The sequence below is a fragment of the Amycolatopsis sp. NPDC098790 genome (assembly GCF_044759945.1).
Taxonomy (GTDB): Bacteria; Actinomycetota; Actinomycetes; order Mycobacteriales; family Pseudonocardiaceae; genus Amycolatopsis.
The window spans coordinates 1,017,560-1,129,139 of sequence record NZ_JBIWAI010000001.1; the positions used below are offsets into that span (position 1 = coordinate 1,017,560).

The window sequence follows — 111,580 nt, forward strand, 5'->3', positions numbered from 1 at the left end:
GGGGGTCCTAATGATCCGCGCGGGGGGGGGGGGGGGGGCCCCCCGCCCCTTCTCCGGGGTGCCGGGTGGGTTTGTTTCACATTTTTTAACACCATTTTTCCACCCCCACGACCACCTACCTGCCGGCTGCGTAGCCCTGCATGCCCCGGGCGTTCGCCGCCGCTCGCAGCAGACCGTCCGAGCGCGATACCGCCGACAGGCGGCCGAGGGCCCAGTCGCCTGCGTCGACCAGTGAGTGGCCTCGCTCGCGCAAGGCGTCCAATGTGGACGAACCCAGCCTCGACTCCACCACCAGCTCACGCGGGTTCCACGAGCGCGGGTAGAACGAACTCGGGAACGCCGTCGTGTGCCAGGCCGGGGAGTCGATCGACTCCTGGAGGTTCAGGCCGCCGTACACGTGGGCCAGCCAGAAGCACAGCTGCCACTGGTCCTGCTGGTCGCCGCCCGGGGTGCCGAATGCCAGCGTCGGCACCCCGTCGCGCAGCGCCAACGACGGCGACAGCGTGATCCGGGGGCGCTTGCGCGGGGCCAGCGAGTTCGGCAGACCCTCCTCCAGCCAGAACATCTGGCCACGCGAGTCCAGGCAGAAGCCCAGCGACGGGATCGTCGGGCTCGATTGCAGCCAGCCGCCGGACGGCGTCAGGGACACCAGGTTGCCCGCCGCGTCGACGACGTCCAGGTGGACCGTGTCGCCTCGCGTCTGGCCCTGGGGCCCCACCGTCGGCTCGCCCGTCGCTCCACCCTCCGCCTGAACTCCCTGCAGCGAATCCAAGATCGCCGGTAGACGCGCGGGGCCGCGGGCGTCGCCAGGCCGAAGCGCAGGAGACGCCGTGTCGTCGATGAGAGCGCGGCGAGAGTCGGTGTAGGAAGCCGAAAGCAGCACGTCCAGCGGCACGTCCGTGTCGCCGTACCACGCCTCGCGGTCCGCGAACGCCAGCTTCGCCGCTTCGGTCGCCAAGTGCACCGTGCGCTCCGACGGGATTCCGTCCACATAGGACAGCTCGTCGCGGAAGCCGTGCAACAACAACGCCTGCTGCAGCAGCGCCGGCCCCTGGGTCCAGCCGCCCATCTTGACCAGGCGCCAGTCGTCGACGTCCACGAACGCCGGGTCCTCGTACGTCGCCGACCACGACGCCAGGTCCTCGCCCGTCAGCAATCCCGCGTGGTCGCGGCCGGAGTCGTCGCGGAACGCCTGACGGCTGAACGCGTCGATCGCTTCGGCGACGAAACCCTGCGACCAGGCACGACGTCCCGCGTCGATCTGCGCCTCGCGCCCCGAAACCGACTCCGCCTCCCGCAGCAGACGCTCCCACGTGTCCGCCAGCGCCGGGTTCCGGTGCAAGCCGGAAGCCGGCTTGCCGGACGGCATCCACAGCGCCGCCGACGTCGGCCAGTGCTCGGTGAACAGCTGAGACACCGCGCTGATCGTGTCGCCGACCCGCGACACCAACGGGACGCCGTTGCGCGCGTAGCCGATCGCGTACGACAGCACCGTGCGAAGCGGCTTCGTCCCGTAGTCGCGCAGCAGCAGGAGCCACGCGTCCCACGCGCCCGGGACCGTTGCCGGGAGCAGGCCGCTGCCCGGGATCAAGTCGAGCCCGAGCGACGCGAAGTGCGAGACGGTGGCCCCCGCGGGCGACGGGCCTTGGCCGGCCAGCGCCCGCGGGGTCGGGTCGTCCGCCGTCACGAAGAGGCCGGGTACCTGGCCCGCCGGCCCGCACAGGTGCGGCTCGGCGACCTGCAGGACGAACCCGGCGGCGACCGCCGCGTCGAACGCGTTGCCGCCGTCCTCCAGCACCGCCATCCCGGTGGCCGAGGCCAGCCAGTGCGTCGATGCCACCATCCCGAAGGTGCCGGCCAGCTCCGGCCTCGTCGTGAACATGCCCCGATAGTACGCATTGCTAAGGAACTTTTACCAGGACGCCGGCCGCCGCCGTTCCGGCTCGTACGGCTGCGTGATGACCTCCATCCCGTTCCCACCGGGATCGAGGAAGTAGACGCCACGGCCGCCGTGGTTGTGGTTGATTTCGCCGATCTGCTTTCCCATCGGGTCGGCGTGGTAGGTCACGCCCGTTTCGACGAGCCGCGCGAACACGGCGTCGAAGTCGTCCTCCGGGATCAAGAAGCAGTAGTGCTGCAGGCGCAGGTCCTCTTCGGGGATGGTCGCGAAGTCCAGCCGGACGCCGTTGCGCGTCTCGACGGGGATGAACGGACCCCATTCCTCCCCGACTTCGAGGCCGAGCAGGTTCGCCAGGAATTCGGCGGATTCCCGGTTGTTCCGGGACGGGACGATCAAATGGTTCAACGGAAACGGAAACGGAAACGGAAACTGACACGGTGAAATGCCTCCACGGGCACTCCCGCCACCTCCATGCCTCACCCAGCCGGTGACCGACACGCGATGCCGTGCCGATCACCATAACCAAGAGCGCGCCGTCAGGAAACCTTGATTCGCGCCGCCGCCCGCGGGCGCCCGACGCCCTGCCAGGACAGGCCCGCGTCGACGATCGCCCGCGGGTCCAGCAGGTTCCGCGTGTCGACGACGTCGATGCCCTCCATCAGCTCGGCCATCGCGGCCCAGTCGAGGTGCTTGAACTCGGCCCACTCGGTCAGCACGACGACGGCGTCCGCGTCCTTCGCGACCTGGTAGGCGTCGTCGACCACGGTCATCCCGGCGATTTCGCCGTCGACGGCCGGGTCGTAGGCGACCAGTTCGGCGCCCAGCGCGCCCAGCACCGAGGCGACGGCGAGCGCGGGCGAATCGCGCAGGTCGTTCGTGCCCGCCTTGAACGCCAGGCCCAGGACGCCGATCCGCGCGCCGGCCAGCGTGCCGCCGACCGCGCCCGCGATCTTCGCGACGATCCGGTCGCGCTGGGCGATGTTCTCGTCGATCGCCGAGGTCAGCATCTTGAAGTCGTAGTTGACCGACTCGGCGACCTTGACCAGCGCGCTCGTGTCCTTCGGCAGGCACGAGCCGCCCCAGCCGGGGCCGGGCTTGAGGAACGTCCGCCCGATCCGGCGGTCGTAGCCCATGCCTTCGGTGACGAGGTTGATGTCCGCGCCGAGCCGTTCGCACAGCTCGGCGATCGAGTTGACGTAGGACAGCTTCAGCGCGAGGTAGCAGTTCGCGGCGTACTTCACGAGTTCCGCGCTGGCCGCGTCGGCGACGACGACCGGCGCGTCCAGCTCGGCGTACAGCTCGCCAACCCAGCGCGCGGCCGCGAAGTCGTCCGAGCCGACGACGATCCGGTCCGGGCCCAGGAAGTCCGCCACCGCGGTGCCTTCGCGGAGGAACTCGGGGTTCGACACCACCGGCACGTCGGTGCGGCCGAGCATCGCCTGGATCCGCTTCGACGTGCCGACCGGCACCGTCGACTTGGTGACGAGCGCGCAGCCGGCGGGCAGGACGTCCCCGATCTCGGCGGCCACGGCCTCGACCGCGCGCAGGTCCGCGGAACCGCCCGCGCCCATCGGCGTCGGTACGCAGAGGAACACCGCCTGGGCGTCGCGGACCGCGTCCCGCGCGCCGACGACGAACTGGAGGCGGCCCGCCGCGATCCCGCGGGTGACCAGGTCGGCCAGCCCCGGTTCGAGGATGTCGACGCGGCCGGCGGCGAGGCGCGACACCTTCGCGCGGTCGACGTCCACGCAGGTGACGGAATGCCCCAGACTGGCCAGGCAGGCCCCCGTGGTCAGTCCGACGTAACCGGTCCCTACCACCACGATCCGAGCTGGCGTCATGGTGCTGAAGGTGACAGCCGGAGTTGACCTCCGCGCTAACGGAAACAGTCGTCCCCGGAAGCGGTGAGCGAAGACACGAACCCCGCCTGCGAACGAGCGTTAACCTGAGTCCGCGAATCGGAGTACGAAGGGAACGGCAAAGATGCAGATCACCGACACCGCGGCGCTGGTCACCGGGGGCGCGTCCGGCCTCGGCGGGGCGACGGCGAAGGCCCTCGCGGCCAAGGGCGCGCGGGTGTTCGCGCTCGACCTGGCGCCGTCCATCGAGAAGGCCGAGCAGATCGACGGCATCACCTACGTCGAGGCGGACGTCACCGACGTCGAGCAGGTCGAGGCCGCCGTCGCGACGGCTTCGGGCGCCGGCGTTCCGCTGCGGACCGTGGTGAACTGCGCCGGCATCGGGCCGTCCGCGCGGATCCTGTCCAAGAAGGGCCGCCACGACCTCGCGCTGTACGCGAAGGTCATCCAGATCAACCTGGTCGGGACGTTCAACGTGCTGACCGTCGCGTCCGAAGCGATCGCCAAGACCGAGCCGCTCGAGGACGACGCCCGCGGCGTCATCATCAACACCGCGTCGATCGCCGCGTTCGACGGCCAGATCGGGCAGGTCGCCTACTCGTCGTCCAAGGGCGGCGTCGTCGGCATGACGCTTCCCGCGGCCCGCGACCTGGCGTCGCACGGCATCCGCGTGCTGACCATCGCGCCGGGCATCGTCGACACGCCGATGCTCGCCACGGTCAGCGAGGAGTTCCGCGCGACGCTCGCCGCCGGCATCCCGTTCCCGAAGCGCCTCGCGCGGCCGGACGAGTACGCGCAGCTCGCGCTGTCGCTCATCGACCACGACTACCTGAACGGCGAGGTCGTCCGCATGGACGGCTCGCTCCGGATGGCCCCTCGCTGACCCCGACGACGGCACTTTCGTAGGGAAAGTTCGGCTCGAGGACCCTCGAAGCCGAACTTTCCCTACGAAAGCTCCGCTTGCCTCAGCGGGTGAGGCGGACCTCCAGGCCGATGCCGTCGGTCGTCACCGAGCAACCGCCGAAAGCGCTTTCGGCGGCCAGTGATTCGAACTGCTCCCGCGTGAACGCCCGGCGCCGCAGCCAGCCCAGCGTCCGCCGGACGGTGAAGCCGCTGACCACGCCGACGTTCATCGACGCGACTTCGCGGCCGATGTCCGCGGCGGTGGCCTCGTGGTTGAGGTCGTGGATCACCGCGAACCCGCCCGGGCGCAGGACCCGGTGCATCTCGTTCAGCGCCGCCACCGGCTGCCGGAAGTTCTTGAACGCGGCCTGGCAGACGAGGAAGTCGAACGACTCCGCGTCGAACGGCGCGTGCGTGATGTCGCCTTGGCGGAAGTCGACGTCCGGGCCGTTTTCGCGGGCGATCTCGACCATCGTGTGGCTGATGTCGAGCCCGGTGACGCGGAAGCCGCGCTTTGCGAGTTCGACGGCGAAGAAGCCCGGGCCGGGCGCGACTTCCAGGATCTCGGCACCCTCGGGCAGCCCGGACGTGACCTCGGCCGCCTGCTTCCGGTACTGCGCGAGCTGGGCTTCGGTGCCGCGGTTCTTGGCGTACCAGCGGGCCTGGAAGCCCTCCATCTCGGGCACCTTGTGCTTGCGAGTGGTCTCCATCGGTTCCTACCTCTCCACGAACTCCCCCAGGTCGTCCGGGAATTCGCCGGTTTCGTGGTATCGGCGCCACGCCTCGATGCCGGGCAAGGCGCCGGTGGTCAGTTCTTCGAGGAAGCCGCGCACCCAGCGCCCCTCGGCTTCCGTCATCGCGAGGTCGTACTCGGCCTCCACCAGGAACAGCCGCGGCATCAGCGGCCGCAGCTGCTCCAACGCCGACCGCTGCGTCTCGGCGTGCTCGTCAAGCAGGGCGAGCCGCTCCCGCAGCCGGCTGATCGCCTGGTCCGGACCCAGGACACCGATCATCGACAGCCCGGCCTTGAACCGCGGCGGCTCCCGGTCGAGCGTGCTGACGAGCTCGCGGACCCAGTCCTCGAACTCCGCCCGGCCGGCCGGGGTGATCCGGTAGACGGTCCGCTCGGGACGTCCGCCATCGCGAACGCTCTCGACGGCCTCCAGGAAGCCGTGCTTCTCCAGGTTCGCGACGACCGTGTAGAGCGAGCCCCACTTGATCGGCATGTCGGCGTCCTTGCCGCGTTCCTTCAGCACGGCCGCCATCTCGTACGGGTGCATCGCGCGTTCCAGCGCGACGGACAGCACGGCGAGGCCGAGCATGCTGCCGACCTTCCGCTTCTTCATGCCGACTCCTCGTTAGCGAGTACTCGTCGACGAGTATACGCAAGACGTGCCAGCAGGCAAGTGTCTTAGTCGACGAACTACTCAGAGATCGAACATGTACGGCACTTCGGCCTGCGCCCGCTCGTCGATCCACTCGCGCAGCGCGTGCGTCGCCAGGACGTCGTCCTCGTTGTAGCGCAGCAGGCGCTCGCGCTGCTCGTTGTCGGGCTTCTCGCCGTCCATGCCGACCGCGTCGCGGTACCAGCGCATCGACGCCTCGCCGCCCGCTTCCGGGTCGCGCCACGAGAAGCCCGCCACCGGGGCGATCACCTTCAGGCCCTTGCCGTGGGAGCACAGGAACTGGTCGGTGACGCTCCGGAAGAGGTCGACCCACTCGTCGGAGTCCACAAAGGACTGGATTTCCTTCTTCGTGGGGATGCCCGGGTGGTCGCCGAAGCGCTCGACCGAGCCGAAGAGCCAGCGGTTCTCGGCGAGCGCGTTGTAGCAGTAGGCGCGGAAGGTCAGGCCGGCCGCTTCGGTGCGCTCGCGGACGTCGGTCAGCCACGCCCAGAACTCGGCGAACGAGCGGGCCTCGTCGCCGGTCGGCAGCGGATCCCACGTCGCGAACGCGCGGTAGCCCGGCGCGACACCGATGTCGGCACCCGTGAGCAAGCAGCCCCAGAGGTACGCGCCGGCGTCGCCGAAGCTCTCCATGTCGACGTCGACCTCGACGTCGGCGCGCGGCACCTCGACGCGGTCGACGCGACGCACCAGCGTCAGGTCGGCCAGCCACGCGCGGGCGAGGACGACCGCGTCCGGGAACGTCACGCCCGTCCAGTTCACGTCCGGCGCGTCGCCGGTCGGGTCGAGCGCGGCCAGCTTGTCCACAGTGGACACGCCGGCGCGGCGCAGCTCCACCGCGTCCTCGCCGCGGACCACGAGGCTGACGTCGCGGGTTTCGGTGAGCACGACCTCGCACGTCGGCCACCACGGGCAGCGGCGGCACTCCAGCACGCGCGACGGCTCGGCCAGCGGCTCCTCGCCGTTCGCGGCCGCCGTCGCGATGGCGAGCCGGTCGGCGAACCGGACCTGGTACTCGGTCAACGCGTTGCGCCCGCCCGGCCAGGTGCCCGCGGTGAGGTCGTGCCAGACGACGACGTCGGCGTCGAGACCGATGACGCCGCCGATGGCGAGGCTCTCGTCGGCGTGTCCGAGCGTCTGCAGCATGCGGCGGGTGTGCACAAGCCGGAGCTGGTCGCGCGGCTGCGACCGGACCTTGCGGCCTTCGTCGGCCGTGCGGTGCGCCGGGTCGAGGTCGGTCAGCTCGGTGACAATCGCGCCCGCGCCGCGGTCGGAGATCCGGTGGCGCACGACGAGCACCGGGACGTACCCGCGGCCGGTGCGCACGAGCAGGTCGACGCCGCCGCGCCGGTGCCCGGCCGCGTCGACCGGGAACAGCGCGCCCCAGACGTATTGCGCTTCGGCGGCGAAGGCCTGCTCAGTCAGCTCGACGCGTTCGTGGGCAGGCAGGTCGCGGTCGATCTTCACCCAGTGCCCGGGGTTGGCCGCCATCAGCCTGCTGACGATGTCCTCGCGGTGGGCGGTCGCGTCGGCGATCCGCTGCTGCGCCGTGGGGTCCGGCGGCGAAAGCGGTACCTCGCGCATCGCCGGGTCGTGCTCGAGGTGCACGCGACGGCGGCAGCGGCTGACCGCGCCCGCGTCGAGTACCACCTCACCCTGCATGGAGATCACTCTAGATCCCACCGCCGAGCCGACATGCCCGCCACCCTGGCTACCAGTAAGTTCGACGTCGACACGTCGCAGGAGGTGCCATGGCGCGCAAGGCCAAGGTCGAGGGTGATGCCAGGTTCACCCCTAAGAGGGCGAAGAACGCGGTCGCGGTGGCGAAGGTGCTCGGCCCGGCGGTGATCCCGGTGGTGGCGCCGTTCGCGGTGCGCGCGGCGGGCGCCGCGCGGGACGCGTACGACCGCTACCAGGCGCGCAAGCTGGGGGTCTCGGTCGACCGGCTGGGCGAGTACACCGGCCGCGGCGCGGCCCTGCACGCCCGGATCGCGGGCCTCGCCGACGGCTGCCGCGACCTGCAGAAGTCGGAGAAGGCGTCGAAGGCGGACCAGGAGTTCGCGAACGACTCGCTGAGCACGCTGGAGCAGCTGTCGGCATCGGTGCGCGCGGCGGAGCGGATGCCAGCGGCACGGCGCAAGGCCGTGCACCGCGCGGTGGCCGGCGAGCTGGAGCGGCTGGAAGGCCAGCTGCTGCACCGGCTCGGGATCTGACCGCAGCCCCCGCCCTGTCCCGGCAGGGGCCCGGCAAAGTCGCGCCCGCACACGCCGCGACGGATCCGCCAACGTCTTCAATGACCGAAGTCGAGCCTGTTGTTTGCGGCTTTGCGATCCTCGCCGTCGGCCAACCTGGCCAGGTTGGCAGGCCGGGCCGGACGGCATGAACGACTCTTTCAGCGCGTCGGACGGCATGAAAGAGTCGTTCATAACGTTCGGCCGAGGCGTCGCCGTGCTCTCCGGCTGTTCACCCGGTTCTATCGGCGGTGGGGCCGAAACGGGTGCCGCGGAAATCTGTGGACAACTCCGTGCCTGTGGATAGCTGATTTGACAAACGGCCGGGCAACGTGATCGCTGCCCGGCCGTTCGGCTACTTCACGAAGCCCTTCTTGACCATCCAGTCGTGGGCGACCTTGCCCGCGTCCTGGCCGTCGACGTCGACCTGCTTGCACAGCTCGACCATCTGCTCGTTGTCGATCGCCGCGCTTACCTTCTCCAGTGGGCCGCGGACCTCCGGGTGCTGCTTCAGCCACTCGGTTCGCAGCGTCGCCACCGCGTTGTACTGGGGGAACGCCTTCTTGTCGTCCTCCAGCACCCGGAGGTTGAGGCCCGAGATCCGGCCGTCGGTCGTGAAGACCTCGCCGACCGGGCACGTTCCGCTCGCCACCGCCGAGTAGATCGTGCCGATGCCGAAGTTCTTCACCGTCGGGCCCTGGAAGCCGTACGCCTTCACCGCCGCCGGGAAGCCGTCCTGACGGCTGGTGAACTCCGTCTCCAGGCAGAACACCGCCTGGTCCGGCTTCTGCTTGATGAACGCCGCCAGGTCGGACGTCGTCTTCAGGTTGTTCTGCGCGCCGTACGCCTCGGTGACGGCGAAGGCGTACTGGTCGTTCAGCGGCGAGTAGTTCAGCCACGTGACGCCGAACTTCTCCTCGTCCGCCTTGGCCGTCGCCTCGTACTGGGCCTTCTCGCCGCCCGGGACCGGGAGCTCGTTGCCCTGGTAGTTGATCCAGCCCGTGCCCGTGTACTCCCACGTGACGTCGGTCTGGCCGGACAGCAGCGCCTGGCGCGAGGAGTTGGAGCCCTTGATGTCGGACAGGTCGACGACGTCGGCGCCGGCCGCCGTCAGGGCCATCTCCGCCATGTACGCCAGGATGATGTTCTCGGTGAAGTCCTTCGACCCCACCGTCACCTTCAGGCCCTGCAGCGACGGGATCGGCTGGATCGAGCCCGGCTGGATGTCGTAGGGCACCGCCTGGTTGACCGTCAGGCCGCACGACGAAAGCGTCACTCCCAGCAGAGCCACGCAGAGCAGTCGCCGGATCTTCATCGCAGCCCCTTCGGTCCGAAGAACTGTTCGGCGACCGCGCCCAGCCAGTCCACCAGCAGCGCCAGCGCGACCGCCAGCACCGAGCCGGTCACCAGCACCGAGGTCAGGTTCAGCTTGTAGCCGGTGTCGATCAGCAGGCCGAACCCGCCGGCGTTGACGAACATGCCGAACGTCGCCGTGCCGACCGCCAGCACGAGCGACGTGCGCAGGCCGGCCAGGATCAGCGGGACGGCGAGCGGCAGCTCGACCCGCCACAGCACCGCGGCCGACGACATCCCGATGCCGCGGCCGGCGTCGATCAGCGCCGGGTCGACCTGCTGGATGCCCACCATCGTGTTCCGCAGCACCGGCAGCAGCGAGTAGAAGGCCAGCGGCAGCGCCGCCACCCAGATCCCGCCGGTCGCGCCGGTGACGATGAACCACAGCACCAGCACGCCCAGCGCGGGCGCGGCCTGGCCGATGTTCGCGATCGCCAGGAAGATCGGCGCGAGGAAGCGCGCCCACGGCCGCGTCACGATGACCCCGAGCGGCACCGCGACCAGGACGACGATCGCGGTCACCACGAGCGTCATCAGCACGTGGTCCCACAACGCGGTCAGCAGCGACGACGCGTTGAGCGTCTCCTTCTCCGTCGCGGTCAGCCCGCTGGAGAACACCGAGACCAGCGTCACCGCGACGATGACCAGCACGGCGACGGGCTGGGCGAAGAGGCGGACGCGTTCCGCGCGCCTGGAGCCGGACTCGGTGCTGAAACCGGTATCGACGGCAGCCGTCATGCGGACACCTCTTCACCGTTCGTGTGTTCGTCGCGCAGCTGCTGGATGGTCGCGATCACGGTGTCCAGCTGGATGGTGCCCGCGTACTCGCCGCGCGCGCCGGTCACCGGCACCGACCCGCCCTCGGCGAGCATCGCCTCGAGCGCGTCCTGCAGCGTCGACTGCAGGCTGACGATGTCCCGCAGCGGCTTGCCCGCGTGGGCCAGCGACGCCCCCGCCCGCAGGTCGCGCGCGTGGACCCAGCGCGTCGGGCGGCGGCGCGCGTCCAGCACCAGCGCGAAGTGCTTGCGCTGGTCTTCGAGCTTCTTGCGGACCTCGGCCGGGTCGTCGTCGACCGACGCGGTCAGCGCGTCCTGCGCCAGCTCGACGTCCCGGACCCGCAGCAGCGTCAGCTGCTTCAGCGACGCGCCCGCGCCGACGAAGCCGGCGACCGTGTCGTCGGCCGGGTTGGCCAGGATCGCCTCGGGCGTGTCGTACTGCAGGATCGACGACTGGTTGCCGAGCACCGCGATCTTGTCGCCGAGCTTCACGGCCTCGTCGAAGTCGTGCGTGACGAACACGATCGTCTTCTTCAGCTCGCTCTGCAGGCGCAGCAGCTCGTCCTGCAGGTTGCCGCGGGTGATCGGGTCGACCGCGCCGAACGGCTCGTCCATCAGCAGCACCGGCGGGTCCGCGGCGAGCGCCCGCGCGACGCCGACGCGCTGCTGCTGCCCGCCGGACAGCTGGCGCGGGAAGCGGTCGCGGAAGTCGGCCGGGTCGAGCCCGACCAGGTCCATCATCTCCTCGACCCGGTCGTTGACCTTCTTCTTGTCCCAGCCGAGCAGGCCCGGCACGACCGCGATGTTCTGCGCCACGGTGAAGTGCGGGAACAGGCCGGCCTGCTGGATGGCGTAGCCGATCCGGCGGCGCAGGGTGTCGACGTCGAGCTTGCCCGCGTCCTCGCCACCGATGGTGATCTTGCCGGACGTCGGCTGGACCAGGCGGTTGATCATCCGCATGGTCGTCGTCTTGCCGCAGCCGGACGGGCCGACGAAGACCACGATCTTGCCTGCGGGCACGACCATCGAGAAGTCGTCGACGGCGGCTTCGCGGGTGCCGGGGTACCGCTTGGTCACGTGCTCCAGCTCGATCTCGACGCCGGAGACTTCCTCGTTCTCAGCCACGGACACCCCTCGAAATGGTGAAGCGCTTGATCAGGACGTAGATGCCGTCGAGGATCAGCGCGAGGATGACGACCCCGACCGTTCCGGTGACGGCTTGGTTCAGGGAGTTCGTGCTCCCCGCGTTCGTGAGCCCGGAGAAGACCTCGGCGCCGAAGCCGGGTCCCTTCGCGTAGGCGGCGATCACCGCGATGCCCATCAGCATCTGCGTCGCGACGCGCATGCCGGTGAGGATCGCCGGCCACGCCAGCCGCAGCTCGACCCGGGTCAGCACGCCGAAGCGGCTCATCCCGATGCCGCGCGCGGCGTCGACGACGGCCGGGTCGACCCCGTCGAGCCCGACGATGGTGTTCCGGACGATCGGCAGCAGGCCGTAGAGCACCAGCGCGATCACGGCCGTCGTCGGACCGAGCCCCGAAAGCGGGATCAGCAGGCCCAGGAGGGCGAACGACGGAACCGTCAGGATCGTGCTCGCCAGCGCCGTGGCCACCGCCGAACCGATCGGGCTGCGGTAGACCGCGATCCCGATCAGCACGCCGAGCACCGCCGCGAGGATCGTGCACTGCACCACCATGCTGGTGTGCAGGTAAGCCTCCAGCCAGAGCTTGCTCGCCCGGTCGGAGATGTAGTCGAAGAGGTTCATCCGTGTCCGCTCTCCCGCCCTTTGCGCAGGCTCTCACCCGAACGGGCTAGTTCCTGACCGACGGCTCAGTACCCAGCTCATGGCCGGACCAAACCCCCGTTTCGGCCCACCGGTGCCGCCCACCTTGGCCCTGACGGGCGTGATCGGCAACAAATGGCCTGAACCACGGCGTGGCGTGGTCCGTGAACTCGGTGTGTGCTCACTTCACGGGATCACACGCTCACCCGGGGAAAGGTCCCTTAGGCTGCTCCTCATGAGCGTTCCGGCACGGCGTCCCGCCGTGCTCGGTGCTACCCGGGGCGTGTCGCTCGCCGTGTCCGCGGCGGCGCTCTCCGTGACCGCGCACCGGCTCGCCGACGGCGGCCTGCCGGACCCGGCGATGACCGTGCTGCTCACCGGCCTCTTCGGCTGGACCGCGACCGCGCTGGCTCGCAAGGCGCGCGGGCCGGTCGCCACGATCGCCCTGCTCGGTGCCGCCCAGCTCGTGATGCACCTGCTGCTCACCACGCTCGCCGGCCACCACGACGTGTACGCGACGCCCGGCAGCACCGGGCTCGGCATGGTGGCCGCGCACTCGGTCGCCACCCTGGCCACCGCGCTCCTGCTCGCCCGCGCGGACGCGACGCTGCTCACGGTCCTGGCCGTGCTGCGCGCGATCCTGCCGCGGCTGCTCACGCCGCTGCCGGTGCCGGCCGCGGCCCCCGCGCTCGTCCCCGCCCGCACCTCGGCGCCGGGGCACCTCGTCGGCGTCGACCTGCGCCGGATCCGCGGGCGACGCGGCCCACCGGTCCACTCCTGACCCCCAGCTCGTCCCCGAACCAGCGGACCCCCGAGTCCGCTGCCCCTTCTTGAGTTCATCAGGAGTGAACCCATGTCCCAGCACGTCTTCAAGCGCGCCGGTTTCCTCGCCGCCACCGTCGGTGTCGCCGGTCTCCTCGGTGCCGGCGTCGCCTCCGCGCACGTCACCGCCAACGTCTACGGCCCGCAGCCGACGAAGGGCGGGTACGCGGCGATCGTCTTCCGCGTGCCGAGCGAGGAGAAGGACCCGGTCACCACGACGAAGGTCGCCGTCGACTTCAAGGCGGACTACGGCATCGGCTCGGTGCGGACCAAGCCGGTCCCCGGCTGGACCGCCGAGGTCACGAAGTCGAAGCTGCCGACCCCGATCACCAAGGACAACGGCACGCAGATCACCGAAGCCGTCACCGCGGTGACCTGGACCGCGCAGGCGGGCAGCGAGCTCAAGGCCACCGACTACCAGGAGTTCTCGGTCTCCTTCGGCCCGCTGCCGACCAACGTGGACCAGGTCGAGTTCCCGGCGCACCAGACCTACAGCGACGGCAAGGTCGTCGACTGGACCCAGGCGACCCCTGCGGGCGGCGAGGAGCCGGAGCACCCGGCGCCGGTCGTGAAGCTGGCCGCGAAGGCCGCGGAAGGCGACGACCACGCCGCGATGGGCGCCAACACGGCGGCCACCACCGGGGAGCAGACTGAAGCCGCGGCGGCGACGTCGGACAGCACGGCCCGCTGGCTCGGCGGCGCCGGCCTGCTCGTCGGCGCCATCGGCCTCGGCGTCGGGGCCGGCGCGACCATCCGGGCCCGCAAGGCCACGGCCAAGTCGGGAGGCAACAGCTAGATGAGGAAGGCGCTCGTCGCGCTGGCGCTGACGGTGGTGGCCGTGCTCGGCACGGCCACCCCGGCGCTGGCGCACAACGTGCTGATCTCCTCGGACCCGGCGAACGGCGCTTCGATCGCCGCCGGCCCGCAGAAGATCAGCTTGACGTTCGACCAGTACGTGCAGGGCGCGGACGTCAACCAGATCGCGGTGACCGGACCCGGCGGCGGCCAGTGGGCCGAGGGCCCGATCAGCGTGGTGAACAACGTCATCAGCGCGCCCCTGCGGCCGCTCGGGCCGGCCGGCAAGTACACCGTCGGCTACCGGGTGCTCTCCGCGGACGGCCACCCGGTGACCGGTGAGCTCTCCTTCACCCTGACCGCGGCGGGCACCGGCACGCCGGCGACCGTCGACGCGGCGAAGTCGCCGGGCAGCTCGTCGCAGGCGGCGCCGCAGTCCGGCTCGACCGGGGTGCCGATCTGGGTCTGGATCGCCGGCGCCGTCGTGCTGCTGGCCATCGGGCTCACCGTGGCGCTGCGCTCGGGCCGGTCGGTGGAAGAGAAGAACTGATGACCCAGGCCGAGACCACCGCGAAACCCCGCTACGCGACGCTGCTCTGCGTCGTGACGGCGGGCTTGCTCGGCGCCCTGATCGGCGTCGCGCTCCTGTCCACCACCCCGGTCCCCGGGGTGGTGGAGCCGAGCGCGGTGGTCTCGGCCGGAATCCCGGTCGTGCGGGTGCTGCTCGACCTCGCCGCGGTCACGACCATCGGCCTCGCGCTGCTGTCGGTGCTCGTCGGTTACGACCGCCCGAAGCTGACCGAGCCGATCATGCGGCTGGCCCGCCCGGCAGGCGTCGCGGCCGCGCTGGTCTGGGCGACGGCCGCCGTCGTCGCGCTGGTCCTGCAGACCGCGGAGTACAAGCCCGGCTCGTCGACGCTCACCGCCGGGGACATCGGCGACTACATCGTCGCCGTCGGCGCGGGCAAGGCGCTCGTCATCGTCGCCGTGCTCGCGCTCGTGCACGCCGGGATCGGCGCGCTGGCGCTGCGTTTCGGCGAGAAGGTGCCCGCCGAGGTCCGCGTCGGGCTCGGCTTGTTCGCGCTGCTGCCGCTGCCGGTCACCGGGCACGCGTCGAACTGGAACTACCACGACTACACGATGATCTCGATGGAGCTGCACGTCATGAGCGCGGTCGCCTGGACGGGCGGCCTCGGCGCGATGACCGTGCTCCTCGTCGCGAACCGGACGCTGCTGGCGCACGCGCTGCCCCGGTTCTCGAAGCTCGCGACGCTCTGCCTGGTCCTCTCGGCGGCGACCGGGCTGTTCAACGGCCTCGTCGAGATCTCGCTCAACCCGACCATCGGCTTCTGGGCGGCGATCTTCACGACGCCGTACGGGCAGCTGTTCGTCCTCAAGTTCCTGTGCACCGGCGTCATCGCGCTGCTCGGCGCGTACACCCGCTTCCGGCTGATGCCGCAGATCGTCCGGCACAACCGCACGGCGCTCGCCGCGTGGGCGACGCTCGAGCTGACGGTGATGGGGTTGGCGTTCGGCTTCGCCGTGGTGCTGACGCGGGCGCCGGTCGTCGCGTCCTGAAAACCCTTCCCCGCAGGTAGAACCCGGTTCCAGGTCACGCCCAGTAGCTGCAACTTGCGCATTGGGCTGATGGGTAGACCATTGGGGGCGACCCGTCGGACCGAACTTTCTACCCTGAGAAGAGCCCATTTCGGAAGCGACGAACGGTCATCTGCAGTCGGCGAATGCACGTGCAGTTTGTGGCGCCGATCACATGATGTGACAGACCCGGCTCAGCGGTAACGCGTCCACCGCGCGTCCGTCCGGCCGCTGCGGAGGTCGTCCAGACGGCGGAACAGCTCGGGCCGCACCTGGGGCCGGCTGCGCAGGATGGGCAGCACGCTCGTCGTCAGCTTCAGCTCGCGGATCGCCCGGAGCACACCGAACCCGGACCACGACGTCACGTCGAAGCCGTACGCCGCGGCGAACGTCCGGTAGCGCACCGGCGGGTCGCCGAACCGTTCACGGCCGACCGCCAGCGGCGTCAGGTCCCACTCGGGCGGGCCGACGCACGAGGAGTCGAAGTCGCAGAGCACCGGCCCGTCCGGGCCGGGGATGACGTTGCCGGGGTACGCGTCGCCGTGGACCAGGCCCCTGGGCAGCGGGAATTCGAGCCCGGCCAGCGCGGCTTCGAGCTCGGCGCAGCGGTCGAGCAGGAACGCACGGTCGGCGTCACCGAGCTCCTCGGCGTCGGACACCCGGGCCCGCACCGCGGCGAACGGCGCCCACTCGGCGAGCCCGTCGGGCGCCGGGAGCGCGTGCACCTGGCGCAGCAGCCGGGCCAGGTCGGTGGACGTCGCCGGCCGGCCGATGCTCGGCACCTGGTGCCACACGGTCACGAGGTGCCCGTCGACCGCCATCGGCTGCTCGACGGTGTCGAGCAGCCGGATCGCCGGGACGCCGTGGCGTTCGAAGTGCCGGGCTGTGCGCACGACCGTGCCGACGCGGTGCCGCAGCTGGGTCGAGCCGACGATCCGGATCACGAACGGCGCCGTGACCAGGGCGTACACGGCGTTGTTCGTGAACCGCAGGAGCCGCGCGCCCGCCGGGTCGAAACCCAGCCGCGCGCAGGCCGACGCCAGTACGCCACGCAGCTTGCCGGAGGTGAACCGGCCGTCCAAGACGGTCCCGGCCCCTTCGGCGTCAGGCGGCGTAGAAAGCGTTGAGGCGGTCGGCGAGGTCACGGGCGTCGGCGTTGTTGCGGCGGCGCTCGGCCTCGTCCTGCAGAGGCCGCATGCGGTCCTTGACCCGCTCGGACTTGATGCCCTCGGCGCAGTCGATGGCCTTGCCGCCGACCTTGGCGCCGTGGTCGAGGTCGCCCTCGAGCAGGTGGTTGGTGGCCAGGGCACTCAGCATGAACGTCTTGGAGCGGGCCATCTCGTCGTCGTAGGACTCGACGGCCCTGGTCAGCGCCGGGATGGCGTACTTGGTGTGCTCGGTGTTCTTCTGCGCGAGGACGGTGTGGACGGTGCCGACCATGGCGTAGACGTCGGTCTCGGTGAAGAACTTCACCCAGGACTCGGCCTCGGCCAGGTTGGCGCGCTCGAACTCGTCCTTGCTCCGGCCGAGCAGCTTCACGGCCTGCTCTTCGTTGCCCATCATCGCGTAGGCCCACGCCTCGTTCGCGCAGAGCACGGAGACGGCCAGCTCGGAACCGCTTTCCTGGGCGGCGATCTGGCCCAGCTGGAACAGCTTCAGCGCGTCGTTCGGGGCGTCCTGGTGCAGGTAGACGCGGCCCATCCGGTAGAGGACGTTGGCGACGAGCGGGTGGTTCTCGCCCTGCTTGGCCAGGTCCAGCGCGTTCGCGAAGTGGCCGCGGGCGGAGTCCATCAGGCCGGTGTCGAACGACGTCCAGCCGGCCAGCGAGTGCAGGTCGGCCAGCGCCACGTACAGGCGGTTCTTGACGATGTCGGTGCCGTGCGCCTCGAGCATCTGCTGTCCCCAGGACAGCTGCGCCACGACGGCGTCGCGGCAGAACCCGCCACCGTACTGGTAGTCCAGGGCGCGCAGGGCGCGCGTCGCGGCCTCCACCTGACGCACGTCGGTCATGCCGATGCGCCCGGGCGCCGGCGTCCGGGCCGGCCCGGCCGACCAGGTGCCCGACTCCGGACCGAACACCGCCGCACCCATCGTGACCTGGGCGGCGTGCGCGAGGAACCTCCGTCGCTTCACGGACTCGTCCTCCTCAGCCTGCTGGCCGTCGGCGGAGCCGACGACGCGTATCGCCGTGGCCTCGTCGTAGGCGAGGCCCATGTACCCACGTGGGACACCCAGGCCGTCGGCGATCCGCGTGAGCACGTCGTAGGCCATGACCTGGCGACCCTTGAGGATCTCCGACACCTCGGACTGGGACTGGCCGGTCATCGCGGCGATCTGGCGCTGCGAGACACCGTGCTTGCGCAAGAGGCGGTAGACGGCGCTGATCTCGCGGGACGCGAGAGCCGCTCTCATCTCCGGCTGCTCCCACGCGTCAGCGGGAACCGCGTGGCTCTGCCGGGCTTCGGCACTGCCACCGTTACTGGCGTCCATCGCGCCCCCTCCAACTGTCCGGTCGGGCGTCTGTGAAACAGCGTAGGCAAACCTGCGGAACCGTGTGAACAGCCGAACTGGTGCCCTGATCGGTCCGGGCGAAGTCCGTTGACCGCTTACCGTGGAACCCGGTCCGGTCACCGCTATGACGCCATTTCGACCTTCTATCGCACCCGGTTTCACCTCACTGTAGTTGTCAGATCTCCGTCACCGCCCGGACACCGGCAGCGATCACGGAGAGCTACGAAAACCGCAGGGATGTTGCAGAAGGCATCTTCGAAAGACTTTCGACAGAGCGGAGAAGGGCGTGGAGTTCGTGGACTCGTTCGCAGGGGGACATGCCGGGACGGTCACCCGCGCCGTGCGGCCGGCGATGTCGCCGGTCTCCCCCGTCTCCGCCGTCCGTCCCGTCACCCCGGCCGCCGCGGTGGACCCCCGCACCGCGAGCGTCCGCCACTACGAAGGCGGTCAGCTGGTGTGGCGCGTGCAGTGCGGCGACCTCATCAGCCGCGAGCGCGCGGTGACGGTGTTCGTCGAGGACAACCAGGTGGTACTGGTCTCGCCCCCCGGCGAGACCGCGCGGCTGACGTCCGGCCAGCTCGGCCAGCTGCGCGCCGCGCTCAACGAAGCCGCCAAGATGGCGGAAAGGTAACGGTGAGCTGATCATGGATCAGGTACTCGGGCAGGTCCTCCGCAACGCGGTCTGGGAGCGCCTCGACATGCTGACCGACCTGGCGAACCGCGCCGACGCCCAGTCGCTCGTCTCGGTCGCGCGCTCCGAACTGCCCCGCTTGACGGAGGCCTGGCGCGCGATGCTGAAGATGCACGAGCCCGACGAGCGCGGCGACTGCCCGACCTGTTCGACCCGGTGGCACCGCTGCAAGGCGCCGTGCTCGGTCTGGCAGGTCGCGCACGAACACCTGGTGGCGGGCGGCCTCGCCCCGCAGCAGCAGGCTCCGGCGAGCCGGCTGAGCGGGCGGCGCAAGAGCCCGGTGCCGGCGCAGGACCGTGGCGTCCCTGCCCCCAGCGCGGCCGAGACCACCGGGCGCCACGCGCTCGTGAACCCGCGCCGAGCGGTCACCGCCTGACCCACCCGGGTCGTCGCCACCTCCCGCGGTCGCGGCCCGAACCGTTCCACCGGCTCAACCCCGCCCCACCCCGACCCGGGTACGCGCCGGTCCCACCGGCGCCACCCACCCAGACCGGGCGAGCACGGCCGATTCGATCGCCCCATCGGATCCGCGCCGGCCTCGCCCCGGCCGGGGACTGTTTCGCCCGCACCCCCGAGCAGCGCGAACCAGTCCTCGGCCACACCACCCGGTCCCCACCGCGATTAATCGAAAAAAATACGCGTTGGGCCTAGCCCACGCGGTAATCCCCCGCTAGATTGATCATCACACGCGGTATGGACCACTGGTTCGCCGCGCGATGCCCGCCCCCGAGCGGCCCTCGAATTCCGCGGGCCGGTGCCGTTGCACTCCCCTCCCCCGACCGGCACCGGCCCGCGGTTCCAAGTTTTAGCGAACCGCCTTCACGCGCAGCACGAGCACCGCGGCCAGCAGCGTCGCGACGGCCGAAGCCGCGAACAGGCCGGGATAGCCACCCAGGTAGGCCAGCACCAGCGGCGTCAGCAGCGGCGCGACCACCTGCGGCAGCGAGTTCGCGATGTTGATGACGCCGAGGTCCTTCGCGCGGTCCTGCGCCGTCGGGAGCACCTGCGTCAGCATCGCGAGCGCAACGGCCATGTACGCACCGAAGCCGACGCCCAGCAGCGGCGACGCGGCGAGCGCGACCGGCCAGCTCTGCCAGACGACCAGCAGCAAAGCGGCCAATGCCATCACACCGGAGGCCGCAAGGACGTACGGCTTACGCCGTCCGGACTTGTCCGAGAAGTGGCCGGCGAGCACGGCACCGATGACGAGCGCGACGCCGTACAGCCCCATCATGATGAGCAGGCCCGTGTCCGGGTCCTCGTAGTGCACCGCGTCCTTCAGGAAGAACAGCAAGTAGAGCGTCCCGAACGCGTTGCCGAGGTTGATCATGAAGTGGCACGACCAGGCCCACGCGAAGTCCGGGTGCCGCCGCGGCGACACCCAGAGGTTGCGCAGGACCTCGCCGGCCTGCGACGACGGCCGGAACTCGACCGGCAGGCGCGCGTCCGGCGTCCGGAAGACGAAGAACGCGGCACCGGCGACGACGATGACCGCGCACACCGCGTAGGCCAGCGGAATCCCGGCGATGCCGAGCATCACGACGACCACGACCGCGCCGAGCACCGTGCCGAGCATCTGCGCGATCCCGACGAGCCCGCCGACCTGCGCGCGCTGCCCGACCGGCACGCGGTCGGCGATGGCGGACATGAGCGTGGCGAGCATGCCGTTGAGCCCGGCTTGGACGAGGCACCAGCCGACGATCAGGATCGCAACAGTCGGCGCGAAAGCCAGCACGAGCAGCCCGACGGCGGCGACGGCGGCGCCGATGACCGTCCACGGGTGACGGCGGCCGAAGCGCGAGGTCGTCCGGTCGGACAGCAGCCCGACGGCCGGGTTGACGACCAGCGCGACGATCGCCCCGACGCCCATGACCAGGCCGAGCACGAACTCCTTGTTCGCCTGGTCGAGCAGTTCGGCCTGCTGCGGCAGCAGCACCTGGATCGGCGCGTAGATCCCCAGCCAAAGCGCGATGTTCGCGAAGAACAGCAGGCTCATCCAGCCGGGCCGCACCCGCACGACGGGCTCGGCGAGGGCTTCGGGGAGCGCTTGGGTCGTCTCACTGCTCATCGCGCACCAGCTTCCGGTACCAGTGGAACGAGTCCTTCGGCGTGCGCCGCAGGGTTTCGTAGTCGACGTGCACCAGGCCGAAGCGCGGCGCGTAGCCCTTGGACCACTCGAAATTGTCCATCAAGGACCAGCAGAAGTAACCCCGCACGTCGACGCCGGCGTCCATCGCCTCGCGCAGCGCGACGAGGTGGCTGTGCAGGAAGTCGATCCGCTCGGGGTCGTGCACGCCGCCGTCCTCGGCGACGACGTCGGCGAAGCTGCAGCCGTTCTCGGTGATCTGGATGGGCGGCAGCTTGTCGCGGTAGCGGCGGTGGAAGTCGAGCAGCAGCTCGCGCAGGGCGTGCGGGACGATCGGCGAGTCGTTCGTCGTCATCGGGTAGCCCTCGATCGGGCGAAGTTCGAAGGGCAGCGGGTTGCCCGGCCCGGGCTTCGCGACGCCTTGCGGTTCGTAGTAGTTGACGCCGTAGAAGTCGAGTGGCTGCGCGATGGTGGGCAGGTCGTCGGCGAACCCGGCGGGGAGGTGCTCGTGGAGCTGTTCGGGGTAGCTGCCGAGCAGCACGGGGTCGGCGAAGAGGCGGTTGAGCAGGGCGTCGAGCCATTCGGCGGCGTCGTTGTCGGTGTCGTCGGCCGGCCAGATCGGCGAGTGGTTGTTGGCGGTGCCGATGTTCGTCGCGCCGGCCGCGCGGAGGGCTTGGACGGCGAGGCCGTGGGCGAGGTTCTGGTGGTGCGCGGTCGGGATGGCGTCGAGCAGGAGCGTCTGACCGGGCGCGTACTCGCCGATCGCGTAGCCGAAGATGGACATGACCATGGGCTCGTTGAGCGGAATCCACAGTTTCACCCGATCGGCGAAGCGCTCGCCGAGGATGTGGGCGTACTCGGCGAAGCGCTCAGCGGTCGTGCGGGAGAGCCAGCCGCCGTCGTCTTCGATCGCTTGAGGGGTGTCCCAGTGGTAGAGCGTGACGGCGGGGGCGATGCCGGCTTCGCAGACGGCGTCGATGAGCTTGTCGTAGAAGCCGAGGCCCTCGGGGTTGGGCTTGCCGGTGCCGGTGGGCTGGATCCGCGGCCAGGCGATGGACATCCGGTAGGCGCCGACGCCGAGTTCGGCCATCAACGCGATGTCTTCGGGGTAGCGGTGGTAGTGATCGGCGGCTACGTTCGCTTCTTCCCCGCGGGCGATCTTGCCCTCGGTCGCGGAGAATGTGTCCCAGATGGACGGTCCGCGCCCGCCTTCGCTGGTGGCGCCCTCGATCTGGAACGCGGAAGTGGAGACACCCCAGAGGAAATCGGGCGGGAAGATCGGGTTCTGCACCGGTGCTGACCCCTTCGTCAGGCCACCCGTACGGGTGAACATGAAAAGTTCTCATATACTAGGTCTTCACTCGTCCGTGGGGAAGCCCGTCGGCACGATAAAGTCCCAGATCAGACGAGGAGGAGCGCCGTGTCCGACATCCAGGCCGCGAAGGTGCCGGCAGAAGCCACCCCCTTGCGCCGTCAGCCGGTCCAGCAGCGAAGCGCGAAGCGGGTCGAGCAGATGCTCGACGCGAGCGCGGCGCTGATCGACGAACTCGGTTACGACGCACTGACGACGACCTTGATCGCCAAACGAGCGGGCGTGGCGGTCGGTTCGCTGTACCAGTTCTTCCCGGACAAGCGAGCGGTCGTGCAAGCGCTTACCGCCCGCAACCTCGAGCGGTTCGTGGGCGCGGTGAACGAGCGCCTGAAGCAGCTCGGCCCGGAGCACTGGTGGGACGTCGTGGACTCGATCCTCGACATCTACCTGGAGATGCACCGGACGGTGCCGGGGTTCTCGAAGGTCCACTTCGGCGACATCATCGACCGCCAGCTGCTCGACGAGACGCGCGACAACAACGCGGTGATCGTGGACTCGCTGACGGACTTGGTGTCGACGCAAGTCGATCGGCCGGTCGAGGATTTGCGGTTCGCGATCGGGATCGCCAACGAGGTGGCGGACGCGTTGCTGAAGCTGGCGTTCCGGAAGGATCCTCGGGGGGACGAGAAGATCGTGGCCGAGGCGAAGTACGTGGTGAAGGGGTACTTGGCGGCGCGGTTCGGAGAGCGTTCGTAGCTGTCCACAGAAGTTGTCCACAGGTAGGTGCGGCTGTGGACAACTGGGGTCTTCGGGGCCGGGTTGTCGGTGGGCGCCGATAGACTGGATGTGGGGGTTCCCCCCGGGAGGGTGGGCTGCGTGTGGGGGCGGCCGGCAGGGCGGATGGGCAGGGGCCCGGATGAGCAAGTCGGTCGGCCGGGTTGAGTGCCCGGCTTGACCAGTCAAGTGATGTGGCCAGGCCGGTTGCAGGCCGGCGCGACCGAGCCGAGTTATTCGCCACGCTGCCAGACCGATGTGCAGGTGGCGCCAGCCTCAGCGCAAGTGGGGCCAGGTTGAGCCCGGGTGCAAAGTTCAGCGCGAGTGGCACCAGGTTAAGCGCGAGCAGCGCGGCCAAGCCGACTTTCGGGTGAAGCGACCACGCCGAGCGCGGCCACGCCGACGGGTAGTGGAGCCTTGGCCGAGACGCGGACAGCCCGCCCCACCAAGCGCGCGCCCTGCTACAGCGTGAATCGCGCAGCCGGGGCGAGGGCGAATTCCAGCCTCAGCCGAAGTTCTGGTGCTCTCCCCGGTACGTCGGGACCGTCCGCTCCACCCGGTCGCCCATCACCAAGTGGTAGTGCGTGAACCGCTCCGCCAGCTCCCCCGCCTTCGCGTGCCGGAGCCACACCCGGTCGCCCAGCTGCAAACTACGCGCTGCTCGGCCCGTCACCGGCGTCTGGACTTCGCCCGCTCCCTCGAAACCCAGCAGCTTCAAGCCCGTCGGCAAGTACGGCTGCGGCACCCGCGAAGCACCCGCCGGCCCCGAAGCGATGTAGCCGCCCGAGAAGAGCGTTGCGATCTTTCGCGTGGGGCGGCGGACCACCGGTAGCGCGAACAACGCCGCCGGGCGGGGGCTGAAGCGGGAGTAGCCGTCGAACAGCGTTGGGCCGATCAGGCCCGAGCCCGCCGCGATCTCCGTGACCACCGCGTCCGCTCCTGTTGACTCGATGCTTCCCGTGCCTCCGCCGTTCACGAACTCCAGTGACGTCACCGCCTCGACCGCGCGGACCGCGGCGCCGCGGCGGCGGTTCAGCTCGACCGCCGAACGGCGCTGCATCCAGCCGATCACCAGGCGGTTCAGGCGCGCGCCCGCTGCGTCGCCTAGGCCGGCGATCTGGCCTTCATACGCCATCACGCCCACCAGGCGGAAGCCCGGGCGGGCCAGGACCTGCTGGGCGAACGTCGATGCCTGCTTCGGCGTGAAGATTGGAGACCGGCGCGTGCCGACGTGGACTCTCGGCAGCGGGCGCCACGATGCGTCCAGTTCCAGGCAGACCCGGATTTCCGGGTGGCCGTGGCCGAGGGCGGCGTCGACCAGGTCGAGGTGCGCCGGCGAGTCCACCATGATCGTGATCGCGGCGCGCGCGGTGTCAGACGCGGCCAGACGTCGCAAAGCCTCGTGGTCCGCTGTCGGGTAGGCGACGACGATGTCATCGGTCGTGCCGAGTTCCGCGTGCCAGATCGCCTCCGCCAGCGAGTAGCACATCAGGCCCTCGAAGCCCGGCATCGCGAGCACGCGCTCCAACAACGCCCGGCAGCGGACCGACTTGCTGACCACCCGGATCGGCTTGCCCGCCGCGCGGCGGCGGAGGTCGTCGGCGTTCGCGTCGAACGCCGCCAAGTCGACCACGGCCAAGGGTGGATCGAGGTCCTTGGTCGCCAAGTCGTACACCGTCGCACTGGTCACGAGGTCTAAAGTACGACAACAAAGCTTGAAACGCGAATACTGTTCACATACTGTCTCGGACATTCGACCGATGGAGGGGGCGCGCATGACCCGGTGGACCAACTGGGCGGGCACGGCGTCCGCCTCGCCGCAGCACGTTCACCAGCCGCGCAGCGCGGCCGAGATCGCGGCGGCCGTCGAAGGCGTCGCCGCGGCCGGCCGGACCGTGCGGCCCTGGGGCAGCGGGCACTCGTTCACCGCGATCGCCGTCGCCGACTCCGACGCGCTCGACCTGCGCCATTGGACCGGCATCGAACGCGTCGACCTTGAGACCGGGCACGTCACCGTCCGCTCGGGCACCACGATCAAGCAGCTCAACGCCGAACTAGACGCGCTCGGGCTGGCGATGACCAACCTCGGCGACATCGACGCGCAGACCATCGCCGGCGCGATTTCCACCGGCACGCACGGCACCGGCGCGCGCCTCGGCGGCATCGCCACGCAGATCGCCGCGCTCGAACTCGTCCTCGCGGACGGCTCGGTCGTCTCCTGCTCGGCCGACGAAAAGCCCGACCTCTTCTCCGCCGCCCGCGTCGGCCTCGGCGCGCTCGGCGTGATCACCACCGTGACGCTCAGGTGCGAACCGTCGTTCGTCCTGCGCGCGCAGGAACGGCCCGAGCCGCTGGAGCAGGTCCTCGAGGGCTTCCACGACTTCGCCGACCAGAACGAGCACTTCGAGTTCTACTGGTTCCCCTACGGCAAGAACGCCCTGGTCAAGCGCAACAACCGGTGCGAGACGGCCGAGCCGCTGAGCAAGGTCCGCGAGTTCGTCGACTACCAGATCATGGAAAACGTCGCTTTCGGCGGGCTCTGCCGCACCGGCCGGCTGATGCCGCGGCTCGTGCCGTCGCTCGGCAGCTTCGCCTCGAACGTCCTGAGCGCGCGCGAGTACAGCGACGTCTCGCACCGCGTCTTCGTCACCGCGCGCAACGTCCGCTTCACCGAAACGGAATACGCTGTTCCACGTGAATCAGTGCTCGACGTGCTCGCCGAACTACGCGCGGTAGTGCCGACGCTGAAGGACCCGGTGATGTTCCCGGTCGAGGTGCGCGTCGCCGCGGCCGACGACATCTGGCTGTCGACCGCGCAGGGCCGCGACTCCGCCTACATCGCGATCCACCAGTTCGTCGGCATGCCGTACCGCGAGTACTTCGGCGCGTTCGAGAAGATCGCCGGCGCGGTCGGCGGCCGCCCGCACTGGGGCAAGATGCACGACCTCGATGCCGGCGTCCTCCGCTCTCGCTACCCGCACTTCGACGACTTCCTGCGCGTGCGCAAGGAAACCGACCCCAACGGCGTCTTCACGAACACTTACCTGGACCGGGTGCTCGGCCCGGCCTAGAAGAGCGCCGACACCGATTCGCCGTTGTGGATCCGGCGGATCGCCTCGGCCATCGCCGGCGCGATCGACAGGATCTTCAGCTTCTCGGTGCGCTCTTCCTCAGGAACCGGGACCGTGTTGGTGCAGACGATCTCCAGCACCTCCGGCCGGCTGCCGATGCGCTCGATCGCCTTCGCCGCGAACAACCCGTGCGTGCACGCGACGCGGATCGAGCGCGGCTCCAGCTCGGCCAGCTTGTCGAGCAGCTCGATGACCGTGCTGCCCTTGGCGATCTCGTCGTCGAGCACGATGACGTCCCGGCCGGTGATCTCGCCGATCACCGAGCTGATCTGAACGCGGTCGTCCGGGAAACGCTCCTTCGCGCCGGCCGCGACCTGGACGCCGAGGAGCCGCGCGAAGTGCGACGCCTCCTTCGCGTTGCCCAGGTCGGGCGAGACGACCGTGGTGCGCGAAAGGTCGTACTGGCGGAAGTGCTTGGCCAGTTCCTGCAACGCGTGCAGGTGGTCGACCGGGACGCTGAAGAAGCCGTGGACCTGCGGCGAGTGCAGCGTCATCGCGAGGACGCGGTTCGCGCCCGCCGTGGTCAGCAGGTCGGCGACCAGGCGGCCGCCGATCGAGATGCGTGGCGCGTCCTTCTTGTCCGAGCGCGCGTACGAGTAGTGCGGCATCACGGCGGTGATGCGTGACGCCGACGCGCCGCGCGCCGCGTCGAGCATCAGCAGCAGCTCGACCAGGTGCTCCTGCACCGGCTTGACCAGCGGCTGGATGATGAAGACGTCCCGCTCGCGGCAGTTCGCCTGCAGCTGGACTTCGAGGCAGTCGTTCGCGAACCGCCGGACCTCGGCCGGGAGCAGGGGCACGCCGAGGTGTCCGCAGATCTCTTCGGCCAGCTCGGGGTGGGCGCTACCGCTGAAGACGGCGATCTCTCGGGAAGCCTGAGTGATCACAGCGCGGAGATCGCTTCGCCGATGGCGTCTTCGCCCGAAATCAGGGTCAGGGTGCGCCGCGCGGTCTCGGGCGCGTCGAGCAGGGCGACGAGCACCGCGGCGACGTCGTCGCGCGGGATCGGGCCGCGACCGGTTTGCTCGGCCAGCAGGACCAGGCCGGTGCCGGGGTCGTCGGTCAGCGATCCGGGCCGGAGGATCGTCCAGTCGAGGTCGCGCGCCTTGAGGTCGTCCTCCGCCGCGCGCTTGGCGCGCAGGTAGTGGCGGAACTCCTCGGTGACGTCGGGGTTCTCCGGGTTGTCGGCCCCGATCGAGCCGACCTGGAGGTGCCGCCGGACGCCCGCGCGCTCGGCCGCTTCGGCGAACAACGCTGCCGCGCCACGGTCCACAGTGTCCTTGCGGGCGGTGCCGCTGCCCGGGCCAGCACCCGCGGAGAACACCGCGGCGTCGGCTCCCTTCAGGACCTCGACGACGGCGTCCACATTGGAATTCTCCAGGTCCAGCACCACGGCCTGGGCGCCGGCGGCTTCGAGGTCCGCCGCGTGGGCGGGGTTCCGGATGATGCCGACTGCTTCGTCCCCGCGCGCGGCGAGCAGCCGCTCCAACCGCAGCGCGATCTGACCGTGTCCACCTGCAATGACGACTCGCATGGAGTCGACCCTAGTGCGAAGCCGGTGCCTCCGCGGTCCGGAGCAGGTGGTCGTAGACGAGTTCGTTCACCAGCCGGGAGACCGGGTCCTCGGCGAGCAGCACGCGCTCGGTGCGGCCCTCGAGGTCGAGGTCGACGACCGCGTTCGGGTCGGCCGTCACGACGGCGAGGCCGTACGCGCGGGCCCGCGGGAGGCAGTTGCCGACGTAGTCCTCGGTGAGGATCGCCGGCGACGGGAGCACCATCGCGGCCTCGCCGTAGCGGGCGAACGGAACCGCGGAGGCCATCGCGGTGCGCCAGTGGCGCGCGACGGCCAGGACGCCGACGATCTCGGCGGCCGGGGCGGGGGCGGTTCCGGCCAGCTCCGGCCAGGTCCAGGTGTCGACGGTGGCGCGGTCGGCCACCGGGCCGGCACCCATCGCGATGCGCTCGGCGTGCACGTCGGTGCGGAGCTTGGCGACCACGCAGACCTTGCGGCCCAGGATCGTGATCTCGGGGAGGACGACGCCGTTCCAGCCCAGCTGGATCGCGGCCGCGCGCGCGAGCTCGTCGACGCTCGCGGGGAGCTCGATCGGCGGCACCACGCGGCTCGGCATCGACCGGCTGCGCTTCGCGCCACCGGCGACCGTCGAGCGCTCGGTGTTCTGAGGTGTAGCCGCCACGAGTCCGCCTCCTTCTAACCTGCACCGCTTCGTGACCGGGGGAAACCGGCACTCAACCTGTCTAACAGCGCGGCGGCGCGGCGTCGCCGGGTAGTGCGAGTGGCTGCGATCGGCGGCGCCCAGCGGTCGATGACCGGTCGGTAGGCGGTCATCCGACTTCGGTCGAACGGTGCGGCCAACCGAGTGATCGCGGGGTGAGTGGCACTACGGAACGATTCCGACCGACTACCCGCGGGAGAAATCGCCAAACCCGGTCCGGCTAGCCCGTTCGGTGCAATCCCGGGCGGATCCACTGTGGACGCGGGCCGCTGAGCTGCGGATGTCCACCGTCACCCACATGGCGGTGACTTGCGCCGCAGCGGTGACGCGCCCCCGCGACTAAAGTTACCGATCAGTCACTTAGTCGCCGCCGTGGAGGACCGATGCGCTCCCCGAAGGACTTCTTCGCCCCGCTCGCCCTGGGCGCGCCCGCTCCCGTGCGGGAGATCCCGGTGACGCCGTCCCGGATGATCCACTTCTTCGACCCGGGCAACGAGAAGATGGCCGCGAAGGTGCCGGACATCGCGAAGAAGGTGGACGTCCTCCTCGGCAACCTCGAGGACGCCGTGCGCGCCGACCGGAAGGAGGCCGCGCGCGCCGGGCTCGTCTCGATCGCGAAGGCCAACGACTTCGGCAAGACGCAGCTGTGGACGCGCGTCAACAGCCTCGACTCGCCGTGGGTGCTCGACGACCTGGTCACGCTGGTCACCGAGATCGGCGACAAGCTCGACGTGATCATGGTGCCGAAGGTCGAGGGCGCGCAGGACATCCACTACGTCGACCGGCTGCTGGCCCAGCTCGAGGCGCGCGCCGGCCTGACGAAGCCGTTGCTCGTGCACGCGATCCTCGAGACGGCCAGCGGGGTGGCCAACGTCGAGGAGATCGCCGGCGCGAGCCCGCGCATGCAGGGCATCTCGCTCGGCCCGGCCGACCTGGCCGCGAGCCGCCGGATGAAGACGACCCGCGTCGGCGGCGGCCACCCCGGCTACCTGGTGCGCACCGACCCGACCGGCGACGACCTCAACGAGGGCCGGACGACCTACCAGCAGGACCTCTGGCACTACACGGTCGCGCGGATGGTGGACGCCTGCGCGATGCACGGGATCCTCCCGTACTACGGGCCGTTCGGGGACATCCGCGACGTCGTCGCGTGCGAGGACCAGTTCCGCAACGCGTTCCTGCTCGGCTGCGTCGGCGCGTGGAGCCTGCACCCGGTGCAGATCGACATCGCGAAGAAGGTGTTCTCGCCTTCGCCGTCCGATGTGGCCTGGGCGCGCCGGGTGATCGCCGAGATGGGCGACGGCACGGGCGCGGTGATGATCGACGGGAAGATGCAGGACGACGCGTCGGTGAAGCAGTGCCGCGTGGTCGCCGAACTGGCCGGTGCCCTCGCGGCGGACGACCCCGAACTCGCGGCCGCCTACGACGCCGCCACCAAGGAGACCCTCGGATGACCACGCCCCGGCGTTCCGTTCTGTACATGCCCGGCGCGAACGAAAGAGCGCTGGAGAAGGCCAAGACGATCCCGGCGGACGCGCTGATCCTCGACCTCGAGGACGCCGTCTCCCCCGACGCCAAGGAAGCCGCGCGCGAACGCGTGTGCGCGGCGGTCGGAAACTACGGTTCTCGCGAGGTGACGATCCGGGTCAACGGCCTGGACACCGAGTGGCACGACGCCGACCTGCGCGCGGCCGCGTCGGCGGGCCCGGCCGCGGTGGTCGTGCCGAAGGTGAACTCGGCGGCCGAGGTGCACAACATCGAACGCGCGCTGGAGCTCGGCGGGGCGCCGGACCACACGAAGATCTGGGCGATGGTCGAGACGCCGGTCGCGATGCTGCACGCGGAGGAGATCGCGGCGGCGTCCGAGCGGCTGACCGTGCTGGTGATGGGCACGAACGACCTGGCCAAGGAGCTGCACGCGGAGTTCGTCCCGGGCCGCGGGCCGCTGCTGGGCGGGCTGTCGCTGTGCCTGCTGGCCGCGCGAGCGACCGGCCGAGTCATCCTGGACGGCGTCTACAACGACGTGAAGGACCTCGAAGGCTTCGAGGCCGAGTGCGAGCAGGGGCGGCAGTACGGGTTCGACGGGAAGACGCTGATCCACCCCGCGCAGGTCGAGCCGTGCAACCGGATCTTCGCGCCTTCGGAGGAGGAGATCGACCGCTCGCGGCGGATCATCTCGGCTTTCGAAGAGGCTCGCGCGGCGGGTCGCGGTGTGGTGACCGTGGACGGCCGGATGATCGAGAACCTGCACGTCGACAACGCGCGGCGGGTGCTGGCGCTGGCCGAGGCGGTGGGCTCCTAACCCACCGGCCAGGGGCGCTGCGGGCCGCGGAGCCGCTCGTACGCCGCTGCCGCGCGCAGGACGCCGACGTCGTCGAAGCGGCGGCCGCTCAGCTGCAGACCGATGGGGCGGCCGTCGTCGGTGTAGCCGCAGCTCACGGACACCGCCGGCTGGCCGGACATGTTGTACGGGACCGTGAACGCGATGTGCTCGAACGGCCGAGCCGGGTCGTTCGTCGGGGACGCCCACTCGGCCGGCGGGGCCGCCACCGGGCACGTCGGGGACAACACCACGTCGTACGCCGCGGTCGCGCGCAGGGCCGCGACGCTGATCGCGTCGATCTGGGCGAAGCCGCGGTACGCGTCCACTCCGGACACCTCCGCGCCGCCCGCGGCCCAGTCCGCGATGTACGGCAGGACTTTCGCCCGGCGGTCCGGCGGCAACGCCGTCATGTCCGACCACGCTCGCGTGCGCCAGAAGACGTCCAGGCCGGTGAGCATCTCGCGGGTCAGGAACGGCCCGACCGGCTCGACGATCGCGCCCGCCGCCTCGAAGGCTCGGGCGGCTGCCGTCACCGCGTCCAGCGTCGCCGGGTCCACCGGGAGCCCGACGCCCGGGTCCAGGTGCAGGCCGACGCGCAGGCCCGACACCGACGCCTCCAAGGAGGACCACGGAAGGTCCGCCGGTGGCAGGCTCAGGTGGTCACGCGCGTCGGGCGCCGACAGGACGCTCATCAGCAACGCCGTGTCGGCGACCGTGCGGGTCATCGGGCCCGCGACGCGGCCGAGGAACGGCGGGTCGACCGGCACCCGGCCGAAGCTCGGCTTCAGCCCCACCAGGCCGCACCAGCCCGCGGGCAGCCGGATCGAGCCGCCGATGTCCGTGCCCACGTGCAGTGGGCCGTAGCCCGCCGCGGCCGCCGCGCCCGCGCCTGCACTGGAGCCGCCCGGGGACGCCGAGGTCAGCCACGGGTTGCGGGCCGTCTCGTGGAAGCTCGACAGGCCGGACGTCAGCATCCCGTAGTCCGGCATCGTCGTCTTGGCCAGCAGGACGCCGCCGGACTCGCGGACGCGCGCGGCCGCCGGGGCGTCCTCCACAGCCGGAGCCAGTGCGGTCGCCGCCGTGCCCAGCGGGACCGGCGTGCCGCGGGTCGCGATGTTCTCCTTCAGCGTCAGCGGGACGCCGTCGATCGGGCCCAGCGGTTCGCCGGCGTGCCAGCGTGCTTCGGCGGCCTTCGCGTCCTCACGCGCACTCGAGGGGTCGTACGCGTACAACGCGTGCAGCTCCGGCTCTCGCGCTTCGATGCGCGCGAGAACGGCTTCGGTCACCTCGACCGGCGAGAGCGTCTTCGCGCGGTACTGCGCGACGAGTTCGACGGCGGGCAGGTCGGGCAGCTCGGTCATGGACGCTCCTCAGGAAGCAGGCGGTTCGAAGCGGCCGTCGACGGCGGTCCAGCCACCGTCGACCGCCAGCACTGAGCCGGTCACGAACGACGAAGCGTCCGAAGCGAGGTACACGACGGCGCCGGCCAGCTCGTCCGGACGCGCCCAGCGGCCCAACGCGCCCTTCGTCGCGTACGCGTCGTACCACTCCGGGTTCGCCTTGATCTGCGCGGTCAGCGGGGTCTCGACGACGCCGGGGGCGATCGCGTTGACCCGCACGCCGGCCGGGCCGAACTCCGCCGCCGCCGTGCGGAACAGCTGGACGAGACCCGCTTTCGTGGCCGCGTACGGGCCTTGGCCGGGCTCGACGGTCGTGCCGCGGATCGACGAGAAGCCGATGATGCTCCCCCGCCCGCGCGCGACCATGTCGGCACCGAAGACGCGGACGACCTCGAACGTCACGCCGAGGTTCAGCGCGATGACGCGGTCGAACTCCTCGCGCGTGTAGTCCAGCAAGCGTTTGCGGACGTTCATCGCGGCGGTCAGCACGACGACGTCGAGCGGTCCGAGGTCGGACGCGGCCCGGTCGACCGAACCCGGCGCGAGCAGGTCGATCTCGTACGCCTCGCCGACGCCGGCCTCGCGCGCGGCTTCGAGGTCGCGGTCCGCGCAGACCACCTCGGCGCCGTGGGCGGCCAGGGCCCGCGCGGCTTCGCGGCCGATGCCACCGGCGCCGAGGACCACGGCCCGGCGGCCGTCCAGGCGGAACAAGTTTTCGTACGTCACGGGCGCAGCACCGCCATCCTCGTCACGGTCAGCTCTTCGACAGCGAACCGCGGCCCTTCGCGGCCGATGCCAGAGTCCTTCACGCCGCCGTACGGCATGGTGTCCGAGCGAAAGCCGGGCACCTCGTTGACGACGACCCCGCCGACTTCCAGCTCGTCGAGCGCGCGGAACGCCGTGTTCAACGACTTGCTGTAGACGCTGGCGTGGAGGCCGTAGCGGGACGCGTTCACCGCGGCGAACGCTTCGTCCACATCGGACACCGTGCGCACGCAGACGACCGGGCCGAAGATCTCCTCGTCCCAGGCTTCGACGCCGTCCGGGACGTCGAGGAGGACCGTCGGCCGCAGCACCGTGCCGTCGACGCCTCCGCCGACCTGGCGGGCGCCGGACTTCTCGATCCACGCGGCGACGCGGTCGGTGGACGCGGGGTCGATCAGCGCCGACACGCGCGTCTTCTCGTCACGTGGATCGCCGACGACGACCTCGTCGAGCCGGGCCAGCAGCTTTTCGGTGAACTCCGAAGCGACCGACGCGACGACCAGCACCCGCTGCACCGAGATGCACGCCTGGCCGGACGCGTAGAAGCCGCCGCGCAGCACAGCGTCCACTGCCGCTTCGAGATCCGCGTCTTCGGCGACCACCAGGGCCGCGTTCGAACCCAGCTCCAGCAATGTCTTGGTGGGCGCCGCGTCCCGCGCGATGCGGTGGCCGACGGCGGCCGAACCGGTGAAGGAGACCGCGCCGATCCGGCGGTCGGTCGTCAGCGCGGCGCCCACCGACGCGTCGCCGGTGACCAGCTGGACCATCGCGGGCAGCGGCGCCAGCGAACGCACGAGGTGGACCAGCCACAACGTCGCCAACGGCGTCTGCGGCGCGGGCTTGACGACCACCGGGCAGCCGGCGGCGATGGCCGGCGCGATCTTGTGCGACGCCAGCAGCAGCGGGTAGTTGAACCCCGCGATGCCGACGACCACGCCGATCGGCTTGCGCTTCCAGAACCCGACCAGCCCATCACCGGACGGCAGGAGATCGAGGGGCACGGTCTCGCCGTGCAGCCGCGACACCTCTTCGGCCGCGGCTTCCCAGGTGACGATCGTGCGCGCGACCTCGACGCGGCAGTCGACCAGCGGCTTCCCGGTCTCCAGCACGAGCAGGTTCTCGAACTCCGCGCGCCGCTCCCCGAGCGCGAGAGCGACGTCGTTCAGCAGTTTGCGACGAGTCCGCGAAGGCAGCGAAGCCACTTCGCGCGCGACGGCGACAGCCTCGTCGACAGCGCGCGTAGCCAGCTCAGGCGTACCGACGGGCGCGGTGCCGATGACGCTCCCGTCGTAGGGGAAAACGATTTCTTCGGCGTCCACAGTGGACACCCAGCCCGCGCCGACCGGCAGGCCGTCCGGATACTCAGTCATCGTCACCTCCGCTCAACCGGGCCAGCTCGGCGCGCAGGTTCGGCGCGGCGGCCAGTAGATCCCGCGTGTACTCGTGCTGCGGCGACTCGTAGACCTGCCCGACGTCGCCCAGCTCGACGATCTCACCGCGGCGCATCACCGCGACCCGGTCGCAGACGTGCCGGACGACGCCGAGGTCGTGCGACACGAAGATCAGCGTCAACGCGAACTGGTCCACCAGCGACGCCAGCAGGTCGAGGATCTGGCCGCGGACGGAGACGTCGAGGGCGCTGACCGGCTCGTCGGCGATCAGCACGCTCGGGTTCGGCGCCAGCGCGCGGGCGATCGAAATCCGCTGCCGCTGCCCGCCGGAGAACTGGTGCGGGTACCGCTGCGCGGCGTCGGCGGGCAGGCCGACCGCGGCCAGCAGCTCGGCGACCCGATCGGGTTCGCGGTGGCCGAGTGGCTCGGAAATGATGTCCCGCACGCGCATCCGCGGGTCGAGCGAGCCCATCGGGTCCTGAAAGACGATCTGCAGCTCCGACCGCAGGAAGCCCAGCTTGCGTTCGGGCAGGTTGTCGACGCGCTTGCCTTGGAACGAGACCGTGCCGGCGGTCGGCTTGTCGAGCGCGGCCAGCAGCCGGACCAGCGTCGACTTGCCCGAACCGGACTCGCCGACGATACCGAACCGCTGTCCTGCTTCGACGTCGAAGCTGACACCGCGCAACGCGTGGACGTCCCGCCGGGCGTACCGGCGTTCGAGGTCGCGGACTTCGATGATCATCGGCGGGCCTCCAGGTCCGAGGCGGCCAGGAGCTTGCGCGTGTAGGCGTGCGAAGGCGACGTCAGGACTTCGCGCGTCGAGCCCGCTTCGACGATCTCGCCGTCCAGCATGACCAGCACGCGCTCGCACACCGACGCGACCACCGCGAGGTCGTGCGTGATGAAGAGGAGCGAGCTTTCACGTGAAAGCTGCGTCTTGATGAGGGTGAGGATCTGGGCTTGGACGGTGACGTCGAGGGCGGTCGTCGGCTCGTCGCAGATCAGCAGCGACGGCTCGTTGGCCAGCGCCATCGCCAGCACGACCCGCTGCCGCTGGCCGCCGGAGAGCTGGTGCGGGTACGCGCGGGCCGTGCCTTCCAAGCCGACCGCGGAAAGCAGGTCTTCGGCGCGGTGCCGACGACCGTGGATCCGGCCGGGCTCGGTGACCTGGCGGCCGACGCGCATCGCCGGGTTCAACGCCGTCATCGGCTCCTGGAACACCATGGCCAGCTCGTCGCCGCGCAGCCGGGAGAAGTCCTTTTCGGACATTCCGAGCAGCTCGCGGTCACGCAGCCGGATCGAACCGGACGCGCGGAGTTCCTCCGGCAGCAGACCCATGATCGACAACGCCGTCAACGACTTTCCGGACCCGGACTCGCCGATCAGGCCGACGCGCTCGCCCGCGCCGATCTCGAAGGAGACGTCCTTGACCAGCTCGCGAACCCGCAACCCGGAAACCGAAAGCGTCATACCTTCGCCGCCAATCGGGGGTCCAGGCGGTCGCGCAGGCCGTCGCCGAGGAGGTTGAACCCGAGGACGGCCACGGCGATCGCGATGCCCGGCACCAGCGCGAGCCGCGGGTGGACGGTCAGCAGCTCCTGGGACTCCTGCAGCATCCGGCCCCACGACGGCGTCGGCGGCCGCGTCCCGAAACCGAGGAACGACAGCGCCGCTTCGGCCAGCACGGCGATCGCGAACGACACCGACGCCTGCACGATCAGCAGGCCGGAGATGTTCGGCAGCACGTGCCGCACGGCGATGGTCAACCGGGACCGGCCGCCGGCGCGCGCGGCGAGCACGAACTCCGTGCTCATCACCTGCAGCGTCCCGGACCTCGCGATCCGCGCGAACGACGGGATGGTCGCGATGCCGATCGCGACCATCGCGGTCAGCGTGTCCGCCCCGAACACCGCCCCGAACATGATCGCCAGCAGCAACGCGGGGAACGCGAGCACGAGGTCGTTGACCCGCATGACGAACTCGCCCAGCCACCGCGGCGACATCCCGGCGAGGATCCCCAGCGGCGTGCCGATGACCGCGGCGATGCCGACCGCGACGACTCCGACGTACAGCGTCGTCCGCGCGCCGACCATGATCTGGCTGAGCAGGTCGCGGCCGAACTTGTCGGTGCCGAACCAGTGGGACGCGCCGACGTCGAGCAGCCGGTTCGCCGCGTCGACCTTCACCGGGTCGAACGGCGTCCAGAAGAACGACAGCAGCGCGGCCAGCACGACCAGGCCGACGAGCACCGCACCGAGCACGAGATTGCGCATCACGAACCTCGCAATCGCGGGTCGAGCACGGTGTAGAGGACGTCGACGACGAAGTTGACCAGCAGCACGCCGACGACCAGCACGAGCACGATTCCCTGCACGGTCAGCAGATCGCGGGAGGCGACGGCGTCCAGCAGCATCGAACCCAGGCCCGGCAGGACGAACACGCGCTCGACGACGACCGCGCCGATCAGCAGCGTCGCCAGCTGCAACCCGAGCACGGTGACCACCGGGACCGATGCGTTGCGCAAGCCGTGGCGCACCAGCGCTTGTCCTGGCCGGAGCCCCTTCGACCGGGCGGTCCGCAGGTAGTCCTGGCCGAGCGTGTCGAGCACGGCGGAACGCACATAGCGGGTCAAAACCGCGCCCTGGACCAAACCGAGGGACAACGCCGGGAGGATCAGGCCGCGGAAGAACTCGCCGAAGTCCTGGTTCGGCGGGGTCCACCCGCCCGACGGCAGCCAGCGCAGCTGCACGGCGAAGATCTGCACCAGGATGATGCCGGCGAGGAACGCGGGGATCGCGACGCCGAGCTGCGACAACCCGGAAACACCCGCGCCCGACGCCTTCCGGTGCTTGACCGCGGCGAACGTGCCCGCGGGGATCGCGATCACCAGCGCCACCAGCATCCCGGCGCCGACCAGCCAGAGCGTGACGCCGAGGCGGTCGAGCAGCTGCGGGCCGATCGAGTCGCGCGTGACGTACGAGCGGCCGAAGTCGCCGTGCAGTACGCCCCCGATCCAGTCGAAGTACTGCGTGACCAGCGGCCGGTCGATGCCGAACTCCGCACGCGTCTTGGCGAGCAGCTCCGGCGTCGCGTTGACGCCGAGCGCGACCTGCGCCGGATCGCCCGGCAGCACGGCCATGAAGAGGAACACCACGATCGACGCGACCAGCACGCTGACCACGAAAATCGCCACCCGGCGCAGCACCTTGGCGGTCATCGCGGCGCCAGCCCGGTGAGGTCGAACGACTCGCTGACCTGGTTCGCCGCGAACCCGCCGACCTTGGCCTTCGCCACGATGACGTTGGGGAACAGGAACAGCCAGTCCGCGGCGGCGTCGGTGTTCAGCTGCCGCGCCACTTGCTTCATGTCGGCGACCTGCTGCTCCGGCGTCCCGCTGTCGGCCTCGGCCAGCAGCTGCTGGACGCGCTTGCTGTCGTAACCCCAGTAGTACTTCGGCTTCCCGAACGTCGTGATGTCCCGGGCTTCGACGTGCTGGATGATCGACAGGTCGTAGTCGTGGTCGGTGAACACCTGCTTCAGCCAGACGGCCGGGAAGTCGAGCGGCTCGATCGTCGTCCGGACGCCGACGTCGGCCAGCTGCGACTGCACGACCTGGGCGGCCGACACCGCGTACGGCAGGTTCGGGATCCGCAGCCGCAGGTTCAGGTTCGTCGCGCCCGCTTCCGTCAGCAGTGCTTTCGCCTTCGCCGGGTCGAACGGGTAGACGTTCGACAGGTCCTCGTACCACGGGTCGGTCGGTGGGACCATGCTGCCGATCAACGTGCCGCGGCCCGCCCACGCCGTGTCCAGCAACGCCTTCCGGTCGATCGCGTACGTCAGCGCCTGGCGCACGCGGACGTCGTTCAGCGGCGCCCGCGCGTTGTTCATGGCGAGCGTGACCTCGCTGTTCGACGTGCCCTGGATGACCTGGAACCGGTCGTCCGCCTGGAACTGCGGGATCGAGTCGGGTGCGGTGATCGCCGAGATGACGTCGATGCCGTTGCTGGACAACGCGTTGTTCAGCGCGGTCGGGTCCTTGATGTACTTGAGGACGACCGTCGAGTACGCCGGCTTCCGGCCCCAGTACGCGGGGTTCGCCTTGAGAACCACGGAATCGCCGCGCTTGCGCGCCGCCACGACGTACGGCCCGGTGCCGACCGGCTTGTTCGCCAGGTCCGCGACACCGGTCGGGCTGAACATCGCGCCGAGCCGGCTGGTCAGGCTGAACAGCCAGCCGTTCGACGGCTTCGACAGCACGACCCGCGCGTGGTCCGGCGCGACGACGTCGACGTGGTCGACGACGTCCATCGTGGACTTGATCGAGATCGTCCAGTCGGTCTTCACGCGCAGCAGCGAGAACTTGACGTCCTCGGCGGTGAACGGCGCGCCGTTGCTGAACTCGACGCCCGGCTGCAGCTGGAAGTCGTACGTGCGACGGTCCGGGCTGATCGTCCACGACTTCGCGAGCAGCGGCACCACGCGACCCTGCGAGTCGAGCTTCACCAGGCCTTCGTAGACGTTGTAGAGCAGCGCCTGCGGGATCGCGGCACCGTCGGTCTTGGTGAAGTCGAAGTTCGCCGGCTCCGCCGTGAAGCCGACGGAAAGCGTGTCCGGACCAGCGGAAACGCTCGCCGACGAGCCGGCCGAACACCCCGCGACCGCGAGCAGCAGCGCCGCTGCCAACGCGGGAATCCGGGCTTTCATTCGGCCTCCAGGTCAGTACACTGGTCTGACCAGTAGCCTGCACTGAGCGGACGACGAGGTCAAGGGATGCGGTTCGAACCGGTGGCTCCGGTCCGCGCGTACGAGCGGGTCGTCGAGCAGATCGAGCAGGCCGTGATCAGCGGCGCGCTCAAGCCGGGCGAACGGCTGCCGAGCGAGCGCGAGCTGATGATCCAGTTCGGGGTCGGCCGCTCGACGATCCGTGAAGCGCTCAGGGTCTTGCAGGCTGCGGAGATGATCCGGTCGCGGCCCGGGGACCCGCGCGGGCCGGAGGTGCTGGCCGCGTCCTCCGCCGCACTGCACCGCTCGATGCACCGGCTCGCCCGCGCCGATCACGTCGGGCTCGCCGAGCTGCTGCAGTTCCGGATGATCCTCGACGGCTCGGCCCACCTGCTCGCCGCGGAACTGCGCACCGACGACGACCTGACCGGCCTCGACGCGGCGCTCGAGGCGATGCGCGAAGGCGTCTCACACGGCTACGCGGAGTTCAGCCGCGCCGATGTCGCGTTCCACGAAGTCATCGCACGCATCTCACGCAATCCCCTGCTCGTCGTCAGCGAGGAAGTCGTGCGCGGGGTCGTGCTGGAACTCATCGAAGACAAGCTGGAGCACGCCAGCAACCGGACGTCGCTGATGCGCGCGTGGCTCACGCACCACGCCGAAGTGCTCGCCGCGATCCGGTCGGCCGACGGCGCCGGCGCGGCGCAGCTGGCCAAACAGGCGTTGTACGACAACTACGCCGAATACGTCCCGGTCGAGCAGCGCCCGCTGCTCGCCCCGCTGCTGCGGTCCTAGACTCGCCCGGGTGGACGCGGCGAAACGGGACGGGGTCGGGCTCGCGCTGTCCGGCGGTGGCTATCGGGCGATGCTCTTCCACGCGGGGGCGCTGTGGCGGCTCAACGAACTCGGCTGGCTGCCGAAGCTGACCACCGTCTCCAGCGTGTCCGGCGGGTCGATCGCGGCCGGCGTGCTCGCGCACGCGTGGCACAAGCTGTACTTCGGCGACGACGGCGTCGCGGAGAACTTCGGCAAGGAAGTCGTGCAGCCGCTGCGGAAGCTCGCGCGCACCAACCTCGACGTCCCGGTGACGCTGAAGGCGATGTGCATCCCGTGGCGCAGCGCGGGCGAGGAACTGGCGCTGCGGTACCGGAAGCACCTCTTCGGCGACTGCCGGCTCGCGGACCTCGACCCGGCCGGGCCGAACTTCGTGTTCACCGCGACCAGCCTGCAGGACGGCTCGCTGTGGTGGTTCTTCCGCCAGCCCGGCCCCCACGGGCAGGTCCCGCTGGCGACGGCGGTGGCCGCGTCGTCCGCCTTCCCGCCGCTGCTTTCCCCGGTGGTGATCCCGGATCCGCACCAGCCGGACCGCAAGATCGTGCTCAGCGACGCCGGTGTGTACGACAACCTCGGCCTCGACCCGATCGAGAACCAGCGCGCGACCGTCCTGGTCAGCGACGCGGGCAAGAAGATGAAGCACGAGGAAAAGCCGCACCACAACTGGCCGATGCAGCTGTTCCGCGTGCTGACCGTGATGGACAACCAGGTCCGCGAGCTGCGCACGGGCTCGCTGCTGAAGTCCTTTGAGGACAAGCAGTTCGCGGGAACGTACTGGGCGACCTACAGCGACATCACGCACTTCGGCCTGCCGGACGCGCTCCCGGCCCCGGTCGAGCGGACCCGCGCGCTCGCCGAGACGAAGACGCGGCTGACCCGGATGTCCGAACAGGTGCAGGACAACCTGATCAACTGGGGCTACGCGGCCTGCGACGCGGGCATGCGCCGCTGGGTGTGCCCGGGGACGTCGCTGCAGCCGGAGTTCCCGTACCCCGGCTCAGGCGTTGGCTAGGTTCGCGTAGACGACGATGTTGTCCTGGTAGCTGTGTTCGGCGTGGTCGAACGCGCCACCGCAGGTGATCAGGCGCAGCTCGGGCTTGTCGCTGTTGCCGTACACGGCGTCGCGCGGGAACGTGTCCTTCGGGACCTGCGTGACGCGGTCGACGACGAACTTGAGCTTCTTGCCGTCGCTGCGGTCGATGTCGACCTCGTCGCCGGGTGCGAGGTCCTTGAGCTTGTAGAAGATGCCGGGCTTCTTGTCGCCGTCGACGTGCCCGAGCACGATTGCCGGACCGACGTCACCGGGCACCGGCGAGAGCTTGTACCAGGCCGCCTGCATCGGCGTGTGCACCGACGGGACGGAGATCGAGCCGTCGGTCTTGACGGCCACGGCGAGCAGGCTGGACTCCGCACCGATCTTCGGGATCTTGACCGAGGTCGGCCGCAGTCCCTTGAACGGCTTGGTGACGGGAATCGACGATGTGACCGGCGCCGGCGGTGCCGCGGCGGGCTTGGGGGCCTCCGAGGAGCCACAGCCCACCACCGTCAGCGCAAGGGTGAGCGCGGCGGCAGCCGCGCTCACCCGGCGGACGGTCACCAGGCCGTGCCGCCGAAGCCGGTTTCGATCTTGCCCTTGGGCGTGACCTTGACCTGGGCCTTCGGTGCGGCGTTGCCGGAAGCGGTGGTGGTCGGCGCCGAGGTCGCCGTTGTGACCGGCGCGCTGCTCGACGGCGAGGCGCTCGAGCTGCTGGTCGTGGTGCTGGTGGTCGGCGGCTGCTCCTGCTCGAACTCGACGATGCCCTCGCCTTCCTGCTCCCCGCAGGTCCAGCTGAACTTGCCGGTGGTCGTGCCCGCCGGCAGGTTGGCCACGCGCACGGTGTAGTTCCAGAGCAGGCCGTTCGCACCGTCCTGGTCCGGGCCGCTGGTCACATCGAGGTATTGGGTCGCCACGCTGCCGGGCGCTCCGGCCGCGCAGGCGATGACCAGCACACCTTCGCCACCGAGGCCGACGAAGCCGTGGCCGACGTTGTCCTGCTGAGGATCGTCGTCCGCGGCCGCTTCCTGGGTGTCGCCCTTGATCTCGGGCGCTTCGGCCTTGGACGCGACCCGCTTCTCCGTGGTCTTGACCTCGGGCGGGGTCGGGCTCGAGGTCGCGATGCCCGAAGTGGACGACGGGACCGTCGTCGTGGTCCCGGTCGTGCTCGGTGCCGTGGTGGTTTCCGTGGTCGAAGTGGTGGACGTGGTCGTTTCCGTCGTCGACGTGGGGGTCTCGTCCTCCGCCAGTGCGGCCGGAGCGGCGGCGAAAGTGATCAGCGCACCCGCGGACACGATGCCCGCGACTCGGCTCAACGTTCTACCCACGGTGACTCCCAACGGCGGTTGACCTGCGATGCCGGAGTATCGAGGTCTCACCCGTCCGCGTTACTCCGGGAGGGCGAACGTCAGATCCGCCCAAAGGTCCTCCGGGTCCTCCAACCCGACGCTGAACCGGATCAGCCCCGGCGGCACGCGCTCCTCGCCCGGGAGCCACGCCCGCCGCTCGACCAGGCTCTCGACGCCGCCGAGGCTGGTCGCCGGGACGATCAGCCGGGTCGACGCGCAGAAGCGGTCGGCTGTCTCGGCGTCGGCCAGCTCAAAGGCGACCATCATCCCGAAGCCCGGGTAACGCACGCGCGTCACCGCGGGGTGCTCGCCGAGCCGCTCGACGAGCAGCGCGGCGGTGCGGGACTGCTCGGCCAGCCGCACCGGCATGGTCCGCAGCCCACGCAGCGCGAGCCACGCCTCCAGCGCGCCCGGCGTCGACCCGACCCGGGTCCGCGCCGCCTTCAGCTCGTCGGCGACCGCGGGATCCTTGGCCACCGTGATGCCCAGCAGCAGGTCGCTGTGCCCGCCGATGAGCTTGGTCGCGCTGTGCACGACGACGTCGGCGCCGAGCTCGAGGGGCCGCTGCTGCAACGGCGTCGCGAAGGTGTTGTCGACGACGACCCGGCCGCGCGCGGCGGCGGCGATCGTCTCGATGTCCATGACGTCGAGGGTCGGGTTAGTCGGCGACTCGAGCCAGACCAGGTCGGACGTCGCCGCCTCGGCGACCCAGGCGGCGGTGTCGGTCGGCTCGAGCTCGGTGACGGCGAGCTTGCCGAGCTTCTGCGCGTGGGCGAGCACCCCGCGCGTGACGGCGTAGCTGAACGTCGGCACGACGACCCGCGACCCGACCGGCAGCAGGTCCAGCACCGCGGACAGGGTGGCGACGCCGGACGCGAACGCCGTCGCGTGGCCGCCTTCGAGCGCCCCGACGGCCTCTTCGAGCGCGTGCCAGGTCGGCGTCCCGTCGCTGCGCGAATACACGGAGTCGCCACCGGCCCGGTACGTGCTGGTGGCGACGAGCGGGGTGTTCAGCGGTTCGCCGGGGCCGTGCGGGCGGCCGGCCGCGATGGCCTTGGTGCGGGGCGTCCAGTCGTCCATGCGATCACGGTAACCCGGGGCCCGGGTGGGGAGGCCGGGCCGCCCGCGCGTCCGCGAACGGCCCGGCCTGGTCTCAGTGGGCGTACACCTCGAACTCGTACAGCGAGTAGCCGTACTTCGTGCCGCGCTGGACGCCTTGCATCTTCACGAACCGCGCCGACGCCGGGGTGAACGAGACGTTGTCCTGCCCGCCGTCACCGTCGGTGACCACCGCCGCGTCCGTCCAGTTCACCGCGTCGGGCGAGGTCTGGATCTTGTAGTTCTTCCCGTACGCGGCTTCCCAGCTCAACGCCACCCGCGAGACCTGCTGGACCGAACCGAGGTCGACGGTGATCGCCTGGTCGTCGCTCCAGTCGCTGGCCCAGCGGGTCGAGGCGTTCCCGTCGATCGCGTTCGACGCCGGCGAGTTGTAGAGGCCGGTCTCGGCGCTCGTGGCGCTGACCGTCTTCCCCGGCGCGAGGTTGGCGATGTTGTCGCCGCGGTGGGCGGTGTACTCGACGACCTGCTGGAACGTCGGGCGGTTCTGCCAGCTGATCTTGTCCTGCGTGATGCCGCCCAGCGGGTTGTGCACGATCGTGTCGGCGCACCACTGGTCGCCCGCGGAGCAGCTCGCGTCACCGGGGTAGACGGTGTTCGCGGCCTGACCGGCGGCCGTGGTCAGCGAGTCGACGAGCGCCTGGCGGCACGTCGTGACGTTGCCGCCGCCGCAGAACGTCTGGCCGAGCGGGCCGGCCACCGGCTGGCCGAGCACCTGCCGGATGTCCTTGCTGACGTAACCCCACCAGCCGAACTGGAACGACGAGCCCTTGTGCGGCTGGCCGGTGTGCTGGCCGTTGCCGTTCTGCCACCCGGACGGGCTTTCGTTGATGCCCAGCACGCCCGTCATCGCGTTGTAGACGTCGTCGCCCATGCCCGGCTTGAACTCGGCCTGGACGAGCAGCGGCCACCAGGCGTCGAAGATGCGGATCGCGTCGGCGTCCGCGTACGCCTTGCTGCCCGGCGAAGTCTCCTTGCGGAGGTGGCCGTTCGCGAGCCACGTCTTGAGCTTCGCCTCGGCGTCCGCGGCCGCGCCGGTCGTCGGCGTCTTGTCGAGCACCTGCAGCAGCAGCGGCAGGACGCGCTCGGCGCGCAGGTCCGCGAGCGCGGCGTCCGCCATCGCCTGGGTCAGGTTGACCCGGGTGACCTTGGTACCGCTGGAGATCAGCTGCTTGACGCGCGAGTCGAGCAGGTCGACGCGGTGCACGGCGGACTTGTCCGCGCCGGCGGCCGCGTAGCCGTTGGCCTGCGCGTTGTTCCAGCTGACGTAGTAGTCCTGGTTGACCGACTGCGGGTGCTGCGACGGCGGCGTGTAGGTCGCCTGGTTCCCGCTGGGGTTCCAGCCGATCCAGTCGTGCCCCTGGTCGCCCCACACCGGCATGTTCGGGTCCACATTGGACTGCCGGGCCGGGTTGGCGCCGGAGTTGTAGTAGGCGATGTCCTTCGAGTCGGCGTAGAACCAGTTGAACGTGTAGTTGATGTCCTGCGCGGCCTTCTGGAAGTCCGCGGCGGACTTGACGAAGCCCGGGTCGTTCAGCTCCTGGAAGCCGATCAGCGAATCGACCTCGTGGAAGTAGGACGAGCGCAGCGCCGCGTACGCCACCGGCTTGCCGCCGACGGTCGCCCGGCTCTGCACCGGCCCGTACTTCGTCCGGTAGCTGCGCAACGTGTACGAGCCCGCCGCGGTCCCGTCGGCGACCGTCGGCTTCCAGGCGTTCTTAACCTCGACCGTCTCCATCGGGACGCACTGGCCCTGGTAGGTGTAGTAGTTCGAGTCCTTCGTCGGCGCCTTGCCGCTCGGGTCGCACAGCTGCAGCGCGTAGGTGTCGATGATGTCCTGCGCGGACGTCGTCGCGCTCCACGAGTAGTCCTGGCCGCGGCCGAGGAGGACGTACATGCTCAGCCCGGCGAAGGCCGCGCCGCGCGAGCTGATGCCCGGGCCCTGCAGTTCCTGCAGCAGGAGCAGCTGCGGGGCGAAGTAGCCGGTCTGCGGGCCGAACACCGCGACCGGGTGGCCGCTGGCGGTCTTCGCGCCGGAGACGAGCAGCGCGTTCGACATGCCGTGCTTCTCGCTCAGCATGTTGCCCGGCAGCACGCCGTCTTCGAACATCCCGCGGGCGGGCTCCTGCTCGGCGGGCGCGGCGACGTCCACAGTGGACGGTGTCGCGGTCGAGGCCGAGCCGGTCTTGTCGAACACCAGCTGCTGCCCGGTCACCGAACCCTTGTCCGGCAGGGCCTGGCCGACCGCGTTGGCCGGCGTCTTGCCGTACGGGAAGGTCTGGCCGTCGTGCAGCGTCTTGACGGCTTCGGGATCGTCCTCCGAGCGCAGGCTCTGCCACACCTTCTCGCCCTGCACGACGCCGTACTTCTCCTGCATCGCGAGCTTCGCGATGGCGTTCTGCACCTCACCGCCGCCGCCCGCGCCGAACTCGGCGCCGACCAGCGACGCGAGCGCGACGAGGTCGGTCAGCTTGAACGGGTCGATCGACCCGGCGTTGGTGATCGAGTCGACGTGCCCGGTCAGCACGTACTCGCCCGGGAAGTACCGGCCGTTGTAGGAGTCGCTGATGTACTTGTTGATGCCGTCGACGTAGGCCTGCGCGTCGGCGAGGCCCTGCGCGCCACGCGGGCCGCTGCTCGCGACGCGGTCGATCTGCTGCTGCAGCTCGGCTTCGGTGTAGGGGGCGTTCGCGAAGAACTGCTGCTCCAGCTCGCGGTTGGCCTCCGCGCCGCCGGCGAACGGGGTGACCTGCCCGCGCGCGGCGTGGCGCAGGACGTCCATCAGCCACAGCCGGTCCTGCGCGGCGGCGTACCCGGCACCGAACTCGGTGCCGCTGCGGGTGGTGCCGGTGATGTGCGGGACGCCGAGGGCCTTGTCCCGCACGATCGTCACGTCCGCGCGCGGCTTCGTCGTGCTCGCGACCTGGTCGGCGGCGACGCCGAACGACGAGTCGTTGAAGTACTGGTTGATCGCGCCGGTGGTCAGCGTCTTGTACCCGTTGGCCAGTGACGAGTACTTCCCGAGCTGGTCGGACGCGTGCGCCGGGCGGGTGCCGAGCAGCTTGTGCGCCAGGATGTCGGCGAGGGTGGCGTTGCCGTTCTCGCCGGGTGGCAGGATGTCGCTGCACTGCCCGCCGCAGTAGTCGTCGGGCGACGCGGCCGCCTGCGCGGCCGGAGCGGTGACGGCGACCTGGGTGAGACCGGCCACGAGGGCCCCCAGAGCGGTCAAGGTCAGGGCGCGGATGCCACGTCGCATGCCGGGCTCCCCTCCAGTCAGAAGAGTGACGAAGCGCACGCTACCCAGCAGTAGCAGAAGTGTGAAGACTTTTCGCGTTTTTCAGCCCTTGGGCGTAGTCCGAACGGCGCAGCCTCGCGCGCGTGGGTACGGTGAGTGCCATGACCTTGGAAAAGCCCCAGATCGACCGCCCCGAGGGCAACCCTCCGGCCGACCTCCAGATCACCGACATCACGGTCGGTGACGGCGCGGAAGCCACGTCGGGCAAGACCGTCACCGTGCACTACGTCGGCGTCTCGCACTCGACCGGCGAGCAGTTCGACGCCTCGTGGGACCGCGGTGAGCCGCTGCGCTTCGGCCTCGGGGCCGGCCAGGTCATCTCCGGCTGGGACCAGGGTGTCGCGGGCATGAAGATCGGTGGCCGCCGCCAGCTCGTCATCCCGCCGCACCTCGCCTACGGCGACCGCGGCGCGGGCGGCGTCATCAAGCCGGGCGAAACCCTGATCTTCGTGGTCGACCTCGTCGGCGTGAACTAGGTTGTGCGGCGGTGGCGGGGAGTTCTCGCCACCGCCGGCCCACACCTGGGGGATTTCCCGTGCGCACTCGCGCTTTCCTGTCCGCAACGCTCTTCGCGCTCGCCGCGGCCGTGGCCACCGCGGCCCCGGCTTCGGCCGTGGCCAACGGATCCGACGTCCCGCCGGGGACGTTCAAGTTCGCCGCGAAGCTGACCATGACGGACATCCCGCGTCCCGACGGCACCGAGTACGACAGCGCCTGCTCGGGTTCCCTGATCGCCCGCAAGTGGATCATCACGGCGGGCCACTGCTTCCACGACGCCGCGCGCAACCCGGTGTCCGGCCCGGTCCCGTACCCGACGTCCGTGCTGCTGGGCACCACGACCGTGGACCAGCCGGGCGTCACCCGCAACGTCGTGACGGTGTTCCAGTCGCCGAGCAACGACATCGCGATCGCGGAGCTGGACAAGCCGGTCTTCGGCATCGAGCCGCTCACGCTGAACCGCCGGACACCGGTGGCGGGCCAGAAGGTGACGCTCGCCGGCTGGGGCAGCCTCACCTCGGTCGACCCGGCGCCGGGCACGAAGCTCCAGCAGGGCGTCATGAAGGTCGCGACCGTCGACCCGCAGTACGTGGGAGTCAAGGGTTTCGCCCCGACGTCGACGACGAGCGCCTGCACGTACGACTCGGGCGCGCCGTACTTCGTCCCGTCGGGCAAGGGCGGCCGGATCGTCTCGGTGGAGAGCGACGGCCCGGACTGCCCCCACGACCAGGCGGAGACGACCGCTCGCGTGGACGTGGTCGCGGACTGGATCGCCTCGCACGTCGGCTGACCGGCCGGCCGGGCGTCACCCGGGTGACGCCCGGCCAGGGAATTCCCAGCGTGCGGCCGCGGCAATAACCTCGAACGTCGATCATCCATTCGACGAAGGGGAGAAATGCGCCTGCGCGCCCTGCTCGCCGCTGCTGTTCTGACCACCGCCACCATCGCCACCGCGCCCGCCGCTTTCGCCGCGCCGGGGATCGCGCACGGCTCCGACGTACCGCCCGGGCAGTTCGGGTTCGTCGCGAAGCTCGCGATGACGAAGATCCCGCGCCCGGACGGGTCGACCTACAGCAGCTACTGCACCGGTTCCCTGATCGCCCCGGGCTGGGTGCTGACGACGGGCCACTGCTTCCACGACGCGAACCGCAACCGCGTCGGCGGCAAGGTCCCCTACCCGACGACGGTGACGCTGGGCCTGGTCGACGAAGCCATGGAGTCCGGCATCGCCCGCCGGGTGACCGAGGTGCTCCAGGCCAAGGAGAACGACGTCGCACTGGCCCGCCTGGACACCCCGGTGACGACCGTGACGCCGCTGAGGGTCGACCGCGCCGCGCCAAAGGTGGGCCAGGAGCTGATCCTGGCCGGCTGGGGCAGCACGACCAGCACGAACCCCACCCCGGCGAGCCGCATGCAGCAGGGGACGGTGGCCGTCGCCAAGGTGGAGCCGACGACGGTGGGCGTCCGCGGCGCCGCCCCGGAGATCACGACGAGCGCGTGCACGTACGACTCGGGAGCGCCCTACTTCACGGACGGCGAACTCGTGGCGGTCGAGGCGACCGGCCCGGGCTGCCCCCACGCGGGCATCGAGACGGCCAGCCGCGCCGACGTGCTGGCGGCCTGGGTCGCCAAATCGACAGCTTGATACACCCGAAAGTCCGCCGTGAGCGAACACCACGCAGAGCCAAACGGGTGATATTCACCACCTGAGCCGAAGGCCCCGCGGACACGAAAAAGGGCCCCGGCGTGGTGCCGGGGCCCTTTTCGAGTGGGCGAGGAGGGAGTTGAACCCTCACGTCCTTTCGGACACACGGACCTGAACCGTGCGCGTCTGCCATTCCGCCACTCGCCCGAGCGCTTCTCTCTGACAGCGAGGAGAAGACTAGCAGGTGGTTTGAACGGGTTTCACCGGGGGCCGTGTAGAGGCTCGCTCACCCGGATAGGATCGATAGCGGAAGCACACGTGTGAGGAGGTTTTCCCCGGTGAGCCGCGTCGAGCGTTTCGACAGACGCCTCGAGAACCTGGTGGGGAACACTTTCGCGCGCATGTTCGGTGGCAACGTCGTCACGCAGGAAGTGGCGATCGCCCTGGAGCGGGAGAGTGAGGAGAACGTTCGTGAGCTGGCTGGCGGTCGGCAGCTCGCCCCCAATCACTACATCGTGTCGCTGGGGGCGGCTGACCACGAGCGCATGGCCGGTGACGAGCAGCGCGTCACCCAGGTGCTCGCCAAGGCGGTGGCGGAACACCTCGCCGCCGAGGGCCTGGACACCTATGGTGACGTCGTCGTATCACTCGAGCGCAACGAGGCGCTGCATACTGGACAGTTCAAGACCCGTTCGTCCGTCGATCCCGACGCCCGCCCCTCAGGCGCCGGTTCACCGCGGTCGGCACGACCCAGCAACGCAGGAGACCCAGCAATGAGCCAGCCCCCCGGCTACGGCCAATACGACCAGGGTGACCCGTACGGCCAGCAGGGCCAGTACGGCTACGGACAGCAGGGTGGCCAGCAGCCCGGGTACGACCAGGGTTACGGCCAGCCGCAGGGTGGTGGCTACGACCAGTACGGCCAGCAGCAGCCGGGTGGCGGCTACGACCAGTACGGCCAGCAGCAGGGCGGCTACGACCAGGGCGGGTACCAGCAGCCCCAGGGTGGCGGCTACGACCAGGGTTACGGCCAGCCGCAGGGCGGCGGGTACGACCAGGGCGGGTACGCCCAGCCCCAGCAGGGTGGCTACGAGCAGGGCGGCTACCAGCAGGGCGGGTACGACCAGGGCGGCTACGCCCAGCCCCAGCAGGGTGGCTACGACCAGTACGGCGGCCAGCAGCAGGGCGGCTACGACCAGTACGGGCAGCAGGGGGCCTACGGCCAGCAGGCCGCCGACCCGTACGCGCAGCAGCAGGGCGGCTACGGCCAGCCCGCGCCGGGCCGCCAGCTCGCGGCGAGCCTGCAGCTGGACGACGGCTCGAACCGGACGTACTCGCTGAAGCAGGGCGGGAACGTCGTGGGCCGCGGCCAGGACGCGGACTTCCGCCTCCCGGACACCGGCGTCTCGCGCCGGCACCTGGAGATCACCTGGGACGGCCAGAGCGCGACGCTCGCCGACATCGGGTCGACCAACGGCACGACCGTGAACGGCACTCCGGTCCAGACCTGGCAGCTCGCGGACGGCGACGTCATCCGGGTGGGGCACTCCTCGCTCGTGTTCCGTACACAGGGCTGACTGGGGGCACGGAATACTGTTCCCGCAGAATTGACGTGCGGGGGGACCGCGGCGTACCCGCGTCGCGGCTGCACGGACGAGTCGGGAGCGGACACACCAAGTGCCAGAGCTGGTCGTACAACTCACCAGGGTGGGCTTCCTCGTGCTGCTCTGGCTCTTCGTGTTCGCCGCGCTCAGAGTCGTCCGTTCGGACCTCTACGCGGCGTCGGGCATGCGCGTCCAGGTACCGACCTTCGGGCGCAAGAAGGAGAAGAAGCCGCGCAACAGCAAGTCCCCGCAGCAGCTGCTCGTGACCCACGGCGCGCTGGCGGGGACGCGCATCGCGCTGGACGGCCGGCCGATCCTCATCGGCCGGGCCGACGACTCCACGTTGGTGCTCGACGACGACTACGCGTCGACCCGGCACGCGCGGATCGCCCAGCGCGGTGAGGACTGGTACGTGGAAGATCTGGGCTCGACGAACGGGACGTACCTGGACCGGGCTAAGGTCACTGCACCCCTCCGGGTCCCGCTCGGAGTCCCCATCCGGATCGGCAAGACGGTGATCGAGCTTCGCCCATGACTCTCGTCCTCCGCTACGCAGCCCGCAGCGACCGGGGCCTGGTGCGTTCGAGCAACCAGGACTCCGTGTACGCCGGCCCTCGCCTGCTCGCGCTCGCCGACGGTATGGGTGGCCACGCGGCGGGTGAGGTGGCCAGCAAGGTCGTCATCGCCTCGCTCGCGCCACTCGACGACGACGAGCCGGGTGACGACCTCCTCGCGCAGTTGCGGGAAGCGGTGGCGAACGGCAACGCCGCCATCGCCGAACTCGTCTCGCAGGACCCCGACCTCGACGGCATGGGCACCACGCTCACCGCCGTTCTCTTCGCCGGCAACCGGCTCGGGCTGGTGCACGTCGGCGACTCGCGCGCGTACCTGCTGCGCGGCGGCCAGTTCGCGCAAATCACCCGCGACGACAGCTTCGTCAACGAGCTGCTCGAACAGGGCCGGATCACGCCCGAAGAAGCCGCGGTGCACCCGCAGCGGTCGCTGCTGCTGAAGGCGCTGACCGGGCACGAGGTCGAGCCGAGCCTGACCGTGCGCGAAGCCCGCTCCGGCGACCGGTACCTGATCTGCTCGGACGGCCTGTCCGGCATGGTCAGCGACGAGACGCTGGCCGAGGCCGTGCAGATCCCGGACCCGCAGCAGTGCGCGGACCGGATGATCGAGCTGGCGCTCAAGGGCGGCGGCACGGACAACGTCACGGTGATCATCGCCGACGTCGTCGACGTCGACTTCGGCGAGGACGCGCCCATCGTGGGCGGCGCCGCCGGGGACGGCAGCGACGAACGGCACCAGGGCGACTCGCCCGCGGCACGCGCGCGGGCGCTGACCCAGCCGCCACCGCAGCCGCGTCCCGAGCTGCCGCAGCCGAGCGTAGATCCGAAAGCCAAGCGCCGGAAGCGGTTCCGCTGGCTCGCCGGTGCGCTGGTGGTGCTCGTCGTGCTCGCCGCGGCCGCCATCGCCACCCGGTACTTCGTCCTGAGTCAGTACTATGTCGGCGAAGGTGCGGACCAGGAAGTCGTGATCTACCGCGGCGTTCCCGGCAGCATCCTCGGCATCGACCTGCACACCTACGAGCAGGGCTCGTGCCCGCCGAACCAGGTGTGCACGGACAAGCTGCGCGTCGACCAGCTCCAAGAGGACGCGCGGCTCGCGGTGCAGAACGGCGTCAAGAAGGACAGCCTCGACGACGCCCGGAAGTACATCGACGACTTCCTGCAGCTGCACAAGCGCCTGAACAACTGCGCGCCGGCGGGCGGCCAGCCGTCCCCGACGCCGACCCCCACGGTCACGCCGACGTCCACCCCGTCGGCTCCGGCCGGCTCCACTGCTCCGTCGTCGGCGAACCAGCCAGCGGGGAGGGACTGCTCGACGCCGAGTTCGACGGCACCGACGACGGGAGGCGGTAACTGATGGGCCAGCCCGTCGCACGTCCCGCCGAACCGCTCGCCGCGCAGTTCCAGACGAACCCGCCGCGTGACGTCCCGACCCGCCGCAACACCGAGCTGGTGCTGCTGGGGTTCGCCGCGGCGATCGTCACCATCGCCCTGGTCCTGGTGGAAGCGAACCAGGAGCAGGAGCTCACCTGGTCGATCGTCTGGCTCGGTCTCGCCTACCTCGCGATCTTCGCCGCCGCGCACCTGGCCGTCCGCAAGTGGGCGCCGTACGCGGACCCGGTGCTGCTCCCCTGCGTCGCGCTGCTGAACGGCATCGGGCTGGTGATGATCCACCGGATCGACCTGGCCCTGGCCGAAAAGGCCGTGCAGAACGGGAAGGACTACACCCCCGCCGTCACGGCGCAGGTGCTGTTCACCGTCATCTCGCTCGGGTTCTTCGTCGCCGTGCTGGTCGTGGTGAACGACCACCGCACGCTGACCCGCTACGGCTACACCGCGGGCCTGATCGGGATCGTCGCGCTGGCGCTGCCCGCGTTGCTGCCGTCGAGCCTCTCCGAGGTCAACGGCGCCAAGGTGTGGCTGAAGCTGCCGGGCTTCTCGATCCAGCCGGGCGAGTTCGCGAAGATCCTGCTGATGGTCTTCTTCGCCTCGTTCCTGGTGTCGAAGCGCGACCTGTTCATGGTGGCGGGCAAGAAGTTCCTCGGCGTCGAGCTGCCGCGGGCGCGTGACCTGGGCCCGATCCTGATCGCCGCGGTCGCCTGCATCGGCATCCTGGTGTTCGAGAAGGACCTCGGCACCTCGCTGCTGTTCTTCAGCGTCATCCTGATGATGCTGTACGTGGCGACCGAGCGGATCATCTGGGTCGTCCTGGGCCTGAGCTTCTTCGTCGGCGGCTGCCTGCTCGCCTACAACCTCTTCACGCACGTCCAGCAGCGCGTCGCCAACTGGCTCGACCCGCTCTCGACGTACGACAAGGCGGGCGGCGGCTACCAGATCGCGCAGGGCCTGTTCGGGCTCGGCACCGGCGGGATCGGCGGCACCGGGCTCGGCGCCGGCCGCCCGGACATGGTGCCGGAGGCCAACACCGACTTCATCACCGCGGCGATCGGCGAAGAGCTCGGCTTCATCGGGCTGGCCGCGGTCCTGATGCTCTACTTGCTGGTCGCCATGCGCGGCATGCGCAGCGCGCTCGCCGTGCGCGACACGTTCGGCAAGCTGCTCGGCGGCGGGCTGGCGTTCACCATGGTCATGCAGATCTTCGTCGTCGTCGGCGGGGTCACGAAGCTCATCCCGGAGACCGGTATCACCGCCCCGTTCCTGTCCAAGGGTGGTTCGTCGCTGCTGGCGAACTACATCCTCGTCGCGCTGCTGCTCCGGATCTCCGACGCGGCCCGGCGGCCCGCCGCCCGGCCGAAGCCGCAGCCCCAGCAGCAGGCGCCGATCGCCGAAGCGCACACCGTGCTCGTCCAGCGTCCGCCGGCGGACGGGGGCCAGCAGGCATGAACACCCCGCTGCGCAAAGTCGGCATGGCGATGCTCGTCATGGTCGTCCTGCTGCTGGCCAACGCGACCTACATCCAGGTCGTCAAGGCCGACGACTACCGCACCGACTCCCGCAACGCGCGCGTGCTCTACGACGAGTTCGCCCGCCGCCGCGGCCAGATCGTGTCGCAGGCGAACGGCGAGGTGCTGGCGAAGGTCGACCCGTCGAACGACAAGTACAAGTACATCCGGTCCTACGTCGACGGCCCGATGTACGCGCCGGTCACCGGGTACTACTCGATCAACTACGGCTCCGGCGGTCTCGAGCGCTCTGAGGACGACGTCCTGAACGGCTCCGACCCGCGCCTGTTCGTGCGGCGGCTGTCGGACATGGTCACCGGCCGCGACCCGAGCGGCGGCAACGTCCGGCTGACCATCGACCCGGCCGTGCAGAAGGCCGCGTACGACCTGATGACGCAGCGCGGGTACACCGGCGCCGTCGTCGCGATGGAGCCGAAGACCGGCCGGATCCTGGCGATGGTCTCGACGCCGTCGTACGACCCGAACAAGCTGGCGTCGCACACGTCGAAGGCGCAGACCGACGCCTGGAACTCGTACGTCAAGGACGACAAGAACCCGATGCTGAACCGGGCGATCTCGGAGACCTACCCGCCGGGGTCGACGTTCAAGCTGGTCACCGCGTCGGCCGTGCTCGAAGACGGCAAGGGCCCGGACACCCCGGTCAACTCCGCGCCGAACACGAAGCTCCCCGGCACCAACGTGACGCTGGAGAACTACGCCGGCGAGACGTGCCCCGGCACCACGTTCAAGGACGCGCTCGCGCACTCGTGCAACGTCCCGTTCGCGGAGTTCGCCGGTCAGCTCGGCGCGGACAAGCTGAAGAAGACGGCGGCGAACTTCGGGATCGGGCAGACCGACCTGACCGTGCCGATGAAGGTCGCACCGTCGACGGTCGGGCCGCTCGACTCGCAGGGCGCGCTCTACCAGAGCGGCATCGGCCAGCGCGACGTCCGGCTGACCCCGCTGCAGGACTGCCTGCTCGCGGCCACCGTGGCCAACGGCGGGATGGCGATGAAGCCGCAGCTGGTGCAGTCGGTGCTGGCGCCGGACCTGTCGACCATCGAGGACTACAGCCCCACCGAGCTCACCGGCACGGCGGCACTTTCGTCGTCGAACGCCGCGATCCTCAAGGACATGATGATCGCTTCCGAGGGCTTCACCAAGGGCGGCGGCAAGCGCCCGGACATCCAGATCGCGTCGAAGACCGGCACCGCCGAGCACGGCACGGACTCCAAGAACACGGCCCCGCACGCCTGGTACACCGCCTTCGCCCCGGCGAACGACCCGCAGATCGTGGTCGCCGTCATCGTCGAAGACGGCGGCAACCGCGGGCTCGCGGCCACCGGCGGCTCGGTCGCCGCGGAGATCGGCCGCGCCGCGATCAACGCCAAGCTCGGGGGTGGATAGCGGATGCTGTCCTCGGGCCAGCTGCTGGCCGAGAGGTACAAGCTGACGAGCCGGATCGCCGTCGGCGGGATGGGCGAGGTCTGGCAGGCCAGCGACACCCGGCTGGACCGGACCGTGGCCGTCAAGATCCTCAAGGCCGAACTCTCCGGTGACGCCGAGTTCCTCCACCGCTTCCGCACCGAAGCGCGGATGACGGCGTCGCTCAACCACCCCGGCATCGCCGCGGTCCACGACTACGGCGAGACCATCTTCGACGGCGACCTCTCCATCGCCTACCTCGTGATGGAGCTCGTCGACGGCGACCCGCTGGCCGGGTTGCTGGCCAAGCACGGGCGGCTGTCGGCGGAGTTCACGCTCGACATGCTGGAGCAGGCGGGCAACGCGCTGCAGGCCGCGCACTCCCACGGCCTGGTCCACCGCGACGTCAAGCCGGGCAACATCCTGGTGACCTCCACCGGCCAGGTGAAGATCACCGACTTCGGCGTGGCCAAAGCAGCCGACGCCGCGCCGGTCACCCGGTCCGGCATGGTCATGGGCACCGCGCACTACATCGCGCCGGAGCAGGCGCTCGGGCACCCGGCCGAGCCGGCGTCCGACGTCTACTCGCTCGCGGTGTGCGGTTACGAGTGCCTCGCCGGGCACCGGCCGTTCCTGTCCGAGAACGCCGTGACGGTCGCGATGATGCACATCCGCGACATCGCGCCGCCGCTGCCGCCGGACGTCCCGCCCGCCGCGCGCGCGGTGATCGAGGCGACCCTGGTGAAGGACCCGCGGCAGCGCTACAACAGCGGCGGCGAGTTCGCGGCCGCCGTCGCCGCGGTCCGCGCCGGGCAGCCGCTGCCGACGCCGTCCGGTCTGGTCAACGCCGCCTTCACCGGCCAGCAGCCGGTGGTGCCGCAACCGCCGCAGCAACAGCCGGTGCAGCAACCCGTGCCGCAGCAGCAACCGGTCCCGCCCCAGCAGCAGCACATGCCGGTGGGTCCGCCGTCGCCGGCGGTGAACCCGATGGTCGCCATCGGCCCGCCGTCGCGGCCCGTCTTGCGTCCGGCCATGGTGCCGGCGCCCCGGAAGAAGTCCCAGTGGGGCTGGTGGGCGCTCCTCGCGGCCATCCTGCTCGTTGTCCTGGTGGCGGCCATCGTCCTCGTGGCGAAGATGATCGGCAGCTCGGGCTCGCCACCGCACACCGGCCAGACGCAGAGCCAGGTGGTCCCGGGCAGACAGCCGCCCGCGGAGGAACCGCCCGTGTCGAGCGCGATACCGGCGGAATCTCCCGGAACGACCGACGATGGCCAGCAAGGCATCATGACCGCACCTTGGACGGAATGGAACGGCACCCAGAGATGAGCACACCCAGACTGCTCTCCAACCGGTACGAGCTGGGCGAAACGCTCGGCTACGGAGGCATGTCCGAGGTCCATCACGGCCACGACGTGCGCCTCGGCCGGGAAGTCGCGATCAAGATCCTCCGTGCCGACCTCGCCAGGGACCCGCAGTTCCAGGAGCGCTTCCGCCGCGAGGCGCAGAACGCCGCCGCTCTGAACCACCCGGCGATCGTCGCGGTCTACGACACGGGTGAAGCCAACACCGAGTTCGGTCCGCTGCCGTACATCGTCATGGAGTACGTCGAAGGCCGGACGCTGCGGGACATCGTCAAGACCGAGGGCCCGATGTCGCAGAAGCGGGCCATGGAGGTCATGGCCGACGTCTGCGCGGCGCTCGACTTCTCCCACCGCCACGGCATCGTGCACCGCGACGTCAAGCCGGCCAACGTGATGATCACGAAGAACGGTGCGGTCAAGGTGATGGACTTCGGCATCGCGCGCGCGATGCACGACGGCCAGTCCGCCATGACCCAGACGGCCGCGGTGATCGGCACGGCGCAGTACCTGTCGCCGGAGCAGGCCCGCGGTGAGTCGGTCGACGCCCGTTCCGACGTCTACGCCGCCGGTTGCGTGCTGTACGAGCTCATCACCGGCGAGCCGCCGTTCACCGGGGACTCCCCGGTCGCGGTGGCCTACCAGCACGTCCGGGAGGATCCGAACCCGCCGTCGTCGGTGAACCCGGCGGTGGCGCCGGAGCTGGACGCCGTCGTGCTGAAGGCGCTGGCCAAGGGCCCTGCGAACCGCTACCAGTCGGCGGCGGAAATGCGTTCGGACCTGGTGCGCACGCTCTCGGGCCAGCGCCCGGCCGCGCCGATGGTGATGTCCGAGGACGAGCGCACGCAGGTGATGAACGCCGACCGGCGGCAGCCGCAGCGCTACGAGGAGTACGACGCCGCGGACGACGAGGACCCGAAGGCCAAGCGCCGTCGCCGGACGCTGCTGGCCGCGCTGGCCGCGGTCTTCGTGCTGGGCGCGGTCCTGCTGATCATGTGGTTGTCGGGGTCGTTCAAGAGCGGCAACGAAGACCCGAGCACGGTGGCGATCCCGGACGTCAAGGGACAGTCGGAGCTGGCGGCCAAGAACACGTTGCGCGAAAAGGGGTTCAACAACTTCGCGCCGAACAAGACGGTGATCTGCGGCGTTCCCGACGCGACCGGCAACACGCCGTGCACGACGGACCAGGTCAACCAGGTCATTTCGATCACCCCCGACGTCGGCACGCCGGTCGCGACCGCGGCCCAGATCACGCTCACGATCGGCACGCCGCCGGGCAAGGTCGCCGTGCCGGACCTGAAGGACCTCAGCCAGGCCGACGCCGAAGCGAAGCTGAAGGAAGCCGGCCTCACCCTGAACCAGTCGGTGCAGGAGGTCGACGTCACCGACCAGGACCAGGTCGGGAAGGTCGTCAACCAGACCCCGCAGGCGGGCAACCAGGTCCAGCAGGGCACGAGCGTGTCCATCTCGATCGGCAAGGGCAAGGCGCAGAAGCAGGTCCCGAACTTCACCGGGAAGTCCTTCAGCGAAGCGCAGTCCGCCCTCACCGGCCTCGGCTTCTCCGTGAAGCGGGTCGACCAGCAGTCCGACCAGCCGAAGGACCAGGTCATCCAGCAGACGCCGAACGGCGGTTCGGTGCCCGTCGGCAGCCAGATCACGCTGACCGTGTCGACGGGCCAGCCGGACAACAAGATTGAGATGCCGCAGCTGGTCGGCATGTCGGCCGACGACGCCAAAGCGAAGCTGCAGAGCATGGGCTGGACCGGCCAGTTCCGGGAGCAGTCCGACCGGACCAGCAACAAGCCCGAAGGCACGGTCACCAAGCAGAGCGAGTCGCCGGGTACGCAGATCGACAAGGACCAGAACATCACGGTCTCGGTGTCCGAGGGCCCGTTGTTCCCGACGTCCAGCGGCACTCCCTGATCTGAAGCACACGAAGAAGGCCCGCACGGTTCGCCGTGCGGGCCTTCTTTTCGTTCAGGCTTTGTCGAGGAATCCCCGGACGGCGCCGAGCACCTGTTCGGCGTCACTGGCGGGACCGCAGTCGAGCTCCAGTTCCTCGGCCGCGCCGGAGCGTTTGACCTTCAGGGAGACGCGGCCTTCGCGGCAACGCCGCAGCCAGGCGATCAGCGACCGGCAGAAGACGCCGGCGGAGTTGCTGGTGACCCCGACCACGACGGCGTCGAACAGCTGGACGCGGCCGCGGAGCTCGTCCTCGCCGCGCAGCCAGGCGGCGAGCTCCCGGAGCTCACCTTCGGAGTCTGGACCGGTGATCGCGACGATCCCCGCCGTCACCCGTTCTCCCTTCGCCCGGAATCGGAGAGGACCCGAACACTAGTCGGCGTCGAGCACTCGCCGGAAGCCCGGCTCGCGATTTGTAGATTGCAAATTGCACTCAGGAACGGCGGTGCACGAGCTGCGAGACGACGAAGAAGCTGGCGGCCAGCACGACCACGGACGTCACGAGCGCCAGGACGAGCGGGCCGCCGACCGGTTCTTCGTCGGTCAGCGCGTGCAGCAACGGGTGGACCAGCGGGATCTTCGCCAGCAGCACGACGATCAGCGTGACGACGGCGGCCAGCACCGTCCAGCCGATCCGCTGCACGAGCAGCCGCGAGCACGGCAGCGCGATCGCGATGCCCAGCAGCGCGCACGCGAGGTGGGCGAGCAGCCCGATGCCCAGCGCCGACGGCTGGACCTTCAACGACTTGAGCGCCGACCACACCTCGGTGATCACCGTCAGCACCGCCGCGCACGCCAGCACGGTGAAGATCGCGCCGGTGATCATCCGGCGCCACTGGCGCGCGTGGCTCAGGGTCACCAGGCGCTGCACCGGGTCCTCGATGTCGAGCAGCGCGATCGTCAGCCAGCACGACACCACGAGCAGGCCGCCGGCGCTCACGCCGAACAGCGGCAACGGCGGCGAGTGCGGGTCGGCGTAGAGGATCACGCACAGCGCGAGGTAGGCCAGCAGCGCCGGCAGGTACCGCTGCGAATGGCCGAGCAGCGCCAGGTAGTAGCGGGTCAGGGCGAGCACGGCGCCACCTCCCGCACGGACCAGCCGTCCTTCAACGCCCGCGACAGGACCGCGTCCACCGAAGCGACTTCGACGGTCAGCACCACCTGCGGGCCTTCGACGACCGCGTGCCGGACGCCGGGCTCGGCCGCCCAGCCGGCGCCGTCGCCGCGCAGCACGATCCGCGTGGTCGGCTCGGCGCTCTCGGCCGTGAGCCTGCCGTCGGTCATGAGGTGGACGACGTCGGCGTGGTCGTGCACCACCTGCGGCCGGTGGTCGGTGAACACGACGCTCGCCCCGCGCGCCCGCGTCTCGGCGACGAGCTCGCCGAGGATCGCGTGCGTCCCGACGTCGAGCCCGGACCACGGCTCGTCGAGGATCAGCAGGTCGGGCCGCACCATGACGGCTTGCGCGAGCCCGACCTTCTGCGCGTTGCCCTTCGACAGCGTGCGCAGCGGCGCCGTCGGACCGCCGACCAGCGCGAGCCGGTCGAGCAGCGGGTCGATCACCGAAAGGTCGGTCAGCCCGCGGATGCGCGCCATGTGCCGCAGGTAGGCCCGCGCGCCCATGCGCTGGCCGGCCGGGAAGCGGTCGGGCAGGTAGCCGATCCGCGGCGTGCCGGTCAGCGTGCCGGTGGTGGCGTGCGAGACGCCGGCCATGATCCGCAGCAGCGTCGACTTGCCGGAGCCGTTGCTGCCGAGGACGCCGACGACGTGCCCGGGCTCGACGGTCAGGTCGACGTCGCGGAGGACGAAGTCACCACGCCCGTACCGCTTGCCGACCCCCTCGAGCCGGATCACGCAACAGCGGCCTTCTGAAGCGCCTTGGTCGCCCGCTCGAGCTCGTCGACGCGGGCCGGGTCGACGGGGTGGCCCGCCATGGCCAGCCAGTTCGCCAGCATCCGGTGGCCGCCCTCGGTCAGCACGGACTCGGGGTGGAACTGGACGCCCTCCAGCGGTAGCTCGCGGTGGCGCATGCCCATCACGATGCCGGACTCGGTGCGGCCGGTGACCTCGAAGACGTCGGCCGCGATCGTGTCGGGCACCACGGTCAGGGAGTGGTACCGGGTGGCCGTGAACTCCTCCGGCAGGTCCTTGAGGACGCCGGAGCCGTCGTGGCGGACCTGGCTGGTCTTGCCGTGGAGCAGCTCGGGCGCGCGGTCGACGGTCGCGCCGTAGACGACGCCGAGCGCCTGGTGGCCGAGGCAGACGCCGAGCATCGGCGTGCGCGTCTCGGCGCACTTGCGGATGACGTCCATGCTTTGACCAGCGCGTTCGGGGGTGCCGGGACCCGGCGAGACGAGCACGGCGTCGAACTCGGGCACGCGGTCGAGGTCCACGACGTCGTTGCGCCAGACCGTGCAGTCGGCGCCGAGCTGGGCCAGGTACTGGACCAGGTTGTAGACGAAGCTGTCGTAGTTGTCGACGACGAGAACGCGCATGGCGCCGAGCTTACCGGCTCTCAACTGGTGGACCGTACGGTAAATCACATTTCTAGTTAGGTGACCCTAACTTACCGTGGAGGGTGTGAGCCGATCTCTTCGTGTAGCCGTGGTGGGCGCTGGTCCTGCCGGCATCTACGCCGCCGACATCCTGGACAAGTCCGACGCCGACGTCACGATCGACCTGTTCGAGCGCATGCCCGCGCCCTTCGGGCTGATCCGGTACGGCGTCGCCCCCGACCACCCGCGCATCAAGGGCATCGTGACCGCCCTGCACAAGGTGCTCGACAAGCCGAACATCCGCCTGCTGGGCAACATCGACTACGGCACCGACATCAAGCTCGACGAGCTGCGCGAGTTCTACGACGCGGTGATCTTCTCGACCGGCGCGTCCGCCGACCGCGCGCTCGACATCCCGGGCATCGACCTCGACGGCAGCTACGGCGCCGCCGACTTCGTCTCCTGGTACGACGGCCACCCGGACGTCCCGCGCACCTGGCCGCTCAACGCGTCTTCGGTCGCGGTCCTCGGCGTCGGGAACGTCGCTCTCGACGTCGCACGCATCCTCGCGAAGACGGCCGACGAGCTGCTGACCACGGACATCCCGGACAACGTCTACCAGGGCCTGCGCACGAGCCCGGTCACGGACGTGCACGTGTTCGGCCGCCGCGGGCCGGCGCAGGCGAAGTTCACGCCGCTGGAGCTGCGCGAGCTGGACCACTCGCCGAACGTCGAGGTCATCGTGTCCCCGGAGGACATCGAGTTCGACGACGGCAGCATCGCGGCGCTGCGGGCGTCGAAGCAGATCGACATGGTCGTGAAGACGCTGCAGGAGTGGGCGATCCGCGAACCGGGTGACCGGCGGAAGCGGCTGCACCTGCACTTCTTCCACTCGCCGGCCGAGGTCCTCGGCGAGGACGGCCGGGTTTCCGGGTTGCGTACCGAACGCACCGAGCTGACCGGCGACGGGAACGTCCGCGGCACGGGTGAGTTCCACGACTGGGACGTCCAGGCCGTGTACCGCGCGGTGGGCTACCTGTCGTCGCACCTGCCGGAGGTCCCGTTCGACCACGTCGGCGGCGTGGTGCCGAACCAGGCCGGCCGCGTGCTGGACCTGGACGAGAACCAGCTGCCGGGCGTGTACGTGACGGGCTGGATCAAGCGCGGCCCGATCGGCCTGATCGGCCACACGAAGGGCGACGCGGCGGAGACGATCGCGAGCCTGCTGTCGGACGCGGACACGCTGACCGCCCCGAAGTACGGCTCCCCGGACGCGATCCTCGACTTCCTGGCGGCGCGCGGAATCCCGTTCACCACGTGGGAAGGCTGGGGCAAGCTCGACTCGCACGAGAAGGCACTGGGCCTGGCGGCGGGCCGCGAGCGGATCAAGGTCGTGGAGCGCGAGGAGATGACCCGGGTTTCGCGCGGCTAAGCGGAACCGAGGTACGCCAGTACGGCGAGCACGCGGCGGTTCGTGTCGTCCGAAGCCGAAATGCCGAGCTTCGCGAAGATGTTCGCCGTGTGCTTGCCGACCGCGCCTTCGCTGAAGTGCAGGCGGGACGCGATCGCCGCGTTCGAGCACCCTTCCGCCATCAAGCCGAGGACTTCGCGTTCGCGCGGGGTCAGGGCGGCCAGGGGGTCGGACGCGTTGCCCGCCACTAGTTTCGCGATCACCTCGGGGTCCATCACCGTGCCGCCGGCCGCGACGCGGCGGACCGCGTCGATGAACTGGTCGGCGTTGAAGACGCGGTCCTTCAGCAGGTAGCCGATCGCGCCGGTGCCGTCGGCGAGCAGTTCGCGCGCGTACAGCTGCTCGACGTGCTGGGACAGCACCAAGATCGGCAAGCCCGGGGTTTCCCGACGCGCGGCCAGCGCGACCTGCAGGCCTTCGTCCGTGTTCGTCGGCGGCATCCGGACGTCCACAATGGACACATCGGGCTTCTCGGTACGCAACGCCGCCGCCAGCTCGGGACCGCTGCCGACCGCCGCGACGACGTCGAAGCCGTGCGCCGCCAGCAGGTGCGTCAGGCCGTCTCGGAGGAGGTACTGGTCTTCGGCGACGACGGTTCGAGGTCGAGCTGACACGGGATCTCCACCATGGCCCTGGTCGGCCCGCCGATCGGGCTGGTCAGGGTCAACCTACCGTCGAAGGCGCCGAGCCGGCGCTCGATTCCGCGCAGTCCCGAACCGCCCGCGGGAACCGCGCCGCCCGGGCCGTCGTCAGTCACGACGACTGTCAGATGGTCGTCGGCGAAGGTCACCTCGATCGACGCGCGCTTCGAGCCGTGCTTCGCCGCGTTGCCCAGCAGTTCCGACACCGCGAAGTACGTGCACGCCTCGACCGGCTCCTCGACGCGGCCCGGCAGCGAGCCGGTGACCTCGGTCTTCAGCGGGCTGTCGAGGGCCAGCGCGCGCACGGCGTCGAGCAGCCCGCGCTCGGACAGCACCGGCGGATGGATGCCGCGGATCAGCACGCGCAGTTCGGTGAGCGCCTCCGACGACGCCGCGCGCAGCTCGGCCGCGAGCCGTTTGGCCGCCGCCGGGTCCGTGTCGACGAGCGCCTCCACCGCGCCGAGCTTCATGCCCATCGCGACCAGCCGCGACTGGATCCCGTCGTGCAGGTCGCGTTCGATCCGCCGCAGCTCCGCTGCCTGCGTGACCGTGACGTCCGCGCGGGTCTGCTTCAGCCGTTCGACGCGTGCGGCCAGCCGGGTCGCCTCGTTCGGGCCCAGCCAGACGCGCGCGAACCGCGCCTGCTGCCGGGCGAGCCACGTCGCCGGCGCCAGCCCGGCGGCGATCATCGCGAGCGCCACCGGCGTCTGCGCGGCGGCGCCCCAGTGCGTCGAGACCTCCGGGAACGGCCACCAGGTCACCGGCGACGAGACGAACGGCCGCCACCCCCACAGCGTCGCGAGCCCCACGACACCGCGGCCGACCAGCCCGACCGTCGGCAGCAGGAGCAGCAGCGAAACGAGCGGGATCAACGCGCCGCCGGCGAAGTCGCGCCAGGTGGCGCGGTCGCGCAGCACCCACCGGGTGCGCGCGTGCTGGACCGGCCAGAACGGTTCCTCGTAGAGCTGCTTGCCGACCTGGAAGAGCCCGTCGGGGCGCGGCACCGGCAAGCCCGGCGGCGGCAGGTACGGCCGCGGGATCCGCACGCCGGTCCAGTTGCCGGCCTCGCGGCGCAGTGTGTCGGTGATCGTGCGGGACCACAGGATCACCGGCGCCGCGACCGGCAGCGCGCCGGCGACGATGACCAGCTGCCACAGCGTGAACACGAACATCACCACGCCCAGCGCGAGGATGCCCATCTGGTGCCCCAGCGACTCGAGCCGGCGGTGCAGCCAGCGGCCCTGCCGCTCGACCACCGGGCGCGGGCCGAGCCACCAGCGCGTCCAGTGGCCGTAGCCGCGCAGCGCGGCCGGGCCGCCGAGCAGGACGGCGACCGGCAGCGCCAGCGTCACCACCGGGTTCAGCAGCTGCCAGGTGAACTCGCGTCCGGCGGCCGGGTCCTCCATCGCCCAGGTGAACCGGCGGTTCCAGCGGATCCAGAACGCGCGCTTGTAGAGCGTGTTGCCGTCGCGGTACCAGCCGTCGCGCTCACGCACCGGCTCCGGCGGTTCGGGCTGGTAGGGCGCTTCGATCTCGACGTCGCACCAGCGCGCGGCCAGCGTCCGCGCCGTCGTCGAGCGGTGCCGGGCCCACTCGATCATCGGGCCGAGGAAGAAGACGAGGCCGACGCACAGCAGCGCGAAGGCGATCAGCTCGAGCAGCACGTCGACCCAGCTGACGAACGCGAACGCGGCCAGCGCGCAAGCCCGCCCGAGCGCACGCAGGTACGTCATCGCCGCACCTCCTTTCCCCGGGATCATCGCCGGACCTCCCGCGTCCGCGCACTGGCCGAAGCTCCCCGGCCGGGGTGGGGCCAGGCCCACCCCCGCGTCAGCAAAACCCTACTTGAGCTGGGGTTTCAGCGTCATTCTCGGCAGCCGCGAACCTTCGTAGTTTCGGAGCCATGCCACTCATCGAAGTCACCGAACTCCGCAAGCGCTACGGCTCCCGGGTCGCGGTCGACGGCGTTTCGTTCACCGTCGAGCGCGGCGAGGTCTTCGGCATCCTCGGCACGAACGGCGCCGGGAAGACCACCACCGTCGAATGCCTGCAGGGCCTACGTCGCGCCGACGGCGGGACGATCTCCGTGCTCGGCCTCGACCCCGCGACCGACCGCGCCGCGCTGACCCGCCGCGTCGGCGTCCAGCTGCAGGAAAGCCAGCTGCCGCCGAAGCTGCGGGTGCGCGAGGCGCTGGAGCTGTTCGCGTCCTTCTACCCGGACCCCGCCGACGTCGACGTCCTGCTCGACCAGCTGGATCTGCGCAGCCACGCACGCAGCTACTTCGGGAAGCTCTCCGGCGGCCAGAAGCAGCGCGTGTCGATCGCGCTCGCGCTGGTGGGCAACCCCGAGCTGGCCATCCTCGACGAGCTGACGACCGGGCTCGACCCGCACGCCCGCCGCGAGACGTGGCGGCTGGTCGAAGGCGTGCGCGCCGCCGGCGTCACCGTCCTGCTGGTCACCCACTTCATGGACGAGGCCGAGCGGCTCTGCGACCGCGTCGCCGTCTTCGACGCCGGGCGCGTGGTCGCGACCGGCACGCCCGCCGAGCTCCGCGCCGCGGCCGGAGCCTCCACTCTGGACGACGCGTTCGTCTCGCTCACGAGGAGCACGCTGTGAACACCTTCGCCAAGGTCACCGCCACCGAAACGAAACTCTTCCTCCGCACGCCGATCATGGGCGTCGCGGGACTGCTCCTGCCGACCGCCGTGCTGCTGGCCGTCGGCGCCATCCCGGGCATGACCGAGCCCAGCCCGGCCGCCGGCGGGTACCGGTTCATCGACGCGTGGGTGCCGTCGCTGATCGTCATCAGCCTCGCGATGCTCGCCCTCCAGTCGATTCCGGGCGCGGTGGCGACCTACCGCGAACAGGGCGTGCTGCGCCGGCTGGCCACGACGCCGGTGCACCCGGTCAACCTGCTGGGCGCGCAGCTGCTGATCCACGTCGTGGTCGCGCTGGCGGGCATCGGTGTGGTGCTCGCGGCGGCCAACGCCGTCTACGACGTCCCGCTGCCGAAGCACCCGCTGCTGTTCCTGCTGACGCTGCTGCTCGGCACGGTCTCGATGTTCTCGTTCGGCCTGCTGGCGGCCGCGGTCGCCCGGACGGCCAAGGCGGCCGGCGGGTTCGCGCTGATCGCGTTCATCCCGACGATGTTCTTCGGCGGCGTCTACCTGCCGCGGGCGTTGCTGCCGGTGGTGCTGCAGCGGATCGGCGACTACCTGCCGCCGGGCACGCAGCCGCTGCAGGACGCCTGGGTCGGCACCGGCGTGCAGCCGCTGCAGCTGGTCGTCCTCGCCGGGTTCGCGGTCATCGGAACGGCGCTGGCGGCGAAGCTCTTCCGCTGGGAGTGATCCGCCATATTGGTGATGATCATCGTTTTCTCTTGTGGCCCGGACACCCGGCAGGTAGCCAAGAGGGTGGCCCTGCTCAAACTGGAGGTTCGATGTCCCTGGACGTGTCACCCGCGCTGCTGGAGAAGGCCGAGCGCGGGGAGGTCACCGACGCCGAGTTCGTCACCTGCGTCAAGGAATCCCTGCCGTACGCCTGGGAGGTCATCACCGGCGTCATCGCCGACGCCGAAGGAGCGGCGGACGGGTTCGCCGACAACGAGACACCGCCGCCCAGCGAGGCCGCTCGCGGCCAGCTGCTGCGGGCACTGGCGTCGGACGCGATCCGCGGCGGTCTCGAGCGCCACTTCGGCGTCAAGCTGGCCTTCCAGAACTGCCACCGGGTCGCGGTCTTCAAGACGTCCGAAGTGGACGGTGACCGTTACCGCGCGTTCGTCTCGCCGCGCGGCCAGCTGCTCAACCAGAGCCCGGAACTGCGGGACTGCTAGCCCGCAGCGCGGGCAGCACCTCGGTGCCGATCCGCGCGATGTTCGCGTACGTGCCCTCCGGCGTACCGGACGCCTCCACGAGCATCAGCACGTGGGAGACGCCGGTGCGCTGGAGGCTCGTCTCCAGGGTCCGGACGCAGTGTTCCGGGTCGCCGACGGGGTGGATGGCGCAGAGCCGTTCGGTGTACTCCCCCGGGTCCTTGCCCGGCCCGGGCCGCCCGTCGACCGTCACGTGCGCGCCGAGCCCGTCCTTCAGCCACGCCGGCAGCGCTTGCCGGACGACGTCGGCGTCACCCACCTGGCAGAGGACGGTCGAGACGTGGTCCGCGGGCTTCCCGTAGGCGGCGACAGTCTTGGCCTTTTCGTGGTCATCGGCGTGCAGCCCTAGCAGCAGCGGAAGGTTCCGCGCGGCCGCTTGGCGTACGGCGTCGGACGTCGCCCCACCACACGCGACGACGACGTCCGGCCGCCGTTCCGGGGACGGCACCAGCGGCACCTCACGGAAGGCGAAGTGCCTTCCGCTGGCTTCGACGCGGCCTGTGGCCGCCCTGAGGAAGACGTCGAGGGTCTCTTCGAAGCCGGTCTCGTAGCGGTCCAGCCCGGTCCCGAAGACCTCGAGGTCCTGCCAGGGGCCACCGCGCCCGACGCCGAGCCGCAGCCGTCCGCCGGAAACGGCGTCGAGCATCGCCCACTGCTCGGCGAGCGCGACGGGGTGCGTGGTCGACAGGACGCTGACCGCGGTCCCGACCCCGATCCGCGACGTCCGCCCGAGCACGTGCGCGGCGAGCGTGATCGCGGACGGGCAGACGCCGTAGGGCACGAAGTGGTGTTCAGCGAACCAGACGTCGTCGAAGCCGGCTTCTTCGGCCAACTCGGCGGCCCGGACCGACCGAAGCAGGACGTCGGCGTCCGCCTGGCCGGGGAACCGGCCGCTGACCAGGAAGACGCCGAACCTCAAGCGTCCAGCCCGGTGAGCAGGCGCGCGGTCGGCAACCCCGTCTCGAGGTACCGGACGAAGAGGTTGTTGCTCAACGCCCTGGGCGAGCGCCGCTCCCGGAGCCGGGCGATCGCCGCCGGCACCCCGAGCCCGAGTTCGACGAGCGCCTGCGCGCCGACGAGCCCGGACCGGTTGAGCCCGGTGTGGCAGCGCACGAGCGTCAGCCGCCCGGCGCGGACCGCCTCGGCCGCGAGCACGGCGAACCGCTCCACGTCGGCGATCTGCGCCGCGGTCAGCGGCCCGTCCGGCATCTCGGCGAAGTGGTGCTCGACGTCGGGCGGCGGGCCGTGGCCTTCCCGCTGGTACAGGCTCAGCACGAGGTCGAACTCGCGCCGGACGACCACGGGCTCCTCGCCCGCGGGACCGGTCCGGACGTGCCCGCCCATCCACAGCCGGGGCCCGATCTCGTTCCACGGGTCTTCCGGCGGTGGATCGTGGCGGTGCTTCCCCCGCGTCTTCAGTTGACCGCGACCTCGTTGAACCACAGCCGCGGCTCCAGCCACGGGAACACCACGAACATCAGCAGCGCCACCACGCCGAGGGCGAGGACCACCGCGATCGTCAGCTTCACCGCGAACGGGCCGGGGAACTTCCGCCAGAGCCAGGCGTACATCAGGCCTCCCCGATCTTCGAGAGCAGGTCGCCGTAGTCCTTGACCTGGTCCTTCGGCACCTGCTGGGTCAGCACCGAGGTGATGATGAGCCGTTCCTTGGCGGAGAACTGCGGGTGGCACGTCGTGAGCGTGAGCAGCGCCGCCTGCTGGGCCTTCGGCAGCGTGTCGGCGTCCTTGTACGGGACCGGGTTCACCGCGGTGCCCTGGCTGGGCAGCACGACCTTGCGGCCGAACGTCTCGCTGTACGCGCCGCCCTCCTCGGCGTTCGAATCGCGCAGGGTCGAGACGCCCTTGCACTTCGGGTCGGCGCCCTTGCCGCCGGCCCAGTCCTCGATCTCGTCGTCGTAGGGCAGGACCTTGTAGATGTAGAAGTCGGTCGAGGTTTCGATCACGATCTGGTCACAAGAGGAGAGGTTGTCCAGGTCGTTGAACGGGGCGCCCTTGCCGACGCGGTGGCCGGCGACGGCGAAGTTGCCGGGCTCGCCGGGCAGCGCCGTGCCCTTGTAGTGGCCGGGGCCGACCTCCAGGGAGGCGTCGTCGGTGCCCTCCTGGATGGTGAAGTTGTAGTCGACGCCGAACGTCGGGATGTGGATGCGGGCGAACGCCTTGCCGTCGATGAGCTCGGGGTGCAGCGTGCGGTCGTGCGCCCACTCGCCGTCGAGCAGGTCGCTCGCCTCGGACTGCTTGCCCGCCGAGAACAGGTCGGTCACGTACAGCTCGTAGACCATGAACAGCAGCACGACCAGGCCCAGCGTGATGAGGACTTCGCCGGCCGTCCGGATGGCGACGCCGCCCTTGCCCAGCGGCGCCGCGGGCGGCTTCTCCTTGGTCGCGGTACCGCCCTTGACCGGGGCGAACACGACCGTCTCCTCGTTCGCGCCGGGCGGCGGGGGCGGGCTGGCGTAGCGGCGCGGCGGCGGGCCCTGCGGACGCCGCGGCGGCTGCCCGGGGGCCTGGCGGGGCGGCACCTGGCCGCGCGCCGGCGGGACGGGACGGCGCTGGGGCATGGGCCGTTGTCCGGGGGTTCTGCGCCGGTCGTCATCCGGTCCTTCGCGCGTAGTCACGCAAGCTCCTCTCAAGCCGCGTCCAACACTTGGTGACCCCGACGTCACGGTACGGGAAATCCGACCACTCCCGGCCGCTGCTTTCCTGCGGTCATTTACGTTAACGTGTGCACGTGGCGCTGGTTGCGCACCCCAGGCGGGTCATCGCCACCAGACGAGCCCGAAGAGCACCGCGAGGAACACGATGCCCAAGTCCAAGGTCCGCAAGAAGACGGCGTACACCCCGCCTGCCGACCGGCGCACGCCGGTGAAGGTGCGGGCGGCCGGTCCCACCGGTCTCGCCTGGAAGATCCCGATGTTCGGGCTGATGCTCGTGGGTCTGGTCTGGCTGCTGGTGAACTACATCGCCGGCGACAAGATCTCCTGGATGGCCGACCTCGGCAACTGGAACTTCGCCGGCGGGTTCGCGCTGATGATCGCCGGTCTGCTCATGACCATGCGCTGGCGTTGATTATTACTCCGAATGGCGGCTTGACGCCGAATTACACCGGTGTGACTCATCCCCAGTGTGGATAACCCCTGTGGATAACTACCCCACCTCGTGGGCACCACGGCGGGCCCTTGTGGTATCGGCGTGGGCGGTCACCGCGCTGCTGCTGATCGGCGTGGTGGCCGACGCGCTGACCGGCGACCGCGGCGGCCTGGTGCTGTTCGCGCTGGCCACGCTGGCCGTCGGCGCGTTCGCCGCGCACTCGACGCTCGTCCGCCCGCGCCTGGCCGCCGGCCCCGAGGGCCTGGTGGCCCGGACGCTCGGCGGCACGCACCCGCTCCCGTGGGCCCAGACCCGCACCCGGCTGCGCACCACCCGCCGGCTGGGCCGCGACGGCGTCACGCTCGAGGTCGAGCACGAAGACGAGCTGTACGTCTTCGGGTGGCTCGACCTCGGTGAGGACCCCCGCGACGTCCTGGACGTCCTCAGCACCCTCCGCGCGCGCGGCTAGCGGCAGAAGTAGTACCGGCCGAACGGGAACTGGACGAACTGGCACGTCTCGGCGTCGAACTGCGAGCCCTTGTAGACGATCAGGCCGACGATCGCGACGGCGATGATCCCGATGCCGATCGCCTGCCAGCGCGCCTGGCTGACCTGCGGCGCGTAGAGCAGCGCCACGGTGACCAGCGCCCCGGTCACCAGGCCGCCGGCGTGCGCCCAGATCGAGATGCCCGGGATGCCGAACGTGATGAACGCGTTCAGCGCGAGCGTGATGAGCAGGCCGGTGGGGTTGAGCCGCAGCTTCAGCACCGTGACCGCGTAGGCGCCCATCAGGCCGAACAGCGCGCCGGACGCGCCCGCCGTGCCGGGGAACCCGCCGGGGTTGCCGAACAGCAGCACGGCAGCCGACGCGCCGAGCATCGAGACGAAGTAGAGCGCGAGGTAGCGGCCGCGGCCGCAGACCTGTTCCAGCGACCGGCCCATCATCCACAGCGAGAACATGTTGACCGCGATGTGGATGGGTCCGAAGTGCAGGAAGCCGTTGGTGAGGACGCGCCACCACTCGCCGTGGCCGAGGGTCGCGTCGCCGTAGAGGGTGCCGTACTGGAAGGCCGTCGAAAGCTCGTTGTCGTTCAGGCTGCCCGCCTGGACGACCGTGATCAGGAAGACCAGGACGTTCACCGCGAGGATGACCTGGGTGACGAGCACGGACTGCGACAGCCGCGCGCCGAAGACGGTGCGCTGGCCGAACCCGGCTTCCTGGTAACCGCGCTGCTGGCGGCGCTGCTGCTGGGCGCCGCTGTGGACGCAGTCGGTGCACTGGAAGCCGACGGGGGCTTCGCGGAGGCAGTCCGGGCACGCCGGACGCCCGCACCGGGAACAGCTCAGCCCGGTCGGGCGGTTCGGGTGCCACCAGCACCCGGGGAGCGCGGCTTGCTCGGCGGCGGGGTTCGGCGGTTGGTTCACGATGTCACCAACCTACCGAAACTCCCGTCGGAGAAGCCGTCAGTGCTCGATGGTGACCTTCTCGATGACGACGTCGGTCAGCGGGCGGTCCGCCGGGCCGGTCGACGTGCGCGCGATCGCGTCGACGACGTTGCGCGACTCCTGGTCGGCCACCTCGCCGAAGATCGTGTGCCGGAAGTTCAGGTGGGTGGTCGGCGCGACCGTGATGAAGAACTGCGAGCCGTTCGTGCCGGGTCCCGCGTTGGCCATGGCCAGCAGGTACGGCTTGCTGAACTGCAGCTCGGGGTGGAACTCGTCGCCGAACTTGTAGCCGGGCCCGCCGCGGCCGGTGCCGGTCGGGTCGCCGCCCTGCAGCATGAAGCCGTCGATGACCCGGTGGAAGATCGAACCGTCGTAGAAGGGGCCGGAGTTCGTGCCCGCCGCGTTCGGCTGGGTGTACTCCTTGGTGCCTTCCGCGAGCCCGACGAAGTTCGCGACCGTCTTCGGCGCGTGGTCGGGGAGGAGGTTCAGGTTGATGTCACCCTGGTTGGTGTGCAGCGTCGCTTTCACGGCTTCATCGTGCCATCTGCAGCGGGCGGCGGCGAAAAGGGGCACGATAGGTTACGGGTAACAGAGCAGTGTCAAAACGAATGATGAGGTGAAGTCCATGTCCCGGGCGACAGCCCAGGCCGCCGAGACCGCCGACAAACTCGTCTCCGAGGGCGTCAAGCACGGCCGGCGCGCGCAGAAGCAGCTCGCGAAGAAGACCGAGCTCACCCGCAAGGAGCTCAAGAAGAGCTCGAAGGCCGCCCGCCAGGAGGCCCTCTCCCGCCTGTCCGAGCTGCGCAAGCCGGGTCGCAAGGCCAAGAAGGCCGCCATCAAGGCCGCGAAGGCCGCCGGCGACTCGAAGCGTCGCGGCAAGAAGGACTTCAAGGCGGCGAAGAAGGACTTCTACGCCGCCGTCGTCGAGGCGAAGGCCGCGGCGAAGGGCACGCGCAGCCGTCGCAAGTGGCCGTGGCTGCTCGGCCTGGTCGTGGTCGGCGCCGGCGCCGCCTACGCCCTCCGGTCGAAGCAGGAGCCGCCGGTCGCCCCCGCGCCGCCGAAGGCCACCCCGCCCGCGCCGAAGCCCGCCGAAGCGGCGAAGCCGAGCCCGCAGGCGAACGGCAAGGCGCCGTCCCCGGCGCCCGCCGAGAAGAAGAACTGAAGCGGACGCGAAGAGGCCCCTCGGGCGTGCACCCGAGGGGCCTCTTCAGTCGTGCGTGCGATCAGGCGTTCGCGGTGTGCTTGTCGATGAGCTGGCCCAGGCGGGGCAGCGCCTCTTCGACGTTCTTCTTGCCGTTCGGGCGCAGCTTCGAGTAGACCTTCTTGATGCTGTCACGGCTGCTGCGCTCGGCGCGCGAGTCGGTGACGCTCAGCAGCGCGTCGGAAGCCTCGTCCGAGCGGCTGGTCAGGTAGGCACCGAAGTCGTTGCCGCCCTTGGCGCGGTAGTCGCCGTAGAACGGCTCGAGCGCGGTGGCGAAGTCGGGCAGCAGCGTGTCGACGGCCGAGGGGATGATGCCCGGCTTGATCTTCTTGACCGCGGCGAAGCCGGTCTTGACGACGGCACCCGAAACGCCGCCCTTGTCCGAGACCTCGGCGTCGACGAGGGTCTCGAAGTCGGTCACGACAGCCGGACGACGGCTGGAGTCGAGCAGGATGTCCTTGAGGGTGTCAGCCACGAATCTTGTCCTTTGCGTTGCAGATTTTGTGCCCGGCCCCCGGGGTGGGGATCCCCCGATGGCTGCGGTGCGCGAGTCCACGAAGCCTGCGCGTGACGCACAGGGTAATACAAGATCAACATCACTCACCCGTGTGGAGCCCGCTACCTAGAGCTTCAGGGCAGCGATAGCCTTCTTGACCACTGTGCGTGCTTTCACGCTCTGCTTCTGGTTGGTGGTCGCGATGACCGCCGCGGACCCCTTCGCGACCGCGTAGACGGCACCGTCGTCGGTCGACTCGTAGCCCCCCTTCCAGCCGGAAGGGTCGCTGGCGGGGTTCGACGAATCGACCGGCGCCGCCTTGTTGACCAGCGCGGTCGCCGTCTTCGCGTCCCCGACGTAAACACGGACGGTGAGCTGGACCTTCCCGTCCGGGCGGTAGAAGAAGCACGCCGGGTGCGGCTGGTCGGCCGAGATCCGCACCTTCGACACGTGCTGGCCGTTCGAGTCGGCCACGAACCCGCTGTCGAGGTACGGGCAGTCCTCGGTCGCGGCCGGCTGGGGGTCCGGCGGCAGCTCCGCACCGGCGGCCGTGCCGGCGGACGCCGTCGGCGAACTGGGCGTCGCGGTGCCGGACACGATGGAGGGGCCGCAGCCGGCCAGCAGGACCACGGCGGGCGCGAGAAGTACGAGTCGTCGCATAGCGCGCACAGTCAACCATGAAGCATGTGTGAAAACCGCTGGCTGAATCCGCCGGGACGGCCGGTCGTGCGACGATGACCGTCGTCTCAGTCAGGGAGGTTCCGGCGTGCTCACCCCCGAGCAGTACCTCGGCGTGGTGGCCGAGCGCATCCAGCGGTCCGGCGGCAACTTCGGGACCGTGCAGATCGGGCCCGCGCTCTGCCCCGTCGGGTTGTTCGCCGAGTCGGTGATGCTCTCGACGATGAACTACTGCGTCATCGCCGCGGCCGTCCCCGAGATCAGCGCGGCCGCGCTGTACGACTTCACCGGCCGCGCCACGCAGTACGCGCGCGCCAACCTGGTCGGCACCATGGGCTGGACCGCGGCCTCGGTCGTCATCGCCGGGCTCGTCGGCCAGCGCGTGTACCCGGACGCCGCGCAGGCCGCGTCGGCGAAGACGAGCAACCAGTTCGGCGGCGAAACGCGGATGGTGGCGGTCGACCTCACCGCCGGCCAGACGTACGCGTTCACCGGCGGGAAGATGTGGGGCGCGGCGATGCACGGCGCGATCCGCGCCAAGCTGACGTTCTGCTTCCCGCCGCCCGCCGAGGCGTACCAGCAGGTGCAGTGGCAGCAGGCGCAGGTCCAGCCGCCGCAGCCGCCGATGGCGGTGCCGCCCCCGCCTGCCGCCGGTCCGCCGGCGCCTGGCTACCCGCCGCCGGGGCAGCAGCCGTACGGTTACTGACATGGTCGCGTTGCGCGGATGGCCCTCGTTCCCCGAAGAACTCCCCGTGTTCACGCCGGAAACGGCGGCCGAGGACCCGCGGACGCTCTTCGTCGAGTGGCTGACCGAAGCCGGTGAACACGTGCTGGCACCGCACGCCGTCACACTGTCCACAGTGGACGCCGATGGCGCGCCGGACGCGCGGGTCGTCATCCTCAAGGACGTCGGCCCGGCCGGCTGGGCGGTCGCGACCAGCTCGGAAAGCCCGAAGGGCCTGCAGCTGCGCAAGGATCCGCGCGCCGCGCTGACGTTCTTCTGGCCCGGCCGCGGCCGCCAGGTCCGGCTGCGCGGCCCGGTCTCCCCCGCGGCGCCCGAGGTGTCCGCAGCGGACTTCCTGGCGCGGCCGCCCGCATCGCGCGTCGAAGCGTTCATCGGGCACCAGTCACAGGTGCTGCGCGACCCGGCGGAGCTCGACGCGGCGGCCGCGGAGGCGGAGCGCTGGGTCGCGGAAAACCCGGACGTGGCCCCGGAAACGTGGACGCGCTACCTCGTCGACCCCGACGAGGTCGAGTTCTGGCAGGCCAGCCACGACCGACGGCACGTGCGGCTGCGGTACCGGAAGGCCGACGGCGGCTGGGTCCGCGAGCGCCTCTGGCCTTGACGGACCGGACGCGGCGGCGTAGGCAGGAAATCCGACAAAACGGAGGCCCTGCATGCGCCGCACCGTCGTCCTGATCGCCACCGCCGCCCTGTCCGCCGGTTTGCTCTCCGGCGCTTCCGCCGGTGAAGTCCCGTCTTCGCAGCACCCGGCCGTCTTCGAGACGGTGTTCGCGTCGCCGCTCGGCCTCGAAGGACTGACCACCGACGGCCGCGGCAACCTCTACTCGCCGGCGCGCGGCGCGGATCCGTGCCCGGTCTACCGCGTCGCCGCGAGCGGCGGTCCGGCCGCGGTCGTCGGCACGATCCCCGGGCCGTGCAACCCCGCCGGGCTCGCGTTCGACCGTCGTGGCCGGCTGTACGTCGCGAACGCCGACACGGTGGTGTCGTTCGTGCCGGACGCGGCGAACCCGCCGTCGGCCACGGTGTTCACGAGCGGCGTCCCGGGCGCGAACGGCCTGGCGTTCGACCGCTCGGGCGCGCTGTGGGTTTCCGACGGCGTCACCGGCCAGGGCCGGGTGTGGCGTGCGGGCGCGGACGGCGTCGCGCAGGAGCAGTTCCGCGTGCAGCCGCTGGTCAGCGACGTCATCCCCGGTGGGATCGGCCGCGACGTGCGTGGCCTGCCGCCCGGCACGGTGACGATCACGCCGACCGGCCGCACGGCGGCGGACACCGCGGGTTCACAGCACCTCGTCGCCAACGGCCTGGCGTTCACGGCGGACGGCACGTTGCTCATCGCGGACACCGCGCGAGGCGCGTTGTGGCGCGTACCGATGGACCGCGCGGGCCGCCCCCGCGCGGCGACCGGCTGCGACGCGGCGTTCCCGGCGAACACGCTGTGCCTCGACGACGTCTCGGTGCAGCACCCGTACCTCGAGGGCGCGGACGGGATCGTCCTGGACCGCGCGGGCAACGTCTGGACGGCGGCGAACGAGCGCAACGCGATCGTGCTGGCCCGCCGCGACGGCCGCGTGACCGAGTACTTCCGCAACCCGGCCGACGCGACGTCGAAGCTGCGCAACGCCGGCTCGCTGGAGTTCCCGACGAGCCCGGTGCTGCTCCCGGACGGCCGCCTGTGCGTCACGAGCTCCGACGGCAACCGCCGCGACAACGCCCCGAACACGGCGGGCGAAGCGAGCCCGACGGGTGCGGTGCGGGCGAAGATTTCCTGCGTCCGGCCCTGATCGGGGGTATGCGGCGCCCTGGTCGGTGTGGCGATGATGGATCATGCGCTCGAAACTGCTGACCGCCGGGCTGGTCCTGGCGCTGACTGCCGCACTCGGGGGTGTGGCCTCGGCCGACGCGCGTCCTGGGGGACGACCGACGCTGACGGACCCGCATCCGTGCCCGGGCCAGCCGGGCTTCACGTGCTCGACGTTGACCGTGCCGCTCGACCGGTCCGGCCGCGTGCCGGGCACGCTCGACCTGCCGGTGGCGACCGCGGACAACGTGACCGCGCCCAAGGGCGTGCTGTTGTTCCTGACCGGCGGCCCCGGCCAGGGCGGCGTCGGCAGCATCACGAGGATCGCGACCCAGCGGCTGCCGGAGGTCGCGAAGGACTACCGGTTCGTCATGCTGGACCAGCGCGGCACCGGCGCGAACGCGTTGCGGTGCCCGGGTTTGCAGGCCCAGATGGGCAGCTCGGACATCGCGACCCCGACGCGCGACGCGGTCACTGAGTGCGTGCGCATCCTCGGCGACACGGCACCGCTGTACTCGACCGACCAGACGGTCGCGGACTTCGACCAGCTGCGCCAGGCGCTGGGCGTGTCGAAGATGGTGGTGGACGGCGTCTCGTACGGCTCGTTCACGGCGGCGCGGTACGCGATCGCGCACCCGGGCAACGTCAGCAAGGTCGTGCTGGATTCGGTGCTGCCGCACCACGCTTCGCCATCGGCGTCGCTGTACCTGACGGGTCTGACGGCCGAGGCCCGAGTGCTGCGAGCGGCGTGCGCGGTGGCCCCGGCCTGCGGCTACGACCCGGCGGAGGACCTGGCGTGGGTGGTCCGCCACCGCGGCACGGCCGACGGGGTGAAGATCTTCGACCTGATCGTGACGTACGAGTTCGTCGACCCGACGTACCGCAACCCCTCGGCGGGCGACGTCATCGGGGCACTCCACGCGGCCCGCGCGGGCTCGCCGGCACAGCTGGACGGCCTGCTGGAGGCGTACAAGTCGGGCGGCGACGACCCGGCGTCGTTCAGTTCGGGCCTCCACGCGGCGACGCTGTGCGCGGACCAGCGTTTCCCTTGGGGCACGTCGGCGACGCCGGTTTCCCTGCGTCAGCCACTGTTGTCGTTGACCGCGCGTCATTTGCCGGCTTCGGCAACGTGGCCGTACACGACGGAGGTGGCGACGCAGCAGGGGTTCATCCAGACGTGCCTGCCGTGGCCGGCCGAGCGCGTCGGCTCGAACCCGGCGTCCCGGCTGCCGAACGTCCCGGTGCTGCTGGTGAACGGCGACCGCGACTTGTCGACACCGATGGAGTGGGCTCGCGAGGAAGCCCGGCTCGCGCCGCAAGGGAAGCTGGTGATCGTCCCGGGCGAGTCCCACTCGATCCAGAACCGCGAGCGCGGCCACGCGGGCCGGGACGCGGTGATCAGCTTTCTCCGCTGAGACGTCGAAGGCATGCCCCGGAAGTTCGGGGCATGCCTTTTTCGTGCACTGTGGAGCTGAGGGGAATCGAACCCCTGACCCCCGCCTTGCAAAGGCGGTGCTCTACCAATTGAGCTACAGCCCCGGGTGCGGGCGAGTGCCCGCGGGAAACTCAGTTGTGGGACGCGCCCGCCGGCTTGGCCGGGGTCGTGCCGTTGTTCGAGGGGACCGGCGCGGTCGCCTCGCGCCAGAGGTCGGCTTCGGCCTTGGCCGCCTTGTTGCGCTTCACGACGAACAGGACGCCGCCCGCGATGACCGCGAGTGCCAGCAGCTTCTTCACCGAAGCCCCCTTCTCAGCTTGCTTCCCTTACCCCGCGATGTTACTGCACCGGCGTCGGGCGCCGTCGGGGGCGGTGGTTCCACGTGGAACCACGATTGCGCAGGTAACGCAGGTCACACCGAGCCGGAAATACCGGGACGGGATGTCTCGTTGTACCCACTGGTCGACGTGCCCACCGTGTCCCCCGGGCCTCAACCACCGCCTTCGCGGAGTTCCGTTCGGCTGGAGCCGCGTTGAGCCACTTCGCCGAGAGGCGACCGTGGCGCGCGCCGACCGTGACCGCTCAGCCCTGCCGGTTCATTCTCTTCCCGGCAGGGCTGACCTGTATCCGGGTCCTGTCGATTCCGGTCATCCTCGTTCGACGCGTTGGCGAAGGCCGACCGGAGACAAGGGGCGAACGATGACCGAACTGAACGCGGAACAGACCCGGCGAGCGATCGTCGACCACACGCGGCGGATGGCGGAAGCAGCCGTCGCGGCCGGACCGGACGCCGCTGTGCCGACCGCGCCGGAGTGGACCGTCACCGACCTGGTCGAGCACCTGGGCCAGACCCAGCACTGGGTCGCGGAGATCATCGAGCGGCGCATCACCGACCCCACCCAGCTGCCCATGGAGATGGCCGCACCCCCGGCCGGCCCCGCCGAGTGGCCGGCGTGGCTGGCGGAGGCCGCGCGGCGGGTCGCGGCCGCGTGCTCCGACGACGCGCTCGACGCACCGGTGTTCAACGCCGCGGGGGACGACCGTTCCGGGACGCAGTTCTGGCTGACCAGCATGCTCAACGAGGCGGTCGTCCACGGCGCCGACGCGGCTAGCGCGGCGGACCGGCCGGCCGACGTCGACGCCGACGTCGCGGCGGCGCTCATCAGCAACCACCTCACGATGCTCACCTCCCCGACGTGGGAGCTGCGGCGGTCCGAGTCCGCCCACGCGATCCGCGGCACCGGGCAGACCCTGCTGTGGCAGGCCACGGACACCGCGGACGCATGGCTCGTCGAGCGGACGCCGGACGGCGCGAAGTGGCGGCCCGGCACCGGGCCGGCCGACGTGACGGTGACCGGCCCCGCATCAGCGCTGCTGCTGACCTTGACCCGGCGGCATTCCGTGGCGGAAGCACCCGGCACCACCATCGACGGCGACGCCGACCTCGTTCGGCACTGGCTCGACAACACGGCGCACGTCAGCGATTGAAAGGGTGGCTCTCCCAGTACCTGTACCGCCAGGATCTCCCCGTCGTCCAGGACGCCTGTCAGCCTCGTCGAGTCAGTTCCCGGCTCCACAGAGGAAGATCCATGTCGGACAACCAGTTCACCACTCACGCGGACCTTTTCGATCTGAGTGGGAAGCACGCACTCGTCACTGGCGGCACCAGGGGCATCGGGATGATGATCGCGCGCGGCCTCCTGCAGGCGGGCGCGCGCGTCGTCATCAGCTCGCGCAATGCGGACACGTGCGCGGAGGCACAGCGTTTCCTTTCCGATTTCGGTGACGTGCAAGCGATTCCCGCCGACCTGTCCAGGCACGACGAGTGTCAGCGCCTCGCTGACCTCGTCGGCTCGGAACGGCTGGACATCCTCGTCAACAACGCGGGAGCGATGTGGCGTGAGCCGCTGGAGACGTTCCCGGACGAGGCGTGGGACTCGGTGATCGACGTCAACCTCAAGTCGCCGTTCTGGCTGGTGCAGGCGCTGCTCCCCGCACTGCGCAAGGCGGGCACCGCCGATGATCCCGCGCGGGTCATCAACGTCGGCAGCATCGCCGCCATCCACGTCGCCGAGTCGCCCAACTACTCCTACGCCAGCAGCAAAGCGGGACTCCACCAGCTCACCAGGGTGCTGGCCAGGGAACTGGGCCCGCAGCACGTCACGGTGAACGCGGTGGCCCCGGGACCGTTCCCGTCGCACATGATGGCGGCCACGCTCGACGCCATCGGCGACAAGATCGCGGCGAAGGCCCCGCTGCGCCGGCTCGGCCGCGACGACGACATGGCAGGTGTCGCCGTGTTCCTGGCCAGCCGGGCCGCGGCCTACCTCACGGGCGCGATCATCCCGGTCGACGGCGGCATCGCCACGACCGCGACGGGCACGTAGGGGTACCGGCAGAACCTCCCGTCGCCCGCGGACAGGGCCTACGGTGAAGGGGTGACCAAGATCGATCCGCGCACCGAGATCAAGGAGTTCCTGAGCTCCCGGCGCGCGCGGATCACGCCCGAGCGGGCCGGACTGCCCGCGTACGGCGGCAACCGACGCGTCAAAGGCCTGCGTCGCGAAGAGGTAGCTCTGCTGGCCGGAATATCGGTCGACTACTACGTGCGCATGGAGCGCGGCGGCCTCGCCGGCGCGTCCGACGGAGTGCTCGACGCGGTTGCGTCCGCCTTGCAGCTCGACGAGGCCGAGCGCGACCACCTGTTCCAGCTCGCGCGGCAGTCAAGGGCGCCCGGCGGTCCCCGCCGCCGGCGCCCCGCCGTGACGCTGCGTCCGGCACTCCAGCAGGTCCTCGACGCGATCACCGACGCGCCGGCGTGGATCTGCAACGGCCGTTACGACGTGCTGGCCGCAAACCACCTCGCCCGCGCGCTGTATTCCCCGGTACTGGCCGATTCGCGACGCCCGGCGAACACCGCGCGGTTCGTGTATTTGAATCCCGAAGCGGCACGGGCGTTTTTCGTCGACTACGACCGGATCGCTCGTGATGTGGCCGCGAAGCTGCGCATGGAAGCCGGCCGCAATCCGCACGACGAAGAGCTGATCGCCCTGGTCGGTGAGTTGTCGACGCGCAGTGAACTGTTTCGGCAGCGGTGGGCATCGCAGGACGTCCGGTTCCACCGGTCCGGACGCAAGCGTCTGCACCACCCGGTGGTGGGCCGCCTCGACCTGGACGTCGAGTCGATGGAGCTGTCCGCCGAACCCGGCTTGCTCTTGAACGTGTACACGGCACCCGCCGGCACGGCGGCTGCGGACGGTCTCGTCCTGTTGGCGTCATGGGCGGCTGACACGCAAAAGCCCGGCTCGCACAACGCGAACCGGGCTTGACTTGCGTGGCCCTATCAGGACTTAACCTGGGACCTCTTCGTTATCAGGGCAAGGTCGCGGCTCGCCAGTCACATTGGATGGCGCTTGACCTGACGGTTCAGTGTCCGTGGACGTTCGCTGATGACCGCCGTTGCCTCTCTCGATCGTCACTCAGTTCGTCACTCAGGTCTATACCCCAACCAGACGGAAGATCTAGGGGTCGACGCGGAGCTCTACCTGAATGTAGCGATCGCATGGCGCAGCGCGACTTATCTTTCATGAGCGGAGCCAGGCGACGGCGGTTGCGCCGGACCGGTATCGGGTTGGTTGTGGTCGCTGTGCTCACAGCGAGCGCAGAGGTCACATGGCCAGCATGGTGGCCGGGGTGGGCCGCGGTCGGGAACTCATTGTTACACGCATGGTGGGTAATTCCCCTGGCGACTGCGGTGTTGGGAAGCTGGGTATTCACGCTGTCCCGACGACCGGCAACTCCGGCGGCTGCCGCTCAATCGATCGTGTGGGAGCGGACGTCCGACCAGAGCGGCCTCCTCGCCCGACCAGCCCCGACCACAACTCAAGTTCGACAGCCGCGGAACTGGTCGGCAGTGACTTCGTTGATCACCGCCGCCACCGCGTTGGGCGCGTTGGTGTTCACCGGATTATCGTTGTCGGCAACGCGGGACCAGGTCAACGTGTCCCAGCAGAGCCAGATCACCGACCGGTACACCAAGGCTATCGAGCAGATAGGCGCTCAAGGCCGCGAGCACCTGCAGACCCGGCTCGGTGGAATCTACGCACTGGAACGGCTCGCCTACGACTCCTCACGCGACCAGCCCACAATTATCGAGGTGCTCTCCGCGTTCGTCCGCAGCGCCGTTCCCGTTGCGAACAGCGCAGCCGCACCGTGTCCGCCCCCGCCAGTCGGTTTGGACGTCCAAGCCGCACTCACTGTGCTAGGACGCCGCGACAAGGCCAACGATCAGGGCGCCCAAATCGACCTGCAATACACGTGTTTAGGTGGCGCTCAGGTTTTCGGCGACCTCTCCGAAGCGAACCTCATGGGCGCAGACCTCACCGGCACGAACCTCACCGGCGTCGACCTCATCGGCACCAACCTGATGGGGGTCAACCTCACCCGCGCATCGCTCGCCGGCGCGAACGTAATCTACGCCGACCTTACCAACGCGAACCTCTCTGAGGCGTTGCTAATCACCGCGGATTTCACCAACGCGAACCTCGATGGCGCACACCTGACCAACGCCAACCTCGATGGCGCGCACCTGGCCAACGCGACCCTCACAGTCCCGGATCTCCTCGACGCGAGCCACAGCCACGTGAGCGAAGGCGTCGCTGGTATGGGTGCCACGGACCTCACCGGCGCGAACCTCACCGGCGCCGACCTCACCAATGCGAACCTCACCGGCGCGAACCTCACCGACGCTGACCTCACCAGCACGGACCTCACCCGCGCGAACCTCGCTGGCTCGAACCTCACCAGGGCCCGCCACGATGCGACTACCCGCATAGACCACACGAGCAGAACCAACACGGTGGGAGCCTGGTGGTGATGGACATCCAGGCCGCCACGTTCACTCGTCATCACGAGTGAAGACACTTCGAGCCCGTCGGTTGTGGACCGAACTCGCTACCGAGTTCAAAAGCCAGGACGAACCGGCCTCCGACTCGACCGCGTCATAAGGTCGTTGCCCGGAAAATTCCGGCGGTGAAGCCCCGATGGACACTCCCGACCTTACCGACGCCGTCGCCGATCAGCCGGATGCCGTCGGCCGCTGGCACATCCGCGCCCGGCATGACCGTGATCTACGAGCGCCGCGAATAGGCGCTCCCGGTCTGTTGATTACCGCACACGCTGCGCGGCCGGCCGCGTGAATCGAAGTCGTAAGCTGCCAAGAGGACGATCGGGTGGGTCGATGCAAGACTTCGCGGATGCTGGTGACTCTGGTACCCGGTGCCGACCGGGCGAACGTCGAACGGACCCTGCGGGAACTCCATACGGATGCCTACAACGTCCGGGCTGATGCTGCTGGGCGCGCGATCCATGCGGCGGACCGAGTCGTCCGCTATTTCCAGTGGGCTCACAGCGCAGCACGACGTTTGCGGGGCCAGATCACGCAGGCAGACATCGATCGCCTCATTCTCACGCGACCATACGACCGCCTGATGGGGATGGCTGACGGCGGCACTGCGGGGGTCGCCAACGGCCTGGTCTTCGCCGAGTTGACGGCACGTATCGACGACCTCCAGGTGGCTGCGGACACACTGGCCGCCGAGATAAATCGCTGGGCGGCAACCGGTCGGCTCATCGTGGCTGACACCAACGTCTACCTGGACGGGGAGAAGTTCGAGCACATCGACTTCGCCAAGCTGGTGGATGAGCGCGACGCGCCTCTGCACATTCTGGTTCCGCTCGTAGTTGTCGATGAGCTGGACAACCTCAAGAAGTCCAAAGACCCACATCTCCGTTGGCGATCCCGTCACACCCTTGCTGAGCTCGACCGGCTCCTGGTCGATCCCACCCGACCAGCGCAGTTCCGCCCCGCGGACTTTTCACCCGCGCAAGCCGAGGGCGGTGGCGTCCCACGCGGCGAGGTCACGTTGGAACTCCTACTCGACCCACCACGGCACATCCGGCTGCCGATCGACGACGACGAGATCATCGACCGCGCCGTCGCCGTGCAGATCCTTGCCGGCCGCCAGGTGATTTTGCTGACCTACGACACCGGCATGGCCACCCGAGGCCGTGCCGCTGGGCTCGAAGTGGTCAAGATCCCGCAGTTGCCGGACGCTCCAGAACCGGACCAAAGCAGACCTGCTCGAAAGGGGTCGAAAGCGCTGCGTCCGACGGGACAAGGTTCGACAACGTGACGCTCTATCAGCACTCTCGTGAGGCGAGGTCAGGATTCGGCTGGACCGCGGCATCTCCAGTCGTGACGAATACTGCAGGACCGGAATAGCGCGCCCTTTCTCTAGTGCTCGGCGAGTTCGAGGAAGCCCGCGTGCTTACCGCCACCACCTTTTGCGATCGACCATTGTGGACAGAGCTTCCTAGGCCGTAATGCGCGGTGCCCTACTCAACGACGCCGTAGTGGCTGGCGAGAGCGGCAAACTCCGGCCCGCGGCGCCGGGTCGCTCGATCAACGAGACGCCGCATCGTGGTCTTGCCGAGCGGCTGATACCGCACCCAGTCCGGCGCAAGGTCGCGCGCCTCGGCGAGCCATTCCAGGGCGTCCCGATCGTGGCGGAGGTCCGCGGCCGCCGCCGCGAGAAACAATCGGTGACCGGCTTCCCAGAAGGCCGGGACGTCGCCCGTGCTACCCGGCACGGCGGCAGCCAGACGGAGCGCCTGTTCCGGGTCGCCTGCCCGCGCCGCAAGCTCGACGTTCTGGAGCGCAGCGACGCGGGGGCCGAAGATCGCGGCTTCTGAGGCCGTGTCGCCTCGCGACCGGATCGCGGCAGCGTGAGCAGCGGCAAGGAGGTCCTCGGCGCGGCCGGCGCTACCGGTTCGCAGCGCGGCGGTTGCGGCGTTGAACAGGAGGTTGCCGAATACACCAGCGCGCACCGGGTCGCGGTCGAGCATCCGCGGTTCCATCGCGGCGGCCGCCTGCGTGGCGACACGCTCAGCGTCTTCCGCCCGTCCCTGGCGGACGAGCGTCCACGCGAGATAGCGAAGCGAGATCGCAGCCTCTACCTCGGGAGCGTCCGACTCGGCCGCAGCCTCGATCGCCCGGGCGGCGGAGGTGTAGGCCAAGTCGTCGAAGCCGAGTCGGCCCGCGATGCCAGCGCCGAGCCGATACGCGGTCGACAAGACGCGGTGCGCGCCGGCGCGCTCCTCGTCGCGGGTATCGCGGACGCCCCGACGAGCGTCGGCAAGGACGACTGGCAGCGCGTGCAGCAGCTCGGCATGGCGCCCATCGACGTACGCCCTCCAAGCAGCGTGCGCGCTGGCTGTGAGTTCTGGGAGCGGCAGCAGCTCGCGGGTGTCGGCCAGGTCCTCAAGACCGGGAATGGACGCATCCGCGGTGATCGCCCGGCGGAGCGGCGCCACGTCGACATCGCGAGAGTGCGGCGCCGGCAGCGTGCCGAGCAGCGCATCGACCGGGACGCCGAGCGCGGCCGCGAGCTTCCGCAGGGTGGCCGGACGGCTGGTCGTCCGAGTGCCCTGCTCGATGCGCGCCACGGTGTCGACGCCGACTGAAGCAGCCTCGGCGAGTCCCTCTTGGGAGAAATCGCGGGCTTTGCGGATGCGCGTCAGGTTCTCGGCGAGCGGGTTGTGAGCGGTCATCCGTCCTCCGGCTGTGTGCACGCAGTAACCAGACTACTGCGCTATGCGCCTGCCGTCCTCACATATCAGCAGCTCACCGAGGCGCGCGGCGTCGAGGGCAACCGCGATCCGGCGCGCGAGGATCGGCTTCAGGCGCGATGCCGCGGTGTCGAGCGGCAGCAACTCCACCGACAAGATTTCAGGGTCCGTGATCCTCAGGGCCTTGATCTCGGCCTCGTCGACCAGGCCGCCGTCGAAGACGTACGCCATCCCCTCCGGCATGCGCGAGTCGTCCGGGATGTAGTCGATCACCAGCAGGTTGCCAAGCGGCCGATCGATGCCGACCTCTTCAGCGACCTCGCGAGCTGCCGTACGCCAGGGCGGCTCGCCCTCCTCGCACGCACCGCCCGGGATGTCCCAGTGCGGCTTATACGACGGCTCGACGAACAGCACGCGGTCGGCCTCGTCGCGGAAGAGGACGCCGGCGGACATGCGCTTGCGGTTGAGCGAGCGCACGTACTCGTCGAAGGGGAGCAAGTCCACGAGGCGAGGCTACCGGCGGCAAGCGACGTCCCGCTGATCTATGCCTTTCACGCCTAGTTCGTGGGCGTTGACCTGCTGAAATCATGGTTACCGGCTGTGTTTTGAGTGTCCGGATTCGACGACAGTTGATCAGGTGACGGCACAAGACGGGGGCTCGACCGGACGCGAGGACCGGCCGACGTTCTGGTGCGGCGGCTCGCTTTTCAACACCAGCGGCCAGCGGCTCAACGAGATTGACTGGAGCACGACTCAGCACCCGAAGACGCACGCGGACATGACCGATGCCGACTGGGAGCAGGCTGCCACCGCGCTTCGGTCGTTCGAGGTCGAGCGAGGGCTTCGGTGACCGCATTGGATGACCGCCCGGTCAGTCACCCGGCCGCCCCTCGGCGTGACTTCTGGGAATGGCACGAGTTCACCGACGGCGACGGCTGGGCTCACCTGTACCTGCACTCGGAGATGGCGAACCCACGTCTTGTCCTGCTGCTGCCCTGGTGCTTGATCGACGATCCGTTTCCGCTGGAGCACGACCGCCCGAGCGTCAGCCGCAGTCGGGTGATCCCGAAGCCCGGCCGGATATGCCCTGTCTGTGCGAGCCAGAACGAGCACCGGCGAATCGAGGTGCCGCGTGCACGCGCGTGATCGCGAACTGCTGGCCGGCCTCTCGAAGATGAACTCCAGGATCGGGAGCGTGACGGTCGAGCTGCTGACCCTCCAGCCGAACGACGTGCGTTATGCGGCGGCGTTGCGCACGCTCGCCCGTCAGCTGTCGCAAGTCGGCGCCGCACTGGCCCGGCGCGCCGGCGAGTTGGACGGCGGCGACGTCGATCTGGTGAGTCTGTTGGACGCCCCGAGCGAAGACGCTCACCGACTGAACGGAGCGGGTTGAACCGTGACCGACGCTGCACCCCGACCTGCCCTCATCGCGCTTGCAGACGGCCTCCGCGATGCCCGTACCCGCCGTGGCGTCGGCCTCCGCCGGCTCGCCGACATGATCAATCTTCACCCGGGAGTGCTGTCGAGTTTCGAGCTTGGCAAACGCATACCGCCGGACACGACCGTGGCGCACATCCTCGGCGTCCTGCGCTCGCCGACCGCCGTGTGCGATCAGCTTGTCGATCTTGCCCGTCGAGCCCCTCAAAGTCACGGGCCAGCAGGCCAACGACATGGTGCTCGGCACCTCGTCGTACCGGAACGGCATCCGGGCAACCACGCTGTCCTTTCGGGATAAGGGGATCGGGTACCTGGCCGGCGAAGGCGACGAGCCGCGCATCACCGCGGCGTGTACATCGACGGCCCGGACGCCGAGAAGATCGCCGCCCGCGCACGAACCGCACGGCTGGCGGCCGGACGGCTGACCGGCTACGCCGCGGGCCTGGACCTCACGCCCGAGGAGGACGAGGACACGAGCACGTTGCTCGCCGACGTGCTGACCGCGATCGGCGACGCCGAGAAGGCTTGGTCGGAGCGGATCGTTGACCGGCTCGCCGAGTTGCGGCCGTCGGTCTACGGCCCGTGGGCGGAACTGCCCACCGGGGCGGCGAAGGCAACGCAGCTCTCGACCGCGCTGAAGCCGCTGGGGATCACCACCAAGCAGGTGTGGGGCAACGACGTCGACACCGGCAAGGGCGCCAACCGGATGGGCGTCAAGCGCGAGTGGATCGCCGACGCACTGACCGAGCGTGACCGGAACCGCAAGAGCGGCTAGCTCCGCAAGGCTCTAGGTCTAGAGCCTCGTCCCTCTAGACCTAGAGCCCTCCCTAGACCACCACAACACCGCTGATCAGCGCCCTAGCACCTAGAGGCGCGGGCCGAGTGCGGCCAAAAACAGCCCCGGAGGCTCCGGTGAACCCCCTCAGCAACCCGACCGTCCCGCTCCTGCTCGTTCTCACAATTGTCACTCTCGGCTACTCATGGTCCTGCGCGGTCTACCCCTACAAGCCGTGCCGCTCCTGCCGGGGCTTCGGCAATTTCCGCTCGCCACTGCTCCGCGCGATCCGGCTCTGCCGCCGGTGCGACGGCACCGGTCGCACGCTCCGCGCCGGCCGCCGCGCCTACAACTCCTGCCTCCGCGCCCGCCGGTCGTACCGCGAACTCCGTGACCGCGACCGCCGCGACAACAGCCGCTGACGCGCAGCTCAACCGAAAGGCCACCCCATGAAGACCACATTGCTCGACCCCGAGCGTCAGTTCCTGGGCTGCGTGATGCAGGTCCGGCTGACCGGGGCCCGTCGACTGCTCGCTGGCATGCGCGCCGACGACTTCGGCTCGCCGATCGCCGCCCGCGTTCTCCAGCTGGTCATCGAGCTGACCGGCGCGGGCCACGCACCGACCCCGATGGCCGTGCTGGACCACGCCCGCGAGCGGACGGCGACCAAGCCACGGTCCGGGGGCGCGCACCGCCTGCACAGCCTCGGCCTCTGGATCGTCCAGACCTACACCGACGGCCCGATCCTGCCGCCGCCGTACTACGGCGCCTGGCTCAAGGCCGTCGTGCTGAAGAACGCCTACCGCCGCGCCGTCCGGGAGCACGCGGCCCGCCTGGTGCAGGCCGTCGAAGACGACTCGCCGACCGACGTTCTCCGCCACCAGCTCGACAACACCGAGCGCTTGGACGACCTGTGGCGGCGCTACCGCGAGGCCGGAGGCGACGACGAACCGACCGCGCGCCTGGAGGTGGCTGCCTGATGTCCGGATTCGACGACACCTTGTCCGTGATCGACTTCGTGATCTCCGACGAGCCGGCGCCGAACTGCCAGCAGTGCGGCCGGCCGCGCGGTGCCTCGCCGTCCGGCGACCTTTGCTCGGAGAACTGCCAGCGCGTCTGGCGCGGCCGCCACATCGCGGCCCAGCCCGCGGAGGACGGCGGCGCCCAGCCGAGAGAGACCCTGCCGGAGGCCACGCCGGTCAATTCGCTGACGTGGCTCGGCCCGGCCCCGGCTGGTGCCTTCGCGAAGCCGGGTCACGAGGTCCTCGACGCGGTCGTGACGTTCGTGTCGCGCTTCTCCGCCTTCGCCAACGAGCACGCCGCACCGACCATCGCGCTCTGGTACGCCCACACCCACGTCGCCGAACGGCTGTATGTCACGCCGAGGTTGATCCTCGACTCGGCGGAGCCGGGGAGCGGCAAGACGCGCGTGCTGGAGGTTGCGCAGTACCTCGTGGCCAAGCCGGAGATGACGATCAGCATCACTCCGACCGCGATCTTCCGCATGCTCGCCGACGGGCCAATGACGCTGCTGTTCGACGAAATTGACGCGGTCTTCAACCCGAAGACGGGCGGGAACAACGAGGACCTCCGCGCGCTGCTCAACGCGGGCTACAAGCGGTCGGCGACGGTGACGCGGTGCGTCGGGGACGCCAAGAGCATGAACGTGACCCGGTTCCCGGTCTATGCACCGGTCGCGCTGGCCGGGATCGCTGGTGGCATGCCGGACACCATCACCACGCGGGCGATCACCGTGCACATGCGCAAGCGCCGCTTCGACGAAGTGGTCGAGGAGTTCATCGAAGAGGACGTCGAGCGGGAGTCGGCGCCGGTGCGCGCCGAGCTGGCGGAGTGGGTCAGCCGCGTCGGCGACGAGGTGAGCCGCGCACGACCGGAACGACCGGACGGCGTCCGCGACCGTGCCGCGGAGATCTGGCGCCCGCTGCTGGCCATCGCGGACGCGGCCGGCGGGCACTGGCCGGAGACGGCACGGCGGGCGTGCCGTCATTTCGTGCTCGAAGCGACCGCGCAACCGTCCTCGATCGGCGTGCGGCTGCTGGCGGACGTCCGGCAGATCTTCGCCGCGGAGAACACCGACCGGATGGTCACCGCCGAGCTGATCCGCGAGCTACACGCCATCGAAGACGGGCCGTGGACTGACGTCCAGGGCAAGCCGCTCGACAGTCGCCGCCTGGCGAAGGAACTCGACCGGTACCTGGTCCGGCCGAAGGACCTCAAGGTCAGCGGCAAGACGCTCAAGGGCTACCGCATCGACGGCGACGGCGGCCTGGCGGACGCCTGGAGCCGCTACCTCCCACCGCCCGAATCCGGCGCAACCTCCGCGACCAGGGCAACCCCGCGGGTCAAGAACACATCGGGACTCGCGGGGCCGCCGGGCTCGGCCGCGACCACCGCAACCCGAGTCGCGGACGGTCGCGGCACCCAACAGCCGCTCGCACCCACGTTGACCAGCCCGGTCGCGGAGGTCGCGGACGTCGCGCCTACCAAGCCGGATCACGACCACGAGGGGGATCGATGAACGCCGTACCCATGCCGATCGCCGTGCCCGAACGGCACCTCTACCGGATCACCGAAGCCATGCGACTGCTCTCGATGAGCCGCTCGGTCATCTACGAACAGCTCCGCTCCGGGCGCCTGCGCTCGGTCAAGCAAGGACGCGCCCAGCTCGTGCCGGCCGTCGCCATCCAGCAGTACGTCGAGTTGCTCATGAAGGAGGCGGAGGTCAGCTATGGCGAGTCGGCGTAGTCGCGGAGACGGCGGCCTGTACTGGTCCGAGGACCGGCAGCGCTGGATCGCGGAACTGACGATCGGATACCGGCCGAACGGGAAGCGCATCACGCGGAAGGCCAGCGGCAAGACGAAGACGGAGGCGAAGGCTGGCCTCGACCGGCTCGTCGAGCGCAAGAAGGAGGGCACCGCCACGGCGGCCCGCGGGCTCACGGTCGAGAAGGCGGTTCGAGACTGGCTGCGGCACGGCCTCAACGGTCGCACTGCCGCGACCGTCGAGAAGCTGACCATCCTGGCCGAGACGCACATCGTCCCCTCACTCGGTGCGCGACTGCTGGTGGACCCGAAACAGTCGAAGGAACTGACCGCTGATGATGCCGACGCCTGGTTGGAGGAGAAGGCAGAGGCTCTCGCCACGCGCACACTCCAGGACCTCCGTTCGATTCTCCGGCGCGCGATCAACCGAGCGGCGAAGCGGACCAAGGGCATCCGAAACGTGGTGCTGCTGTGTGACGAGCTGCCGGTTGGCCGCGACGGACGGCCGTCGAAGTCGCTGACCTTCGCGCAAGCGGTAGCGGTGCTCGCCGCCGCGGAGGCGGAGGACTCCACGTACGGCGACTACACGGTGGTTTCGCTGCTGACTGGCGCGCGGACCGAGGAAGCGCGCCCGCTGGCGTGGCCTGAGGTCGACCTGATCGGGAAGCTGAAGGCGGAACCGCCGATTCCTCCGCACGTCAACGTGTGGCGGTCGGTACGGGTGGGTGGGGACACAAAGACCAGGAAGTCGCGGCGGTCGCTCGCGCTTCCCGGCCGCGCGGTCGACGCGCTGGAGCGCCAGAAGCTCCGCCAGAAGCGTCAGCGCGAGTCGGCCGGCGACCGGTGGCACGAACTCGGGATCGTGTTCGCGTCGGACGTCGGGACACAGCTCGACGCGGCCAACGTCCGGCGCGGCTTCCGTCGCATCTTGAAGCTCGCGGGCCTCGAACCGAAGGACTGGACGCCGCGCGAGCTGCGCCACAGCTTCGTGTCACTGCTCTCCGACAGCGGGCTCACCATCGAGGAGATCTCGCGGCTGGTGGGGCACTCGGACACGAAGGTGACCGAGCTGGTCTACCGCCACCAGTTGCGGCCGGTGATCCAAGGTGGTGCGAAAGCGATGGACGCAATCTTCTCAGATTCAGAGACGTAGATACCTAAGCCAAGGAGAAGTGAGGTGGCACCGTGGCGGACCGTCGTGAGGTCGCGCTGCAACCTCGTCAGCCGAGGGCTCGAAGAGTGAAGGGATCCAATTGAGACCTATGAACGCACGTCTCGAACCGTCGGGCGAGTGGCTGCGTACGTCGCGACACGCTCTAACTATCCGCACCGTCGCTAGTATCCAACTTTCGGCATAAGTAACCCAGATTGCTGCGGGTAGCCAGGGTGTCGGGGTGGTCGGGGCCCAGGATCCGCTGCCGATCTTCGAGCAGGCGTTCGAAATCGGCCACCGCACCCACAACATCACCCGCCTCCCCCCGCCAGGAGGCGAGGTTATTACGCGTGAGCAGGGTGTCGGGGTGGTCGGGGCCCAGGATCCGCTGCCGATCTTCGAGCAGGCGCTCCAACTCGGCCACCGCACCCACAACATCACCCGCCCTCGCCCGCCAGGAGACGAGGTTGCTACGCGCGATCAGGGTGTAAGGATGGTCGGCTCCGACGACTTCGATTTGATCATTAAGCAGGCGTTCAAACTCGGCCACCGCACCCACAACATCACCCGCCTCCCCCCGGGAGGAGGCGAGGTTATTACGCGTGGCCAGGGTGTCGGGGTGGTCGGGGCCCAGGATCCGCTGCCGATCTTCGAGCAGGCGCTCCAACTCGGCCACCGCACCCACAACATCACCCGCCTCCGCCCGCCAGGAGACGAGGTTGCTACGCGTGAGCAGGGTGTCGGGGTGGTCGGGGCCCAGGATCCGCTGCCGATCTTCGAGCAGGCGTTCGAAATCGGCCATCGCACCCACAACATCACCCGCCTCCGCCCGCCAGGAGGCGAGGTTATTACGCGTGGCCAGGGTGCGAGGGTGGTCGGGGCCCAGGATCCGCTGCCGATCTTCGAGCAGACGCTCCAACTCGGCCACCGCACCCACAACATCACCCGCCTCCGCCCGCCAGGAGGCGAGGTTATTACGCGCGATCAGGGTGCGAGGATGGTCGGGTCCCACGACTTCGATTTGATCATTAAGCAGGCATTCGAAATCGGCCACCGCACCCACAACATCACCCGCCCTCGCCCGGCAGGTGGCGAGTTCGTTGCGCGTGTGCAGGGTGTCGAGGTGGTCAGCGCCGAGAAAGCCGTCAGCATCGCGCCACAGGTCGTGAAAGTAGCTCATAGCTGCCGATACGAGTCCTGCATCTTGCAACGACTGGCCTGCCCGGAACAGCACCGGGTGCCCATCGGGATTCCACAACGCCGGGAAAGTGATGGCGTGCAGAGTGCTTGCCGTTGACCGCAGCGCCAGGGTCAGGGCGGGATCGCGGTCGATGCTAGGCCAGATTTCCATGAGTGCGTCTGCGGCGGTCCGGGCCAGATCGGAGAGATGTTCATCCGGAAGGGTGTCACGGACGGCGCGTTGAACTAGAGCATGCGCCTGTACAGCGCGTTCGGATTGGTTGCGATCCAACGTGATCAGGCTGAAGCGGTGAAGGCACCCCAAAGCATCTTGGATGGTTCCGGAATCTGCTTCAGTCGACGTGGCAACAGCCAGGAGGCGAAGGACTGCGTCGGTAGTGAATAACGCAACGGGGACGCCCGCAGGGTCGAGCACACTGATTAGTTGCAACAGCGGCCGTGCGAAGCCCTGCGGCGTCAATGCGTTGGCGCGTTCGATCGACAGCGACCAGGTCGCCGCGACGGTGGCTTGATGCTCGTCCGGAAGGCTGCCATCATCCGGTAGGGCCTGAGCGAGTCTCTTGCGGTTAGCCAGCCGCTTGCGGTAGTCGGGGACCGACATCAGAGGATTGTCGGCGATAAATGCCGCAGCTTGGGCCAATGCCAGGGGGAGATGCCCGAGGTCGACGGCCAGTGCCTTCAGTTGTTCTCGGTCGGACTCGGTCGCGGCGTGGCCTGGCAATTTCGCGATCAAATACGCCAGTGACACCTCTTCGGTGAACACGCCGACCTCGATGAAGTGCCGATCCTCGCGTCCCAGCGCTGCGTCGCGGCGCCGGGTCGTCACCACAATATGTCCTGCAGAGGTGGCGGGCGGCCACAGACCACGCAAGTCTGCAGGATTTTGGAGATCGTCGAGCACGATTAGCCACCGTCGTTCGGTGGAGGCCAGCCAGGCCAAGAACGCTCGGGCAACGTCCTCCGGCGACCGCTGCCCAAGCGACGGGTCGACGTCTCGCAACACCTGACCTGCTGCGTCTGCGTAACCGGTGAGGATCCCGTCACGCGACGCAGCGTTGATCCACACCACCAGGTCCACCGACGTGTCCGGCCACGCCTGCCACGCGTAGTTGGCAGCCAGTTGCGACTTGCCGACCCCACCCAAGCCTGAAAGCACGACGCCGCTGACCTGTGCGGTGCCCACCAGCACCGCCGTATCTCCCGACGCTAACACCCTGGACAGTTCCTGCTCAGCGTCACGGTGCTGGTAGCGGTCGGCCTGCCGCGGCGGGACTCCAACACGCACCGGCCACTCGACCGACAGCAGCGGCGGCTGGACGATGTTCACGGTATTGCCGTCACCAACCTGCGCCGCGATGTTGCCGTGCACATCGTGGGAGGCGCGAGATGGCTGAGGAGCCGGCTCGGGTTCGGTATCGGGCTCGCGATCTTGCCGCTGGCTCATGATCAGGATTGCGCGTCGAAGTTCAGCGTCATGGTGTTGCCGTCGCCGACCTGGACGCCCTGGTTGTCGTGCACGTCGACGCGGTACTTGCCGGCGCTGGTCCCCTCCGGGTCGGTCAACGCAAGTACCCGCTGCGCCGCCGCCACCAGTTCCGCGTTCTCGTCTGCGTTCACCGCGGCCAGCGCCTTCCTCAGCTCGTCCTGATGCGCTTCCGGATCCGCCAACTGCGCCACGATCACGGCTTGGTCGTCAGGATCGTCTCCTTTGCCGCGCAATGCCTTGCTGGTCAGGGTTTTCAACCCGGCGTAGGCGTCCTTGACCGCTGACGAGGCCGTGTCCTTCAAACCAGCTGCAGCTCCCGCACTCAACGCTGCGACCAGGACATCGATCGACTCGATCACCCCGCACCACTCCTGCCTCACGACACTTTGGTCACAGTAAATATCGACGACATCGGACCCGCCGGTACGGCAACCGCGCGTAGACACCCGAATGGCCCAGCCGCGCGGCACCCCGCCGATCTCTGTACCGCCAAGGCCGTCCCGGCCGGCACGTGGAGAGTGTTGCGCTTGGCGCACACAGGCGGCCAGCTCGGACAATTGCCCACATGACGTTCGCTCGGCGCCGACCTGCGACGCGACATCACTACCCATGCGTGACGCTTCCTCGGCCCGTTCGAATTGGCTGAACGCCTTCGACGCGGGGCAGCTCACTGGCTCCGCGACAATGTCGGACCGCGATGGGAGCGATTCGTCGCCAAGCAGGTGGCGGCCGGCGAGACCGAGACATGTCCGAACTGGCAGTCACCCACTTAGTCACCCAGGTCACGCAAAAGCCCGGCTCGCACATCGCGAACCGGGCTTGACCTGCGTGGGCCTACCAGGACTTGAACCTGGGACCTCTTCGTTATCAGCGAAGCGCTCTAACCGCCTGAGCTATAGGCCCTTGAACGAGGAGAACTTTACAGGACCCCCGAAGGGGCCCTGCAACCGGGTTACTCTCGCTCCGACAGCGTGACTTCCAGGCCTCCGGCCAGGTCCGCCGACACGTTGTAGATGAACGCGCTCACCGTGGCCAGGGCCGAGACCAGCACGATGTTGATCGCGCCGAGGATCGCCGCGATGCCGAACACGCGGCCCGCGCTGATCAGTGGTTCCGAGGACGCGTTGGCCCCTTCGCCGCCGACCAGGGACGAGTACGTTCCGTTCAGCTTGTCCCACACGCCCATGCCGTCGAGCACCGTGTACAGGACGCCGACCGCCACCAGCCAGACGAAGAACATCGCTACGCCCAGTACCAGGGACAGCTTCAGCACCGACCACGGGTCGAAGCGCTTGACCTGCAGCGATGCCCTGCGCGGGCCGCGGCCTGGACGTCGCAGGGCGCTTGGGCGGGCTCGCTGGGCCGTGGCCGGGGGGACCTCGGCGCCGGACGGGGGGGTGTCGCCGAACAGCTTGGGGGCCGCGCTGCCCGTTACCACCGGGCGCTGCTCCGGGGAGACCGGTTGGGTCTCCCCGGCGGGCAGCGCGTCCTCCGTGGCCAGCTTGACCGTCGCTTCGGAGTCGCCGTCCTTGCCGACCCGTTGCCAGGGCGGGCTCGCCGGAGTCCCGTTCGAACCTGCTGCCTCGGGATTCTCGGATGGTGTCACGAAGAGTCAGTCCTTACCCGTGCCGTGGGGCCGCCGTCGGAGAGCAAACTTACTGCTCCGGCGTGGCCGTCGTTTCCTCACCCGCGTCAGGTGCTTCCGGAGCCGGCGCGGCGGCCGGCGCGTCCTCGGGGGCGTCCTCTGGGGCGTCACCGTTGGCGACGTCCGAGGGCTCGTCCGCGTTGCGTGCGACGGCGAGAAGAGTGGTTCCTTCGCCGAGATTCATCAGCCGGACCCCCTTCGTCTGCCGTCCTGCCTTGCGGACGTCGCCCGCCGGCGTGCGGATCACGCCGCCGCTCGAGGTGATCGCGTACAGCTCGTCCTCGGCGTCGACGATGAGCGCACCCACCAGCCTGCCACGTTTGCGGTCGTGCTGGATGGTGAGCACGCCCTTGCCGCCGCGGCCCTGGACCGGGTAGTCCTCGATCGGCGTCCGCTTGGAGTACCCGCCGTCCGTCGCGACCAGCAGGAACTTGCCTTCCTTGACGACGCTGATGCCGAGCAGCTCGTCGCCGTCGTTGAAGCGCATGCCCATCACGCCGGACGTCGGGCGGCCCATCGGGCGCAGGGCCTCGTCGGTCGCGTGGAAGCGGATCGACTGGCCCTCGGCCGACACCAGCAGCAGGTCGTCCTCGGCGCCGGCCAGCACCGCGCCGACCAGCTCGTCGCCCTCGCGCAGGTTGATCGCGATCAGGCCGCCGGAGCGGTTCGAGTCGAAGTCGGTGAGCTTGGTCTTCTTGACCAGGCCGCGCTGGGTGGCGAGCACCAGGTACGGCGCGACCTCGTAGTTCTTGATCTCGATGACCTGGGCGATCTGCTCGTCCGGCTGGAACGCCATGAGGTTCGCCACGTGCTGGCCGCGGGCGTTCCGGTTGGCCTCGGGCAGCTCGTACGCCTTCGTCCGGTAGACGCGCCCCTTGTTCGTGAAGAACAGGATCCAGTCGTGCGTCGAGCAGACGAAGAAGTGCTGGACGATGTCGTCCTGCTTCAGCGTCGCGCCCTGCACGCCCTTGCCGCCGCGCTTCTGCGAGCGGTACAGGTCGGTTTTCGTCCGCTTGGCGTACCCCGTGCGGGTGATGGTGACGACGACGTCCTCGACCGCGATGAGCTCTTCGTCGGTGACGTCGCCGCTGAAGCCGATGATCTTCGTGCGCCGGTCGTCGCCGTACTTCTCGACGATCGCCATCAGCTCGTCGCGGATGATCGCGCGCTGGCGCTCGGGCTTCTCGAGGATGTCCTTGAGGTCGGCGATCTCCAGCTCGATCTCGGCCAGCTGGTCGATGATCCGCTGGCGCTCCAGGGCGGCGAGGCGCCGCAGCTGCATGTCGAGGATCGCGGTCGCCTGGATCTCGTCGACGTCCAGCAGTTCCATCAGGGCCGGCCGGGCTTCGTCCGCCGAGGGCGACCGCCGGATGAGGGCGATGACCTCGTCGAGCATGTCCAGCGCCTTGACGTACCCGCGCAGGATGTGGGCCCGCTCTTCGGCCTTCTTCAGGCGGAAGCGGGTCCGCCGGACGATGACCTCGACCTGGTGCTTCACGTAGTGCCGGATGATCTGGTCGAGGCGCAGCGTGCGCGGCACGCCGTCGACCAGGGCCAGCATGTTGACGCCGAAGTTCTGCTGCAGCTGGGTGTGCTTGAACAGGTTGTTCAGCACGACCTTCGCGACCGCGTCCCGCTTGATCGTGACGACGATCCGCATGCCGGAACGGCTGTTGGACTCGTCGGCGATGTCGGCGATGCCGGTGAGCTTGCCGTCGCGGACCAGGTTCGCGATGTTCTCGACGAGGTTGTCCGGGTTGACCTGGTACGGCAGCTCGGACACGACCAGGATCGTGCGGCCCTTAGCGTCCTCTTCGACCTCGACGACCGCGCGCATCCGGATCGAGCCGCGGCCGGTGCGGTAGGCGTCCTCGATGCCGGACGTGCCGAGGATCATCGCCTTGGTCGGGAAGTCCGGGCCCTTGATGCGGACCAGCAACGCGGCCAGCAGCTCGTCGTCGGTCGCCTCGGGGTTCTCCAGCGCCCAGACGACGCCGTCGGAGACCTCGCGCAGGTTGTGCGGCGGGATGTTCGTCGCCATCCCGACCGCGATCCCGGAACCGCCGTTGACCAGCAGGTTCGGGAACCGCGACGGCAGGACGTCGGGCTCCTGCGTGCGGCCGTCGTAGTTGTCGGAGAAGTCGACGGTGTCTTCTTCGATGTCGGCCAGCATCTGCATGGCCAGCGGCGCGAGCCGGGACTCCGTGTACCGCATGGCGGCCGCGGGGTCGTTGCCCGACGAGCCGAAGTTGCCCTGGCCGTCGATCAGCGGGTAGCGCAGCGACCACGGCTGGGCGAGCCGCACGAGCGCGTCGTAGATCGCCGAGTCGCCGTGCGGGTGGTAGTTGCCCATGACGTCGCCGACGACGCGGGAGCACTTGTTGTACCCGCGGTCCGGCCGGAAGCCGGAGTCGAACATCGAGTACAGGATGCGGCGGGCGACCGGTTTGAGGCCGTCCCGCACGTCCGGCAGCGCCCGCGACACGATCACGCTCATCGCGTAGTCGATGTACGAGCGCTGCATCTCCTGCTGGATGTCGACCGGTTCGATCCGGTCGTGGTCCGGAGCCGGCGGCAAGGTTTCCGTCATGGGTCCTTCTCGAGTGCGGGGTGTCGGACGGGAGGGGGACGCCTACACGTCCAGGAAGCGCACGTCCTTGGCGTTGCGCGTGATGAACGACCGGCGGGCCTCGACGTCCTCGCCCATCAGGACCGAGAACAGCTCGTCGGCCTGGGCGGCGTCGTCCATCGTGACCTGGCCCAGCAGCCGGTTCGCCGGGTCCATCGTGGTCTCCCACAGCTCTTCGGCGTTCATCTCGCCGAGACCCTTGTAGCGCTGGATCGCGTCGTCCTTCGGGAGCCGCTTGCCTGCCTCGACGCCCGCCTGGATGACGGCGTCGCGCTCGCGGTCGGAGTACGCGTACTCCGGTTCCGCCCGCGGCCACTTGATCTTGTACAGCGGCGGCCGCGACAGGAAGACGTGGCCGTGCTCGATCAGCGGCGCCATGAACCGGAACAGCAGCGTGAGCAGCAGCGTGGTGATGTGCTGGCCGTCGACGTCGGCGTCGGCCATCAGCACGATCTTGTGGTAGCGCAGCTTCTGGATGTCGAACTCGTCGTGGATGCCGGTGCCCAGCGCGGTGATCAGCGACTGGACCTCGGTGTTCTTGAGGACGCGGTCGATGCGGGCCTTCTCGACGTTGATGATCTTGCCGCGGATCGGCAGGATCGCCTGGTACATCGAGTCCCGGCCCTCCTTGGCCGAGCCGCCGGCCGAGTCACCCTCGACGATGTAGAGCTCGCACTCCGACGGGTTGGTCGAGCGGCAGTCCTTGAGCTTGCCGGGCAGGCCGCCGATCTCCAGCGCGCCCTTGCGGCGGACCAGGTCACGCGCCTTGCGCGCGGCCATCCGGGCCTGCGCCGAGGAGATCGACTTGTTGATGATCGTCTTCGCCTCGGTGGGGTTGCGCTCGAACCAGTCCGCCAGCCACTCGTTCGACGTCTGCTGCACGAACGTCTTGGCCTCGCTGTTGCCCAGCTTGGTCTTGGTCTGGCCCTCGAACTGCGGCTCGGCCAGCTTGATCGAGACGATCGCGGCGAGGCCCTCGCGCACGTCGTCACCGGTCAGGTTGGCGTCCTTCTCCTTGAGCAGCTTCTTGTCGCGCGCGTAGGAGTTGACGACGCGGGTCAGCGCGGCGCGGAAGCCCTCTTCGTGGGTGCCGCCCTCGTGCGTGTTGATCGTGTTGGCGAACGTGTAGACCGACGGCGTGAAGCCGGTGTTCCACTGCATCGCGACCTCGACCTCGAGGCCGGTGCCCTTCGCGTCGAAGGAGATCACGCTGGAGTGGATCGGGTCCTTGCTGCCGTTGATGTGCTTGACGAAGTCCTCGAGCCCGCCCGGGTAGCAGTAGGTCTTCTCCTTGACCCGCGCGACCTTGCCCTCGGCGTCGGCTTCGGTCTCCTCGTCGGCGACGCGCTCGTCGCGCAGGGACAGCGTCAGCCCCTTGTTGAGGAACGCCATCTCCTGCAGCCGGCGCGAGATGGTCTCGAAGTTGTACGTCGTGGTCTCGAAGATGTTCTTGTCGGCCCAGAAGGTGATCGTGGTGCCGGTCTCCGACGCCGGGCCGAGGTCCTCGAGCGGGCCGGGGACCTGGTCGGTGTACTCCTGGCGCCAGCTGCGGCCGCCGTACTTGACCTCGGCGAGCAGCTTCGTCGACAGCGCGTTCACCACGGAGACGCCGACGCCGTGCAGGCCGCCGGACACCGCGTAGGAGTCGCTGTCGAACTTGCCGCCCGCGTGGAGCACGGTCAGCACGACCTCGAGGGTCGGCTTCTGCTCCTTGGGGTGCATGTCGACGGGGATGCCGCGGCCGTCGTCGACGACGCGCACCCCACCGTCGGCGAGCAGGGTAACCTCGACCTTGGTGGCGTAGCCGGCCATCGCCTCGTCGACGGAGTTGTCCACGACCTCCTGGACGAGGTGGTGCAGGCCGCGTTCACCGGTGGAACCGATGTACATGCCAGGGCGCTTGCGGACCGCTTCGAGGCCTTCGAGCACCGTGATCGACGACGCGTTGTACTCGCTCTTGTTCTCGGTCACCGGCGTTGTTTCTCCTCGTCTCGCCCGAGCGGACGCTCGCTCCCTCCCAGTGTACTTGGCCGCGTCCGCTGGCATGCGGCAAGGACACCCCTGAGCGCGTCACAGACGGACGAAATCGGTCCGAGCCGAGTCTTGACGTATTTCGGGAGGTCTGGATGCGTTCTCGGGGCATTCAACCGAGCATCGCGCAACCCGGGTCAGCCGTACGTGTCACGCGGACCGCGACCCGGCACGTGCCGGGGCCCTTTCCGCCAGCTCGGAGCGGTCGGACCCTGGATCCGCATGCGCTTGACGACGCCGTTCCCGACCCCCGCCGCGATCTTGTGCAGCAGCTTCCCCTGCAGCAACCGCAGCTGCGTGGCCCACGCCGTGGAGCTGGCGCGGACGGTCAGCTCGCCGTCCTTCAGCGCGACCGGCTGGGCGTGTTCGGCGACGTCTTCGCCGACCAGCCGCGCCCACTGCGCGAAGACGCGGGCGGTCGTGACGCTCTCGTTCCAGCCGCGGTCGGTGACCAGCCGCGAGACGAGCCGGCCGAGCGGCTGCGGGTCACGCGGGTCCGCACCCGGGCCCGACCAGCGGCGGCGCCGGGGGTTCTGCCCCCCGCCACCGCCGACCGTGCGGCGCCGGTACCCCGGCGACGTCCCGCGTTCCTTGGCCTTGGCCTTCGCCGCTTCGAGCGCGGCGTGGGCGAGGTCCCGGCCGGACTGCCCGTTCGGAGCAGTGCCGCTTTCACTCTGCGTGTCCGAAGGGGCCGACCCACGTGGGTTAACCCCCGTGCGGGGGGCGTCAAGCGGCTGTTTCGGGGATTTGGTCACGCGGGGCGATAACTCGGGCACGGGTTTATCCACACTGTCCACAGGTTTGTCCCCAGATCGGTGGGTAACTGGTGTGTCGGCGGTCACCCGGGGTGTGCGAGTCGATCTTGCCGACCCCGGTCCGCCCTGCTCAGCCACGCGTGATCTCACCATCCGCCACCACGAACCGGCCGCCGGCCAGCTCCCCGGGCACGTCTTCGTCGACCGCGGCGGTCACCAGCACCTGTTCGGCGCTCGCGGCCACCTCGGCCAGCCGGGCCCGGCGCTTGCGGTCCAGCTCGGCGAACACGTCGTCGAGCAGCAGCACCGGCTCGCCCGCCTCCCCGCGCAGCAGCTCGTAGCTGCCGAGCCGGAGGGCCAGCGCGAACGACCACGACTCGCCGTGGCTCGCGTACCCCTTGGCCGGCGCCTCGCCCAGGATCAGCTCCAGCTCGTCCCGGTGCGGGCCGACCAGGCTGATCCCGCGCTCGAGCTCGGCCTTTCGAGCCTCACCGAGCGCCTTGAGTAGGACGTCCTTCAGGACTTCGGGTTGCGCCCGCTCACCATCCGGTACGCCGTACGTTTCCGGCAGCGCGTCCCCCAGCGAAGACTTGTACGAGATCTTCGCCGGCCGCGAGTCCGGCGCGACCCCCATGTACGCCGCGGCCGCGTGCGGACCGAGGTCCGCGACGAGGTTCAGGCGCGCGGCCAGCAGCTCCGCGCCCGCCACCGAGAGGTGGTCGTCCCAGACTTCCAGCGTCGAAAGCGCGTACGGGTCTTCGCGGCCTGTACGCCGTTTCCCCGCCGTCTTGAGCAGGGCGTTGCGCTGCTTCAGCACCTTCTCGTAGTCGGCCCGGACCCCCGCGTACCGCGGCGCGCGCAGCACGAGGAGCTCGTCGAGGAACCGTCTTCGCTCGCTCGGGTCGCCCCGGACGAGCGCGAGGTCCTCCGGCGAGAACAGCACCGTGCGCAGGATCCCGAGCACGTCCCGCGGCTTGCCGACCGCGCCGCGGTTGACCCGGGCGCGGTTCGCGCGGCCGGCCGTGATCTCGAGCTCGACGGTCAGCTCGCGGTCGTCGTTGACCACCGCGACCCGCACCAGCGCGCGCTCGCAGCCGTGCCGGATCAGCGGCGCGTCCGTCGCGACGCGGTGCGAGCCCAGCGTCGCGACGTACCCGATCGCCTCCAGCAGGTTGGTCTTGCCGCGACCGTTCTGGCCGACCAGCACGGTCGGCCCCGGGTCGAGCGCGAGATCGGCCTGCGGCCAGGAGCGGAAGTCGGTGACCTGCAGGTGACGCAGATACACCAGCTGCTCCTTACCCGCCGACCTTCTTCACGGCGTGCCCGCCGAACTGGTTGCGCAGCGCGGCCACCGCGCGCATCGCGGCCGAGTGCTCCTGGCGCGAGGCGAACCGGGCGAACAGCGCGGCCGAGATGACCGGCGCCGGCACCGCGTTGTTGATCGCCTCTTCCAGCGTCCAGCGGCCCTCGCCGGAGTCCTCGACGTAGCCCTCGAGGTCGTCCAGCTCCGGGTCCTCGTCGAGCGCGCGCACGAGCAGGTCGAGCAGCCAGGACCGGACGACCGTGCCGCGCTGCCAGCCCTTGATCACCGCGGGCACGTCCTTGACGACCTTCGCGGCCTCGAGCAGCTCGAAGCCCTCGGCGAAGGCCTGCATCATGCCGTACTCGATGCCGTTGTGGATCATCTTCGCGTAGTGGCCCGCGCCGACGTCGCCGGCGTGCGAGAAGCCTTCTTCGCGCGGGCCTTCCGGGCGCAGCGCGTCGAAGATCGGCATCGCCTTTTCGACGTCGGCGGCCGCGCCGCCGACCATCAGGCCGTAGCCGTTCTCCTTGCCCCACACGCCACCGGACACGCCGCAGTCGACGTAGCCGATCTCCTTGGCCGCAAGCAGGTCGGCGTTCAGCTTGTCGTCGGTGTACTTCGAGTTGCCGCCGTCGATCACCATGTCGCCTGCGGAGAGCAGGTTGCCCAGCTCGGTGACGGTCTGCCGGGTCGGCTCGCCGGCCGGGACCATGATCCAGACGATCCGCGGGCCGTCCAGTTTGGACACCAGGTCTTCGAGCGACGTCGTGTCGCTGACGTCCGGGTTGCGGTCGTAGCCCACCACCTCGTGACCGGCCGCGCGCAGCCGCTCACGCATGTTGAAGCCCATCTTGCCCAGGCCGATCAGACCGAGCTGAACCATCGAGATCCCCTTACGTGCTAAGGAAGTGTGCGGGTCAGCCCGGCAGGCGGACCGGCATCAGGAGGTAGAGGTAGCCGGGGACGACGTTGCCCTCGGGGTCGGCGGGCTTGATCAACGCCGGCCGGTTCGGCGTGGTGAACGTCAGCTCCGCGCGGTCGCTGTGGAGCGCGCCGAGGCCGTCGACGAGGTAACCCGGGTTGAACGCGATGGTCACCGGCTCACCATCGTAGGAGACCTGAAGCTCCTCTTCGGCGCTTCCTTCGTCGTCCCCGCCCGCGGACAACCGCAGCGTGTTGTCCCCGAACTCCAGTCGTACCTGAGTCCCCCGCTCTGCCACCAGCGAAACGCGCTTGATGGACTCGGTGAGAGCGGACACGTCGATGACCGCGCGTGAGGTGTGCGACGCCGGCAGCAGCTGGCGGTACGGCGGGAACTCCGCGTCGAGCAGGCGGGTGGTCGTGTAGCGCCCGGAGCCGGACAGGCCGAGCAGGCCCTCGCCGCTGGCGAGCGCGAGGCGGATCGTGGCGCCGCTCGCGCCGAGCGTCTTGGCGGCCTCGGCGAGGGTGCGCGCCGGGACGAGCACCGCGGCGTCGGCCAGGCCCTCGGCCGGCTGCCAGGTGAACTCGCGCATGGCGAGCCGGAACCGGTCGGTCGCGACGAGGGTCAGCGAGCTGCCGGAGATCTCGAGCCGCATGCCGGTGAGCATCGGCAGCGTGTCGTCCTTGCCCGCGGCGACGACGACCTGGGTGACGGCCTGGCCGAACGCGTCGCCCGCGAGCTCGCCCGCGAAGGCGGGCTGGGACGGCAGCTGCGGGTAGTCCTCGACCGGCATGGTCGGCAGGGAGAACCGCGCGGTGCCGCACGTGATGGTGGCGCGCGCGCCGTCGACGGAGATCTCGACCGGCTGCGCGGGCAGCGCCTTGGTGATGTCGGCGAGGAGGCGCCCGGAGACCAGCAGGCGGCCGCCGTCGGCGATCGTCGCCGGGACGCCGACCGTGGCGGAGACCTCGTAGTCGAAGCCCGAGACGGTCAGGGCGTCGGAGTCGCCGTCCGAACCGGCGTCGAGCAGGACACCGCCGAGAACCGGCACGGGAGGCCGGGAGGGGAGGCTTCTGGCCACCCACGCGACGGCGTCGGCGAGCCCGTCACGCTCGACGCGGATCTTCATGCGCGCATCCTTTCGACGACCGAGCGCTCGTGGCTCGGGCCAGGCCTCGTTCTCGCGGGGCAGTGACCGGCTGCCCCCTCCGGCCGGTCCGCCCTCCCGCGTGAGCGGCGGAGCGCGGACCAGGTGCAGGCGTCCACGTTAGGCCGTCGCGGGCCCCGCCGTCACCTCGGCCTCCCCTTGAGTTTGTCGACTTGCCGACACGTTCTCGCGGCTGTCCCCAGATTCGCTCCTCGCCTGTTTTTATCTTTTCTCTCTTAGAAGAGATCTAAAAGGCAGTAGCAGTAGTAAGCGTTGTGGATTGTGTGGATCGAGGTCGTTCGCGCAGGTCGGAGCGGTCGCGGGCATGTGGGTAACCGTGGTGGTGGATCTGTGGGCAACTCGGGCCATCCGTGGATGGTTTCGGGCATCCACGGATTCGTCCACAGATCGGCCGGGTTGTCCCCATGGTTGTCCCCAGGTTCGGGACTGTTCCTGGGGGTGGACGGCAGGGCCCGAATCGCCCTACCGAGTGACCGCGCCCTCCTGTGCACAGTATGTGGGCAACCTGTGGAATCAGCGTGGACAAGGGTGTGGATTCCCTGTGGATCACCTGTGGGCGGGGTGTGGACGGAATCCGGGTCGGCGCTGATCAGAGACCCGTTGGCACTGTGGGCAAACTGCCCACACCATGGGGAAAAGTTCTTGTGTACAAACAATTTTCGCGACTTTGCGAAGCGTCGCGTACGCGGCTTCGCTGCTACGCGTGCTTCGCTCGCTTAGGACAGTCCAAAGACGACAAAGGGGCGTCCACAGTGCGTGGACGCCCCGAAGTCGTTGGGAGGTAAGGGATGTGCTACTGGCGGGCGCGCTGCTTGATGCGCGACGTCAGCTCCTGCACCTGGTCGTAGATGCGCCGGCGCTCGGCCATCTCCTTGCGGATCTTCTTGTCCGCGTGCATGACGGTCGTGTGGTCGCGGCCGCCGAACGTCTGCCCGATCTTCGGCAGCGACATGTCGGTCAGCTCGCGGCAGAGGTACATCGCGATCTGGCGGGCCGTGGCGAGCGCCTTCGTCTTGCCGGGGCCGCACAGGTCGTCGAGCGTCACGTCGAAGAACTCGGACGTGACGCCCATGATGGTCGGCGCGGTGATCTCCGGCGCGTGCGAGTCCGGGATGAGGTCGCGGAGCACGATTTCGGCGAGCGCGCTGTCGACCGGCTGCTGGTTCAGCGACGCGAAGGCCGTGACGCGGATGAGCGCGCCTTCGAGCTCCCGGATGTTCGCCTCGACGCGCGAGGCGATGAACTCGAGGACCTCGCCCGGCACCGCCAGCCTGTCCTGCGCGGCCTTCTTCCGGAGGATCGCGATGCGCGTCTCCAGTTCGGGCGGCTGGATGTCGGTGATCAGGCCCCACTCGAACCGCGTCCGCAGCCGGTCTTCCAGCGTCTCGAGGCGCTTGGGTGGGCGGTCGGAGCTGACGACGATCTGCTTGTTCGCGTTGTGGAGGGTGTTGAAGGTGTGGAAGAACTCTTCCTGCGTACCTTCTTTGCCTTCCAGGAACTGGATGTCGTCGACGAGCAGGATGTCGATGTCGCGGTAGCGCCGCTGGAACGCGACCTTGCGGTCGTCGCGCAGCGAGTTGATGAAGTCGTTCGTGAACTCTTCGGTCGAGACGTACCGGACGCGCATACCGGGGAAGAGCCGTTGCGCGTAGTGGCCGACCGCGTGCAGCAGGTGCGTCTTGCCGAGCCCGGACTCGCCCCAGATGAAGAGCGGGTTGTACGCGCGGGCCGGCGCTTCGGCGACGGCGACCGCGGCCGCGTGCGCGAAGCGGTTGGACGCGCCGATGACGAACGTGTCGAAGGTGTACTTCTCGTTCAGCTTCGTCTTCGACGTCTGCGGCTGCGCCGGCGCGGTGTAGGGCTGGCCGGCGATCGGCTGGCCGGAGAACGTCGGCCAGATCTCGTGGACGGCGGCGAGCGCCTCGCCTTCTTCGTCCACCTCTTCATCGGTGTCGTCGCCGTCGTCGGCCTTCGCCGCTGCGGAGGGGTGCGGCGGCATCGGCGGCGCGGGTTCCGGACGCGGCGGCGGCATCATCGAGGCGCTGTTGCCCGGCAGCGCGGGAGCGGGCTCGGGGCTCGCGCCGTTTTCCACCCGGCCGGGTGACGGGACGTACCGGGGCGCGGGCGAGGGCGCGACGGTCTCGGTGCTGTCCACCTTCACCGCGAGCGAGATGGCGCGGCCGAGCCGCCGGGAGAGCGCGTCGGTGATCGCGCCGCGCAGGCCGCGTTCGATCGCTTCCTTCGCGAAGTCGCTGGGGGCCGCCAGCAGGGCGGTGCCGTCGAGCAGGCCGATCGGGCGGGTCACGCGCATCCACGCGCGCTGCTGGGGGGACAGGGTCCCGTCGGACAGTTCGCGTACCACCTGTTCCCAGATGACGCCCAGATTGTGCTGGTGCTCCGACACCTGTTCGGCTCCCCTCCCCTCGTCGGCGTGGACGGCCGACGCCCCTGGTCACGCGGTCCGGCGCCCCTCGCGGACCGGCGTGTGCATCGGCACAGCGAATATCCACATAGTTGTCCACAGCTGTGCACTAATGTACGGCGACCCGCGGCGACGCCACCTGCGGGCTCGTCGTACGCCGGTGGGCACTCCACCACCCGGATACTCGTGCACCTCGACCGGTGACCCGAGAGAGGCACGCTAACAAGCCCCGCCCGCTGCCACAAGGCATCCTGGGCGGCAAGCATTTCACGGTGTACGGCGTGTTGCCATTCGGTGCCCCGGCGTTGACGATCTCGCCTTCGGGAGCCGGTCGCGGACCGTGGCCGAGGGGGTGCTTACCGGCCGCCCGACGGGGGTGCGTACCCTCGTAAGGTCTCCCGTATGCGACGGGTGCTATTCGCGTGCCCACGTTGTCGTCGCTCGTCGTGACGAGGCCACACGTTGGTAGGAGACACCAGAGACTGCCGTGCGCCCGCACGACACGCCAGGCGGAGGGAAACCTTTCCTCCCGTCCGACGCGACACACAGGAGAAGCAGTGAGCAAGGGTAAGCGCACCTTCCAGCCGAACAACCGCCGCCGCGCGAAGACGCACGGCTTCCGCCTGCGCATGCGGACGCGTGCCGGCCGGGCCATCCTGGCGGGCCGCCGTCGCAAGGGCCGCGCCGCGCTGTCCGCCTGATCCGGTACGTCGGGGCGCGCCGTGCTGCCGGCTGCCGCACGTTTGCGGCGGAGTGAGGATTTCCGCGTGGTTCTCCGTCGCGGGTCCCGGGCAGGCAAGCGCCGCCTCGTCGTCCACGCGCTGACCACGGACCCGTCCGGGGCCGCCGACCCACCGTCGGCGGCCAGGGCGGGTTTTGTGGTGAGCAAGGCCGTCGGCAACTCGGTGGTCCGCCACCGCGTCACCCGGCGGCTGCGTCACCTCGTTTCGGCGCGGCTCGGAACCCTGCCGCCCGGCAGTGCGTTGGTCGTTAGGGCATTGCCGCCGTCCGCGACCGCGTCCAGCGCCGAGCTCGGAGCCGATCTCGACGCCGCGCTGCGTCGGCTGGGTCTTTCACCGTCGCGTCGTCCGGCCGGGGATGTCCCCCGCCCGGCGCGTCCCGCCGACGCGGCCCCCGACCACGGATCAGCGGTGTGACCGGCATGCGAGCCACCCCCGAGCACGACCACGACGTGGAGACCCCGCCCGCGCGGCCCGGTCCCGTCGCCTGGGTCCTGTTGCTCCCCATCAAGCTCTACCGCAAGGCGATCTCGCCCTTCCTCCCGCCGGCCTGCCGGTTCTACCCGAGCTGCAGCGCGTACGCGGTCGAAGCCCTCACCCGGCACGGCGCCGGCCGCGGCTCCTACCTCGCGGTGCGCCGGCTGTTGCGCTGCGGCCCGTGGACACCGCCCGGCCGCGACCCCGTGCCCGAGGAGTTCTCGTGGCGCCACCGACGACCTGATACACCGATCGAGGAGTAGCAGCAGTGCTCGATTTCATCTACTACCCCGTGTCCTTCATCCTCTGGTGTTGGCACAAGGTCTTCGGGTTCGTCTTCGGGGAAGCCGCGGCGATCTCCTGGATCCTCGGCATCATCTTCCTGACGTTCACGGTCCGCGGCATCATGTTCAAGCCGTTCGTGAACCAGGTCCGGTCGATGAAGAAGATGCAGGACTTCGCGCCGGAGATGAAGAAGCTCCAGAAGAAGTACGCGAACGACCGGCAGCGCCAGGCGCAGGAGATGCAGAAGCTCCAGCGCGAGCACGGCGTGAACCCGCTCGGCAGCTGCCTGCCGATGCTGCTCCAGATCCCGGTCTTCATCGGCCTGAACCACGTCCTGCGCGCGTTCACGATGCCGCCGCCCGGTGGCGGCCCCAAGACCGAGAACTACTTCTTCACCCAGCACGACGTCGAGTCCTACGTCAACGCGAAGCTGTTCGGCGTCAACCTCGGTGAGGCCGTCTACAACGGCGTCGGGGTCGTCAGCGGTGGCGCGACGAACGTCGGCTTCCACTGGAACGTGCTCCCGGTCGCGCTGCCCCTGATGATCGTCGCGTCCATCGCCACGCACCTCACCGCGCGCCACTCGGTGGCCCGGCAGAACGCCGCGTCGGCCACCCCGCAGACCGCGATCATGAACAAGCTGACGATGTACATCTTCCCGCTCGGTGTGCTCGTCTTCGGTGCGCTGTTCCCGCTCGGCCTCCTCTTCTACTGGCTGGCGAACAACGGCTGGACCCTGATGCAGCAGCGCCTCGTCTACACGAAGATCGACAAGGAAGAGGCGGCCCGCAAGGCGGAGGCCGCGGAGAAGCGCGCGTCGCTCGGCCCGAAGCCGGGGCAGAAGCCGACCGCGCCGAAGGTCGGCCAGAAGCCGGTTCAGCAGAAGAAGAACCAGCCCACCCAGGGCGGCTCGCAGAAGAAGGTCACGAAGGCGGGCTCGGCCCACGGCTTCGCGCAGACCACTGCCGCCGCTTCGGCCGCCTCCGCCGCCTCTGCCGCCTCCGCGGACGGCGACCAGACCCCGGCCGACACGAACGGCCAGAACGGCTCGAAGGACAACGGCACCGGGGTGCCGGGCCTTCTCAAAGACTCGACCAGGAAGTCGGGCCGGAAGCGCCGCTGAGGCGCGACCGGTTCGGAGAGGAGACGAATGATGTCGGAGACGATCGACACGATCGAAGCCGATAAGGACGACGTGACCCCGGAGACGGCCGAAGGCGAAGCGGGTGAGCAGAAGGCGGCAGGCGACGACATCCTCGTCCAGGAGGGCGACATCGCCGGCGACTACCTCGAGCGCCTGCTCGACCTGCTCGACTACGACGGTGACATCGACCTCGACGTGGAAGCCGGCCGCGCGATCGTCAGCATCGACGGCGGCGAGGACCTCGAGAAGCTCGTCGGCCCGCGCGGCACGGTGCTCGAGGCGCTGCAGGAGCTGACCCGCCTGGCGGTCCAGCAGGAGACGGGCTCCCGCAGCCGCCTGATGCTGGACATCGCGGGCTGGCGCGCGGACCGCCGCGAGGAGCTGCGCGAGCTCGGCCGCTCGACGGCGGAGTCGGTCCTGCAGAGCGGCGAGCGGGTGCGGTTGCAGCCGATGAGCCCGTTCGAGCGCAAGGTCGTGCACGACGCGGTGGCGGCGGTCTCCGGCGTCACGAGCGAGAGCGAGGGCGAGGACCCGAAGCGCCGCGTGGTGATCTTCCCGGAGTCCTGAGACCCGGTTCCGCCGAAGCGGCCCCACTTGACTCGGTCAGGTGGGGCCGCTTCTTTTGTGGCATGCGCCCGGCACCCGGTGAGGTCGTCCACTTCTCGGAGGACCCGACGATCACCCGCTTCGAGCCGCACGTCGCCGCGACGGCTCAGCAGCCGGAGGCATACGTGTGGGCGGTCGGCGCGGAGCGGGCGCCGGACTACTGGTTCCCCCGCCAGTGCCCGCGCGCGATGGCGTGGGTGGTGCCGTCGACGACACCGGCGGACCGGACGTGGCTCGGCTCGGATCGTGTGCACGCGATCGAGTACGAGTGGCTGGCGGCGATGCGGACGGTCCGGTTGTACGCGTACCGGTTCGCCGCGTCGGCGTTCGAGTCGTTCGGCGAGCACGCGCACGCGATGGTGGCGGTGACGCCGGTGGTCCCCCTCGGCCCGCCGGAGCCGGTCGGTGATCTGCTGGCGCTGCACGCGTCGGCGGGGATCGAGCTGCGGGTGATGCGGAACCTGTGGCAGTTCGTGGACGCCGCCGCGGGGAGCTCGCTCGGCTTCAGCGGGATCCGGCTGCGGAACGCGGCGCCGCGTTCAGACGAATTACAAGCTTGATGTTTCACGTGGAACCGCCCCCTCGACGCGGCTGGCCGAGTGGAGTTCTGCACATCTGCGGACTGTCGGCTCGTTTTCGGCTCGGCATCGGGGACAATCGACGGAGCACGTTTCACGTGAAACGCGCGGACGAGGAGTAGACGGAGTGAGCTTGGATCAGGCCGCGGCGACGGTGCGGGCCGCGGCGGAGCGGGTGTTCGGTTCGCGGGTGGACCAAGCGGCTGGGTACGTCGAACTCCTCGAGCGGCACGGCGTGGAGCGTGGGCTGATCGGGCCGCGAGAGGTCGAGCGGCTGTGGGAACGGCACGTGCTCAACTCGGCCGTCATCGGTGAGCAGATGCCCGAGGGTGCCCGCGTCGTCGATGTCGGGTCGGGTGCCGGGCTTCCGGGAGTACCGCTCGCGATCGCGCGACCGGACCTCGATATCGTCTTGCTCGAACCGATGGCCCGCCGGGTGGACTGGCTGGCCGAGGTGGCCGAGAAGCTGGAACTCCCGATCACCGTCGTCCGTGGACGCGCGGAGGAGCGGCCTGTGCGTGAGCAGCTCGGTGGCGCGGACATCGTCACCGCTCGCGCGGTTGCCCCGCTCGCCAAGCTCGCGGACTGGTGCTTGCCGCTCGTTCGCTCCGATGGCTTCCTGGTCGCTCTCAAGGGCGCCAGCGCGGCGGACGAGATCGAGCGGGACG

General features: G+C 69.8%; 112 protein-coding genes and 3 tRNA genes (1 of these 115 only partly in view). 55 read left to right on the forward strand and 60 right to left on the reverse strand.

The features are described 5' to 3' along the window. Positions 1-115: 115 nt before the first annotated feature. The 3 genes from ACIQWX_RS05130 to ACIQWX_RS05140 form a co-directional block, all read right to left on the reverse strand. Positions 116-1,882, reverse strand: a complete 1,767-nt coding sequence (locus ACIQWX_RS05130; protein WP_400865766.1) for a gamma-glutamyltransferase family protein — start codon at positions 1,880-1,882, stop codon at positions 116-118. Between the two features lie 30 nt (positions 1,883-1,912). Next, positions 1,913-2,305, reverse strand: a complete 393-nt coding sequence (locus tag ACIQWX_RS05135; RefSeq protein ID WP_400865769.1) for a VOC family protein — start codon at positions 2,303-2,305, stop codon at positions 1,913-1,915. A gap of 131 nt (positions 2,306-2,436) precedes the next feature. Continuing rightward, a complete protein-coding gene (locus ACIQWX_RS05140) occupies positions 2,437-3,741 on the reverse strand; it encodes a UDP-glucose dehydrogenase family protein (protein ID WP_400865772.1) in 1,305 nt (434 codons plus the stop codon). A gap of 142 nt (positions 3,742-3,883) precedes the next feature. Between ACIQWX_RS05140 and ACIQWX_RS05145 the strand changes: the two genes are divergently transcribed. After that, positions 3,884-4,642 (forward strand): SDR family NAD(P)-dependent oxidoreductase, encoded by a 759-nt coding sequence (locus ACIQWX_RS05145; protein WP_400865775.1) that lies wholly within the window; start codon positions 3,884-3,886, stop codon positions 4,640-4,642. An 82-nt stretch (positions 4,643-4,724) separates the two neighbouring features. Here ACIQWX_RS05145 and ACIQWX_RS05150 read toward each other — a convergent pair whose 3' ends face one another. The 3 genes from ACIQWX_RS05150 to ACIQWX_RS05160 form a co-directional block, all read right to left on the reverse strand. Beyond that, positions 4,725-5,372, reverse strand: coding sequence for a class I SAM-dependent methyltransferase (locus ACIQWX_RS05150; RefSeq protein WP_400865778.1), 648 nt, complete (start codon positions 5,370-5,372; stop codon positions 4,725-4,727). A 6-nt stretch (positions 5,373-5,378) separates the two neighbouring features. After that, positions 5,379-6,008, reverse strand: a complete 630-nt coding sequence (locus tag ACIQWX_RS05155) for a PadR family transcriptional regulator (protein ID WP_400865781.1) — start codon at positions 6,006-6,008, stop codon at positions 5,379-5,381. Between the two features lie 81 nt (positions 6,009-6,089). Further along, positions 6,090-7,730 carry a TM0106 family RecB-like putative nuclease gene (locus ACIQWX_RS05160; protein WP_400865784.1) on the reverse strand — a complete coding sequence of 547 codons (1,641 nt, stop codon included), beginning with the start codon at positions 7,728-7,730 and terminating at the stop codon, positions 6,090-6,092. Between the two features lie 89 nt (positions 7,731-7,819). Here ACIQWX_RS05160 and ACIQWX_RS05165 point away from each other — a divergent pair, with 89 nt between their 5' ends. Next, entirely contained in the window at positions 7,820-8,281 is a 462-nt protein-coding gene (locus ACIQWX_RS05165) for a DUF6474 family protein (RefSeq protein WP_400865787.1), read from the forward strand. 373 nt (positions 8,282-8,654) lie between these two features. On the opposite strand, the gene ACIQWX_RS05170 is transcribed toward ACIQWX_RS05165, so the two are convergent. The 4 genes from ACIQWX_RS05170 to ACIQWX_RS05185 are packed head-to-tail and all read right to left on the reverse strand — an operon-like array spanning position 8,655 to position 12,193. Further along, positions 8,655-9,614, reverse strand: a complete 960-nt coding sequence (locus ACIQWX_RS05170; RefSeq protein ID WP_400865790.1) for a glycine betaine ABC transporter substrate-binding protein — start codon at positions 9,612-9,614, stop codon at positions 8,655-8,657. Further along, positions 9,611-10,390 (reverse strand): ABC transporter permease, encoded by a 780-nt coding sequence (locus ACIQWX_RS05175; RefSeq protein WP_400865793.1) that lies wholly within the window; start codon positions 10,388-10,390, stop codon positions 9,611-9,613. Before ACIQWX_RS05175 ends, ACIQWX_RS05170 begins: the two co-directional genes overlap by 4 nt. Then, positions 10,387-11,553, reverse strand: a complete 1,167-nt coding sequence (locus ACIQWX_RS05180) for an ABC transporter ATP-binding protein (protein WP_400865796.1) — start codon at positions 11,551-11,553, stop codon at positions 10,387-10,389. Before ACIQWX_RS05180 ends, ACIQWX_RS05175 begins: the two co-directional genes overlap by 4 nt. Beyond that, positions 11,546-12,193 carry an ABC transporter permease gene (locus ACIQWX_RS05185; RefSeq protein ID WP_364463846.1) on the reverse strand — a complete coding sequence of 216 codons (648 nt, stop codon included), beginning with the start codon at positions 12,191-12,193 and terminating at the stop codon, positions 11,546-11,548. Before ACIQWX_RS05185 ends, ACIQWX_RS05180 begins: the two co-directional genes overlap by 8 nt. A gap of 253 nt (positions 12,194-12,446) precedes the next feature. On the opposite strand from ACIQWX_RS05185, the gene ACIQWX_RS05190 reads away from it, so the two are divergent. The 4 genes from ACIQWX_RS05190 (at position 12,447) to ACIQWX_RS05205 (ending at position 15,406) form a co-directional block, all read left to right on the forward strand. Further along, positions 12,447-12,992, forward strand: a complete 546-nt coding sequence (locus ACIQWX_RS05190) for a hypothetical protein (RefSeq protein ID WP_400865800.1) — start codon at positions 12,447-12,449, stop codon at positions 12,990-12,992. 72 nt (positions 12,993-13,064) lie between these two features. Then, on the forward strand, positions 13,065-13,829 hold the full coding sequence (locus ACIQWX_RS05195) for a YcnI family protein (protein WP_400865803.1): 765 nt from the start codon (positions 13,065-13,067) through the stop codon (positions 13,827-13,829). Then, complete coding sequence (locus ACIQWX_RS05200; protein ID WP_400865806.1) at positions 13,830-14,378, forward strand: copper resistance protein CopC; 549 nt, start codon at positions 13,830-13,832, stop codon at positions 14,376-14,378. Continuing rightward, positions 14,378-15,406, forward strand: coding sequence for a copper resistance D family protein (locus tag ACIQWX_RS05205; protein WP_400865809.1), 1,029 nt, complete (start codon positions 14,378-14,380; stop codon positions 15,404-15,406). Before ACIQWX_RS05200 ends, ACIQWX_RS05205 begins: the two co-directional genes overlap by 1 nt. Positions 15,407-15,618: 212 nt before the next feature. Here the strand turns inward: ACIQWX_RS05205 and ACIQWX_RS05210 are convergent, their stop codons facing one another. Continuing rightward, positions 15,619-16,506, reverse strand: coding sequence for a phosphotransferase family protein (locus ACIQWX_RS05210; protein WP_400865812.1), 888 nt, complete (start codon positions 16,504-16,506; stop codon positions 15,619-15,621). Positions 16,507-16,528: 22 nt separating this feature from the next. After that, entirely contained in the window at positions 16,529-17,914 is a 1,386-nt protein-coding gene (locus ACIQWX_RS05215; protein WP_086675045.1) for a helix-turn-helix transcriptional regulator, read from the reverse strand. 307 nt (positions 17,915-18,221) lie between these two features. Between ACIQWX_RS05215 and ACIQWX_RS05220 the strand changes: the two genes are divergently transcribed. Together ACIQWX_RS05220 and ACIQWX_RS05225 are read left to right on the forward strand one after the other, a co-directional pair. After that, positions 18,222-18,566 carry a hypothetical protein gene (locus ACIQWX_RS05220; protein WP_364467245.1) on the forward strand — a complete coding sequence of 115 codons (345 nt, stop codon included), beginning with the start codon at positions 18,222-18,224 and terminating at the stop codon, positions 18,564-18,566. Positions 18,567-18,579: 13 nt separating this feature from the next. Then, complete coding sequence (locus ACIQWX_RS05225; RefSeq protein ID WP_372667629.1) at positions 18,580-19,002, forward strand: hypothetical protein; 423 nt, start codon at positions 18,580-18,582, stop codon at positions 19,000-19,002. 429 nt (positions 19,003-19,431) lie between these two features. Here ACIQWX_RS05225 and ACIQWX_RS05230 read toward each other — a convergent pair whose 3' ends face one another. Continuing rightward, complete coding sequence (locus tag ACIQWX_RS05230; RefSeq protein WP_400865817.1) at positions 19,432-20,694, reverse strand: MFS transporter; 1,263 nt, start codon at positions 20,692-20,694, stop codon at positions 19,432-19,434. Then, positions 20,684-22,003 (reverse strand): GH1 family beta-glucosidase, encoded by a 1,320-nt coding sequence (locus ACIQWX_RS05235; RefSeq protein ID WP_400869402.1) that lies wholly within the window; start codon positions 22,001-22,003, stop codon positions 20,684-20,686. Before ACIQWX_RS05235 ends, ACIQWX_RS05230 begins: the two co-directional genes overlap by 11 nt. Before the next feature lie 129 nt (positions 22,004-22,132). Here ACIQWX_RS05235 and ACIQWX_RS05240 point away from each other — a divergent pair, with 129 nt between their 5' ends. Next, complete coding sequence (locus ACIQWX_RS05240; protein WP_400865820.1) at positions 22,133-22,780, forward strand: TetR/AcrR family transcriptional regulator; 648 nt, start codon at positions 22,133-22,135, stop codon at positions 22,778-22,780. Positions 22,781-23,303: 523 nt separating this feature from the next. Here the strand turns inward: ACIQWX_RS05240 and ACIQWX_RS05245 are convergent. Next, positions 23,304-24,488: an amino acid deaminase/aldolase gene (locus tag ACIQWX_RS05245; protein ID WP_400865823.1), complete on the reverse strand. Its 1,185-nt coding sequence runs from the start codon at positions 24,486-24,488 to the stop codon at positions 23,304-23,306. Positions 24,489-24,573: 85 nt separating this feature from the next. Between ACIQWX_RS05245 and ACIQWX_RS05250 the strand changes: the two genes are divergently transcribed. Then, entirely contained in the window at positions 24,574-25,869 is a 1,296-nt protein-coding gene (locus tag ACIQWX_RS05250) for a D-arabinono-1,4-lactone oxidase (RefSeq protein ID WP_400865826.1), read from the forward strand. Here the strand turns inward: ACIQWX_RS05250 and ACIQWX_RS05255 are convergent. Genes ACIQWX_RS05255 through ACIQWX_RS05265 form a run of 3 tightly spaced genes read right to left on the reverse strand, consistent with a single transcriptional unit; the run spans position 25,866 to position 28,124 of the window. Further along, positions 25,866-26,816 carry a ribose-phosphate diphosphokinase gene (locus ACIQWX_RS05255; protein ID WP_400865829.1) on the reverse strand — a complete coding sequence of 317 codons (951 nt, stop codon included), beginning with the start codon at positions 26,814-26,816 and terminating at the stop codon, positions 25,866-25,868. The two genes, ACIQWX_RS05250 and ACIQWX_RS05255, sit on opposite strands and share 4 nt — an antisense overlap. Beyond that, positions 26,813-27,463: an SDR family oxidoreductase gene (locus ACIQWX_RS05260; protein ID WP_400865832.1), complete on the reverse strand. Its 651-nt coding sequence runs from the start codon at positions 27,461-27,463 to the stop codon at positions 26,813-26,815. Before ACIQWX_RS05260 ends, ACIQWX_RS05255 begins: the two co-directional genes overlap by 4 nt. A gap of 10 nt (positions 27,464-27,473) precedes the next feature. Continuing rightward, positions 27,474-28,124: a hypothetical protein gene (locus ACIQWX_RS05265; protein WP_400865835.1), complete on the reverse strand. Its 651-nt coding sequence runs from the start codon at positions 28,122-28,124 to the stop codon at positions 27,474-27,476. A gap of 422 nt (positions 28,125-28,546) precedes the next feature. On the opposite strand from ACIQWX_RS05265, the gene ACIQWX_RS05270 reads away from it, so the two are divergent. Then, the gene (locus tag ACIQWX_RS05270; RefSeq protein WP_400865838.1) at positions 28,547-29,617 is read left to right on the forward strand and encodes an HpcH/HpaI aldolase/citrate lyase family protein; all 1,071 of its coding nucleotides are present in this window, start codon (positions 28,547-28,549) and stop codon (positions 29,615-29,617) included. Beyond that, on the forward strand, positions 29,614-30,465 hold the full coding sequence (locus ACIQWX_RS05275) for an HpcH/HpaI aldolase/citrate lyase family protein (RefSeq protein ID WP_400865841.1): 852 nt from the start codon (positions 29,614-29,616) through the stop codon (positions 30,463-30,465). Before ACIQWX_RS05270 ends, ACIQWX_RS05275 begins: the two co-directional genes overlap by 4 nt. On the opposite strand, the gene ACIQWX_RS05280 is transcribed toward ACIQWX_RS05275, so the two are convergent. The 8 genes from ACIQWX_RS05280 to ACIQWX_RS05315 are packed head-to-tail and all read right to left on the reverse strand — an operon-like array spanning position 30,462 to position 38,746. Then, entirely contained in the window at positions 30,462-31,847 is a 1,386-nt protein-coding gene (locus ACIQWX_RS05280) for an amidase (RefSeq protein WP_400865844.1), read from the reverse strand. The two genes, ACIQWX_RS05275 and ACIQWX_RS05280, sit on opposite strands and share 4 nt — an antisense overlap. A 9-nt stretch (positions 31,848-31,856) precedes the next feature. Further along, positions 31,857-32,612 (reverse strand): SDR family NAD(P)-dependent oxidoreductase, encoded by a 756-nt coding sequence (locus tag ACIQWX_RS05285; RefSeq protein ID WP_400865847.1) that lies wholly within the window; start codon positions 32,610-32,612, stop codon positions 31,857-31,859. After that, a complete protein-coding gene (locus ACIQWX_RS05290) occupies positions 32,609-34,021 on the reverse strand; it encodes an aldehyde dehydrogenase family protein (protein ID WP_400865850.1) in 1,413 nt (470 codons plus the stop codon). Before ACIQWX_RS05290 ends, ACIQWX_RS05285 begins: the two co-directional genes overlap by 4 nt. Further along, positions 34,014-34,784 carry an ABC transporter ATP-binding protein gene (locus ACIQWX_RS05295; RefSeq protein ID WP_400865853.1) on the reverse strand — a complete coding sequence of 257 codons (771 nt, stop codon included), beginning with the start codon at positions 34,782-34,784 and terminating at the stop codon, positions 34,014-34,016. The genes ACIQWX_RS05290 and ACIQWX_RS05295 overlap by 8 nt, the downstream gene beginning before the upstream one ends. Continuing rightward, positions 34,781-35,512 carry an ABC transporter ATP-binding protein gene (locus ACIQWX_RS05300; protein ID WP_400865856.1) on the reverse strand — a complete coding sequence of 244 codons (732 nt, stop codon included), beginning with the start codon at positions 35,510-35,512 and terminating at the stop codon, positions 34,781-34,783. Before ACIQWX_RS05300 ends, ACIQWX_RS05295 begins: the two co-directional genes overlap by 4 nt. Beyond that, positions 35,509-36,315, reverse strand: coding sequence for an ABC transporter permease (locus ACIQWX_RS05305; RefSeq protein WP_400865859.1), 807 nt, complete (start codon positions 36,313-36,315; stop codon positions 35,509-35,511). The genes ACIQWX_RS05300 and ACIQWX_RS05305 overlap by 4 nt, the downstream gene beginning before the upstream one ends. Continuing rightward, entirely contained in the window at positions 36,315-37,259 is a 945-nt protein-coding gene (locus ACIQWX_RS05310) for an ABC transporter permease (protein WP_400865862.1), read from the reverse strand. Before ACIQWX_RS05310 ends, ACIQWX_RS05305 begins: the two co-directional genes overlap by 1 nt. Then, complete coding sequence (locus tag ACIQWX_RS05315; protein ID WP_400865865.1) at positions 37,256-38,746, reverse strand: ABC transporter substrate-binding protein; 1,491 nt, start codon at positions 38,744-38,746, stop codon at positions 37,256-37,258. The genes ACIQWX_RS05310 and ACIQWX_RS05315 overlap by 4 nt, the downstream gene beginning before the upstream one ends. Positions 38,747-38,812: 66 nt before the next feature. On the opposite strand from ACIQWX_RS05315, the gene ACIQWX_RS05320 reads away from it, so the two are divergent. Together ACIQWX_RS05320 and ACIQWX_RS05325 are read left to right on the forward strand one after the other, a co-directional pair. After that, positions 38,813-39,559 (forward strand): FadR/GntR family transcriptional regulator, encoded by a 747-nt coding sequence (locus ACIQWX_RS05320; protein ID WP_400865867.1) that lies wholly within the window; start codon positions 38,813-38,815, stop codon positions 39,557-39,559. A gap of 10 nt (positions 39,560-39,569) precedes the next feature. After that, positions 39,570-40,610 carry a patatin-like phospholipase family protein gene (locus ACIQWX_RS05325; protein WP_400865870.1) on the forward strand — a complete coding sequence of 347 codons (1,041 nt, stop codon included), beginning with the start codon at positions 39,570-39,572 and terminating at the stop codon, positions 40,608-40,610. Here ACIQWX_RS05325 and ACIQWX_RS05330 read toward each other — a convergent pair. The 4 genes from ACIQWX_RS05330 to ACIQWX_RS05345 all read right to left on the reverse strand — a co-directional run bounded on the left by ACIQWX_RS05330 (position 40,596) and on the right by ACIQWX_RS05345 (position 46,352). Beyond that, the gene (locus ACIQWX_RS05330) at positions 40,596-41,195 is read right to left on the reverse strand and encodes a class F sortase (protein WP_400865873.1); all 600 of its coding nucleotides are present in this window, start codon (positions 41,193-41,195) and stop codon (positions 40,596-40,598) included. The two genes, ACIQWX_RS05325 and ACIQWX_RS05330, sit on opposite strands and share 15 nt — an antisense overlap. After that, a complete protein-coding gene (locus tag ACIQWX_RS05335) occupies positions 41,192-41,959 on the reverse strand; it encodes a hypothetical protein (protein ID WP_400865876.1) in 768 nt (255 codons plus the stop codon). The genes ACIQWX_RS05330 and ACIQWX_RS05335 overlap by 4 nt, the downstream gene beginning before the upstream one ends. 60 nt (positions 41,960-42,019) lie before the next feature. Next, positions 42,020-43,060 carry a trans-sulfuration enzyme family protein gene (locus tag ACIQWX_RS05340; RefSeq protein WP_400865879.1) on the reverse strand — a complete coding sequence of 347 codons (1,041 nt, stop codon included), beginning with the start codon at positions 43,058-43,060 and terminating at the stop codon, positions 42,020-42,022. A 73-nt stretch (positions 43,061-43,133) separates the two neighbouring features. Then, entirely contained in the window at positions 43,134-46,352 is a 3,219-nt protein-coding gene (locus tag ACIQWX_RS05345; RefSeq protein ID WP_400865882.1) for a penicillin acylase family protein, read from the reverse strand. A gap of 140 nt (positions 46,353-46,492) precedes the next feature. Between ACIQWX_RS05345 and ACIQWX_RS05350 the strand changes: the two genes are divergently transcribed. The 3 genes from ACIQWX_RS05350 (at position 46,493) to ACIQWX_RS05360 (ending at position 48,534) form a co-directional block, all read left to right on the forward strand. Continuing rightward, positions 46,493-46,867: an FKBP-type peptidyl-prolyl cis-trans isomerase gene (locus tag ACIQWX_RS05350; protein ID WP_400865885.1), complete on the forward strand. Its 375-nt coding sequence runs from the start codon at positions 46,493-46,495 to the stop codon at positions 46,865-46,867. Between the two features lie 59 nt (positions 46,868-46,926). Beyond that, positions 46,927-47,679, forward strand: a complete 753-nt coding sequence (locus tag ACIQWX_RS05355) for a S1 family peptidase (RefSeq protein WP_400865888.1) — start codon at positions 46,927-46,929, stop codon at positions 47,677-47,679. 105 nt (positions 47,680-47,784) lie between these two features. Then, positions 47,785-48,534 (forward strand): S1 family peptidase, encoded by a 750-nt coding sequence (locus tag ACIQWX_RS05360; protein WP_400865891.1) that lies wholly within the window; start codon positions 47,785-47,787, stop codon positions 48,532-48,534. Positions 48,535-48,658: 124 nt separating this feature from the next. Here ACIQWX_RS05360 and ACIQWX_RS05365 read toward each other — a convergent pair. Next, positions 48,659-48,741: transfer RNA gene (locus ACIQWX_RS05365), tRNA-Leu, on the reverse strand. Positions 48,742-48,872: 131 nt separating this feature from the next. Between ACIQWX_RS05365 and ACIQWX_RS05370 the strand changes: the two genes are divergently transcribed. The 7 genes from ACIQWX_RS05370 to pknB all read left to right on the forward strand — a co-directional run bounded on the left by ACIQWX_RS05370 (position 48,873) and on the right by pknB (position 58,319). Then, entirely contained in the window at positions 48,873-50,111 is a 1,239-nt protein-coding gene (locus tag ACIQWX_RS05370) for a DUF3662 and FHA domain-containing protein (protein WP_400865894.1), read from the forward strand. A 100-nt stretch (positions 50,112-50,211) separates the two neighbouring features. Then, positions 50,212-50,673 (forward strand): FHA domain-containing protein, encoded by a 462-nt coding sequence (locus ACIQWX_RS05375; protein ID WP_003079002.1) that lies wholly within the window; start codon positions 50,212-50,214, stop codon positions 50,671-50,673. After that, positions 50,670-52,067, forward strand: a complete 1,398-nt coding sequence (locus ACIQWX_RS05380; RefSeq protein WP_400865899.1) for a PP2C family protein-serine/threonine phosphatase — start codon at positions 50,670-50,672, stop codon at positions 52,065-52,067. Before ACIQWX_RS05375 ends, ACIQWX_RS05380 begins: the two co-directional genes overlap by 4 nt. Next, entirely contained in the window at positions 52,067-53,554 is a 1,488-nt protein-coding gene (locus ACIQWX_RS05385; RefSeq protein WP_400865902.1) for an FtsW/RodA/SpoVE family cell cycle protein, read from the forward strand. Before ACIQWX_RS05380 ends, ACIQWX_RS05385 begins: the two co-directional genes overlap by 1 nt. After that, entirely contained in the window at positions 53,551-55,020 is a 1,470-nt protein-coding gene (locus ACIQWX_RS05390) for a peptidoglycan D,D-transpeptidase FtsI family protein (protein ID WP_400865904.1), read from the forward strand. The genes ACIQWX_RS05385 and ACIQWX_RS05390 overlap by 4 nt, the downstream gene beginning before the upstream one ends. Positions 55,021-55,023: 3 nt before the next feature. Further along, positions 55,024-56,364, forward strand: a complete 1,341-nt coding sequence (locus ACIQWX_RS05395; protein WP_400865908.1) for a serine/threonine-protein kinase — start codon at positions 55,024-55,026, stop codon at positions 56,362-56,364. Further along, positions 56,361-58,319 (forward strand): Stk1 family PASTA domain-containing Ser/Thr kinase, encoded by a 1,959-nt coding sequence (pknB, locus tag ACIQWX_RS05400; protein ID WP_400865911.1) that lies wholly within the window; start codon positions 56,361-56,363, stop codon positions 58,317-58,319. The genes ACIQWX_RS05395 and pknB overlap by 4 nt, the downstream gene beginning before the upstream one ends. A 54-nt stretch (positions 58,320-58,373) precedes the next feature. Here pknB and ACIQWX_RS05405 read toward each other — a convergent pair whose 3' ends face one another. The 4 genes from ACIQWX_RS05405 to ACIQWX_RS05420 all read right to left on the reverse strand — a co-directional run bounded on the left by ACIQWX_RS05405 (position 58,374) and on the right by ACIQWX_RS05420 (position 60,853). Further along, positions 58,374-58,691 (reverse strand): hypothetical protein, encoded by a 318-nt coding sequence (locus ACIQWX_RS05405; protein WP_086676010.1) that lies wholly within the window; start codon positions 58,689-58,691, stop codon positions 58,374-58,376. Between the two features lie 100 nt (positions 58,692-58,791). Next, a complete protein-coding gene (locus ACIQWX_RS05410) occupies positions 58,792-59,433 on the reverse strand; it encodes a hypothetical protein (RefSeq protein WP_400865913.1) in 642 nt (213 codons plus the stop codon). Further along, positions 59,421-60,212: an ABC transporter ATP-binding protein gene (locus ACIQWX_RS05415; protein WP_400865916.1), complete on the reverse strand. Its 792-nt coding sequence runs from the start codon at positions 60,210-60,212 to the stop codon at positions 59,421-59,423. The genes ACIQWX_RS05410 and ACIQWX_RS05415 overlap by 13 nt, the downstream gene beginning before the upstream one ends. Next, a complete protein-coding gene (locus ACIQWX_RS05420) occupies positions 60,209-60,853 on the reverse strand; it encodes an aminodeoxychorismate/anthranilate synthase component II (protein ID WP_400865919.1) in 645 nt (214 codons plus the stop codon). The genes ACIQWX_RS05415 and ACIQWX_RS05420 overlap by 4 nt, the downstream gene beginning before the upstream one ends. Positions 60,854-60,965: 112 nt before the next feature. On the opposite strand from ACIQWX_RS05420, the gene ACIQWX_RS05425 reads away from it, so the two are divergent. Continuing rightward, entirely contained in the window at positions 60,966-62,285 is a 1,320-nt protein-coding gene (locus ACIQWX_RS05425; protein ID WP_400865922.1) for an FAD-dependent oxidoreductase, read from the forward strand. Here ACIQWX_RS05425 and ACIQWX_RS05430 read toward each other — a convergent pair. Continuing rightward, entirely contained in the window at positions 62,282-62,938 is a 657-nt protein-coding gene (locus ACIQWX_RS05430; protein WP_400865925.1) for a response regulator, read from the reverse strand. The genes ACIQWX_RS05425 and ACIQWX_RS05430 overlap by 4 nt on opposite strands. Continuing rightward, the gene (locus tag ACIQWX_RS05435) at positions 62,878-64,698 is read right to left on the reverse strand and encodes a sensor histidine kinase (RefSeq protein ID WP_400865928.1); all 1,821 of its coding nucleotides are present in this window, start codon (positions 64,696-64,698) and stop codon (positions 62,878-62,880) included. The genes ACIQWX_RS05430 and ACIQWX_RS05435 overlap by 61 nt, the downstream gene beginning before the upstream one ends. Positions 64,699-64,868: 170 nt before the next feature. Here ACIQWX_RS05435 and ACIQWX_RS05440 point away from each other — a divergent pair, with 170 nt between their 5' ends. From ACIQWX_RS05440 to ACIQWX_RS05450, 3 genes are all read left to right on the forward strand, one after another. Next, entirely contained in the window at positions 64,869-65,582 is a 714-nt protein-coding gene (locus ACIQWX_RS05440) for an ABC transporter ATP-binding protein (RefSeq protein ID WP_400865931.1), read from the forward strand. After that, entirely contained in the window at positions 65,579-66,313 is a 735-nt protein-coding gene (locus ACIQWX_RS05445) for an ABC transporter permease (RefSeq protein ID WP_400865934.1), read from the forward strand. The genes ACIQWX_RS05440 and ACIQWX_RS05445 overlap by 4 nt, the downstream gene beginning before the upstream one ends. Positions 66,314-66,405: 92 nt before the next feature. After that, the gene (locus ACIQWX_RS05450) at positions 66,406-66,798 is read left to right on the forward strand and encodes an SCO5389 family protein (protein ID WP_086856199.1); all 393 of its coding nucleotides are present in this window, start codon (positions 66,406-66,408) and stop codon (positions 66,796-66,798) included. On the opposite strand, the gene ACIQWX_RS05455 is transcribed toward ACIQWX_RS05450, so the two are convergent. Genes ACIQWX_RS05455 through ACIQWX_RS05470 form a run of 4 tightly spaced genes read right to left on the reverse strand, consistent with a single transcriptional unit; the run spans position 66,767 to position 69,415 of the window. Continuing rightward, the gene (locus ACIQWX_RS05455; RefSeq protein ID WP_400865937.1) at positions 66,767-67,756 is read right to left on the reverse strand and encodes an LLM class flavin-dependent oxidoreductase; all 990 of its coding nucleotides are present in this window, start codon (positions 67,754-67,756) and stop codon (positions 66,767-66,769) included. The two genes, ACIQWX_RS05450 and ACIQWX_RS05455, sit on opposite strands and share 32 nt — an antisense overlap. Next, on the reverse strand, positions 67,753-68,280 hold the full coding sequence (locus ACIQWX_RS05460; protein WP_400865940.1) for a protein phosphatase: 528 nt from the start codon (positions 68,278-68,280) through the stop codon (positions 67,753-67,755). The genes ACIQWX_RS05455 and ACIQWX_RS05460 overlap by 4 nt, the downstream gene beginning before the upstream one ends. Next, on the reverse strand, positions 68,253-68,408 hold the full coding sequence (locus ACIQWX_RS05465) for a hypothetical protein (RefSeq protein WP_086675995.1): 156 nt from the start codon (positions 68,406-68,408) through the stop codon (positions 68,253-68,255). The genes ACIQWX_RS05460 and ACIQWX_RS05465 overlap by 28 nt, the downstream gene beginning before the upstream one ends. After that, positions 68,408-69,415 (reverse strand): class E sortase, encoded by a 1,008-nt coding sequence (locus tag ACIQWX_RS05470; RefSeq protein ID WP_400865944.1) that lies wholly within the window; start codon positions 69,413-69,415, stop codon positions 68,408-68,410. The genes ACIQWX_RS05465 and ACIQWX_RS05470 overlap by 1 nt, the downstream gene beginning before the upstream one ends. Before the next feature lie 241 nt (positions 69,416-69,656). Here ACIQWX_RS05470 and crgA point away from each other — a divergent pair, with 241 nt between their 5' ends. Together crgA and ACIQWX_RS05480 are read left to right on the forward strand one after the other, a co-directional pair. Beyond that, on the forward strand, positions 69,657-69,923 hold the full coding sequence (gene crgA, locus ACIQWX_RS05475) for a cell division protein CrgA (protein WP_033261030.1): 267 nt from the start codon (positions 69,657-69,659) through the stop codon (positions 69,921-69,923). Positions 69,924-70,035: 112 nt separating this feature from the next. Further along, positions 70,036-70,413 (forward strand): PH domain-containing protein, encoded by a 378-nt coding sequence (locus ACIQWX_RS05480; RefSeq protein ID WP_400865948.1) that lies wholly within the window; start codon positions 70,036-70,038, stop codon positions 70,411-70,413. Here the strand turns inward: ACIQWX_RS05480 and ACIQWX_RS05485 are convergent. Both ACIQWX_RS05485 and ACIQWX_RS05490 read right to left on the reverse strand, forming a co-directional pair. Then, the gene (locus tag ACIQWX_RS05485; RefSeq protein ID WP_400865951.1) at positions 70,410-71,369 is read right to left on the reverse strand and encodes a rhomboid family intramembrane serine protease; all 960 of its coding nucleotides are present in this window, start codon (positions 71,367-71,369) and stop codon (positions 70,410-70,412) included. The genes ACIQWX_RS05480 and ACIQWX_RS05485 overlap by 4 nt on opposite strands. 39 nt (positions 71,370-71,408) lie before the next feature. Next, positions 71,409-71,918 carry a peptidylprolyl isomerase gene (locus tag ACIQWX_RS05490; RefSeq protein WP_091389439.1) on the reverse strand — a complete coding sequence of 170 codons (510 nt, stop codon included), beginning with the start codon at positions 71,916-71,918 and terminating at the stop codon, positions 71,409-71,411. Between the two features lie 97 nt (positions 71,919-72,015). On the opposite strand from ACIQWX_RS05490, the gene ACIQWX_RS05495 reads away from it, so the two are divergent. Next, a complete protein-coding gene (locus tag ACIQWX_RS05495; RefSeq protein WP_400865955.1) occupies positions 72,016-72,552 on the forward strand; it encodes a hypothetical protein in 537 nt (178 codons plus the stop codon). A 61-nt stretch (positions 72,553-72,613) separates the two neighbouring features. Here the strand turns inward: ACIQWX_RS05495 and ACIQWX_RS05500 are convergent, their stop codons facing one another. Together ACIQWX_RS05500 and ACIQWX_RS05505 are read right to left on the reverse strand one after the other, a co-directional pair. Then, positions 72,614-73,066 carry a DUF6918 family protein gene (locus ACIQWX_RS05500; RefSeq protein WP_086679339.1) on the reverse strand — a complete coding sequence of 151 codons (453 nt, stop codon included), beginning with the start codon at positions 73,064-73,066 and terminating at the stop codon, positions 72,614-72,616. Between the two features lie 147 nt (positions 73,067-73,213). Further along, positions 73,214-73,747: a DUF2020 domain-containing protein gene (locus ACIQWX_RS05505; protein ID WP_400865958.1), complete on the reverse strand. Its 534-nt coding sequence runs from the start codon at positions 73,745-73,747 to the stop codon at positions 73,214-73,216. Between the two features lie 106 nt (positions 73,748-73,853). Between ACIQWX_RS05505 and ACIQWX_RS05510 the strand changes: the two genes are divergently transcribed. From ACIQWX_RS05510 to ACIQWX_RS05525, 4 genes are read left to right on the forward strand one after another with little or no spacing between them, the layout of a single operon-like run. Beyond that, positions 73,854-74,471, forward strand: a complete 618-nt coding sequence (locus ACIQWX_RS05510) for a hypothetical protein (RefSeq protein ID WP_400865961.1) — start codon at positions 73,854-73,856, stop codon at positions 74,469-74,471. A gap of 1 nt (position 74,472) precedes the next feature. Then, the gene (locus ACIQWX_RS05515; RefSeq protein ID WP_400865964.1) at positions 74,473-75,111 is read left to right on the forward strand and encodes a pyridoxal 5'-phosphate synthase; all 639 of its coding nucleotides are present in this window, start codon (positions 74,473-74,475) and stop codon (positions 75,109-75,111) included. A 52-nt stretch (positions 75,112-75,163) separates the two neighbouring features. Continuing rightward, positions 75,164-76,291, forward strand: coding sequence for an SMP-30/gluconolactonase/LRE family protein (locus tag ACIQWX_RS05520; RefSeq protein WP_400865967.1), 1,128 nt, complete (start codon positions 75,164-75,166; stop codon positions 76,289-76,291). Positions 76,292-76,334: 43 nt separating this feature from the next. Continuing rightward, entirely contained in the window at positions 76,335-77,723 is a 1,389-nt protein-coding gene (locus tag ACIQWX_RS05525; RefSeq protein ID WP_400865970.1) for an alpha/beta fold hydrolase, read from the forward strand. A gap of 51 nt (positions 77,724-77,774) precedes the next feature. Here ACIQWX_RS05525 and ACIQWX_RS05530 read toward each other — a convergent pair. Together ACIQWX_RS05530 and ACIQWX_RS05535 are read right to left on the reverse strand one after the other, a co-directional pair. Beyond that, a tRNA-Ala gene (locus ACIQWX_RS05530) sits at positions 77,775-77,847 on the reverse strand. Positions 77,848-77,874: 27 nt separating this feature from the next. After that, a complete protein-coding gene (locus ACIQWX_RS05535) occupies positions 77,875-78,042 on the reverse strand; it encodes a DLW-39 family protein (RefSeq protein ID WP_086679331.1) in 168 nt (55 codons plus the stop codon). Positions 78,043-78,442: 400 nt separating this feature from the next. Between ACIQWX_RS05535 and ACIQWX_RS05540 the strand changes: the two genes are divergently transcribed. The 5 genes from ACIQWX_RS05540 to ACIQWX_RS05560 all read left to right on the forward strand — a co-directional run bounded on the left by ACIQWX_RS05540 (position 78,443) and on the right by ACIQWX_RS05560 (position 83,937). Next, complete coding sequence (locus ACIQWX_RS05540) at positions 78,443-79,231, forward strand: maleylpyruvate isomerase family mycothiol-dependent enzyme (protein WP_400865973.1); 789 nt, start codon at positions 78,443-78,445, stop codon at positions 79,229-79,231. A 101-nt stretch (positions 79,232-79,332) separates the two neighbouring features. After that, positions 79,333-80,130 carry an SDR family oxidoreductase gene (locus tag ACIQWX_RS05545; protein WP_400865976.1) on the forward strand — a complete coding sequence of 266 codons (798 nt, stop codon included), beginning with the start codon at positions 79,333-79,335 and terminating at the stop codon, positions 80,128-80,130. A gap of 51 nt (positions 80,131-80,181) precedes the next feature. After that, positions 80,182-81,072 carry a helix-turn-helix transcriptional regulator gene (locus tag ACIQWX_RS05550; RefSeq protein WP_400865979.1) on the forward strand — a complete coding sequence of 297 codons (891 nt, stop codon included), beginning with the start codon at positions 80,182-80,184 and terminating at the stop codon, positions 81,070-81,072. Positions 81,073-81,656: 584 nt separating this feature from the next. Beyond that, positions 81,657-82,619 carry a pentapeptide repeat-containing protein gene (locus ACIQWX_RS05555; RefSeq protein ID WP_400865981.1) on the forward strand — a complete coding sequence of 321 codons (963 nt, stop codon included), beginning with the start codon at positions 81,657-81,659 and terminating at the stop codon, positions 82,617-82,619. Positions 82,620-82,998: 379 nt separating this feature from the next. After that, on the forward strand, positions 82,999-83,937 hold the full coding sequence (locus tag ACIQWX_RS05560) for a PIN domain-containing protein (protein WP_400865984.1): 939 nt from the start codon (positions 82,999-83,001) through the stop codon (positions 83,935-83,937). 202 nt (positions 83,938-84,139) lie between these two features. Here the strand turns inward: ACIQWX_RS05560 and ACIQWX_RS05565 are convergent, their stop codons facing one another. Together ACIQWX_RS05565 and ACIQWX_RS05570 are read right to left on the reverse strand one after the other, a co-directional pair. Further along, positions 84,140-85,354: a helix-turn-helix domain-containing protein gene (locus ACIQWX_RS05565; RefSeq protein WP_400865987.1), complete on the reverse strand. Its 1,215-nt coding sequence runs from the start codon at positions 85,352-85,354 to the stop codon at positions 84,140-84,142. 33 nt (positions 85,355-85,387) lie between these two features. Further along, on the reverse strand, positions 85,388-85,876 hold the full coding sequence (locus ACIQWX_RS05570) for an NUDIX domain-containing protein (protein ID WP_400865990.1): 489 nt from the start codon (positions 85,874-85,876) through the stop codon (positions 85,388-85,390). 133 nt (positions 85,877-86,009) lie between these two features. On the opposite strand from ACIQWX_RS05570, the gene ACIQWX_RS05575 reads away from it, so the two are divergent. The 8 genes from ACIQWX_RS05575 (at position 86,010) to xerC (ending at position 91,521) form a co-directional block, all read left to right on the forward strand. Further along, positions 86,010-86,222: a hypothetical protein gene (locus ACIQWX_RS05575; RefSeq protein WP_400865993.1), complete on the forward strand. Its 213-nt coding sequence runs from the start codon at positions 86,010-86,012 to the stop codon at positions 86,220-86,222. After that, the gene (locus tag ACIQWX_RS05580) at positions 86,219-86,518 is read left to right on the forward strand and encodes a hypothetical protein (protein WP_400865996.1); all 300 of its coding nucleotides are present in this window, start codon (positions 86,219-86,221) and stop codon (positions 86,516-86,518) included. The genes ACIQWX_RS05575 and ACIQWX_RS05580 overlap by 4 nt, the downstream gene beginning before the upstream one ends. After that, positions 86,505-86,765, forward strand: a complete 261-nt coding sequence (locus ACIQWX_RS05585; protein ID WP_400865999.1) for a hypothetical protein — start codon at positions 86,505-86,507, stop codon at positions 86,763-86,765. The genes ACIQWX_RS05580 and ACIQWX_RS05585 overlap by 14 nt, the downstream gene beginning before the upstream one ends. A 393-nt stretch (positions 86,766-87,158) precedes the next feature. Then, on the forward strand, positions 87,159-87,584 hold the full coding sequence (locus ACIQWX_RS05590; RefSeq protein ID WP_400866002.1) for a hypothetical protein: 426 nt from the start codon (positions 87,159-87,161) through the stop codon (positions 87,582-87,584). 449 nt (positions 87,585-88,033) lie between these two features. Then, positions 88,034-88,564 (forward strand): hypothetical protein, encoded by a 531-nt coding sequence (locus tag ACIQWX_RS05595; RefSeq protein ID WP_400866005.1) that lies wholly within the window; start codon positions 88,034-88,036, stop codon positions 88,562-88,564. Further along, positions 88,564-90,123 (forward strand): DUF3631 domain-containing protein, encoded by a 1,560-nt coding sequence (locus ACIQWX_RS05600; RefSeq protein ID WP_400866008.1) that lies wholly within the window; start codon positions 88,564-88,566, stop codon positions 90,121-90,123. The genes ACIQWX_RS05595 and ACIQWX_RS05600 overlap by 1 nt, the downstream gene beginning before the upstream one ends. Further along, positions 90,120-90,350 (forward strand): helix-turn-helix domain-containing protein, encoded by a 231-nt coding sequence (locus ACIQWX_RS05605; RefSeq protein ID WP_400866011.1) that lies wholly within the window; start codon positions 90,120-90,122, stop codon positions 90,348-90,350. Before ACIQWX_RS05600 ends, ACIQWX_RS05605 begins: the two co-directional genes overlap by 4 nt. Continuing rightward, the gene (xerC, locus tag ACIQWX_RS05610; protein WP_400866014.1) at positions 90,334-91,521 is read left to right on the forward strand and encodes a tyrosine recombinase XerC; all 1,188 of its coding nucleotides are present in this window, start codon (positions 90,334-90,336) and stop codon (positions 91,519-91,521) included. Before ACIQWX_RS05605 ends, xerC begins: the two co-directional genes overlap by 17 nt. A gap of 163 nt (positions 91,522-91,684) precedes the next feature. On the opposite strand, the gene fxsT is transcribed toward xerC, so the two are convergent. The 11 genes from fxsT to dnaA all read right to left on the reverse strand — a co-directional run bounded on the left by fxsT (position 91,685) and on the right by dnaA (position 107,064). Beyond that, positions 91,685-94,165 (reverse strand): FxSxx-COOH system tetratricopeptide repeat protein, encoded by a 2,481-nt coding sequence (gene fxsT, locus ACIQWX_RS05615; RefSeq protein ID WP_400866017.1) that lies wholly within the window; start codon positions 94,163-94,165, stop codon positions 91,685-91,687. Positions 94,166-94,167: 2 nt separating this feature from the next. Then, positions 94,168-94,566: a hypothetical protein gene (locus tag ACIQWX_RS05620; protein WP_400866019.1), complete on the reverse strand. Its 399-nt coding sequence runs from the start codon at positions 94,564-94,566 to the stop codon at positions 94,168-94,170. A gap of 470 nt (positions 94,567-95,036) precedes the next feature. Next, a tRNA-Ile gene (locus ACIQWX_RS05625) sits at positions 95,037-95,110 on the reverse strand. Between the two features lie 49 nt (positions 95,111-95,159). After that, complete coding sequence (locus ACIQWX_RS05630; RefSeq protein WP_400866022.1) at positions 95,160-95,813, reverse strand: DUF3566 domain-containing protein; 654 nt, start codon at positions 95,811-95,813, stop codon at positions 95,160-95,162. Positions 95,814-95,862: 49 nt separating this feature from the next. After that, a complete protein-coding gene (gene gyrA, locus ACIQWX_RS05635; protein ID WP_400866025.1) occupies positions 95,863-98,442 on the reverse strand; it encodes a DNA gyrase subunit A in 2,580 nt (859 codons plus the stop codon). Positions 98,443-98,484: 42 nt separating this feature from the next. Beyond that, entirely contained in the window at positions 98,485-100,452 is a 1,968-nt protein-coding gene (gyrB, locus tag ACIQWX_RS05640; protein ID WP_400866028.1) for a DNA topoisomerase (ATP-hydrolyzing) subunit B, read from the reverse strand. 197 nt (positions 100,453-100,649) lie between these two features. After that, positions 100,650-101,267 (reverse strand): DciA family protein, encoded by a 618-nt coding sequence (locus ACIQWX_RS05645; RefSeq protein WP_400866029.1) that lies wholly within the window; start codon positions 101,265-101,267, stop codon positions 100,650-100,652. A gap of 130 nt (positions 101,268-101,397) precedes the next feature. Next, entirely contained in the window at positions 101,398-102,552 is a 1,155-nt protein-coding gene (recF, locus tag ACIQWX_RS05650) for a DNA replication/repair protein RecF (RefSeq protein ID WP_400866031.1), read from the reverse strand. A gap of 10 nt (positions 102,553-102,562) precedes the next feature. Then, the gene (gene gnd / locus ACIQWX_RS05655) at positions 102,563-103,453 is read right to left on the reverse strand and encodes a phosphogluconate dehydrogenase (NAD(+)-dependent, decarboxylating) (RefSeq protein ID WP_400866032.1); all 891 of its coding nucleotides are present in this window, start codon (positions 103,451-103,453) and stop codon (positions 102,563-102,565) included. Between the two features lie 34 nt (positions 103,454-103,487). Beyond that, positions 103,488-104,621 carry a DNA polymerase III subunit beta gene (gene dnaN / locus ACIQWX_RS05660; protein WP_400866033.1) on the reverse strand — a complete coding sequence of 378 codons (1,134 nt, stop codon included), beginning with the start codon at positions 104,619-104,621 and terminating at the stop codon, positions 103,488-103,490. Between the two features lie 832 nt (positions 104,622-105,453). Then, complete coding sequence (gene dnaA / locus ACIQWX_RS05665) at positions 105,454-107,064, reverse strand: chromosomal replication initiator protein DnaA (RefSeq protein ID WP_400866035.1); 1,611 nt, start codon at positions 107,062-107,064, stop codon at positions 105,454-105,456. Positions 107,065-107,639: 575 nt separating this feature from the next. Here dnaA and rpmH point away from each other — a divergent pair. From rpmH to rsmG, 7 genes are all read left to right on the forward strand, one after another. Continuing rightward, positions 107,640-107,783: a 50S ribosomal protein L34 gene (gene rpmH, locus ACIQWX_RS05670; RefSeq protein ID WP_003082934.1), complete on the forward strand. Its 144-nt coding sequence runs from the start codon at positions 107,640-107,642 to the stop codon at positions 107,781-107,783. Positions 107,784-107,804: 21 nt separating this feature from the next. After that, complete coding sequence (gene rnpA / locus ACIQWX_RS05675; RefSeq protein ID WP_400866038.1) at positions 107,805-108,239, forward strand: ribonuclease P protein component; 435 nt, start codon at positions 107,805-107,807, stop codon at positions 108,237-108,239. A gap of 5 nt (positions 108,240-108,244) precedes the next feature. Beyond that, complete coding sequence (yidD, locus tag ACIQWX_RS05680) at positions 108,245-108,562, forward strand: membrane protein insertion efficiency factor YidD (RefSeq protein ID WP_400866041.1); 318 nt, start codon at positions 108,245-108,247, stop codon at positions 108,560-108,562. A 5-nt stretch (positions 108,563-108,567) separates the two neighbouring features. Continuing rightward, positions 108,568-109,707: a membrane protein insertase YidC gene (yidC, locus tag ACIQWX_RS05685; protein WP_400866044.1), complete on the forward strand. Its 1,140-nt coding sequence runs from the start codon at positions 108,568-108,570 to the stop codon at positions 109,705-109,707. Positions 109,708-109,734: 27 nt separating this feature from the next. Continuing rightward, positions 109,735-110,295, forward strand: a complete 561-nt coding sequence (locus tag ACIQWX_RS05690) for a protein jag (RefSeq protein ID WP_400866047.1) — start codon at positions 109,735-109,737, stop codon at positions 110,293-110,295. 62 nt (positions 110,296-110,357) lie between these two features. Next, the gene (locus ACIQWX_RS05695; RefSeq protein WP_400866050.1) at positions 110,358-110,894 is read left to right on the forward strand and encodes a DUF6886 family protein; all 537 of its coding nucleotides are present in this window, start codon (positions 110,358-110,360) and stop codon (positions 110,892-110,894) included. A 145-nt stretch (positions 110,895-111,039) separates the two neighbouring features. Beyond that, positions 111,040-111,580, forward strand: partial view of a 16S rRNA (guanine(527)-N(7))-methyltransferase RsmG gene (gene rsmG, locus ACIQWX_RS05700; protein WP_400866053.1) — the 5' portion only. Its footprint extends 143 nt past the window's final position; 541 of the gene's 684 nt are visible here — the first part of the coding sequence; it begins with the start codon at positions 111,040-111,042; the stop codon falls past the right edge of the window.

Bases quoted from the DNA above. Each gene is read 5' to 3' on its own strand.
- ACIQWX_RS05605 (WP_400866011.1), top strand. From the start codon at position 90,120: ATGAACGCCGTACCCATGCCGATCGCCGTGCCCGAACGGCACCTCTAC.
- ACIQWX_RS05150 (WP_400865778.1), bottom strand. From the start codon at position 5,372: ATGGAGACCACTCGCAAGCACAAGGTGCCCGAGATGGAGGGCTTCCAG.
- fxsT (WP_400866017.1), bottom strand. From the start codon at position 94,165: ATGAGCCAGCGGCAAGATCGCGAGCCCGATACCGAACCCGAGCCGGCT.
- ACIQWX_RS05155 (WP_400865781.1), bottom strand. From the start codon at position 6,008: ATGAAGAAGCGGAAGGTCGGCAGCATGCTCGGCCTCGCCGTGCTGTCC.
- ACIQWX_RS05345 (WP_400865882.1), bottom strand. From the start codon at position 46,352: ATGCGACGTGGCATCCGCGCCCTGACCTTGACCGCTCTGGGGGCCCTC.
- ACIQWX_RS05695 (WP_400866050.1), top strand. From the start codon at position 110,358: ATGCGCCCGGCACCCGGTGAGGTCGTCCACTTCTCGGAGGACCCGACG.
- ACIQWX_RS05395 (WP_400865908.1), top strand. From the start codon at position 55,024: ATGCTGTCCTCGGGCCAGCTGCTGGCCGAGAGGTACAAGCTGACGAGC.
- ACIQWX_RS05300 (WP_400865856.1), bottom strand. From the start codon at position 35,512: ATGACGCTTTCGGTTTCCGGGTTGCGGGTTCGCGAGCTGGTCAAGGAC.
- ACIQWX_RS05525 (WP_400865970.1), top strand. From the start codon at position 76,335: ATGCGCTCGAAACTGCTGACCGCCGGGCTGGTCCTGGCGCTGACTGCC.
- ACIQWX_RS05290 (WP_400865850.1), bottom strand. From the start codon at position 34,021: ATGACTGAGTATCCGGACGGCCTGCCGGTCGGCGCGGGCTGGGTGTCC.
- xerC (WP_400866014.1), top strand. From the start codon at position 90,334: ATGGCGAGTCGGCGTAGTCGCGGAGACGGCGGCCTGTACTGGTCCGAG.
- ACIQWX_RS05600 (WP_400866008.1), top strand. From the start codon at position 88,564: ATGTCCGGATTCGACGACACCTTGTCCGTGATCGACTTCGTGATCTCC.
- ACIQWX_RS05305 (WP_400865859.1), bottom strand. From the start codon at position 36,315: ATGCGCAATCTCGTGCTCGGTGCGGTGCTCGTCGGCCTGGTCGTGCTG.
- ACIQWX_RS05440 (WP_400865931.1), top strand. From the start codon at position 64,869: ATGCCACTCATCGAAGTCACCGAACTCCGCAAGCGCTACGGCTCCCGG.
- ACIQWX_RS05380 (WP_400865899.1), top strand. From the start codon at position 50,670: ATGACTCTCGTCCTCCGCTACGCAGCCCGCAGCGACCGGGGCCTGGTG.
- ACIQWX_RS05540 (WP_400865973.1), top strand. From the start codon at position 78,443: ATGACCGAACTGAACGCGGAACAGACCCGGCGAGCGATCGTCGACCAC.
- ACIQWX_RS05435 (WP_400865928.1), bottom strand. From the start codon at position 64,698: ATGACGTACCTGCGTGCGCTCGGGCGGGCTTGCGCGCTGGCCGCGTTC.
- ACIQWX_RS05495 (WP_400865955.1), top strand. From the start codon at position 72,016: ATGTCCCGGGCGACAGCCCAGGCCGCCGAGACCGCCGACAAACTCGTC.
- ACIQWX_RS05280 (WP_400865844.1), bottom strand. From the start codon at position 31,847: ATGACCGAGCTGCCCGACCTGCCCGCCGTCGAACTCGTCGCGCAGTAC.
- ACIQWX_RS05315 (WP_400865865.1), bottom strand. From the start codon at position 38,746: ATGAAAGCCCGGATTCCCGCGTTGGCAGCGGCGCTGCTGCTCGCGGTC.
- ACIQWX_RS05200 (WP_400865806.1), top strand. From the start codon at position 13,830: ATGAGGAAGGCGCTCGTCGCGCTGGCGCTGACGGTGGTGGCCGTGCTC.
- ACIQWX_RS05225 (WP_372667629.1), top strand. From the start codon at position 18,580: ATGGATCAGGTACTCGGGCAGGTCCTCCGCAACGCGGTCTGGGAGCGC.
- ACIQWX_RS05545 (WP_400865976.1), top strand. From the start codon at position 79,333: ATGTCGGACAACCAGTTCACCACTCACGCGGACCTTTTCGATCTGAGT.
- ACIQWX_RS05465 (WP_086675995.1), bottom strand. From the start codon at position 68,408: ATGTACGCCTGGCTCTGGCGGAAGTTCCCCGGCCCGTTCGCGGTGAAG.
- ACIQWX_RS05205 (WP_400865809.1), top strand. From the start codon at position 14,378: ATGACCCAGGCCGAGACCACCGCGAAACCCCGCTACGCGACGCTGCTC.
- ACIQWX_RS05310 (WP_400865862.1), bottom strand. From the start codon at position 37,259: ATGACCGCCAAGGTGCTGCGCCGGGTGGCGATTTTCGTGGTCAGCGTG.
- ACIQWX_RS05420 (WP_400865919.1), bottom strand. From the start codon at position 60,853: ATGCGCGTTCTCGTCGTCGACAACTACGACAGCTTCGTCTACAACCTG.
- ACIQWX_RS05250 (WP_400865826.1), top strand. From the start codon at position 24,574: ATGACCCGGTGGACCAACTGGGCGGGCACGGCGTCCGCCTCGCCGCAG.
- ACIQWX_RS05470 (WP_400865944.1), bottom strand. From the start codon at position 69,415: ATGCCCCAGCGCCGTCCCGTCCCGCCGGCGCGCGGCCAGGTGCCGCCC.
- ACIQWX_RS05565 (WP_400865987.1), bottom strand. From the start codon at position 85,354: ATGACCGCTCACAACCCGCTCGCCGAGAACCTGACGCGCATCCGCAAA.
- ACIQWX_RS05165 (WP_400865787.1), top strand. From the start codon at position 7,820: ATGGCGCGCAAGGCCAAGGTCGAGGGTGATGCCAGGTTCACCCCTAAG.
- ACIQWX_RS05145 (WP_400865775.1), top strand. From the start codon at position 3,884: ATGCAGATCACCGACACCGCGGCGCTGGTCACCGGGGGCGCGTCCGGC.
- ACIQWX_RS05270 (WP_400865838.1), top strand. From the start codon at position 28,547: ATGCGCTCCCCGAAGGACTTCTTCGCCCCGCTCGCCCTGGGCGCGCCC.
- ACIQWX_RS05450 (WP_086856199.1), top strand. From the start codon at position 66,406: ATGTCCCTGGACGTGTCACCCGCGCTGCTGGAGAAGGCCGAGCGCGGG.
- dnaN (WP_400866033.1), bottom strand. From the start codon at position 104,621: ATGAAGATCCGCGTCGAGCGTGACGGGCTCGCCGACGCCGTCGCGTGG.
- ACIQWX_RS05505 (WP_400865958.1), bottom strand. From the start codon at position 73,747: ATGCGACGACTCGTACTTCTCGCGCCCGCCGTGGTCCTGCTGGCCGGC.
- ACIQWX_RS05175 (WP_400865793.1), bottom strand. From the start codon at position 10,390: ATGACGGCTGCCGTCGATACCGGTTTCAGCACCGAGTCCGGCTCCAGG.
- gnd (WP_400866032.1), bottom strand. From the start codon at position 103,453: ATGGTTCAGCTCGGTCTGATCGGCCTGGGCAAGATGGGCTTCAACATG.
- ACIQWX_RS05160 (WP_400865784.1), bottom strand. From the start codon at position 7,730: ATGCAGGGTGAGGTGGTACTCGACGCGGGCGCGGTCAGCCGCTGCCGC.
- pknB (WP_400865911.1), top strand. From the start codon at position 56,361: ATGAGCACACCCAGACTGCTCTCCAACCGGTACGAGCTGGGCGAAACG.
- ACIQWX_RS05260 (WP_400865832.1), bottom strand. From the start codon at position 27,463: ATGCGAGTCGTCATTGCAGGTGGACACGGTCAGATCGCGCTGCGGTTG.
- ACIQWX_RS05385 (WP_400865902.1), top strand. From the start codon at position 52,067: ATGGGCCAGCCCGTCGCACGTCCCGCCGAACCGCTCGCCGCGCAGTTC.
- ACIQWX_RS05195 (WP_400865803.1), top strand. From the start codon at position 13,065: ATGTCCCAGCACGTCTTCAAGCGCGCCGGTTTCCTCGCCGCCACCGTC.
- ACIQWX_RS05185 (WP_364463846.1), bottom strand. From the start codon at position 12,193: ATGAACCTCTTCGACTACATCTCCGACCGGGCGAGCAAGCTCTGGCTG.
- ACIQWX_RS05140 (WP_400865772.1), bottom strand. From the start codon at position 3,741: ATGACGCCAGCTCGGATCGTGGTGGTAGGGACCGGTTACGTCGGACTG.
- ACIQWX_RS05230 (WP_400865817.1), bottom strand. From the start codon at position 20,694: ATGAGCAGTGAGACGACCCAAGCGCTCCCCGAAGCCCTCGCCGAGCCC.
- ACIQWX_RS05520 (WP_400865967.1), top strand. From the start codon at position 75,164: ATGCGCCGCACCGTCGTCCTGATCGCCACCGCCGCCCTGTCCGCCGGT.
- ACIQWX_RS05560 (WP_400865984.1), top strand. From the start codon at position 82,999: ATGCTGGTGACTCTGGTACCCGGTGCCGACCGGGCGAACGTCGAACGG.
- ACIQWX_RS05295 (WP_400865853.1), bottom strand. From the start codon at position 34,784: ATGATCATCGAAGTCCGCGACCTCGAACGCCGGTACGCCCGGCGGGAC.
- gyrA (WP_400866025.1), bottom strand. From the start codon at position 98,442: ATGACGGAAACCTTGCCGCCGGCTCCGGACCACGACCGGATCGAACCG.
- ACIQWX_RS05690 (WP_400866047.1), top strand. From the start codon at position 109,735: ATGATGTCGGAGACGATCGACACGATCGAAGCCGATAAGGACGACGTG.
- ACIQWX_RS05320 (WP_400865867.1), top strand. From the start codon at position 38,813: ATGCGGTTCGAACCGGTGGCTCCGGTCCGCGCGTACGAGCGGGTCGTC.
- crgA (WP_033261030.1), top strand. From the start codon at position 69,657: ATGCCCAAGTCCAAGGTCCGCAAGAAGACGGCGTACACCCCGCCTGCC.
- ACIQWX_RS05215 (WP_086675045.1), bottom strand. From the start codon at position 17,914: ATGGACGCCAGTAACGGTGGCAGTGCCGAAGCCCGGCAGAGCCACGCG.
- ACIQWX_RS05595 (WP_400866005.1), top strand. From the start codon at position 88,034: ATGAAGACCACATTGCTCGACCCCGAGCGTCAGTTCCTGGGCTGCGTG.
- ACIQWX_RS05190 (WP_400865800.1), top strand. From the start codon at position 12,447: ATGAGCGTTCCGGCACGGCGTCCCGCCGTGCTCGGTGCTACCCGGGGC.
- ACIQWX_RS05350 (WP_400865885.1), top strand. From the start codon at position 46,493: ATGACCTTGGAAAAGCCCCAGATCGACCGCCCCGAGGGCAACCCTCCG.
- ACIQWX_RS05130 (WP_400865766.1), bottom strand. From the start codon at position 1,882: ATGTTCACGACGAGGCCGGAGCTGGCCGGCACCTTCGGGATGGTGGCA.
- ACIQWX_RS05390 (WP_400865904.1), top strand. From the start codon at position 53,551: ATGAACACCCCGCTGCGCAAAGTCGGCATGGCGATGCTCGTCATGGTC.
- ACIQWX_RS05360 (WP_400865891.1), top strand. From the start codon at position 47,785: ATGCGCCTGCGCGCCCTGCTCGCCGCTGCTGTTCTGACCACCGCCACC.
- ACIQWX_RS05515 (WP_400865964.1), top strand. From the start codon at position 74,473: ATGGTCGCGTTGCGCGGATGGCCCTCGTTCCCCGAAGAACTCCCCGTG.
- ACIQWX_RS05340 (WP_400865879.1), bottom strand. From the start codon at position 43,060: ATGGACGACTGGACGCCCCGCACCAAGGCCATCGCGGCCGGCCGCCCG.
- ACIQWX_RS05170 (WP_400865790.1), bottom strand. From the start codon at position 9,614: ATGAAGATCCGGCGACTGCTCTGCGTGGCTCTGCTGGGAGTGACGCTT.
- ACIQWX_RS05275 (WP_400865841.1), top strand. From the start codon at position 29,614: ATGACCACGCCCCGGCGTTCCGTTCTGTACATGCCCGGCGCGAACGAA.
- yidD (WP_400866041.1), top strand. From the start codon at position 108,245: ATGCGAGCCACCCCCGAGCACGACCACGACGTGGAGACCCCGCCCGCG.